Annotated in this window: 97 protein-coding genes and 1 riboswitch (2 of these 98 cut by a window edge); of the genes, 25 read left to right on the forward strand and 72 right to left on the reverse strand. The window is 47.7% G+C overall.

The genetic code is table 11. From position 1 onward, the window contains the following. The 17 genes from ABIE50_RS22690 to ABIE50_RS22770 form a co-directional block, all read right to left on the reverse strand. A protein-coding gene (locus tag ABIE50_RS22690; RefSeq protein WP_209859368.1) for a TonB-dependent siderophore receptor crosses the window boundary here: on the reverse strand, positions 1-970 show its start. The gene continues 1373 nt to the left of window position 1, outside the view; only the first 970 of its 2343 coding nucleotides appear in the window; it begins with the start codon at positions 968-970; the stop codon falls past the left edge of the window. Positions 971-1165: 195 nt separating this feature from the next. Beyond that, positions 1166-3592 (reverse strand): TonB-dependent siderophore receptor, encoded by a 2427-nt coding sequence (locus ABIE50_RS22695; RefSeq protein WP_209859366.1) that lies wholly within the window; start codon positions 3590-3592, stop codon positions 1166-1168. 191 nt (positions 3593-3783) lie between these two features. Beyond that, positions 3784-4905: an efflux RND transporter periplasmic adaptor subunit gene (locus ABIE50_RS22700; protein WP_142688254.1), complete on the reverse strand. Its 1122-nt coding sequence runs from the start codon at positions 4903-4905 to the stop codon at positions 3784-3786. 30 nt (positions 4906-4935) lie between these two features. Then, positions 4936-8208, reverse strand: coding sequence for an efflux RND transporter permease subunit (locus ABIE50_RS22705; RefSeq protein WP_209859364.1), 3273 nt, complete (start codon positions 8206-8208; stop codon positions 4936-4938). Positions 8209-8261: 53 nt separating this feature from the next. Then, entirely contained in the window at positions 8262-9644 is a 1383-nt protein-coding gene (locus tag ABIE50_RS22710; RefSeq protein ID WP_209859362.1) for a TolC family protein, read from the reverse strand. A 121-nt stretch (positions 9645-9765) separates the two neighbouring features. Next, positions 9766-11076, reverse strand: a complete 1311-nt coding sequence (locus tag ABIE50_RS22715; RefSeq protein WP_209859360.1) for a sensor histidine kinase — start codon at positions 11074-11076, stop codon at positions 9766-9768. Further along, positions 11073-11756 (reverse strand): response regulator transcription factor, encoded by a 684-nt coding sequence (locus ABIE50_RS22720; protein WP_209859358.1) that lies wholly within the window; start codon positions 11754-11756, stop codon positions 11073-11075. Before ABIE50_RS22720 ends, ABIE50_RS22715 begins: the two co-directional genes overlap by 4 nt. A gap of 793 nt (positions 11757-12549) precedes the next feature. Continuing rightward, entirely contained in the window at positions 12550-13758 is a 1209-nt protein-coding gene (locus ABIE50_RS22725) for a redoxin domain-containing protein (RefSeq protein ID WP_209859356.1), read from the reverse strand. A gap of 24 nt (positions 13759-13782) precedes the next feature. Next, the gene (locus ABIE50_RS22730) at positions 13783-14907 is read right to left on the reverse strand and encodes a redoxin domain-containing protein (protein WP_209859354.1); all 1125 of its coding nucleotides are present in this window, start codon (positions 14905-14907) and stop codon (positions 13783-13785) included. A gap of 11 nt (positions 14908-14918) precedes the next feature. After that, complete coding sequence (locus ABIE50_RS22735; RefSeq protein WP_354028132.1) at positions 14919-16001, reverse strand: redoxin domain-containing protein; 1083 nt, start codon at positions 15999-16001, stop codon at positions 14919-14921. A gap of 19 nt (positions 16002-16020) precedes the next feature. Further along, positions 16021-17442, reverse strand: coding sequence for a RagB/SusD family nutrient uptake outer membrane protein (locus ABIE50_RS22740; protein WP_209859353.1), 1422 nt, complete (start codon positions 17440-17442; stop codon positions 16021-16023). A gap of 18 nt (positions 17443-17460) precedes the next feature. Then, a complete protein-coding gene (locus tag ABIE50_RS22745; RefSeq protein WP_354028133.1) occupies positions 17461-21009 on the reverse strand; it encodes a TonB-dependent receptor in 3549 nt (1182 codons plus the stop codon). Between the two features lie 278 nt (positions 21010-21287). Next, a complete protein-coding gene (locus ABIE50_RS22750) occupies positions 21288-22427 on the reverse strand; it encodes a FecR family protein (RefSeq protein WP_209859352.1) in 1140 nt (379 codons plus the stop codon). Between the two features lie 75 nt (positions 22428-22502). After that, entirely contained in the window at positions 22503-23057 is a 555-nt protein-coding gene (locus ABIE50_RS22755; protein WP_354028134.1) for a sigma-70 family RNA polymerase sigma factor, read from the reverse strand. A gap of 165 nt (positions 23058-23222) precedes the next feature. Continuing rightward, on the reverse strand, positions 23223-26453 hold the full coding sequence (locus ABIE50_RS22760) for a S41 family peptidase (protein ID WP_209859350.1): 3231 nt from the start codon (positions 26451-26453) through the stop codon (positions 23223-23225). 97 nt (positions 26454-26550) lie between these two features. Further along, entirely contained in the window at positions 26551-27717 is a 1167-nt protein-coding gene (locus tag ABIE50_RS22765) for a DUF5005 domain-containing protein (protein WP_209859349.1), read from the reverse strand. A 58-nt stretch (positions 27718-27775) separates the two neighbouring features. Continuing rightward, positions 27776-28381 carry a sterol desaturase family protein gene (locus tag ABIE50_RS22770; protein WP_209859348.1) on the reverse strand — a complete coding sequence of 202 codons (606 nt, stop codon included), beginning with the start codon at positions 28379-28381 and terminating at the stop codon, positions 27776-27778. A gap of 163 nt (positions 28382-28544) precedes the next feature. Here ABIE50_RS22770 and ABIE50_RS22775 point away from each other — a divergent pair, with 163 nt between their 5' ends. After that, positions 28545-29447: an AraC family transcriptional regulator gene (locus ABIE50_RS22775; RefSeq protein WP_209859347.1), complete on the forward strand. Its 903-nt coding sequence runs from the start codon at positions 28545-28547 to the stop codon at positions 29445-29447. A 68-nt stretch (positions 29448-29515) separates the two neighbouring features. Continuing rightward, a complete protein-coding gene (locus tag ABIE50_RS22780; protein WP_209859345.1) occupies positions 29516-30301 on the forward strand; it encodes an SDR family NAD(P)-dependent oxidoreductase in 786 nt (261 codons plus the stop codon). Between the two features lie 49 nt (positions 30302-30350). Here ABIE50_RS22780 and ABIE50_RS22785 read toward each other — a convergent pair whose 3' ends face one another. The 3 genes from ABIE50_RS22785 to ABIE50_RS22795 all read right to left on the reverse strand — a co-directional run bounded on the left by ABIE50_RS22785 (position 30351) and on the right by ABIE50_RS22795 (position 33135). Next, positions 30351-31136 (reverse strand): helix-turn-helix domain-containing protein, encoded by a 786-nt coding sequence (locus tag ABIE50_RS22785; RefSeq protein WP_354028135.1) that lies wholly within the window; start codon positions 31134-31136, stop codon positions 30351-30353. 79 nt (positions 31137-31215) lie between these two features. Next, positions 31216-32091: an oxidoreductase gene (locus ABIE50_RS22790; RefSeq protein WP_209859341.1), complete on the reverse strand. Its 876-nt coding sequence runs from the start codon at positions 32089-32091 to the stop codon at positions 31216-31218. A gap of 480 nt (positions 32092-32571) precedes the next feature. Beyond that, entirely contained in the window at positions 32572-33135 is a 564-nt protein-coding gene (locus tag ABIE50_RS22795) for a Crp/Fnr family transcriptional regulator (protein WP_209859339.1), read from the reverse strand. A gap of 139 nt (positions 33136-33274) precedes the next feature. Between ABIE50_RS22795 and ABIE50_RS22800 the strand changes: the two genes are divergently transcribed. Together ABIE50_RS22800 and ABIE50_RS22805 are read left to right on the forward strand one after the other, a co-directional pair. After that, a complete protein-coding gene (locus ABIE50_RS22800; protein WP_209859336.1) occupies positions 33275-34210 on the forward strand; it encodes a hypothetical protein in 936 nt (311 codons plus the stop codon). A gap of 396 nt (positions 34211-34606) precedes the next feature. Then, positions 34607-35017: a hypothetical protein gene (locus tag ABIE50_RS22805; RefSeq protein ID WP_209859334.1), complete on the forward strand. Its 411-nt coding sequence runs from the start codon at positions 34607-34609 to the stop codon at positions 35015-35017. A gap of 154 nt (positions 35018-35171) precedes the next feature. Here ABIE50_RS22805 and ABIE50_RS22810 read toward each other — a convergent pair whose 3' ends face one another. After that, on the reverse strand, positions 35172-37580 hold the full coding sequence (locus tag ABIE50_RS22810; RefSeq protein ID WP_209859332.1) for an ABC transporter permease: 2409 nt from the start codon (positions 37578-37580) through the stop codon (positions 35172-35174). Positions 37581-37829: 249 nt separating this feature from the next. On the opposite strand from ABIE50_RS22810, the gene ABIE50_RS22815 reads away from it, so the two are divergent. Then, positions 37830-38672, forward strand: coding sequence for a universal stress protein (locus ABIE50_RS22815; RefSeq protein ID WP_209859330.1), 843 nt, complete (start codon positions 37830-37832; stop codon positions 38670-38672). Positions 38673-38697: 25 nt separating this feature from the next. Continuing rightward, positions 38698-38794: riboswitch (TPP riboswitch) on the reverse strand. A 137-nt stretch (positions 38795-38931) separates the two neighbouring features. Here ABIE50_RS22815 and ABIE50_RS22820 read toward each other — a convergent pair. The 5 genes from ABIE50_RS22820 to ABIE50_RS22840 all read right to left on the reverse strand — a co-directional run bounded on the left by ABIE50_RS22820 (position 38932) and on the right by ABIE50_RS22840 (position 41539). Beyond that, entirely contained in the window at positions 38932-39543 is a 612-nt protein-coding gene (locus ABIE50_RS22820; RefSeq protein ID WP_209859328.1) for a response regulator, read from the reverse strand. Between the two features lie 110 nt (positions 39544-39653). Next, positions 39654-40868, reverse strand: coding sequence for a lanthionine synthetase C family protein (locus tag ABIE50_RS22825; protein WP_209859326.1), 1215 nt, complete (start codon positions 40866-40868; stop codon positions 39654-39656). Positions 40869-40965: 97 nt separating this feature from the next. Beyond that, on the reverse strand, positions 40966-41154 hold the full coding sequence (locus ABIE50_RS22830) for a hypothetical protein (protein ID WP_142688229.1): 189 nt from the start codon (positions 41152-41154) through the stop codon (positions 40966-40968). Positions 41155-41186: 32 nt separating this feature from the next. Next, entirely contained in the window at positions 41187-41369 is a 183-nt protein-coding gene (locus tag ABIE50_RS22835; protein WP_209859325.1) for a hypothetical protein, read from the reverse strand. Between the two features lie 11 nt (positions 41370-41380). Beyond that, complete coding sequence (locus ABIE50_RS22840; protein ID WP_185937440.1) at positions 41381-41539, reverse strand: hypothetical protein; 159 nt, start codon at positions 41537-41539, stop codon at positions 41381-41383. A 249-nt stretch (positions 41540-41788) separates the two neighbouring features. Between ABIE50_RS22840 and ABIE50_RS22845 the strand changes: the two genes are divergently transcribed. Both ABIE50_RS22845 and ABIE50_RS22850 read left to right on the forward strand, forming a co-directional pair. Beyond that, positions 41789-44914, forward strand: coding sequence for a lantibiotic dehydratase (locus ABIE50_RS22845; protein WP_209859324.1), 3126 nt, complete (start codon positions 41789-41791; stop codon positions 44912-44914). Positions 44915-44926: 12 nt separating this feature from the next. After that, positions 44927-45067, forward strand: a complete 141-nt coding sequence (locus ABIE50_RS22850) for a hypothetical protein (protein ID WP_185937439.1) — start codon at positions 44927-44929, stop codon at positions 45065-45067. Between the two features lie 73 nt (positions 45068-45140). Here ABIE50_RS22850 and ABIE50_RS22855 read toward each other — a convergent pair whose 3' ends face one another. From ABIE50_RS22855 to ABIE50_RS22870, 4 genes are all read right to left on the reverse strand, one after another. Further along, positions 45141-45593 carry a hypothetical protein gene (locus ABIE50_RS22855; RefSeq protein ID WP_209859323.1) on the reverse strand — a complete coding sequence of 151 codons (453 nt, stop codon included), beginning with the start codon at positions 45591-45593 and terminating at the stop codon, positions 45141-45143. 207 nt (positions 45594-45800) lie between these two features. Further along, positions 45801-46355 (reverse strand): lipocalin family protein, encoded by a 555-nt coding sequence (locus tag ABIE50_RS22860; protein ID WP_142688225.1) that lies wholly within the window; start codon positions 46353-46355, stop codon positions 45801-45803. Between the two features lie 304 nt (positions 46356-46659). Further along, entirely contained in the window at positions 46660-47292 is a 633-nt protein-coding gene (locus tag ABIE50_RS22865; RefSeq protein ID WP_209859322.1) for a CatA-like O-acetyltransferase, read from the reverse strand. After that, positions 47289-47984, reverse strand: coding sequence for an HAD family hydrolase (locus ABIE50_RS22870; RefSeq protein WP_209859321.1), 696 nt, complete (start codon positions 47982-47984; stop codon positions 47289-47291). Before ABIE50_RS22870 ends, ABIE50_RS22865 begins: the two co-directional genes overlap by 4 nt. A gap of 82 nt (positions 47985-48066) precedes the next feature. Here ABIE50_RS22870 and ABIE50_RS22875 point away from each other — a divergent pair, with 82 nt between their 5' ends. After that, complete coding sequence (locus tag ABIE50_RS22875; RefSeq protein ID WP_209859314.1) at positions 48067-48720, forward strand: Crp/Fnr family transcriptional regulator; 654 nt, start codon at positions 48067-48069, stop codon at positions 48718-48720. Between the two features lie 65 nt (positions 48721-48785). Here ABIE50_RS22875 and ABIE50_RS22880 read toward each other — a convergent pair whose 3' ends face one another. Next, the gene (locus ABIE50_RS22880; protein ID WP_209859313.1) at positions 48786-50186 is read right to left on the reverse strand and encodes a hypothetical protein; all 1401 of its coding nucleotides are present in this window, start codon (positions 50184-50186) and stop codon (positions 48786-48788) included. Between the two features lie 311 nt (positions 50187-50497). Continuing rightward, positions 50498-51331, reverse strand: coding sequence for an ester cyclase (locus ABIE50_RS22885; RefSeq protein WP_209859312.1), 834 nt, complete (start codon positions 51329-51331; stop codon positions 50498-50500). 605 nt (positions 51332-51936) lie between these two features. Between ABIE50_RS22885 and ABIE50_RS22890 the strand changes: the two genes are divergently transcribed. The 6 genes from ABIE50_RS22890 to ABIE50_RS22915 are packed head-to-tail and all read left to right on the forward strand — an operon-like array spanning position 51937 to position 56802. Next, positions 51937-52635, forward strand: a complete 699-nt coding sequence (locus tag ABIE50_RS22890; RefSeq protein ID WP_209859311.1) for an HAD family hydrolase — start codon at positions 51937-51939, stop codon at positions 52633-52635. Then, positions 52635-53477, forward strand: coding sequence for a phosphoribosyltransferase family protein (locus ABIE50_RS22895; protein ID WP_209859310.1), 843 nt, complete (start codon positions 52635-52637; stop codon positions 53475-53477). Before ABIE50_RS22890 ends, ABIE50_RS22895 begins: the two co-directional genes overlap by 1 nt. After that, on the forward strand, positions 53467-54021 hold the full coding sequence (locus tag ABIE50_RS22900; RefSeq protein WP_142688218.1) for a TerD family protein: 555 nt from the start codon (positions 53467-53469) through the stop codon (positions 54019-54021). Before ABIE50_RS22895 ends, ABIE50_RS22900 begins: the two co-directional genes overlap by 11 nt. Before the next feature lie 34 nt (positions 54022-54055). After that, a complete protein-coding gene (locus ABIE50_RS22905) occupies positions 54056-54670 on the forward strand; it encodes a TerD family protein (RefSeq protein WP_209859309.1) in 615 nt (204 codons plus the stop codon). A gap of 55 nt (positions 54671-54725) precedes the next feature. After that, the gene (locus tag ABIE50_RS22910) at positions 54726-55826 is read left to right on the forward strand and encodes a toxic anion resistance protein (protein ID WP_209859307.1); all 1101 of its coding nucleotides are present in this window, start codon (positions 54726-54728) and stop codon (positions 55824-55826) included. Positions 55827-55839: 13 nt separating this feature from the next. Beyond that, positions 55840-56802 carry a hypothetical protein gene (locus ABIE50_RS22915; RefSeq protein WP_142688215.1) on the forward strand — a complete coding sequence of 321 codons (963 nt, stop codon included), beginning with the start codon at positions 55840-55842 and terminating at the stop codon, positions 56800-56802. 79 nt (positions 56803-56881) lie between these two features. Here ABIE50_RS22915 and ABIE50_RS22920 read toward each other — a convergent pair whose 3' ends face one another. From ABIE50_RS22920 to ABIE50_RS22965, 10 genes are all read right to left on the reverse strand, one after another. Then, a complete protein-coding gene (locus ABIE50_RS22920) occupies positions 56882-57667 on the reverse strand; it encodes a TerC family protein (protein ID WP_142688214.1) in 786 nt (261 codons plus the stop codon). A gap of 25 nt (positions 57668-57692) precedes the next feature. Further along, positions 57693-59201 (reverse strand): helix-hairpin-helix domain-containing protein, encoded by a 1509-nt coding sequence (locus ABIE50_RS22925; protein WP_209859305.1) that lies wholly within the window; start codon positions 59199-59201, stop codon positions 57693-57695. Between the two features lie 13 nt (positions 59202-59214). Continuing rightward, positions 59215-60618, reverse strand: coding sequence for a PP2C family serine/threonine-protein phosphatase (locus ABIE50_RS22930; protein ID WP_209859303.1), 1404 nt, complete (start codon positions 60616-60618; stop codon positions 59215-59217). Between the two features lie 16 nt (positions 60619-60634). Beyond that, on the reverse strand, positions 60635-61690 hold the full coding sequence (locus tag ABIE50_RS22935) for a TerY-C metal binding domain-containing protein (protein WP_209859301.1): 1056 nt from the start codon (positions 61688-61690) through the stop codon (positions 60635-60637). After that, positions 61690-62319: an AIM24 family protein gene (locus ABIE50_RS22940; RefSeq protein ID WP_209859299.1), complete on the reverse strand. Its 630-nt coding sequence runs from the start codon at positions 62317-62319 to the stop codon at positions 61690-61692. The genes ABIE50_RS22935 and ABIE50_RS22940 overlap by 1 nt, the downstream gene beginning before the upstream one ends. A gap of 11 nt (positions 62320-62330) precedes the next feature. Further along, a complete protein-coding gene (locus tag ABIE50_RS22945; RefSeq protein WP_142688209.1) occupies positions 62331-62966 on the reverse strand; it encodes a vWA domain-containing protein in 636 nt (211 codons plus the stop codon). A gap of 17 nt (positions 62967-62983) precedes the next feature. Continuing rightward, on the reverse strand, positions 62984-63622 hold the full coding sequence (locus ABIE50_RS22950) for a vWA domain-containing protein (protein ID WP_209859297.1): 639 nt from the start codon (positions 63620-63622) through the stop codon (positions 62984-62986). 111 nt (positions 63623-63733) lie between these two features. Beyond that, on the reverse strand, positions 63734-64420 hold the full coding sequence (locus ABIE50_RS22955) for a TerD family protein (RefSeq protein ID WP_209859295.1): 687 nt from the start codon (positions 64418-64420) through the stop codon (positions 63734-63736). Between the two features lie 21 nt (positions 64421-64441). Then, entirely contained in the window at positions 64442-65017 is a 576-nt protein-coding gene (locus ABIE50_RS22960) for a TerD family protein (protein WP_142688206.1), read from the reverse strand. 137 nt (positions 65018-65154) lie between these two features. Continuing rightward, the gene (locus ABIE50_RS22965; protein WP_209859293.1) at positions 65155-65991 is read right to left on the reverse strand and encodes an SGNH/GDSL hydrolase family protein; all 837 of its coding nucleotides are present in this window, start codon (positions 65989-65991) and stop codon (positions 65155-65157) included. A 145-nt stretch (positions 65992-66136) separates the two neighbouring features. Between ABIE50_RS22965 and ABIE50_RS22970 the strand changes: the two genes are divergently transcribed. After that, on the forward strand, positions 66137-66577 hold the full coding sequence (locus tag ABIE50_RS22970) for a DoxX family protein (RefSeq protein ID WP_209859291.1): 441 nt from the start codon (positions 66137-66139) through the stop codon (positions 66575-66577). Here ABIE50_RS22970 and ABIE50_RS22975 read toward each other — a convergent pair. The 7 genes from ABIE50_RS22975 to ABIE50_RS23005 all read right to left on the reverse strand — a co-directional run bounded on the left by ABIE50_RS22975 (position 66574) and on the right by ABIE50_RS23005 (position 75789). Continuing rightward, complete coding sequence (locus ABIE50_RS22975) at positions 66574-66786, reverse strand: DUF4287 domain-containing protein (protein WP_209859289.1); 213 nt, start codon at positions 66784-66786, stop codon at positions 66574-66576. The two genes, ABIE50_RS22970 and ABIE50_RS22975, sit on opposite strands and share 4 nt — an antisense overlap. 49 nt (positions 66787-66835) lie before the next feature. Beyond that, entirely contained in the window at positions 66836-67357 is a 522-nt protein-coding gene (locus ABIE50_RS22980) for a YybH family protein (RefSeq protein WP_209859287.1), read from the reverse strand. A gap of 173 nt (positions 67358-67530) precedes the next feature. Then, the gene (locus ABIE50_RS22985; protein WP_209859285.1) at positions 67531-69045 is read right to left on the reverse strand and encodes a SusD/RagB family nutrient-binding outer membrane lipoprotein; all 1515 of its coding nucleotides are present in this window, start codon (positions 69043-69045) and stop codon (positions 67531-67533) included. An 18-nt stretch (positions 69046-69063) separates the two neighbouring features. Next, on the reverse strand, positions 69064-72642 hold the full coding sequence (locus tag ABIE50_RS22990; protein ID WP_209859283.1) for a SusC/RagA family TonB-linked outer membrane protein: 3579 nt from the start codon (positions 72640-72642) through the stop codon (positions 69064-69066). A gap of 108 nt (positions 72643-72750) precedes the next feature. Continuing rightward, positions 72751-73938 carry a FecR domain-containing protein gene (locus ABIE50_RS22995; protein WP_209859281.1) on the reverse strand — a complete coding sequence of 396 codons (1188 nt, stop codon included), beginning with the start codon at positions 73936-73938 and terminating at the stop codon, positions 72751-72753. Positions 73939-74016: 78 nt separating this feature from the next. Next, positions 74017-74547 (reverse strand): RNA polymerase sigma-70 factor, encoded by a 531-nt coding sequence (locus tag ABIE50_RS23000; protein ID WP_209859278.1) that lies wholly within the window; start codon positions 74545-74547, stop codon positions 74017-74019. Between the two features lie 174 nt (positions 74548-74721). Further along, entirely contained in the window at positions 74722-75789 is a 1068-nt protein-coding gene (locus ABIE50_RS23005) for a DUF2167 domain-containing protein (RefSeq protein ID WP_209859276.1), read from the reverse strand. A gap of 409 nt (positions 75790-76198) precedes the next feature. Here ABIE50_RS23005 and ABIE50_RS23010 point away from each other — a divergent pair, with 409 nt between their 5' ends. Both ABIE50_RS23010 and ABIE50_RS23015 read left to right on the forward strand, forming a co-directional pair. Next, positions 76199-77314 carry a hypothetical protein gene (locus ABIE50_RS23010; protein ID WP_354028136.1) on the forward strand — a complete coding sequence of 372 codons (1116 nt, stop codon included), beginning with the start codon at positions 76199-76201 and terminating at the stop codon, positions 77312-77314. Positions 77315-77317: 3 nt separating this feature from the next. Next, on the forward strand, positions 77318-77707 hold the full coding sequence (locus tag ABIE50_RS23015) for a discoidin domain-containing protein (RefSeq protein ID WP_209859990.1): 390 nt from the start codon (positions 77318-77320) through the stop codon (positions 77705-77707). A 59-nt stretch (positions 77708-77766) separates the two neighbouring features. On the opposite strand, the gene ABIE50_RS23020 is transcribed toward ABIE50_RS23015, so the two are convergent. The 10 genes from ABIE50_RS23020 to ABIE50_RS23065 all read right to left on the reverse strand — a co-directional run bounded on the left by ABIE50_RS23020 (position 77767) and on the right by ABIE50_RS23065 (position 92563). Then, positions 77767-78525, reverse strand: a complete 759-nt coding sequence (locus tag ABIE50_RS23020; protein ID WP_354028290.1) for a MerR family transcriptional regulator — start codon at positions 78523-78525, stop codon at positions 77767-77769. 137 nt (positions 78526-78662) lie between these two features. Further along, complete coding sequence (locus ABIE50_RS23025) at positions 78663-81833, reverse strand: TonB-dependent receptor (RefSeq protein ID WP_209859259.1); 3171 nt, start codon at positions 81831-81833, stop codon at positions 78663-78665. A gap of 214 nt (positions 81834-82047) precedes the next feature. Further along, on the reverse strand, positions 82048-82653 hold the full coding sequence (locus tag ABIE50_RS23030; RefSeq protein WP_209859257.1) for a class I SAM-dependent methyltransferase: 606 nt from the start codon (positions 82651-82653) through the stop codon (positions 82048-82050). A gap of 106 nt (positions 82654-82759) precedes the next feature. Further along, complete coding sequence (locus ABIE50_RS23035; RefSeq protein ID WP_354028137.1) at positions 82760-83548, reverse strand: sulfatase-like hydrolase/transferase; 789 nt, start codon at positions 83546-83548, stop codon at positions 82760-82762. A gap of 31 nt (positions 83549-83579) precedes the next feature. Beyond that, positions 83580-84182 (reverse strand): sulfatase-like hydrolase/transferase, encoded by a 603-nt coding sequence (locus tag ABIE50_RS23040; RefSeq protein WP_354028138.1) that lies wholly within the window; start codon positions 84180-84182, stop codon positions 83580-83582. A 20-nt stretch (positions 84183-84202) separates the two neighbouring features. Next, positions 84203-85981, reverse strand: a complete 1779-nt coding sequence (locus tag ABIE50_RS23045; protein WP_209859253.1) for a RagB/SusD family nutrient uptake outer membrane protein — start codon at positions 85979-85981, stop codon at positions 84203-84205. Between the two features lie 17 nt (positions 85982-85998). After that, entirely contained in the window at positions 85999-89430 is a 3432-nt protein-coding gene (locus tag ABIE50_RS23050) for a TonB-dependent receptor (RefSeq protein WP_209859251.1), read from the reverse strand. A gap of 237 nt (positions 89431-89667) precedes the next feature. After that, positions 89668-90819 (reverse strand): FecR family protein, encoded by a 1152-nt coding sequence (locus ABIE50_RS23055; protein ID WP_209859250.1) that lies wholly within the window; start codon positions 90817-90819, stop codon positions 89668-89670. Positions 90820-90882: 63 nt separating this feature from the next. Beyond that, positions 90883-91395: an RNA polymerase sigma-70 factor gene (locus ABIE50_RS23060; protein ID WP_354028291.1), complete on the reverse strand. Its 513-nt coding sequence runs from the start codon at positions 91393-91395 to the stop codon at positions 90883-90885. Between the two features lie 187 nt (positions 91396-91582). Further along, positions 91583-92563: a Gfo/Idh/MocA family protein gene (locus ABIE50_RS23065; RefSeq protein ID WP_209859248.1), complete on the reverse strand. Its 981-nt coding sequence runs from the start codon at positions 92561-92563 to the stop codon at positions 91583-91585. Positions 92564-92627: 64 nt separating this feature from the next. Here ABIE50_RS23065 and ABIE50_RS23070 point away from each other — a divergent pair, with 64 nt between their 5' ends. Next, positions 92628-93230: a DNA-3-methyladenine glycosylase gene (locus ABIE50_RS23070; RefSeq protein WP_209859247.1), complete on the forward strand. Its 603-nt coding sequence runs from the start codon at positions 92628-92630 to the stop codon at positions 93228-93230. A 3-nt stretch (positions 93231-93233) separates the two neighbouring features. Here the strand turns inward: ABIE50_RS23070 and ABIE50_RS23075 are convergent, their stop codons facing one another. Further along, positions 93234-93827: a hypothetical protein gene (locus ABIE50_RS23075; protein ID WP_209859246.1), complete on the reverse strand. Its 594-nt coding sequence runs from the start codon at positions 93825-93827 to the stop codon at positions 93234-93236. 252 nt (positions 93828-94079) lie between these two features. On the opposite strand from ABIE50_RS23075, the gene ABIE50_RS23080 reads away from it, so the two are divergent. The 3 genes from ABIE50_RS23080 (at position 94080) to ABIE50_RS23090 (ending at position 100086) form a co-directional block, all read left to right on the forward strand. Continuing rightward, positions 94080-95384, forward strand: a complete 1305-nt coding sequence (locus ABIE50_RS23080; protein ID WP_209859245.1) for a glycoside hydrolase family 2 TIM barrel-domain containing protein — start codon at positions 94080-94082, stop codon at positions 95382-95384. Beyond that, positions 95381-99160 carry a glycosyltransferase gene (locus ABIE50_RS23085; RefSeq protein ID WP_354028139.1) on the forward strand — a complete coding sequence of 1260 codons (3780 nt, stop codon included), beginning with the start codon at positions 95381-95383 and terminating at the stop codon, positions 99158-99160. The genes ABIE50_RS23080 and ABIE50_RS23085 overlap by 4 nt, the downstream gene beginning before the upstream one ends. 125 nt (positions 99161-99285) lie before the next feature. Next, a complete protein-coding gene (locus ABIE50_RS23090; protein ID WP_209859244.1) occupies positions 99286-100086 on the forward strand; it encodes a nuclear transport factor 2 family protein in 801 nt (266 codons plus the stop codon). Between the two features lie 42 nt (positions 100087-100128). Here ABIE50_RS23090 and ABIE50_RS23095 read toward each other — a convergent pair whose 3' ends face one another. The 8 genes from ABIE50_RS23095 to ABIE50_RS23130 all read right to left on the reverse strand — a co-directional run bounded on the left by ABIE50_RS23095 (position 100129) and on the right by ABIE50_RS23130 (position 109706). Next, positions 100129-102927 (reverse strand): M16 family metallopeptidase, encoded by a 2799-nt coding sequence (locus ABIE50_RS23095; RefSeq protein WP_209859242.1) that lies wholly within the window; start codon positions 102925-102927, stop codon positions 100129-100131. Between the two features lie 116 nt (positions 102928-103043). Then, positions 103044-103184, reverse strand: a complete 141-nt coding sequence (locus tag ABIE50_RS23100) for a hypothetical protein (protein WP_209859240.1) — start codon at positions 103182-103184, stop codon at positions 103044-103046. A gap of 135 nt (positions 103185-103319) precedes the next feature. After that, complete coding sequence (locus ABIE50_RS23105) at positions 103320-104405, reverse strand: NADH:flavin oxidoreductase (protein ID WP_209859238.1); 1086 nt, start codon at positions 104403-104405, stop codon at positions 103320-103322. Positions 104406-104479: 74 nt separating this feature from the next. Then, positions 104480-105190 carry an SGNH/GDSL hydrolase family protein gene (locus ABIE50_RS23110; RefSeq protein WP_209859236.1) on the reverse strand — a complete coding sequence of 237 codons (711 nt, stop codon included), beginning with the start codon at positions 105188-105190 and terminating at the stop codon, positions 104480-104482. Positions 105191-105204: 14 nt separating this feature from the next. Continuing rightward, positions 105205-106053: an isocitrate lyase/PEP mutase family protein gene (locus ABIE50_RS23115; RefSeq protein WP_209859235.1), complete on the reverse strand. Its 849-nt coding sequence runs from the start codon at positions 106051-106053 to the stop codon at positions 105205-105207. A gap of 124 nt (positions 106054-106177) precedes the next feature. Then, a complete protein-coding gene (locus ABIE50_RS23120; RefSeq protein ID WP_209859233.1) occupies positions 106178-108526 on the reverse strand; it encodes a TonB-dependent siderophore receptor in 2349 nt (782 codons plus the stop codon). 187 nt (positions 108527-108713) lie between these two features. Continuing rightward, entirely contained in the window at positions 108714-109343 is a 630-nt protein-coding gene (locus ABIE50_RS23125; RefSeq protein ID WP_209859232.1) for a hypothetical protein, read from the reverse strand. 18 nt (positions 109344-109361) lie between these two features. Continuing rightward, the gene (locus ABIE50_RS23130; protein ID WP_209859230.1) at positions 109362-109706 is read right to left on the reverse strand and encodes a winged helix-turn-helix transcriptional regulator; all 345 of its coding nucleotides are present in this window, start codon (positions 109704-109706) and stop codon (positions 109362-109364) included. Between the two features lie 113 nt (positions 109707-109819). On the opposite strand from ABIE50_RS23130, the gene ABIE50_RS23135 reads away from it, so the two are divergent. Next, positions 109820-110821: an aldo/keto reductase gene (locus ABIE50_RS23135; protein WP_209859228.1), complete on the forward strand. Its 1002-nt coding sequence runs from the start codon at positions 109820-109822 to the stop codon at positions 110819-110821. A 73-nt stretch (positions 110822-110894) separates the two neighbouring features. On the opposite strand, the gene ABIE50_RS23140 is transcribed toward ABIE50_RS23135, so the two are convergent. Both ABIE50_RS23140 and ABIE50_RS23145 read right to left on the reverse strand, forming a co-directional pair. Beyond that, on the reverse strand, positions 110895-111443 hold the full coding sequence (locus ABIE50_RS23140) for a hypothetical protein (RefSeq protein WP_209859225.1): 549 nt from the start codon (positions 111441-111443) through the stop codon (positions 110895-110897). A gap of 77 nt (positions 111444-111520) precedes the next feature. After that, complete coding sequence (locus ABIE50_RS23145) at positions 111521-111763, reverse strand: hypothetical protein (protein ID WP_209859223.1); 243 nt, start codon at positions 111761-111763, stop codon at positions 111521-111523. Between the two features lie 45 nt (positions 111764-111808). On the opposite strand from ABIE50_RS23145, the gene ABIE50_RS23150 reads away from it, so the two are divergent. Then, positions 111809-112618: a class I SAM-dependent methyltransferase gene (locus ABIE50_RS23150; protein WP_209859221.1), complete on the forward strand. Its 810-nt coding sequence runs from the start codon at positions 111809-111811 to the stop codon at positions 112616-112618. 8 nt (positions 112619-112626) lie between these two features. Here the strand turns inward: ABIE50_RS23150 and ABIE50_RS23155 are convergent, their stop codons facing one another. After that, on the reverse strand, positions 112627-113340 hold the full coding sequence (locus ABIE50_RS23155) for an EcsC family protein (RefSeq protein WP_209859219.1): 714 nt from the start codon (positions 113338-113340) through the stop codon (positions 112627-112629). Between the two features lie 33 nt (positions 113341-113373). Then, positions 113374-113631, reverse strand: coding sequence for an SMI1/KNR4 family protein (locus tag ABIE50_RS23160; RefSeq protein WP_209859217.1), 258 nt, complete (start codon positions 113629-113631; stop codon positions 113374-113376). Between the two features lie 251 nt (positions 113632-113882). Between ABIE50_RS23160 and ABIE50_RS23165 the strand changes: the two genes are divergently transcribed. Both ABIE50_RS23165 and ABIE50_RS23170 read left to right on the forward strand, forming a co-directional pair. Then, positions 113883-114437, forward strand: coding sequence for an RNA polymerase sigma factor (locus tag ABIE50_RS23165; RefSeq protein ID WP_209859215.1), 555 nt, complete (start codon positions 113883-113885; stop codon positions 114435-114437). Between the two features lie 69 nt (positions 114438-114506). Beyond that, on the forward strand, positions 114507-115343 hold the 5' portion of the coding sequence (locus tag ABIE50_RS23170) for a FecR family protein (protein ID WP_209859213.1). It continues 228 nt past the right edge of the window; only the first 837 of its 1065 coding nucleotides appear in the window; the start codon lies at positions 114507-114509; its stop codon lies beyond the right edge, outside the window.

Below are 115343 nucleotides of genomic sequence, written 5' to 3' on the forward strand. Positions count from 1 at the left end.
TGCCCCTGGTGATTTCCACGTCTACCAGGAAATTCAGCCGGTCGTTCACCTGGTAAGAGAAGCTGGGAGCAATGGTATAATTCTTCGCATATCCCTGGTCCTGGAAAGAGCCTTCCGTTTGCCCGGCGGCATTGAGGCGGAACAGCAGGGTATGATCATCATTCAGCGGGGCATTGACATCTGCGGTAAAGCGTGCAAATTCAAAGCTGCCGCCGGTAAAGCTTATATTTCCGCCGAAATGATCGTACGGCTTCTTGGTCACATAGTTATAAAGCCCACCGAAAGTGATGTTCCGGTTGCTGCCAAACAAAGTGCCCGAAGGCCCTTTTATTACTTCTATACGCTCAAGGATAACCGGATTCAATGGCACAATTGCGCTGGTAACCATACCATTTCGCATACCCGTGGCATTGGCAAAACCGCGTATGCTCATACCCTGGGAGCCGCCTACTGCGAAATTGGGCACCGCACCGGGAATATTCCTGTAAATATCAGTACGTTCGGTGATCAGTTGCTCCTGCATCAGGGCTTTGCCTACAGTCTGGTATACCTGTGGGTTTTCAAGGTTCTTCAGGGGAAGCCTTGCTACCTGGTCTGTATTTTTATCCGTAAATTTATTACGGTTGCTGTTAACTACAATTTCCCGCAGTTGTGTATCAGATAATTCCAGCCGGAGCGATACATTGGTTGTCTGCCCCTTTTCCACGCGCACATTTTGCGTGAGCGTCTGGTATCCGATCAGTGAAATCTCTAACTGGTAGTCGCCGGCTGGCACCCGGTGAATAGTAAAGGCGCCATCGTCTCCCGTAATGGCAGTCCTTGAAGTCCCTTTTATCGTCACTGTTACAGCCGCAGCGGTTTGATTATCACTGGTAGTTATTATTCCTTTGATAGTACCAAAATCAGTTTCCGTATCGGAGAAAGCATACAGTGGCAGTAATAAGATCAGGCAGTACAGTAATTTCTTCATGGTTAGGCGTAAAAAATTTTCTGCAAGATATCACAGGAGAAACTGCCTTGTTTTAATATTCCGGAAAACTATTTATTGAAAAGGGAAATATTGTTAACTATGCGGATGTAAGACGCTTCTGAATATCTGCCGGCAGACCGGAAAAAAAACGCCCCGGTTATTTCCCGGGACGCTCTTCTTTTTATTTGTATGGCTTTAGAACTTAAACGTTACGTTTCCTGAAAAGCGCCGTGGCATTTGCGGCTCAATGGTGCTCCAGCCTTTGTAGTATTCTTTGTTACCGATGTTATCGAGTTTGAACGCTACATTAAACTTGTTGGTGTTGTAAAACAGGGAGCCGTTTAATACCGTGTAAGATGGTAAAGTGAACACGCCGGTAGTGAGCCTGTTGAGGATCATGTTTTCGCTGGCATAGTTGCCGCCGAAGCCGATACCAAAACCTTTCACCGGGCCGTTCTGGAATTTGTAGGTGATCCAGAGGTTAGCGAGGTTTTTTGGGCCTGCTTCTTCAGGGCGTCTGCCCAGGTATTCCTTATCGTTTGTTTCAGTGAATTTACTGTCGTTGTAGCTGTAACCGCCACTGATGTTCAAACCAGCCACCGGGTTAGCTACGATCTCCGCTTCTACGCCGCGACTGGTTCTTTCGCCACCCTGGGTATAGTCGGTTGTTGGGCCCCCACCTGTTTGCAGGATGATGTTCTTCACTTTAATATCGTAGTAGCTTACGGAACCGGTGATCATACCACCCAGGAGGTTTACTTTCACACCGCCTTCCATCTGGTTGGCCTGCTCAGGATCGAAGCTTACCCACACATTGTCGCCACGCTGCCGTGGTGCGCTGTTGGTGAAACCATTCATGTAGTTCGCAAAAACAGACAGCGTATTCAGGATAGGCTGGTACACGATACCAAATTTAGGCGACAACGCGGTTTGAGAGTATTTATTGTTTTCGCTTGCAGTAAGACCGCCATTCTTAAAATGGTCCACACGTAAACTGGCCATTACGGATAAGCTGGGCAGGATATTGAATACATCAGACACATAAGCGCTGTATGTTTCCTGTGTGAGGTTGGAATTATCGACCGGTAAAGCATTCAGCAATGAATCGGTATGTTGCCTTGACAGGATACCGTTGTCGTTACCAGCCATATCCACCAGGCCATTCATGGCATAGCCGGTGCTGTTGCCCTGTGTGTGGCGGTTGAAATAATCCAGGCCGGCCACTACCCTGTTGCGGAACTGCCCGATCTTAAAATCGCCGGTAAAGTTCTGCTGGATATCAGTAGTATTGGTGCTGCCGTTCTGGTAGCTGATATATCTTGCAAAAGTGGGTGAAATATTGGGAAAACCAGGCATGGCGGAAGAAGCCTCGTAGAGATAGGAATAATATCCTTCTGATTTAGCGGTTCCTCTTGATACAATGGTTTGCGAGGTCCAGGTATCGGATAATTTATAGATGGCCTGGGCCTGTACGCTGGAAGTAGGCGTTTTGATGCTGAGGTTGTTGCTGGTGTACGAACGTTTGTTATCGTATCCCAGCTCCAGCAGGTTCTTTGCGAACAGCGCGGTACCACGGTCCAGGAACAACATGGTGGGATTGGTGCTTTCAGAAGAAAGGAATTCCGTGTTCAGCATGAGAGTGAGGCGGTCGCTGGCATGATAGGTAAGCGAAGGCGCAATGAAGCGTTTCTTTACAAAGCCGGCATCCTGGAAGCTGTTCTCATCGTGGTAAGCGCCGGTTACGCGCAGCAGCACTTTATTGTCTTTATCCAGGGGAGTATTGATATCAGCGGTAACGCGGTTGAGCCCATAGCTGCCACCGGTATAACTGATTTCACCACCGAAGTGGTCATAAGGTTTCTTTGTAACGGTATTGATCAAACCGCCGTAGGAAACAACGGAGCTGCCAAAGAGCGTACCGGAGGGGCCTTTCACTACTTCAATCCTGTCTATGTTCGCTACATCCAGGCCTCCGTTGGTTAAACCGGGCAAGCCGTTTACCAGTGTAGGCTGTACCGCGAAACCACGGAGGGAGTAATAACCGGCGCCGTCGCCATCACGGCCGGTAGAAGACCATAATTTGCTGATACCGGGAGCATTGTTGAGGGCATTGTCGTAGCTGGTTACCACCTGGTCTTTTATGAGCTCGCTGGAAATAACGCTGTATACCTGCGGGTTCTCAATATTTTTCAATGGCAGTTTGGCTACATACTCGCTGCTTCTTTTGGTGTACTTATTCCGGGAGGCAGTTATCTCTACTTCATTCAGGTTCTTTTCTGAGATATTAAGCTGAAGATCTATGGTGACGGTTTTATCCTTTTCCACGGTCACCTCCCTGCTGGTGGTTTCATATCCTGTAAGCGATACCTGGATCGTATAATTTCCCGGGTTGATGTTACGGAGTAAGTAAATACCGTTATCGTCTGTGAGGGTTGTTTTTTTGGTGCCTTTCAATACCACTGCCACGCCCGGCGCCGGCTTGTTGTCTGAAGTAGTTACCAGCCCTTTAATGCTGCCGCCATTGTCTGTTTCTTCGGCAGATACGGTGTTGAATAACACTACATTGAGTAACAATAAACACCAGCCTGTTCTCTTTAAAAATTTCCTTATTGATTTCTCCATTATCTGATTCCTTAAAATTTGCAGGCGCAAAGTTCGGGGCATATGCTATATCTCTGCAGACGGATACGGAATTTGATTTACGCAAAGCGGAAAAAGTTGTTGTGTAAGGGCAAACCGGAAATTCCCGGAGGGAATAAAAAAAGGGCCGCACCATTTCTGGTGCGACCACTTCTTCTTCATCCACTATCTATCTACTTAACTTTTACATTGGGAACGGGAGCATTATCCCTTATTTCCTCGCTGGCGGTGGTTACCAGGGTATCGCCGGCAGTGAGCTCTCCGAACACTTCGGTTTTACCGTTTTCACTGCGACCAGTAGTTACCGGTACCCATTTCGAATGTTTGTCCCGGATCTTCAGCACAAATACGCCTTTGGTAGAATTAAGGACTGCAGACGAGGGTACCAGGAAATTGCTGGCGTTGCCGGTGAGGGGAATGGCTACTTCCGCCACCATACCGGGCAACAATGATTTATCGTTATTGGCTACATCAATTTCAATATGCTGCGCCCTGAGCTTGCGGTCCAGTGCGCCGGCCAGGCGGATCACTTTTCCTTTGAATTCTTTATTGTTCAGAGATCTTACCTTGAAAGCTACCTCGCTCTGGTTAGTCAGGTAACTGGTGTAGGCTTCCGGTACGCTCACCACCAGCCTCAGTTTCTTCTGCTCCTGCAGGGTGAAAATAGGCATTTCAGAGCCCTTTCCTGAAGGGCCCACATAGGCGCCGGCACTTACATTACGCGCGGTGATCACACCACTGAACGGCGCGCGTATTTCGAGGTAATTACGGTTGTCGCCTACTTCGCGGTGCGCAGCTTTGGCTGCATCCAGCTGGGCCAGGTCGGATTTCTGCCGGGCAAAGGCCAGGTCCAGGTCGTTCTGTGAAACAGTGCCCGGCGTTTTGCTGGTTTCCAGCAGGCGGTCGTAAGTGGCCTTACTGGACAAATAAATGGCCTCCTGCGATTTCAGGCGGGATTCGGCGCCCGACAGCTGTGAGTTGATCTCCGGCGCTTCCATGGTAGCCAGCAGCTGACCGGTAGATACTTCGCTTCCTACATCTACATTCATCTTTTTAATAAAGCTGCTCACCTTGGCATAAAGATCCACCTGCTGGAAAGCGATCAGCTCACCGGGGATCTGGATGGAAGAAGACAGGCTGCCCTTTTCCAGGGAGAAAACTTCAAGAGGGGCTGCTGCTTCAATGGCGGATGTGTCTTTTCCTTCTTTGGCGCCGGAAGTACTGCAACTGTACAGTCCTGCGGTGATCACCATCGCTGACAATAAAGGAAATGTAATACGGGTACCGCTGTTCATAAAGTATATTTTAAAAGAATTAGATAATGGTTATGCTTTTTCGTCCGATGGGATATAGTGAATACTTTCTTCATCCCTGGGGTGCAGCGATACGCTTTGCGTGCCCGCTTTTCCCTGTCCCCATGCAAACGCCAGAGGCAATATAAACAAGGCCGCAAAAGTGGATGCCACCAGGCCGCCGATCACGGCCCTTCCCAGCGGCGACGACTGGTCGCCTGCCTCACCAAGACCGCTGGCCATAGGGATCATTCCCACCACCATAGCCAGGGCTGTCATCAGGATAGGACGGATACGCAGGGCAGCCGCTTCTGATGCGGATAACAGCGCATCGCCGTTATGCTTGCGGAGCTGTTCCGCATTGGTGATGAGCAGCACTGCGTTGGAGATAGACACCCCTACCGACATGATCATCCCCATGTACGATTGCAGGTTCAGTGTAGAGCCGCACAGCATCAGCAATGCAAGGGAGCCTAGCAATACTGCCGGCACTGTAGCCAGCACCACCGCCGATACTTTGAACGACTGGAAATTGGCCGCCAGCATCAGGAAGATCACCACGATGGCTACAATCAATCCGCCCTGCAGGCTATCCAGCGTATCGGTGAGCGTACTGCTTAACCCGATCAGTTCCACGTTCAATCCCCGGGGCAGCTCTCCTAATGCAGCAATGGCTTTCTTTACATCTGCCGAAGCCGAGCCAAGATCTGTATTATTCAGGTTAGCCGTTACCGTTAGTGTAGGCATGGCGCCCAGGTTATCCACTTCTCCATAAGTAGTATCTACCGACATGGTAGCCACATCACTCAGCACCGGGCGGGAAGCATTTCTTAATAAAGGGATTTCCCCGATCTGCGCCTGGCTGTTCATCTTACTTTCCGGCACCTGTACCTGCACGTTGTAACTCAAACCCGCTTTTTCATCTACCCAGATATTCTTTTCCGTAAGCCTCGACGAAGAAGTAGAAGCCACCAGGGAACGGGATATATCATTCATATCCACTCCCAGCTGCGCGGCCCTGATACGGTCTATATTTACATTGATGGCAGGATATTTTATGGATTGCCCCAGCTGCACATCACGGAGATAAGGCAGTTTCTTTAACTGGGTGATCAGCTTCTGCGCATACTGCTCGCTCAGCTTCCGGTCCCGGCCCGCAAACCTTACTTCCACCGGTGTAGGTGAGCCCTGGCTGAGGATCTTATCCGTTAGTTCTATAGGCTCAAAAGAAAGACTGATCTTCGGATCAATCACTTTTGCCTTTTCCCTGATCTTATCTTTTAATTCATCGAGGTTGGTTTTGTAATGTTCGCTGAGCGATACCTGTATTACAGATTCATGCGGGCCCGCCATCCACAGGAAGATGGGCGCCGTGGAAAACAGCTGCGGATGCATTCCAATATAAGCGGAGGTGATAGAAACATTCTCCTTTCCTACTATCTGGTTAATGCCATCCAGCAGCTTGATGGTTTGTTCTTCCGTACGCTCAATACGTGTACCATCAGGCACCCGCATTCTCACCTGGAACTGGCTGCCATTTACTTTCGGTAATACATCACGGCCAATGCTGTTCAGCAGCAATACCACGATACCGCAAACGGCTACCAGGTAAACGATCACAATCGGTTTACGGTAAGGCATCATCCGCTGGATAAAGCGCAGGTAGCGGTTTCTCAGGCGTTCAAAGCCACCAACTTTGCCGTTGTTGTTAAAGTCGTGGCGCTCCACCAGCAATTTCTTTTGCTCCCAGGTATCTTTCTCCCCTGCAAGACCGGCAGCCGCAAACTCTTCCGCATCGGTCATCTCCTTACCATCTGCTTTTTTATGATGCTTTACTTTCATGACCCAGTTGGCCATGATAGGCACAAATGTTTGTGCCAGGAAATAAGAGATGATCATGCTGAAACCTATGGCCAGGGCCAGCGGCAGGAACAGTGACCCGGGGATACCTCCCATGGTGAATGCCGGTGCAAACACCGCAAGGATACAGAACAGGATCAGCAGTTTGGGGAAAGCTATTTCCTGGCAGGCATCCCAGATGGCCAGCGCTTTGGGTTTGCCCATATCCAGGTGCTGGTGTATATTTTCTATCGTTACCGTACTCTCATCTACCAGGATACCGATGGCCAGCGCCAGTCCGCTCAGCGTCATGATATTGATGGTTTGCCCGAACAGGCTGAGGAAAAGTACAGCGGAAATAACCGAGGTGGGAATAGTAAGGATCACGATCATCGCACCGCGCGGATCACCAAGGAATAACAGCACCATTAAACCGGTAAGGATGGCGCCGATGATACCTTCTGTGAGCAGGCTTTTTACGGAATTGATCACGTAGGTGGACTGGTCAAACTCATAGCTCAGCTTCACATCTTCCGGCAGCTGCGCCTGCATTTTGGGCAACGACTTTTTCAGGTTCTGCACCACTTCCCAGGTAGAGGCGTCTGCACCTTTTGCAATACTGAGATATACAGAGCGGCGTCCGTTTACCAGGGCATAGCCCGCGGTAACATCCGCCCCGTCTTCTACGGTAGCTACATCTCTCAGGTAAAGGTTTTGTACATCTCCCTTAAACAAAGGTATATTTTCAAAATCCTTTACTGTACGGATAGTAGTATTGGCAGGTGTGATATAGTTGTTATCCCCGATACGCACGTTACCGGAAGGCGCCGTTTGGTTATTCAAACGCATGGCTTCCACCAGCTGATCCGGCGTCATGTTATGCTGGCGGAGCAGCTCAGGATCTGCCTTGATCACCACGGTGCGCATGTTCCCTCCGAATGGAGTGGAGCCTATCAGCCCCGGGATAGATGTAAAGGAAGAGCGCACGTATACGTTGGCCATATCCAGCAGTTCGTTGTTGCTGCGTTTATCGCTGCTCAGTACCAGCTGGCCTACCGGCAAAGTGGAGGCATCAAAACGTATAATAAACGGCGGGTTGGAACCAGGTGGAAAGATGGCCTGTATCCTGTTGGAGAAGGCGCTCACTTCCGCTGCCGCCTGCGCCATGTTGGTACCAGGATAAAAGTTGATCTTCATCAGCGTAAGCCCCTGGATATTTTTTGTTTCTATGCTTTTAACACCATTTACAAAAAGGAATATGTTGATATATTGTTTGGCAAAGAAGGATTCCATCTGCTTCGGCGTGTACCCACCAAAAGGATGCGACACGTAAATTACCGGCATATCCAGCTTCGGGAAGATATCAATCTTGATAGTATTGACTGCTTTTATCCCGAAGAAGAACAGGCCGGCAACCAGCACCAGGATGGTGATGGGTTTCTTTAAAGCAAAACTGATTAGGTTCATGGTACTGAAATGTTGATAAATAAAGCCGTCAATGGCGTCCGTTTAACGAAAAGCTAATTTTCAAAGATGCTGAAGTCGCCCACTGCGGCTGCTTTCAGCAATAGTGCCTGCCATACATTACTATAGGCAATATCCTTGTCTGTTTCCGCCCTGATGAGCGCATACAGTGCCTGTGTTACATCCACCAGGTTGGTCAGTCCGTTCTTATACAATACTGATTTCTGGAGATAGGCATCTGAAGCGGCTTTCACCTGTACGGGCGATTCCAGGTAGTTATCCAGTGCGTTTTTAATTTTTATATCGGAGAGATCCAGCTGTGCACGGATCTGCTGATCGGCAAGATTATATTCTTCCTGCAGGCCCTGGCTGGTGAGCTGTTGCGCCTTCACCTGCCTTGAAATACGGAAGGGCTGTGTGATATTCCAGGTAACGCCTATGCCAAACAGGTAGTTGGTGCGGGTAGGTTTTACGCCATCCCAGTAGTTGTGCGTAAAGTCCGTTTGGTCAGCTGCATAGCCATTGCCAAACCCGGAGCCTCTTGTCTGCAATACGCCCACCAGTGTAAACGCGGGGTAGTAAAAGGTTTTGGCATACTTTGCCTGTTCATCGCTCAGTGCGATCCTGCTTTTATACCATTGCAGCAGCGGGTGGTTTTCCGGGGAAAGGGCTTGCTGTGGCAGTGCCGGGATACGGGCTACATAAGAGGTATCCAGAATAAACTGCCGCGGTGCAATACCCAGCAGCTGCGCCAGTTCATTGCTTTGCGTTTGTTCAAAATCCCTTGCTTTAGTAAGGGCAATTTTTGCATTGGAGTATTCCGCGTTGGCCTGGGAGGAGTCCACGCCTGCTATCAGCCCATTCTTCACGCGGGTAACCACTACTGTTCTGATAGTGTCTGCACGTTCCAGGTTTTCCCTGTAGGATCGGGTGAGCTGTTGTGCTGCAACGAGGTTTAAATAAGTGGCCGCCACTTTTATTTTGTGCTTAAAAATCTCCTGTTGCCAGTCTTTGTCGTTCTGAGCGGCGGCCGCTAATGCTGTTTTAACTTTTTCCTTGGCCCTGCCAAAAGCGAAGAAATCCCAGTTGATATTAGTAAGGTATAAAGCGCCGAAGGAGGCGTTCCAGTTCTGATGATCGAGGGGCAGGCCGGAGGAAGCCACGCTTAAGCCTCCGAAGCCATACAGCGGGCCATTCTGGCCGTTTACGGTACCATAATCCTGTTGTGCTGCCACATTCAGATTAGGCAGGTAATCGCGGCGGGCCTGGGATACCTGTTCCCGGGAAGCCGCGGTGTAGCTGGCTTTGGCGCGGATGGTCCCATAGTTGGCAATAGCCGTATCAATAGCCTGCTTAAGTGTAAATACCTGTTGTGCATACAAGCTGTAGCCCGGAAACAGGGATACAACCGCCAACAGCCAATATTTCTTACTCCACATGAATAGATAGATTTTACGGTTGAAATGTCCTGAAGGATATTCAACCGCAAAATTTCTGTATCATTTTGAAGTAAACTTGAAGGAAACGGAAAACCGGGATTTTTTTTTGTGAGATGGACAATTAAACAGCTACTGCGGCGGCTGCAGACTGGGTTTCGCTGTTTACTGTCTGTTTTTTGTAAAATGCTACCCGGATCTTGTGCCAGCCATCGGCGTAATCGTATTCCACTTCATAGCCGTTCACTTCGCAGATCTGTTTAACGATGGCAAGCCCAAGCCCGATACTGTCGTTACTCTGGTTGCTTTTCTTAAACCGCTGGAACAGTTCACAGGTAGGGATCTGTGGAGGTATACCGGTGTTGCTGATGCACAGATCGCGGTGGGTGAGCACCATTTTTATTTGTCCGCCGTCGCGGTTATGCCGGATCGCATTGCTCAGCAGGTTGCTGATAAGCATTTCCGCCAGTGCGGGATGAATACTGAGCGGGATATTTTTATCGAGGTTGGTGGTGAGTGCAATTTCGCGCATAGTGATCCAGTCTTCATAAGTGGCGATCACATCTTTCACCACGCGGCAAAACTTAATGCTTTCAGACACTTTGAATTCCTGGTTCTCCAGTTTGGTAAGCAGGATAAGGGAGCGGTTGATATGCGACAATTTTTCGATCGCGTTCTGCATATCCCCTATCAGTGCGGCTTGTACGCCATCGATATTGGTTTCAGACAGCAGTTCTATTTTGCTGCGGATCACGGCCAGTGGTGTTTGCAGTTCATGCGAGGCATTTTCGCTGAACTCTTTTACGGCGGCGTAATCTTCCATGGCCTTATCGGTCATTTTGCTGAGAAAAACATTCAGCTCTTTGAACTCCGTAGTAGTGGTTTCCGGCAGCTGCAATTTATTTTTCTGTTTCAGGTCGAAGCTGTGAATGGCTTTCATGGTGCGGCGCAGCGGTGAAAAGATCTTCCTGGAAAGCAATCGCGCCGTTACAGACACCGCGAAGATCATGAGCAGCATTTTCCATACTACGGTGCTGAGCATGCCGCGGAATATTTCTTCCGACTTGATCACATAGTTAAATGAAGATATTTTATATGGCTGGTTGCCGATCATATACCAGGAATCTACCGTGATGCGGCATTCTTTCTGGCCAAGGTCTTCCGCGATGAAATTATCTTTTGTTACCACCACTTTCTTTTCCGGGAGCGGGCCTGTGACGGTGCTGATCTGTATGGGCCTTCCATGGGTATAGCGGTCCGGTTTTTCACCGGCCATCATTTGCTGGGCCACCCGGTCGTTCACGGCGGTCATACGCGCTATTTCCGCATCATCCAGGTGTTTTTTGATGTTGTTGCGGGAGATGTACATCGTGATGGGTGTGATCAGGAATACGATCCCGATAAACCATAACGTTATTTTATTAAGCAGCTTCATGTTTTGGAGGTATTAAACTTGTACCCTAATCCATACACCGTTTCTATATAATCCACTCCTTCTGCGGCGCTGATCTTCTTTCTCAGGTTCTTTACGTGCTGGTATACAAAGTCGAAATTAGCCAGGTTGTCAGTGTAATCGCCCCAAAGGTGGGCTGCGATCGCCTGCCGCGACAATACCCGGTTCTTATTGACCACAAAATACAACAACAGGTCGAATTCCTTCCGGGTTACATCCAGGAGGGTATTATTGATCATGGCCTCCATGGTGTCTGTATTAAGCTCTATCTCGTTAAAAACAATGAGGCTATTCCCATCCAGCTTCTTACGGCGGTAAATGGCCCTTAGCCGGGCATGCAGCTCCGGCAGGTGAAAAGGCTTTGTTACGTAATCGTCTGCTCCCCGCTCGAGGCCGTTCACCTTATCATCCAGCGCATCTTTGGCGGAGATGATCAGTATGCCGCTGCTGATGTTTTCCCGCCGGATGAAATTAAGCAGCTCCAGCCCGTTGCCGTCCGGTAGCATAATATCCAGCAGGATACAGTCGTACGTGAAAAGGGAAAGCTTTTCCCTGGCTGTTTCCATATCATAAGCCAGTTCACTGATATACTTTTCCCCGTTGAGGTAATCGGAAATACCGCTGGCCAGTTCCTTGTTATCTTCTACAATCAATACTTTCATAAAAACATACCTGGGTGCAAGGTGCAGGGTAAATTTATAGCAAATTTGAAGTTTTTAGCGCGGATTTTGTCTGACTCAGGATTAAACTGATTACGCTGATTACGCTGATTTGATAATTTTGGATAGATAAAGGATTTGGGGAGATAGAAGCGGAGTTTTTCTACTGGTTTTTTAAGTGTTGGGGAGATTATGGACACTCCCTGGCTTCGGTTATGGATACTCCCTGTTTCCGCCGGATATACACCATATTTACCCCATATTTACACCATATTTAAGCCATATATACCCCGTATCTATAAGATACGGCGTACCGGCGTTTTACTTTCCCGTGAAGTGTAAATATAACAGGAGGCATCCTACAATATGCCTTACAGATGTACAGTCCTAACCCAAAAATCTCAAAAATAAAATCAGTATTCAAGGACAAAAAGCCCTTTAGAACCGCCTAATTTCCTGGCCAGGATCCCGGATAAGCGGGCATAAAAAACCGTTTGACCAGGTGCAGTGCATACCTCGTCAAACGGCTACATTTTAATGGCTATACTAATTATCTGCCGGAATTAAAAAATCTTTCAAAATCCAAAAAACCCAGGAAAATCATCATAATCATTGTTCCAGGACAAAACCCGCATCGCCGAAGGCGATCCCCTCCATCCGCTTATATCTTTCCCAATCCTTCAAAAAACCAAGAGAAAAACTCCGCTTAAATCTCCCCAAATCAGTTTAAATCCAAAGTAATCAAATCAGCGTAATCAGCGTAATCAGTTTAATCCTGAGTCAGACAACCTCCGCGTTATGCGCCGAAAATCTCCGCCAGCTTCCGGTTCATAGCTTCATCGTCTTCACCGCCGCCGCCGTAACGGCCAATGATTACGCCGTTGGGATCAATGAGGATCTTGGTGGGAAGGGAATGGATGCCGTAATAATCGCTTACATCCTCAGGGTTGGGCAGGTTCTTCTCCCGTTTGGTCCAATCCAGTCCGCGGAGCACATGGCGCCAGATGCCGATACCGTCCTGGTCAACGGCTTTTTTCCAGGCCTCAGGTTTGGAATCGTCGTCGGAAATGCCGATGATCTCAAAGCCTTTGGCGCTGTATTTACCGTACAATTCCTTCAGGTGAGGATTACCTTTGCGGCAGGGACCACACCAGCTGGCCCAGAAGTCGAGCATGACGTATTTGCCCTTAAAATCAGCCAGGCTGATAGTTTTACCGTTGATATCCGTTTTGGTGAACTCATGGGCAGGACTACCGGGAGAACCGCCACGAAGGCCATCCAGTTCTTTTTTTATTTCAAGGCCGTCGGCGCTTTGCTGCATGGCCGGCGACATTTTTGCATAAAAGGCTTCGCCTTCCTGCAGCGGCATATTGCTTACCCGGAAGCGGAGCAGCTGTGCGGATACATAAGAATTGGGATGCGCTGCAATGAAGGCTTTATCCGTTTTCTCCATTTGCTCATAGTAAGGCTCCATCTGGTCTTTCAGCTTCTCCAGTTTGGTTTTAAAGGATTCCAGTTCCGCATCGCCTTTTTTCGCTTTCATGGCGGCAATGTATTCCAGGTTCATTTTGTTAAAAGCATCCGATAAGGGTTTTAGCTTTTTTTGTACAGGTGCGCGCTGAGCGGTAAGCAGGTCCTGGTCCAGCTGGGATTTGGAGCCGGTGAGCTTTGCGTCTTTCAGATGACCGGTGGCGGAACTGAGCTTCATGGTAGCAGCTTCCATAAAAAAGGAGGCCATATCGCCCTCACCATACATAGCGGCTTTTTTGTCTGTATAAAGGCGTGCTTCCACTGGTTGCACAAGATTGCCTTTAAAGGTAAAGCGGCCGTTTTGAGACAGGACGCTGTCGGTCTGGTATTCCGCAGCGCTTTCCCGGTAACTGAGGTACACGTAGCGGTTGGGCAGCCCTTTAATATCTCCCGAAAGGGTAAATGGTAATTTTTCCTGCGCCCTGGCCCCGAATTGCAACGCAATAAAGGGAAGCGCGATGAGCGTGTATTTCATACAAATGTTTTTTTGATGAGATGATTAAAATACTTCTGCCAGTTTCTTCTCCAGTTCATCGCCGTGCAGGTCTTTGGCGATGATCTTACCGGAAGGATCTATCAGCAGGTTGCTGGGGATGCTATGGATATCATACTGTTTGGCCACAGCATTGTCCCAGAATTTCAGGTCTGATACATGCGTCCAGGTGAGATGATCCTGGTGGATAGCGTTCAGCCATTTCTCTTTTCCGTTAGGTTGATCCAGCGATACGCTGAGCACTGTGAAGTTCTTACTGCTGTATTTATTGAAGGCTGCCACTACATTGGGATTTTCGGCCCTGCAGGGAACGCACCAGCTGGCCCAGAAATCGACGAGCACATATTTGCCGCGGAAATCCTTCAGGGAAACGGGTTTCCCGAGAGTGTCGTTCTGCGTGAAATCAAGCGCCGTATTGCCGATGCCGGTGAGCTTATTTACGCGGATGCTATGCGCCAGGCGTTTTCCGGGGCCGTTGTTCTTTGCGGAGGCCGACAGCTTATTGAAGACGCTTTCTTTTTCCTCCAGCGGCATAACAAACAGGTGCGACAGCAACACTGCGCTGATCCCGGATTTGGGATGTTGCAGGACCCATTGTTTGGTGAGGCTGTCGCTTACTTTCTGCATACGTTCAAGCTCCGGTTGCAATGCAGCGAGGCCGGCAGAATCTCTCTCTGCGTATAGTTTATTGGCTTTTTTGTAAAGGTCTGCCCGCCCCTGCAAGCCTGGCGCCTGTTTCAGCATAGCGGCATATTCGTTGTTATCTTTTACAAATTGCGGACCTCCGAATACAGCGTCTTTAAATTCCGGGCCATCCCCTTTAATAGTGATATTACCTTTATCCAGGTAATAGAAGATCGAGTTATGCTCACCATATGGTTTCCCTATCTTGATGGTGTAAAAATCTCCCTCCCCCGGGGGAATATTGGTTTTAATGGTGAAACCGCCGGCGGTAGTTTGTACCGAGTCATAGCGATCCTGGCCACCCTGGGAGCGCCAGTACACCCACTCGCCTGCCGGGAGGCCTTTGATAGTGGCGGTGATGGTGGTATTCTGCTGTGCCTGTGCCTTAGCAGTAGTAAGTGCTGCCGGCAGCAATAAAGCAACAACGGCATATTTATAATGCTTCATGATATTTTGTTTTATTTCAGTATTTCAGCCAGTTTCGCATGCAGGGCCGCGCCTCTTAATTCTTTAGCGATAATGATGCCCTGCGGATCTATCAGGAATGAAAAAGGAATCGCCTGGATACCGTATTCCTGCGCCACTTCATTACGCCAGCCTTTCAGGTCCGACACCTGCATCCAGGGCATACCGTCCTGTTTAATGGCTTCTTTCCATTTGTCGGCTTTATCATCGAGGGATACGCCGAGGACGGTGAAGTTTTTGTCTTTGAATTTGTTGTAAGCCTTCAGCACGTTAGGGTTTTCAGCGCGACAGGGACCGCACCAGCTGGCCCAGAAATCGAGCAGTACATATTTACCTTTGAAGTCGGACAGGCGAACGGGTTTACCATCTACATCGTCCTGGGTAAAATCGATCAGGGGCTGACCGAGGGCGCTTTTCTTCAGCACGGCAAGGCGCTTTGCCAGTCGTACACCCGTTGCCGTTTGCTGCGCTTCCGGTGTGAGTACGCGGTACAGGCTATCTACCGATGCATATTCTCCCATTACCGCCATATCGGCCACCATGTTCACACTCACAGCACTTTCAGGGTGTGCTTTGATATATGCTTTGGCACGATCATGCCTCTGTTCACGCAGGGCCTCCAGGCTGGCTTCCAGTGCGGCTTTCGCCGAGTCGTTGTCTTTCACCTCCTCAAACTTTGGATAGAGGGCGTCTTCCTGGCTGGTGATATCGGCGATCGATTTCCTGTAGGCTTCATATGCGTCCTGTGTGGCCGACCCCGTGATCTTTACCTGGTCGGTGGAATCGATGTTGCCGTTTATTTGTACAGCCGCATTTTCCATGAACAGTTCCAGGTAACGGGAGGAAGTACCGATGAATATTTTCTGTGGTTCCGTGATGTTGCCTGTCCAGGTAAAGCGGCCGTCCTTTACCGGCACCGTGTCTGTTTTAGCCGAATCGGCGATGGGTATGGAGATGAAAACGACAGAATCTTTTAGTCCCCGCAGTTCCGCCGTAATGCTGGCGGATGGGACTTTGGGCTGACTGCAGGCTGCCGCCAGCAGTGTGGCAAACATGATGGGTGTGTGGAGTTTCATATTAGTTATTTAATGGTGATTATTGCTGATAACCGGGATTCTGCTCACCAAAGGCCGGGTTGTTCAGGAATTCGGCATGTGGGATGGGCAGAATATATTTTACTTTATCGTTTGCGGTTGGCCGTAGTTCCTGGATGAGGGAAGAAGGGAGCCTTAACAGCGACATCCATTCCTGTCCGTCCTCACCCACCAGGTTGCGGGAAGTTTCAAGATATAATTGCTTCAGCATTTCATTCACCGTAGTGGCATTATCTGCTGCAGAAAAATCTGTAACGCCGGCATGACCCATAATATTTTTAAGAATAGCACGGGCATCAGCAATGCTGCCACCGGCGCGCACAATGGCTTCCGCTTTCAGCAGGTATACTTCTGTTAAACGGAAAGCATAGCCTGTTTCTGATAAAGCAGTGGGGGTATTTCCCTGTTTGATATATTTCAGGAAGTAAAAGGTATTGTCTGTATAAGGGTTGGCCTCTCCTACCATCCAGGCGCCCCGGGGATCATTTGCCAGGAGATCTTTCAGCGCTTTTTTGGCGGTGTAGAGCGACGAGGCGCCCGGCCAGTATTGGCGGCTGAGCACATAGTAATAGCTCTCCTGGTTCTGCTGTGACCTGACACCAAGAATTACTTCTGAGCTGGAAAGACCTTTCGTGTAAAAGAGATCTTTCATTTGCGGTTCCAGCGCATATTTGCTGCGGAGGATGATGCTGTCGGCCAATGCGGTGACCACCGGGTAATCGGCCGTTTGGCCATGGCTCATCAGTACTCTCATTTTGAGGGCCATGGCTGCCCAGCGGGTAGCATAGAAGGCTTTATTTTCCGACGGTGCATTCGCGATGGCGTCGTCTATATCTGCAAGGATGGCATCGTAGCTGTCTTTCACCGAGCTGCGTGCTTTTGCGGTAGCAGCTACCGTTACAAATTCATCACGCAGCAGGGCGCCGTAAGGGCTGCTGAGATCGAACCACTGGCCGAAATAACTGAGTATTTTAAAATGACCATAAGCGCGGAGAAACCGTGCTTCCGCCAGTATCTCTTTTTTCCGGTTACCGGTAAAAGCCTTATCCTCCAGCAGGGATACGCCTTTTATTACGCCATTGGCAGCGTTTACCAGTTGAAAAGAGGAAGTCCAGTATATGCCGCCGGAAGAGTAACTGGCGTAGTTATTATTCTCTTCATCTAGCTCTCCGTAGCCGTATCCCATGTACCCTGCAAACATGGCAGGAGGCACTTCATGCTCAAACCAATCTGTTACGTTGTTAGCGGCATCCACATTGGCGAAGCGGTAATACACGCCGTTGAGGGCAATTTCAGAGGTGCGCTGGTCGATGATGGTATTGCCATCCACCTTTGCATTTTCCGGTAATTTACCCAGCTCCTTTTTGCAGGCGGTTCCGGCCATTAATGCCAGGCCCAGTAAAGTATATATGATCCTTTTCATAAAATCTTTTTTGTTGTTTTAAAATCCAAAACGGAGACCGATGTTAAACTGCTTTGTGGTGGGGAAAGTGCTTACATCCGAGGCGCCATTGATCAGGCTATAGGGATTGTTGCTCACTTCCGGATCAGGCCCCGGGTACTTTGAGATAGTAAACAAATTGGTAGCAGATGCGTACATGGAAGCTTCCCTGATGTGCATGGAGGAAGCTGCTCTTGCCGGCAGCTGGTAGGTAAGCGTAATGGATTTCAGCTTAATATAGGAGCCGTCGTATACATCGTTGCTGGAAGTTGGGGTGGCGTTTTCCCCCAGCATCAGGCGCGGGCGGGTATTGCTGGGATGCTCCGGCGTCCAGCGGCCTTTGATGCTTACGCCCCTGTTGGCATAGCTGTCGAAATATTTATTCTGGATATCTGTGAGATAAAGCAGATCTCCACCATAAGAGAATGTAAGCAGGGTGATAAGACTGAAATTTTTAAACGTAAAGGTATTGGTAAAGCCTCCGAAGAAATCCGGTTGTGATTTCCCTATCACGTCACTTTTAAAGAACCCGTTGTCCCCTATTTCATACATTGGGTCGCCGATACCGAGATAGGGCGCAAAATACCGGGCCAGTGTAAATTCTTTTTTATAGTCTTCCAGTTGTTTCTGATCCTGGATAATGCCTTTCATTACATAGCCGTAGAAGAGGCCCAGGGGCTCTCCTTTTCTTACAATGGTATTGCCCTGGATGTAGGAGTCAACGCTGCCGGCGTTTGTAAAGTCGCCGGCGATATCTGTTACCTTGCTCCTGTTGCGCGAAACATTGATGGCGCCTGTCCACTGGAATTGTTTACGTTTAATGAAATCCATGCGCAGGTCCAGTTCCAGCCCTTTATTATCGATAGTGGCAAAATTGGAGATCACGCTGTTGTAAGAGCTGCTTGGCGCCAGTTGTGTAGCCATTAACAAGCCGGTGGTATTTTTTTCGTAGTAGCCGAGCACACCGCGGAGGCGGGAGCCAAACATTTCGAAATCGAGGCCCAGGTCTTTCTGCAGGGTTGATTCCCATTTAATTTTTTCGTTACCCAGTTGTGTTGGTACCAGTGCATTTGTACCGCCGTAGGAGCCGGGCGTGTATAAAGTATAGTAGAGATTATCCCCAAAATTCTGCGTACCGGTGTAACCGCCGCTGGCCCTCAGTTTCAGCTCATTGATCCAGGTGGCTTTTTTCATGAATGGTTCTTCGGAAATACGCCATGCCACACCACCGGAGGGGAAGTAACCCACGCGGTTGTCTTTCGGAAATTTAGAAGAAGCATCTGAACGGCCGGTGAATGTGAACAGGTATTTTTCCTTCAGCGCATAGTTAGCGCGCATATAAAAGCTGAGCAGTGAGTTCTGCCCTGAAGTACCGGTAGATGGTAAGGTGACTGCTGCTGAAGACAGATTGTTCAGGTATTTATCGTCCGGAAAACCTTGTCCGCTGGCGGAAAAGGAATTATAGCGGTATTTCTGCCAGGAGGTGCCGCCCAGCAGGTTTAAGCGGTTATTTTTATTAAACTGTTTATCCCAGGTAAGGGTGTTTTCAAAGAAGAGGTTTACATCTTCTGTTTGGCCCTGTGAGCCTGTGCCGCCGTTGGAATCATCCACACCGTTGGGAGAAGATATCACAGCGGAACTGGGTACATAGTTCAGCTGGTGATAGTTGTTATAGTTAACAGAGAGGGTAGATCTGAACTTCAGGTCTTTCAGCACATCATAATCCCCGGAAAGGGATCCCAGCAGGGAAGATGTTTTGGCTTCGTTGATACCATCCAGCAGGATCATAGGGTTTTGATTACCCTGGTAGTCGTACCCGCCTATCTGCGAGCCGAGGAAGCGGTAATAGCTGCCATCGGGATTGCGTTCAGGCAAGGTAGGCGGTGCAAAGAATGCCGCTGGATAAATACCGTTGGTAATATTATTTTTTGTGAACCCGTAATCCAGGTTGGTGATGATGCGCAACCGGTTGGTGATTTCGTTATCCAGGCTGATCTTACCGGAGATACGGGAGAAATCTGTTCCCAGTACCACGCCTTGTTGTTTGTTATAGCCCAGGGAGGTGTAGTAACGGGAGCCGGAGCCACCGCCCCGAACGGAGATATCAGCATTCTGCAAAACCGCGTTGCGCAGCACGAGGCCCAGCCAGTCGGTGTTGGCAGTACCAAGACTGGAAGGGTTATTAATGATATTATCTGCTTTTGTACTGGACGCCTGGCCTGCCTCTGCGCGGGCGGTGTTGAGGTTTACAGCTGCTTCAGTGAGCAGGGAAAGATAATCTTTTGCGTTGAGCAGTTTTTCTTTGATGGGCGAACTTATGCCGGCATAGTAGTTGGCTTCCAGTACCGGTTTCTGGTTCAGCTTACCTTTTTTGGTGGTGATGATGATAACGCCGTTGGCTGCTTTGGAACCATAAATAGCAGTGGCAGAAGCATCTTTCAAAATATCGATGCTTTCAATATCGCTGATATTAAGACCTGCCAGGCTATTGAGCCCACGGGTGAAAGAACCTCCTACCCCGTTATTGGGATCATCGCTGCCGGCTCTTTCTATCGGGTTTACCACTTCCGCCTGGTTCTGGAGATACCTGTTCTGTATGGTTACCTGTACACCATCGATAATATAGAGGGGATCGTTGCCACCGAGCAGGGAGGTACCGCCGCGGATACGGATCTTGGCAACGCCTCCGGGGGAGCCGTCGGCCTGTGTTACCTGTACGCCGGCAGCTTTACCGGCAAGGGCCTGATCGATGCTTACGAAAGAAACATTTTTTACTTCTTCTACATTTACAGAAGCTACTGAGCCGGTGAGGTCTTTTCTTTTGGTGCTGCCATAACCCACTACCACGTATTGATTCAGGTCGTCCACTTTGGCATTGAGCTCCACTTCAATGGTAGCTTTGCCGCCTACGCTGAATGTTTTGGATTCAAAGCCTACACAGGAAATCACCAGTACCGCGCGGTAGCTGGCATTACGGAGTATAAAAAAACCTCCCTGATCGGTAACGGTGGCGATGTTACTGCCTTTCATACGGATAGTTGCGCCGGGGATGGGATTGCCTTTGCTATCCGTTACCCTTCCGCGCACATCTTCCGGTGGAAGCATTTCACCGCCGGCATTACGTTCCGGCTGGGAGATGGTTTTCCTGGAAATTACGATGGTGTTGCCTTCAATGTCGAAGCTGAGCGGCTTATCCTGCAGCAGTTTTGTGAGGGCCACCTTTAGCGGCATTTCACGGATCTCTGCTGAAACAGGGCTTACATCAGACAAATCTCTACTCCGGTAAAAGAACACGTAGCCGGTTTGTTGTTTAATTACGCTGAACACCTGCTGTAGCGGCATTTCCTTGCAGGAAACAGTGACCGTTTGTGAAACTCCACTGGCACAAACGTGTAAAGCCAGTACCGTTAATAGAACCGCGGTCATTCTCATTACTCGCCAGATTTTGGTTACATAATTGGTTCCTGGTCCGGGGAACCTGCTGTTATCAAGTGAACGAACCAGTGGCAGGAAATGTCCCTGCCTGTTGCGAACAACATTAATTTTCATACCTTAGATTGGTTTTTGGTTGACAAATGTTTTTCACCCGCCTTTGCAGGCAGTGAAAAGCTTTCCTGAATCGGGTTAACCATTGATCAAAAACCTGGTGCGGACGCCAATCTTGACACCAGGTTTTTTTATGGATGAACATAGGTCCCCCGCGTCCGTTGGACCTCATCAATTCATAACATGATATTACTGGATAGCTATCTGCGCGGGCTCAGATCCCGCAGCACTGGTTATTTGCCGACATTGGTGGTATCAGCTATGGTTGGTTATTGGTTTACTTATGGATAAATAATGATCCGTCTCCCCTCTTCTACTTTAAAGTTGATCTTTGCCTGTGACAGCACTTTCAACAGCTGCTCCTGTGTAAGACTTCTTCCTATTTCCCCGGTAAATGTTTCCTCCGGTATTTTATCACTGTATTTTACTTCTATATTATACCACCTGGATAATTGCCTCATTACGGTGGGAATATCAGCATCTTCAAAAGAAAAATAGCCGTTTTTCCAGGCGATGGCGCTGTTCACATCTACCCTCCCCACCTTAACGATCCCATCACCGGCTGGTGTAGCCTTTGCCTGTTGCCCCGGATTCAGGTGGCGCATAGCGCCGGTAGTTCTTACCAGCACGGCTCCTTCCAGCAGGGTGGTGTTGATGGTATTTTCATCCGGGTACGCATTGATATTGAAATGCGTGCCCAGCACCATTACATCCATGTTATTATTGACCTTTACCCTGAAAGGCCGCTCCACATCTGTTGCTACCTCAAAATAAACTTCACCGGTGATACCCACTTCCCTTTCTTTACCGTTGAACGCGGTAGGATAGCTTACGGATGAATTGGCATTGAGCCATACATCCGTACCATCCGGCAGCGTGATCTTATATTGTCCGCCGCGGGGCGTGCGCAATACGTTGTAACTGACAACTGATGCATCAGCGTTGCTGCTTTTATATACGATTTGCCCGTGCGTGGTTTTTTCCACTTTACTGTTGCCCTGTACGGTGAGCACTCCCGTGCCTGCACTGTCCAGGTTTACCACTGTTCCATCCGCCAGTGTGAGCGTGGCTTTATCGCCTCCCGGCGTGATGGTCACCGCTTTTTCCGCGAGCACCTGTTTTTTGCCTGATTGCCACATGTAGAAACCTGCACCGGCCGTTACCAGCACTAACACCGCAGCTGCTGCCTTCCATCCTTTACGGCGTATGGGCACTACCCGCACCTCCGGAGCTGTGGCTGCCATCAGGCGGTGGCGCATCCGTTGTTCCAGGTCTGCTTCCGTTTCCGGACCAGCCAGGTATGCTGTTAAGGCTTCCTCATCATAAGCGTTGTACCATTGCAGCAAACAATCTTTCTCCTCATCACTGGCCGCTCCGGCAAGGTACTTCTTTGATAGTATGGCCAGTTCATTCCTTTCCATCCGTGTGTAATTTACAGGGTCCTTTATAGTATGTCTGGAAATAAGGGCACTTCCCTACCTCCGTTAAAAAAAAATTTAAAAGAAGGCGTGAAAGTAATTCCGGAACTGGAGGCGCAGACGTTGCAGGGCTTTGGTAATGTGCTTTTCCACGGCTTTTTCGGAGATCTTCAGTTCCGTGGCTATTTCTTTATTGGAGAGACCCATATTCCGGCTGTAGTCGAATACGATCCTGCATTTTTCGGGCAGTTGTTTTAGCTGTTCCTGCATGGATTGCTGCAGGAAATGCACCTGGGCGGTATCGTCTGTTACCGCCTGCACTGCTTCGGGGAGAGCATCTACGGCGGTTACGGGGATCATTTTTGACAGTTGGGTAAATACCGCATACCTGCCGGCAGTGGCCAGGTAAGCGGGCAGGGACCGGATAATGGTTTGCGTTCTGCGCTGCCATAAACCGGTAAGCACGTCCTGCACCACATCTTCCGCCATCTCCCGGGAACGCAGACGGTCATAAGCCAGCACGTACAAACGTTTCCAGTAACGGTTGTAAATTTCTGTAAAGGCGTTGTGATCATCTTTACCCATCAGCTGAACCAGCTCTTCATCAGCATAGTACGCGTAATCGGTCATCATCTCTTTTTAAATCTAAAAACTGGCTGCAATAATTAATGATTGGTTGATATACAGAGATTATTGTTCACTCAAAGCTAAGGTTTATGGGTAAGAGAAACAAGGGGTGGGAAAAAAGAAAGCCCCTGCAGCAAAACGCTACAGGGGCCCGTTTATTCATAACCCATTTTATTTAATTTCCAGCAACATCTCTTTTACGGCAGCTTCCAGCTGGGCATCCTTGCCGGCCAGGAATTCTTCATAAGGAAGCGGCACCCGGATATCCGGCTCCAGCTGCAGGTTTTCAGTGGGGCGGTTTTCCTTGCCAATAGTGCCTACCATTGGTATACCGAACACCATAGTTGGATCTATCTGTGTTTCCCACCAAACTGCGGTGCCTGTACCCGGTACGGGCATGCCAATGAGCTTACCGATATTCCCTTGTTTGTAAATGTAAGGGAAGATGAATGCATCACTGTAATTGCCTTCACTCATGATCACGCAACTCGGCGCCTGCCACTGACCGGTGGGCTCGCCGCCTTTAAGCCGTTCGCCCTGTGGTGCAAAATCCAGATACTTTTTACCACTGAGGAAATTGTAGAGATCATCATGCAGCCATCCGCCGCCATTGAAGCGGGTATCCACGATGAGGGCTTTTTTATCGCGGTTGCGGCCCATTACTTCATCGTATACGGAACGATAGCTGGCATCGTTCATGCTTTGTACATGTACATAACCCACTTTCCCGTTACTGAGCTTATCTACCATTTCACGCGTATGTTCCACCCAGCGTTTATACATGAGCGTATTTTCTTCTGCAGAGGAAATGGGTTTCACGGTTTCTTCCCAGCGGGCTTTGGTATCAGGATTGTAGATGGTTACCAGCACATTGTTACCGGCTTTACGGTTCAGTAAAGATGCCCAGTCGGATTTAGCAGTGATGCTTTCTCCATCTATTTTTTCAATGATATTACCTTTTTTCAGTTTGCTGGCAGCCTTATCGAATGGGCCACCGGCAATGATATCATCTACTTTCAAACCATCGGCAGCAGAGGTTTCATCATACAGTAAACCTAACGATGCCGTAGCATCGCCATTCATTTGCTGAGGGGAATAACGGCCGCCGGTATGGGAACCGTTCAGTTCTCCCAGCAGTTCGCTGAGCAATTCTTCGAAGTCGTAGTTGTTGCTGATATGCGGGAGGAAGCGGGCGTAGTTATCGCCATACATTTTCCAGTCGATGTTACGGATAGTAGGATCATAAAATTTCTCTTTCACCTGTTTCCATGCGTGCCAGAAAATGTATTTGCGTTCTTCGTCCTGGTTAAGCGACAGTTCGGTGCTGATGGATACCGGCGTAATTTTGCCGCTGCCCGCATCTACTTTTACCACGCTGCCACGGTTGCTCACAAAAAGCGTATTACCATCCTTGCTAAGCTCTATGCCACCGGGTGTGCCGCCCAATTTAGCGAGGATCTTTGTTTCACCGGTTCTTGGTTCTGTTACCCAGAGGTCGTATCCTTTTTCAAAAGAGGCCATGTAATACAGTTTACCGGCATCTTTGCTGAGCACATAATCGCTGATAGAGGCACTGTTGATAGTGAGCTTTACTTTCCTGTTTTCGAGGTTATTGAAATCGGGATGGAATCCTTTTTTCGCATCGGCAGAATCTTTGGCTTTCAGTGCAGAGTCTTTCGCCGCTTTGCCACCGGTGGCTTCCTTTTCTTTCAGGAGATTGAATTCATCTTTGGAGAGTTTGTAGTTGTCGTATGCTTCCTGGTCAAAGAAAACCGCGTAGATATCTACTTCCCGGCTGCCTTGTTTGGCGAGTGATTTACGACCTTCCCGGCTGCTGGCCCAGGTGAGCATTTTTCCGCCGGCGGCCCATTTGGTATTACCTTCACCGAAGCCGCTGTTCACGGGATAGATAGAGGCGCCTTTACCATCGGCGGGGATGAGCGTAGCGTTTTTTATGCTGAAGTAACCCTGTTGATCATCTGTAACGATCCATTTACCGTCGGGGCTCCATTCGAAGCTCCAATCGCCATCCGAGTAGGAATGGTTGCGGCCCGCGGGCAGCAGTGTGCGGCTCTTACCGGAAGCGATGTTAAATACTTTGAGTATGTTACGGTTTTCCACGTAAGCAATTTCTTTTCCATCCGGGGAAAAAACCGGCTGGAACTCTTCCGCAGTAGTAGCAATCACCGGTTCTTCCTTCAGCAACGTAGCAGCAAAGAAATAGGGCTCCTCGCTGCGTACTTTCGTAGTTTGATAGATGTCCCAGTTGCCGTTGCGCTCTGCGGCATAGATGAGGTGTTTCCCATCGGGCGACCACTGCACCATTCTTTCCTGCTGGGGCGTGTTGGTGATACGTTTGGTAAGGTTGCCTTCCACACTGGTAACAAACACTTCTCCCCTTGCTACGAATGCCATTTGTTTTCCGTCGGGGCTCATGGCAAATTCAGTGGTGTTGCCGTTTACCGGAACATTTTTCACGATACCGGCCCTGCCATCGTTGAAGATGCGTACTTCCAGTTTGCGTGGCTGCTCCCCTTCTTTCAGCGTATATATTTCACCGTTATAGGTAAAGCAAAGGGTGTTGTTATCTGCTTTTGAAAGATGGCGTACGGGATGTTTGGTAAAGTTGGTAAGCTGCTGCATACTGGCTTTGTCAGTAACAGATCCTTTGAAGAGGTTCTGGGAGATACCGCCTTTTTCGCTGAGATAATAAATATCGTTGCCATTACCAAAAACCGGTTCCCTGTCTTCCCCGTTATATTCCGATACTTTTTCGTAGCTGCCTTTAGCGATGTCCATTATCCATATATCGCGGGTTACGGAAGACACATGGTGTTTACGCATCGGGTCTTCATATCCTTTTCTGTCCTGGAAGATCAGTTTATTACCTGCCTTGTTGTAATGCGCCACATCTGCGCCGGCTGCACTAAGCAGTGTAGCGCGGCCGCCGGTTACAGGAACGGTGTACATATTCCTGAAAAGGCGGTAAGGAAACCTTACACTGGCTGCAGGTGCATTGCGTGCGCTTCCGAAGAGCACCTGTTTGTTATCTGCAGTGAAATCGTACGGGAAATCGCCGGCACTGTTGCTGGTAAGACGCAGTGGTGCGCCGCCTTCAGCGGGCATTACAAACACGTCGAAGTTACCGTAACGGTCACTTGCAAAAGCGATGTATCTGCCATCGTGACTCCATACCGGGAGCATGTCGTGGGCTTCATGGATGGTGAGCGGAACGGCCACTCCTCCTTTCGCATCTACCCGGTAAATATCTCCTTTATAACCGAAGGCGATCGTATTGCCATCCGGGGAAATAGACGGATTCCTCAGCCATAGGGCATTTTCCTGGGCATAGGTGGTGGCGGCCATAAGAATGGCAGCGCACCCAAATAGTAATCTCTTCATAAGCGCTGTTCTGATTTGTTGTTAGGCAGCTGTAGCGAGCTGGTGCGCCAATGTATAAAAATAACCGCTTTTAATCAAGCAGGATAGTGACCAGTGGTTATTGGAAGATAAGCCTTATAAAACGCGGACGGTACAGTTGTGGCTGTATGGCGAGCTCATTGAAAAAATCAAATGCGTTCACATTATAGCTGATGAGCAATTCTCCTGGCCCTGATAAATTCGGATGAGCCTTGGCGTTATATACAAAGAAATGTTTGTTTTCTTTTACCTCGGGGCACTCCCATATGTTGATGACCGGTCCGAAGGGGCCTGCAGGGCTGAGCCCCAGCCGCAGGCCTACTACAGGGCTCATACCGTCTACCTGGCAAATGAGGGCATAACGGCCATCTTTCAGCGGGGTTACGCTCAGCTCATTGGAGGCATGCGCTGTAATGGCAGCCGCCTGTCGAATATCCGTGCCCCATTGCTGTCCGTTCCAGTAGCGCCATCTTTCAAAATGTTCTATATCCGCCGGTAACACACGGGCTACCAGCACTTCCTTCTGTTGCCCTTTGATGCCATATACATACACGTAGCCGTCCGGCGCAGGTGCGCCGGCCTCCCGGGTATTCACAAAAATACCGGCGCCAAAAGAGCTGTTTTCATTGTTGGCGCCCGGCAGGAACAAGGGCGTATCAAGCTGGCGATACCTGGTAAAAGGCGGCTTGCTGCCGGCGGGTAATACAATAAAGGCATTGCCTGTTTCTGCGAAGCCAAAATCTTTATTGCTGATGTTGCGGATACGGTAGGCGGTGATATAAATATCGTTCCCTTTGGCGTGGTTCACAAAGCCATCGCCCAGCCAGTAATAGTCGTCTTTTATAGCGGCGGGGGTATGCGGTTCAAACACGGCAGCTGGACCGGCATTCCACCAGAAACTGATATTTTCTTTCAGCGGCTCATTTCCTTTCAGCACCGCGGCGGAGTTATGGATCATCGCTACATCCGGCTGCAGTTTGCCATCGCGGATGGTACCCGTCATGCTGTCGCTGAACAGTAACAGGGTACTATCGGCCGCACCGGCGGTGTCTACTCCGTTCAGGGGAATGCTGAAGATGCCGTCGCCGCCAAACCAGCCGGATTCACGGATGAAAAGCGCGTTCCAGTCGTTCGCCGGCGCTACGGTGTACGAGAGATGGATGGTGTCTGTGCTGCGGGGCGACAGGCTATCCGGGCGGATCTCCGCGCAGCAGTTGCTGATCAGTATGGTTAACAGCGTTATCATCTCCCGTAAAATAATATTTATTCCGGGAGATAAGAAACGGAGGCGGTTATCCCGGTGATCAGAACATGGTGCCAAACACGCGGTCCCACAGCGTGGAGCTCACACCAAAACCCAGTTCCTCATTTTTATAGTGATGCAGGTGATGATTGCGCCATAAGGGTTTCAGCCATTTAAACGGCGGCGCCCATGCGTGGATAGCGTAGTGCATACTTCCATAGGCCAGGTAACCGGAAATGAAGCCCGGGAAAAACACCCAGGCCGCATGTTGCATCAGTAAATAAAAGACAGCAAAAAGAAAAGAAGAGATGATCAGGCTGGGCACCGGCGGCATAAACAACCGCTGGCGGTCGCGCGGGTATTCGTGGTGATTACCATGCATAGTATAAGTGATCTTCTTTGCCAGCGGATGCCCGCTTACCCAGTGGAAAATAAACCGGTGAGCGAGGTATTCAAAAAGCGTCCACCCGAATACTGCTGCTATGTAGATCAGGCCAATCTTTAACCAGGAATAGTGTAAGGCCGTGCGGCTGTGGTAGAGCATATAGCCTATCACCGGCAGGTATATCCCGAAAATGACGAGGGGATTCGTTTTGGTGAGCAGCTCCAGGTACCTGTTGCTGAAAATTTGCGCCTGTCCTTTGTTATGCACTTTTTCGAATTTCATATGCGGCTGTTTTTGTGCGAAGCATCCGTCGTAAAAATGCAACAGCCATGAACAATGGCCATCCAATTTTTCATGAACTGTGGGATTGGCCCGTTGAGCTGTTGAAAAAAGGAGCTTACCCGGAGCTGTGATCGTTCCGTTTGAATTTCATAACTTTACCCGCATGAAAGCAAAAGAAAGCGCAGCGTCCTTTTTCGCGTTGCATGGACAGGAGTATCCAAGCGGGCAGTTCAGTGTGAACCGGCTGGAGGAATTTGGCTGCAATACCACTAACCTGCCGTCTAACAGGAGGGATTTTTACAAGATCTCGCTCATTACACAGGGTGGCGGTATTTTATCTTATTCAGATAAGAGCATCCGGATAGAAGGCGCCTGCTTATCTTTCATGAACCCGATGATCCCTTATTCCTGGGAACCGCTTACTGCTCAGCAAGCGGGGTATTTTTGCCTGTTCCGGGAAGACTTTATAGACGCACATTTAAAGAACGGTAGCCTGGCACAATCGCCACTGTTTAAGACCGGTGGCAATCATATCTTCTTTCCTGGTAAAGGGCAGCTGGACTTCCTCCGGCAGATATTTGAAAACATGCTGCGGGAAATGAACTCCGGCTATATTAATAAGCAGGAGCTGCTGAAAAGCTATGTGCAGATCATTATGCATGAAGCGCTCAAAATGCAGCCGCCCGACACTTATTACCAGGCCGGCAATGCTTCGCAACGGATCAGTAAATTATTTGCAGAGCTGCTGGAGCGGCAGTTCCCGCTCGATCCGCCTCACCAGGTGATCCGGCTGAAGAACGCCAATGAATTTGCAGAGCATTTGGCTGTTCATACCAATCACCTGAACCGCGCATTAAAAGAAACCACCGGGAAAACCACCACCGAATGGATTTCGGAGAAAATAACCGCGGAGGCAAAGGCGTTGCTCCTGCACAGCAACTGTGATATCGCGGAAATTGGCTATTGCCTGGGCTTTGAGCATGCTTCCAATTTCAACATCTTCTTTAAAAAACAAACCGGACAAACACCCAATCAATTCCGGAAGGCGGTTGTTTCCATTTCATAACTACCTGTTTGATCCTCATAATTCCGTGGATACCCTGCCCGCTATCTTTGTGTCATAAATAAAAACATATGGCACAGGAAACATTAAAAAATAAAGTAGCCCTGATCACAGGAGGCACTACCGGTATAGGTTTGGCAACAGCGGAATTATTTCTGCGCAATGGCGCAAAAGTAGTAATTGCCGGCCGCCGGGAAACAGAGGGGCAAAAGGCATTACAACATTTACAACAGATCAGTTCAGATGTACATTTTATAGCTGCCGACGTATCGGAAAGCGCTGCAGTAAAAGGCCTGGTAGCCACTACCGTGGATCGTTTCGGGCAGCTGGACATTGCCTTTAACAACGCCGGCATTGAAGGGCATTTTGCATTGATAGAAGAAACACCGGAGGAAGAATTTGACAAAGTGATCGGCATCAACCTCAAGGGCGTGTGGTTATCGTGTAAATACGAAATTGAGCAGTTTAAGAAACAGGGCACCGGCGGGGCTATTGTAAACACTTCCTCCTGGCTGGCCCGCGGCGCTGCTGCCGGTTCCGGCGTATATTCCGCCAGTAAGGCGGGCACCGATGGTTTGATCAGGGCACTTGCGCTTGAAACGGCGGCAGCGGGGATCAGGGTAAACAATATCCAGCCCGGGTATATTCATACGCCTATGTTCGACCGTTTCTTCCCGGCGGAGAATGCAGAAGCCTTACAGGAACCATTTAAGAAACATGCGCCTGTTGGCCGTTTTGCGAAACCGGAGGAAGTAGCTGAACTGGTGTTGTGGCTGAGCAGCCCGGCGGCATCATTTGTTACAGGGGAAAGTATCCTGGTAGACGGGGGCCTGGCCATTGGAGGCCAGCGATTATAAAAATGATGTTTAGCAGGGATGTATCAGTTACATCTCTGCTAAACATTATTTATACCAGCATTGACGGCGCTATGCCAAATGCTTTTTTAAAGGCAAAAGAAAAATGCGAGAGGTCTTCGAAGCCTACTTCCAGGTATACATCGGAGGTTTTTCTTCCTTTTTCCTTGATAAGATAATAGGCTTCCTGCAGCCTCTTCTGTTGCAGCCAGCGGCTGGGAGAAGTATGAAAGATCTTTTCGAAATCGCGTTTGAAAGTAGCCAGGCTTCTGCCGGTTAAATAAGCGAAGCGTTTCATCTCCACATTGAAGTGATAGTTTTGCTGCATGAATGCTTCCAGGTCAATTTTACCGGGAGCAGTAAAATCGAACAGCACATCTTTTAGCGCGGGATTTACTTTCAGGAGAAGGAAGATGGCTTCCTTCCTTTTCAATGCGATCAGGTTTTCGTTGCCAGGCCCGTTCAGCCTTTCGTAGGGCTGCAGCGAGGTGATATAACTTTGCAGCAGCGGGTCGGGTTTCAATGCTATTACCGCCGGTGTATCCACCGGCTTATCTACCGTGTAGCCAAACTCCATTGCAAAGTTGCGCAATGTTGTTTCATCAAGATAAACAGCAACGGTTTTAAACTCCCCGTTGTCCGGTGGCTGCTTAAAAAACTTGAGCAGCTTGTTGCGCCGGCAAAAGCGGAATTCCCCTTCGTTAAAGATCTGTGTTTGCTGTCCGTCGTAAAAAGTGACAGAACCCGAGATCTGGTAACTAAAAACATGTTCTTCTACAAACTGTTCTCCTTCCCTGCTCCTGGCAGCATAACAGGAATAAACGATATCCTTTGACATATGCTCTGGCATAATTGTTTTGCATCAGATGGTATCATCAGTGAAAGATGCCGCAGGGGTTCCTTTCACTGATTTTTTTTTAATCCTTCACCGCGAACTTTTCTCCTGCGCCTGCGAAGAAATCTCCTGCATCATCGTGATCGGTGGACCTGCTAACGGGCAACCACTTTTCAAATTCTTCCTGTCGCGCTGCATCCGCCTGTTGCAGGATCTTTACCGCTTCACTACCCAGGACCAGGTGTACAGGAGGCGCCGGGTGATTCGCCAAATCTACCATAACTTTCGCTGCTTTTTCAGGATCGCCTACCGGTATAAAGCCGTTTTGAAGAAATTCCACTCTCCAGCCAACCGTAGATTCGTAACCTTCAATTGCAGGTGCGTAGCTCATGGATGCACCGGCCCAGTCGGTCCGGAAGCCGCCTGGCTCTATTGAAGTAACAAAGATACCAAGTGGCGCCACTTCTTTCGCCAGTACTTCTGTAAATCCACTGACACCAAATTTGGCCGCCTGGTACATAGAAAGGCCGGGGTTGCCTACTCGGCCTCCTACAGAGCTGATCTGGAGGATACGGCCGGCGCGTTGTTTACGCATATACGGCAGTACCGCCCTGGTAACCGCGATGGGCGCATAGAGGTTTGTTTCCAGCTGGCTGCGTACCTGCTCTTCGGTGAAAGCTTCCGCTGCGCCGGTGATGCCGAAGCCGGCGTTGTTCACCAGTACATCAATTCTTCCAAAGTGCGCAATGGCTGTATCCACTGCCTGTTGGATCTGCGGGGTGTTTGTTACGTCAAGTTGTATGGGGAGGATCTGGCCCGGGTATTGTGCAACGAGGCCGTTTAAATGCTCAGGGGTACGTGCGGTGGCAGCTACTTTATCGCCGCTTGCCAATACTGCCTGTGTGAGATTGAGGCCAAGGCCCCTGGAGCTTCCTGTGATAAACCAAACTTTTGTCATGATTATTGTTTTTGTTGAGACAAAGGTCGGCCGGATATGGTTGATGTATTTTGTTGCACAGCTCAAAGTTGGTTTGTCCGGTGGCTCATGACTTAATTCTTTCCAGGTGGGCTATGGAGATGACCTGATAGCTTCCTTACTTTCCCCACCCTGAGCGAATGGGGAAAGGGGAAGCGCACACCACCTTTTAAAATCGGGTTGTTTTTAATGGATGAATGATGAATCTTACGCCATGCGAATGCCTCTTTCAATAGGTGATATTGAATCAATGACCTGTCTTTTTTAAACTGAAATGATTACAGCGACTACGGGATTTTCGCTTTTGCTCTCGATGTTAAAATAACAATTGATTTAGTGTTCTGATAATACCTGATTATTATTTGGTGTTACGAAATCAAAGTTAGGAGAATTGATTATTCGTTTTATTGATAAATATCAAGAAATAAAATTGAGAAATATCAATTTTCTGTATCGATAAATTTAGTATAGTGCTTTTATCCTTGAGAAGGTTTCCTGTGTAATTCCCAGGTAAGAAGCTATGTACTTTGAGGGCACTCTTTCAAGCAGACCTGGATTGTTTCGCATGAGGAATTCCATTTTTTCAACAGCCGTTTGTTTTCTGATGGCCAACAAACGTTCTTCGCTTTTACAGTAATAATGTTCTGTTAGTTTTCTTCCGATGATATTAAATTCGAGAGAGGTTGCATAAAGGTCCATAAGATCATCATAGCTAATGTATACCAATTCACATTCCTCCAAAGCCTCAATGGCTTCGTAGCTTTTAATCCTTTTGAAAAAAGATAAAACTGATACAAAAAAATCATTTTCCATCATAAACCAACTGGTGATTTCTTCCGTATCCTTCTCGTAATATGCTCTTAGTAATCCTTTAGATACAAAGAAGAGATGATCGCAAACTCTTCCGCGCATTAATACAGTTTGTTTTCTTTTAATATTAGCAAACTGGAGCCGGGCGGAGATTTGCGATTTGAGGTCCTCAGAAATAGGCCCTAACTGAGATAGTAAGGTGAATAAGGCTTCCATAATGGGTGGTTATTTTTGAGAAGTGGAAAATAAGTCCTTTAAATATAGTGAAAATTAGGGAAATACATATATGTGACATATATCAATTTTATGAATAGGAGAAATCATTTAAATTGATGAAACCAAAATCGTAATCCTAATGAAACCTTTTTATTATTGTTTAGCTCTTCTTCTGGTTATTCATGGCTGTAATAAAAGTGACTCTTATCCATCAACTAAAGTTACTATTTCTGAAGCAAAACAAATCTATAATAATGTAAATACAACGTTTAACCTTGAAAATTCCCTTGGTTTGAATGATAGTTTACCCCAGAATATAGAATGGGAAACTAGCTATGAAAGAAAGATCAGTGGAGAACCTTGTTTGATTGTAAATATCAATCCATCATTTAAAAAACAGATCAATAAGGGGAATAATAAATATTCCTCTAATATTGAAAGGTATCTTTTGTTCCGGAAAGATAAGACTGGACGTATAAACTTTGAGCTTGTAACTTTTTTCGCTAACAATGATGAAAATAATGGACTCTCCATTTTGATTTTCGACAACTCAGGCAAAATGGTACGCAGCTTTGTTTCTGATGGGATCAAGTTACATAATACCAATTTAGAAATTGTCCATTCAAACAACCAGCTGGCAAGAATAGTGGGAGGTGCTTTGTGTATTGAAACCGATTGGTACACGTGCCTCTCATTTAGGGGGATCAGTTATGGCTGTACGTATAATTACAGTACGCGTCAATGTGTGGATATGCCGGACAATGGTGGAAATTCTCCAATAGGCAATCCCTCGGATCCTTCAGGTGGCAGCAATTTTGATTATAATTCTGTACCTGCTATCAGATTTACGCGATGGACGGTGGCTCCTCCTCCAGATAAGCTGATTGCCGATCTTCAGAAGTACTTCGGGTGTTTCAATATAAATAATACGTCTACTTATAACATTACACTGTATGTAAAACAACCCATTCCCAATTCCCGTATTGTTGTTTCTGATGGTTATGGGAATAAACTACCAAGCTCGCTAGATCTCTTTAGGATTCTCCCAATCTGGTGGATCCTCAACACCGGTTAACAGGTATGTTGGCTTTTATCCATCAACAATGGTTTCACCTTTTCTACCTGAAACTTCAGGCGCAATAGCTGACAATTCCAACACCTCCTATGACGTCTCTGTTACGTTCACGGTGTCGGGAGCACAATTTAAAACTGCCATGGATCAATTTTCAGCAGCCACAAAAGGTAATTATAATCTAAACTGGAATAATTGTACAGACGTCTGTATTTCTGCTTTGAACATTGTAGGACTAAATGTGCCCAAGACAATTGGAAGCTGGCCATTGGGGCAAGGGGCTAATCCGGCTGATCTAGGAGAAGATCTAAGGCGTTTCAATTCTCCTTCTATTAAGCAAAAAAATCTTACTGGTGGCACATCGCCCTCTAACACTATTCAATGTAAATAATTATTACCATGAATACCATGATCTTATTTCTTCTATTTTCATTTTATTTTAATACACATGAAGAACAATGTGTCAACTGGAACGACGCCCATAACTTTTACTTTTACAATCTTCCTCGGGGTAGTACTACAGAAAGAATTAAATGGGAGGATATTGCAAAATTAAAACCTATTAAAATTAACAAAGCTATGGGTATTCTGAGCAATTCAGAATGCAAAGAGCAAAGGGCCACAATCTGGAAAGATGAATATCTATTAGTTGTTGAATTCAACGATGGGAAAAAAAGAAAGTTTAAAGTTAGTGGCTACGGGGGGTTTTTATATGATCCGGGACGAAAATTTTATTTTGTCCTGGAAAAAGATAAAAATAATTGGCAGTCTATTATTCAATCGATAAAAGCCCAAAACAATGAAGACTGATACAACTCCGCCAGCAAACTCTTCACCGCGTTCGCCTGTGCCAAAACATTCGTCAGACTCTGAGTATTACACAACAACAAAGCCTCTCTTGTAATTTGTTAGAAACGGCGGAGTCACCTCCGCCGCTTCTAACTAAACTAATCAATCAACAATTTTACTCGGCTTTCAGCGATTTCACCGGGTTCATCCTCGCAGCCTTCAAGGCCAGAAAACCCACTGTGAGCAGTGCAATCAGCACTGCGGCCAGACCAGCCAGACCGAAAGTCCACCAGTGTATATCTACCCGGTAAGCAAAGCCGTTCAGCCAGCGATGCATGCCCCACCAGCCAAGCGGCGTAGCTATCAGGATAGCTATCAACACCAGCTTGATGAAGTCGCCGGATAATAAGCCAACAATGCTCGTAACGGAAGCGCCAAGCACTTTCCGGATACCGATCTCTTTTAAACGTTTTTCTGTGGAGAAGGTAGCCAGGCCGAATAAGCCAAGGCAGGCAATAAATATTGTAAGCGTACCGAATGCGGCAAAAATTTCTCCGAAGCGTACGTCTTTCTGGTATTGTTCGTTAAACGCCTGGTCAAGGAAGCTGTATTTAAAAGGCCGTTGCGGTTCTAAGGCGTTCCAGGTATGCTCCAGTTCCGAAATTGTTTTGCTTAGCTGTGTTGTTTTGATCCGCAGTGATAGTCTGCTCAGCATCTCAGATGGCGCCATCCGCAGCGCCAGCGGCTCTACTTTCTTATGGAGCGACTGGTAATTAAAATCTTTTACCACGCCAATTACAGTGCCCTTGCGGCCCCATTGCTCAAAATTTTTCCCGATGATCTCCTTCGGATCAGCATAGCCCCATTGTTTTGCAGCTGCTTCATTAATCACCAGCGACTGCTCCAGGTCTGCGGGGAAATCGCGGGAATACGCCCTGCCGGCAGCCATCTTCATTTCATATGCGGGTAAAAAATCAACATCTATTTCATACAATCCCGGAGAAAAAACCTGCATCTCCCCGCTACGCAATGCGATAGAGGTACCTGCATTTGGGAAGAACTCGCCGGGAACTGCGCGGGAAGCCGCAATAGCCAATACCGCAGGATTGCTGGCCAGCGTAGCTTTTACCGCTTCTATATTCTTGTTTACCTGGCCATCACCCCCATAATCAATTACCAGCATCTGGTCCTGCCGGAAGCCAAGATTACAGGTCCTCAGATGATCCAATTGGGAGAACACGATAGCCGTACACGCAATCAACGCAATGGATAAGCTGAACTGGAATACTACCAGGCCCTTTCTTAACCGTATACCTTTATCCGATGAATGAAACTTACCTTTTAGTACCAGTGCAGGTTTGAAGCGGGATAACACCAGCGCAGGATAAATACCGGCAGGAATGCCTACTAAAAACGGGGTCGCTATTAACACCATTATCATCTTCCACGACAGAAGATCAACATATGGTAATGGCTTCCCGGACATATTGCGCACCATCGGCAGTAAAACAAATACCAATGCAAATGCCAGTATGGTGGCCAGTATGGAAATAACAACAGCTTCCACGAGATATTGAAATATCAGGCTTCGCTGATAGGCGCCCACTGCCTTGCGAACACCTATCTCCTTTGCTCTCTCCATGGAACGGGCGGTAGCAAGATTTATAAAATTGATACCTGCAATGAACAGGATAAAGGCAGCTACCAGTGAAAAAACATACACGTTGGCCAGGCTTCCGGTAGCACCGGGTTGCCGCTTCGCCTCTGAGTGCAGGTATGCATTTTTTAACGGCTCAAATGCAATGGTATAATTGGGCTCATCTGGTTTATGCCTTTCCAGGAACTCCGGTATCTTCGCCTGCAGCGTGTTGATATCAGCATTTTTATTTAACAGGAAATAAGTATAAAAGTCAACATATCCCCATACATTAAAGATCTCCGGTCGCACACGGTAAAAGGTACTCATCGATATCAATCCTGTAAAAGTAAAATGTGAGTTAGATGGTACATCTTCCATTACACCGGTAACGGTAAGCGTATTATTATCATCTGTTTTAAACGCCTGCCCTACCGGGTTGCTGTTCCCGAAATATTTCCTGGCCAGGCTTTCCGTAAGCACAATACTGTAAGGCGCTGTCAATGCTGTTTTTGGGTTACCATACAGCATCTTCCAGCTGAAAAGGTCAAACATGGTGGAGTCGGCAAAAACGAGGCTGTTTTCCTGGAAACGTTTATCCTTATATTGCAGCAACAGGATAACAGGACTGGTAAACCTGGTAGTTTCCCTGATTTCCGGGAAATCTGCCTTCAATGCCGGCGCTACAGGAGCATTCCCCCATACCTGGTATTCGCCCGGAGCCGGAGCAGGCAACGGCTTGTCAGACGCTTCCCGGTAGGCATGCAATACCCGGTAAATTTCGTTGTAGTTTTGATGGTATTTGTCGTACGACAACTCATCTTTTACATATAGCACAATCAGGATACAACAGGCAATGCCAACGGTTAAGCCTACAATATTGATCAAAGAGTACATTTTGCTCCTTGAAAGACTGCGCCAGGCAATTTTAAAGTAGTTGCCGATCATAGTTTAAGATAATATATCATTAGAGATATATGACCGCCGGCCAAAACCAATGCCATATAACAGGACCAATACCATAGGGGGTTCCATATGAAGGAGCTGCTCTTTCCTGTTCAAATATGAACACTTTTCTGTACAAAAACGGACATTGCCGGGGGTGTTAATTTTCCACGAACATAACGTCATTTAAGTTGTTCATTCAGTTATTGGCAGTAATTTCGTACTAACTTGTTTGCACCAAAATTTACGCATATGAAAACAATGCTTATCCTGACGGATTTTTCAGAAAATGCCTTCCGGGCAACAGAATATGCAGCTCAACTGGTGAATCCTTTGCAAATCAGCCGGATCGTATTGTATCATGCTTACCAAAGCTCTGTTATAGGCACCGATTTACCCGTAGCCAATACGGCTAACGACCAGCAGGTATATCTTGAAAGTATGGAAAGCCTGGGCCTGCAACAGGACCGCTTATCCGCACTCACAAAAAATGTAAGGATAGACCTGATGGCGGAAGACGTTTCCCTTCCCGTGCACATCGCGGGCTTATGTAAAAGTGAAGAAATAGATATAATAGTAATGGGCGTTTCGGGGCGCTCAGGACTGGAGAAATTATTACTTGGCAGCACCACTTCCATGATGATCCAGGAAAGTACGGTGCCGGTGCTTATTGTTCCTAACAACACGGTAATAGGCAAGCCTGTCAGCTCCATGGTTTTTACTACCGACCTGAAAGATCATGCTTCCATACCGGCGCATCAGCTGTATGAATTCCTGGATGCTTTCCCGGATGCAAAAGTACAAGTGGTGAATGTGGATAAAACTGCCGGTGAAAGTTATACGGTGGAAACAAAAGAATCCATTGCCAGCCTGCATAAAATTTTTGATAAGTATACTGCTGTTTTTGATTATATCAATGAAGATAATACAGTAGAGGGTATCCTGTCGTATGCCAATCATCATCACGCTTCCATCATTATTGTGGTTCCCAAAAAGCTGGGATTCCTGGCGTCTTTCTTCCATAACAGCATTTCAAAAAAACTGGCATATGATTCCAATATCCCGTTGCTGTCGTTGCCTGCAGTTAAGGCATAAAAACAGCTCCGGTTGTAGCCGGAGCTGGTAGTTGTTTCTATTTTCCTACGCTGGCATTACCCAGATCAGGTACTTGGGTATGATCTCAGATCTGTTTTACCAGACCACCCCATTCTGAAACACCTGATAATAATTGTCGAAAAATCATGCCAGCGAAAAAAGGCGGTTTTCCAGCATTTTCCCGGTAAAAATCTCCACAGGATGTAAAAAATGATCTTCACTGCTGTGCAAAAAATCCCTGGTTATATGCACGGGCTGGCTAAATCAGTACTTTATTATCCACCGCACATTTTATAAGCATGGCGGTGTTCCGCGCATTGAATTTGCCAAGCAGGTTCCGGCGGTGACTATCTACCGTATCTGAACTGATAAATAATTTCTCTGCAATTTCAAGATTGGTATGCCCATTGGCAATGAGGCACAGCACTTCCTTTTCTCTTTTGGTAATATGCAGCGGCAGCAGGTCTTTATTGAGCTCCTGTTTTAATTCTGCCGAGAGATAGGTGCGCCCGGAATATACATCATGTATGGCCTGCAGCAGCTCTTCCTTATCGGCATTTTTCATCAGGCAGCCGCTGGCGCCGCTATCGAGCATACCGGCAATACCGCTGTCGTTTTTATGATAACTTAGTCCCAGTACGGCAATACCAGGATAGCGTTTTTTAATGCAGGCACAAAGTTCTGCGCCACTGATATCGGGCAGCAGGGTATCCAGTAAAACAACATCAGCCGTGTGCTGATCCAAAAAATGAAGACAGGAAACACCGTTCCTGGTTTCACCTGCCAGCTGGATATCTTTTTCCATTCTTAGTAAAGATCGCAATCCTTCAAGTATCAATGGATGATCATCAACAAAATATAAACGGATCATGGTTTTTCGGTTTGCTGTAACGTCTATGCGATGGCATAAAATAAAATCGGGCGAACAACTGAAATGCTCATTTACTATGCATGTAATATAGTGAAAAAATCAAGACAAGTTTAATCTATCAGCATACATTCTCCCCATGCAGGTTTAATTGTGTTATCCACGAAGCTGATCAGCGACAGGCCGATACCGGCAATCCCTTCCAATACATTATGGCTGCTGATATACTCCGGGTGATGATAAAATTTATAACCTGCAGGGCCGTCGTCCCAGGTGTTCATTTGCAGGGTATGCTGCCACCAGTAACCGGAAGCATTTATCAATGCAGGATCCGCTGCTGCCAGCCCGGCCTGCTGAAGGATATGGGCAATACCTGCGCTGCCATGACATAAGCAACCATCGTGTACTGCGCCGTTTTTCAGATTCCTGTGACTGATAATATGTTTAAAAAGATGCTGGGCTTCATCCCCGTAAGTACTGTTATCCAGACGTTTTCCCGCGCCTTGCAGCATAACGGCAATACCAAGATCGCCATAACACCATCCCAACCGGCTGTGGGCATCGCCCATCGCTTCATTGGAGGCATTTACAATAGTAGGAAAACGGGAATGTGTGTCTGCTGCCGTAGTATTCCTTGTGCGTAGCAACCATTGGATGCTGCTGTCGATAAGCCTGCGGGTACGTTCTTTTGCAATACCCTTTTCATAACAGCGCGCCAGTACGGAAATAATAGCGGGCACGCCATGCGCGAGGCCAAGATTAAACAGGTTTTCATCAGGGTGCTGCTGGCTTTTACTGGAGAAATGATCTTTCCAGGCAATACCGCCGGGTAAGGCGATGGCGCTTTCCTCCAGGCGGGCCACCAGGTTTTCCAGCTGTGCAACGGCAATGGGTGCAGGCAAACGCTCCAAAAAATAAAGGGCCGTACCCAGTCCATGATGCAGGAAATCATTCCGATCCTCCGCCAGTTCGGATGTCATAAAATCCGCCACCAGCGGATCAATATCTGCAAAAATATCTTCCGTATCGTCCGCTTCAATGAAACCCGTTGCCACCAGGTGCCGGATGCACCATGCCACGCCGGCAATACCGCTGCAATGCGAGCCATTCATGGGCTCTTCAGATAATGCCCGCAGGCACTTTTCAATGATGTAATGAACATTGTCCAGGTGTTCTTCTTTGCCTGTGAGCTGATAATAATAGGCATAAAACAAAGCTATGCCGGTGTATCCTCCCAGCAGGCTGCTGTTGGTATCTTCCAGGATAAATGGGTCCAGTGCAGCGCAAATCCTTTGCAATACTGCGGTAGCCTCTTGCTGTTGATCCATAAGTTAAATTCCGTGATAAAATATATAATGGCAAAACACGCAGGCATATGCCATACGTGTTTTGCCATACAGTCAGGTTGCTGTGAATATTGACGGATCAGTAGCGACAGGAGTCGAGGCTGCATATAGGTGCACCCTGGCTGATATTGTCTGTACAGATCCGGAGAGAGCAAAGAACAGAACAGGTGCCCACGGTGGCGGCCATCTGTTGCGGTCCTGCTGCGTTGGAAAGACTGGCTACTTTTATTTTACCCAGACTGAGTTTTTTGCCTGTTGATTTTTTCATAGCACAAGATTTTTTAGCAATAAAGTGATGAGTTAAAATATACAGGAATCTTCGCTGCATACGGGTGCGCCCTGGCTTAAGCAGGTGATCTTAATACTGGGCACACAGGCGAGCGACTGGATCAGCTGGGCTACTTCCCTGTTCTCAATATTTACTTTGCTGAGGTCAGCTACTTTAATTTTGCCGAGGCTCAATTTTTTACCGGTTTTTTTCATGGTTTCTCAATTTAAAAGCAAGGATCTTTGGAAATAGGAGGTGTACATTTCATCATCAGGCTGCAGCCGGTGTACGTGGGCGCTTTTGCATCGGCTTGTTCCTGGCTGATACTGAGCTTAGCCACTTTTAATTTACCCAGGGCCAGTTTTTTTACAGGTGTTTTTCTCATTTCGCAAATGTTTATGGTTGAAAAATAATAGACATAAGAATTGGCAGGTTCAGTATAATAGGGCCATTTGAAATACAGGTTTTACAAGATTACAGGATGATAAATGTAGGGAGAAAGTAAGAAACCGGAGATCACGGAAAAACGTGATTTTTTCGTTAACGATGTTTAAACACGCTTTTTACCGGTTTTACGTGATACCCTTTTATGAGAGAAAAAATTACCTTCAGTTTTTAACGTTGACCTAGCGCCATGATCAGAGCTGAAAACTTCTATGTGGTAAGAACACCGCTGTTACCAGTGAATATTGTCACTCAGTTACACCATATCAGCAATGCCTCCCTTGAACCAGTTATCAAAGCTATTTTCCAGGACGGGTTCCTGCAGGAAGCCATTTATATTGCTTCCCCGGAATTGTACCAGGAATTGCAGAAATGGCTGGCCACCGGCAATGAGAACCCCAAACTGGCGTCAGCGCTGTACCGCTACCTGCTGAGAATGAGCAGCCGGTGCACGCCCTACGGTCTTTTTGCTGGCTGTGCCACCGGCAGCCTGTCTGATCATACTGCCATCCGGCTGAACGATAAACAGCTGCATAAAAAACATTGCCGCCTGGATATGAACTATGTGGCAGAACTTACCGCCGCCATTACCGCTATACCGGCCATCAGGGAGCAATTGCTTTATTTCCCCAACAACTCTTTATACCCTGCAGGCGCCCAATACCGCTATGCCGCCTACAGCGTTAAAAATAAGATCCGCAACTATTACCTCACCGCTGTCAACTATAGCAGCTACCTGGAGAAAATGCTGGAAACGGCAGCCCGCGGTGCAACGCTAACGGATATACGCAACAGCATTGTAAGTGAGGCAGATGATATCTCGGCAGAGGAAGCTGCTGCATTTACAGAGGAGCTTTTACAGCACCAGCTGCTGGTGAGCGAACTGGAACCCACGGTTACCGGGGAGGAATTTTTTGTGCACCTGGTAAACAGGTTAAAGAAATTACAACACACAACAGAAACGGTGGCCGCACTGGAAGCTATACAAAGTTTGCTGCAGCTGCAGCAAACAGGCGTTCAAAAGTATACTGCCACGCATGAACTGGTGCAATCGCTGTTAACGGAAACCAGTAACAAAGACCTGGTACAAACAGACCTGTTCCTTTCCACGCAGAAGAATAGCCTGAGCCATACCGTTATCAATGAGCTTTCCGCACAGGTAGCGCAACTATGGAAACTGGCCAGCAATGATAACAATAGTGACCTGCGGCAGTTTTGCGACGCCTTCAGGCAACGTTATGAAGAACAGGAGATCCCCCTCAGCCTGGCGTTGGACACGGAAGCCGGTATTGGCTACGGAACACACAGTCAGCGTAATACAGACCACACGCCGCTGGTAGACAATATCCATATTCCACCCAACAATACCGCAGCTACCGGTACCCGCAGTAAAATGCAGGACTTCCAGCTGCAACAGTTACAGCAATGCCTGCAGGAGAACAGGTCAGTGATCACGCTTACGCGGGAGCAGCTGGATGGCTTCCGGGAGAAGGAAACACCGGCACTCCCCCACAGCATGTACCTGATGGGAAGCATATTAAGCAGCAGTGCCGCCGCTGTCGACAACGGCGACTACCTCTTTGATATGAATGGCTGCAGCGGCCCATCGGCCGCCAACTTGCTGGGAAGGTTCTGTCATGGCGATGAACAGCTGGCTACCCATGTAAAAGCCTGTTTACAGGCCGAGGAAGCCAGCGATCCGGGGAAGATCTATGCAGAGGTGATTCACCTCCCCGAATCCCGGACCGGCAATATCCTGATGCGACCACGGTTACGGGAATACGAAATTGTGTACCTGGCTAACAGTCTTGCCCCGGAAGAGTACCAGCTGCACCTCTCCGACCTCATGGTAAGCGTACAGCGTAACAAAGTAGTGCTGCGTTCCCGGCGGCTGAATAAGATCATTGTACCAAGGCTCAGTACCGCGCACAACTACCGCCAGGGCCTACCGGTATATAAGTTCCTGTGCGACCTCCAGTTCCAGGACTATCATACCGGCATTGGCTGGCATTGGCAGATACCCGGCGATATTACCTTTTATCCCCGTGTGCAGTATGGTAATATCATCCTCAGCAAAAGCACCTGGATGCTCCATAAAAAAACATACCCGGCACTGGCCAAGGCTTCGCCGGACAACTATATGGAGATCTTTGGAGAGATAAGGACCCGGCTTAAGCTCCCCCGCTATGTAGTGGTAAAGGAAGGCGACAATGAACTGCCGGCCGATCTTGATAATGAAGTGGCTGTACATCTGCTGGTAACTACCCTGTTAAAAAAAGAACAGGTCACTTTGCAGGAATACCTCCATACGCCCGGCAACTGCTGGATAAACGGACCTGATGGCCCGCACACCAATGAGTTTATTATTCCCCTCAGGAATATATCTTCCGGAAAAGAAAAAAAGCAAACAACAGCAACTGTTGCATCACTTACGGCTACGCCCACACGAAAATTTATTACCGGCAGCGAATGGCTGTATGTAAAACTATACGCCGGCACAAGGAGCGCGGAAACGATCCTGAAAGAAAAGATACTGCCGCTAACACAGGAACTGATGCAGGAAGGTATCATCGATCAATGGTTCTTTATCCGTTATACAGATCCGGAACATCACCTGCGGATCAGGTTCCATCATCATGAAAACAGGCAGTTCTGGAGCACAGTGCTGGAACGGCTGCATGCCGCACTGGACGGAAATAACAGCCAGGAACAGGTATACCGCGTGCAAACAGATACCTACGAAAGGGAAATAGAGCGCTATGGTGCGGATACCATGCTGCTTAGCGAAGCCATATTTCATTACGACAGTAAATGCGTGGTGAGCATCCTGGACCTGCTGGAAGAGGAAGAAGGGGAAAACTACCGCTGGATGCTGGCATTAAGAGGTGTAAATATGCTGCTGGATGATTTCGGGTATACCCTGCCGGCAAAATCGGCATTATTAAAAATGTTGCAGAAAAGTTTCTTTGAAGAATTTGGAGGAGAGAAATCCTTACTTGTTCAGCTGAATGATAAATACCGGGAAGAAATGCAGAAAGTAAGCGGTATCCTCGATCCGGCGCAGGATGGCGATCATGGCATTGAAGCCGCTGTGACGTGTTTTCAAACCCGCTCCGCTGGTATAAGGGAACAACTCAAAGGCGTTCATCTTTCCAACCCCGACGACCTGCTTTGCAGCTACATCCATATGTTCCTCAACAGGATCCTTTTATCCAACCAGCGTAAACATGAGCTGGTGATCTATCATTTTCTCAGCAGGTATTATGAGTCCATGCTGGCCATCTCCAAAAAACAAATCAATTCAATTGTTCACTAAATACATATTCGTATGAAAAAGAAGAATGCGCAAAAAATGAAGCTGGGCGCTATTAAAGTGGCCAGGTTAAATGCCGGCATCTCACAGATGGATCAACAGCAGAAAAAGATCACTCATCCTACCACTACGGTCATCAGGACTTTTGACTGCTAACTGTTCCGACCGCGCTGCCGGGTTGTTTCGCGTCATAGAAAGCAGCCCGGCAACCGGTATTATCCCCTCCCGGTTAAAGTCTTTCTATTTCGCTTAAAGGAAAACTGATTTCCCCGAAAGGATTTACTACTTTCAACATCAGTTCCCCGTAATGCAAGTAAAGATCGGCCACCATTTCCCCATCTTTTCCTTTCCATTTTGTATTGGCCTGTAAATAGCGTTTAAGTTTCGGCTCCAGCTGCGCACCACCCTTCCATTTCCTGTCTTTCAGCAGGGCCACATACACTTTGTATCCTTTAGGTTGTGAAGCGGCGATCAGCAGCTTCTCCATTTCTTCCGGGATACCCATATAATACAAATGCTTCCTGTGATCTGCTGCAATATGCTGCATGTGATCGTTTGCAGATGCCAGGTCTTTGTAAGGCGTGATCAAAAAGGTTTCTATTGTGTCCGTATCCAGGTGATCCTTACCGCGCGGGTAACTTTGCCTGACGAAAGCAATAAAATCATGCTTTGTTAACGACATGATCAACTCAATTGATAGAAGCGCCAAAGGATTGTGCATGTGCTTTAATTATACGGACCAAAGATACTAACATTATTAGCACACATAAAAATAAAAAAGCCCTGATGGCCACTACAGCATGGTTCTCAAGGCTTTTTTACATTATTCATGTTGCTTTCTGAAACAAAAATACTAATATTTTTAGTAAATCCTAATTTATTTTTCGGCTCAGGCAATATGGCTATCATGTTTAGTCCAGATAAGAGCGCCGGTATCATACCCCAGCCCGGCAGCCAGTGCCAGGAACCGGTTTTTAATATCTTCGGGAATGCTGCGGGTGCGGGACAGGATCCAGATATAATTAAGATTATTACCGGCCACCAGCGCGTATTGGTATTTTTCGTCGATGTCAATTACGTTATAGCCCGCATAGAACGGGCCTGCGAAGGATATTTTCAAACGGCCTTCATCCCCGCCGTTTACGAGTGCGGCTTTACCCACGCTCTCTTTCCACCTGTATTTCCTGGTATCGTATCCCCTGTTATCCACCTTTATTTTTCCATCTTCACTGAATGAATAAGTAGCCGATACATTACTGAGATAATGTTCAAACCGGTAATCGAGGCGCGCAATTTCATACCAGGTCCCCATAAATTTTTGTACGTCAAATGGCGAAACAGCCTTGGCTCCTTTGGGGATGGACACTTTGGTATTATTATATAGCAGATAGGCGGCGGCAGCAGAAGCAGCTGCTCCCAGGACCAGCAGTTTTTTGTTATTCATAAAGTATGATTATTAAAAAGGTTTCTCAATCAGCCGGGATACTACAAAAAGGCTGCCTGACCGGAAGTGCCTGCCAGCAAGGAGTTACTGGAATGGGGATGTTGCGGAATTGCTACAAATAGCGGATTTTGTCTGACTCAGGATTAAACTGATTACGCTGATTACACTGATTTGATCTTTTTTGATTTTAAAGGATTTGGAGAGATATAAGCGATATCCGTTTATATCTATCAAAATCTTTTTAATCATTATAAAATCCAAAAAATAAAATCAGTGTAATCAGCGTAATCAGTTTAATCCTGAGTCAGACAACCTCCGCATCCATTCTCTGCTGGAACCCTTCCAGGAACTGTCCTACATGAAACCCATCCATCAGGGCATGGTGCACATGTACTGATACAGGCATTACTTTCCGGTCACCTGTCTCCCGCACTTTTCCGAAACTGATCTTGGGGCAACTGTCTTTAAACGAGAAGCTCCGTGCATGTGATATGGCCGTGAAGTTAATCCATGGCAACGAAGAATAATGGATCACATTTTCCCCAGACACGGCAGGCACCAGTCCTGTACTTTGCCGCACTCTTTCGATCTCTGTTTTGCTGTTAGCTTCAAAGGTGGCAGCATCTTCATAAAAATCCATATAGGCAAAACCAAAAGTACCATCAGGCCGGTTAATGGTGGGCGATGCGTGTACCCTGTCATATTCCCATACTTCCCCATCGTTAATACGGTAGCGGAAAGGCGTTACTTCATTAGCGGCGGCGAGCGATTTATGCAGGTAGCTCAGAAAAAAGGAGCCGCCGTTTGCTTTAACCCTGTTAAAATCAACAGTACAGTCGATTTCAGCGGTAATGCCAAAAAATGGTTCTTCAAACTGGCGGAAGAAATTAAAATGTTCTTTTCTAGCCCATGTATCCAGGTTTAATAATTGTTTCATAATACCAGGTGCGGCAGGATATCTGCCATTGTGTTAAACTCATAAAATCGGGGATCTTCAATGGTATGTTCTATGCGCTCGTGCTGCCAGGTGGTATGATAAGGAATGTGGATGGCATGCCCACCCAGCGCCAGCACTGGCAAAACGTCTGATTTCAGGGAGTTGCCTATCATCAGGAATTCTTCCGGGCGGCAGTCGAGATGCTTTATTAATTTGCGGTAGTCACTTTCCTTTTTATCGCTCATAATTTCAATATGATGGAAATAGTGCTCCAGCCCTGATTTTCTCAGCTTGCGTTCCTGGTCCAGCAGATCGCCTTTGGTGGCCACTACCAGCCTGTATTTACCTGAAAGCGCCTGCAGCACTTCTTCCACCCCATCCAGCAGCTCAATGGGCTTGTTCAGCATTTCCTGGCCATATCGGATCACTTTATGTAATATCTCAGGACTGGCGGTATTTTCAGTTACACGCAGTACCGTTTCTATCATGCAAAGCATAAAGGACTTTATACCGTAGCCATACAGCTCCAGGTTGGCCATTTCTGTTTTAAACAGTTCCTGCGACACAGTATGATGCGGCAGGTAATCTTCCAGCAGGTTACAAAAGAGGGTTTCTGTTTCCTGGAAGTAGGGTTCGTTCACCCAAAGGGTGTCATCAGCATCGAATGCGATAACGCTAATATCAGAGATCATTGTTATTTTTATATTTTTCCGGGTACAAAAATAAAGCCCGGTAGGTTATAAAACGGGACATTTGTCTCACCCTTTTTTTAGTATGTTACGGACCAATCCTGCTTTTCTTCATTTCATGGAACAATTCACTGCCGGCGGCCCGGAAGGGGAAGCGGTAGCGATAAAAACCTTTACGCCCGGCACAAGGCTTATCCTGCAGGGGGATACTATCAGCTATGTGTATATTATCCGGGAGGGCATTACCAAATGTTATATCGAGGAAGAAAACGGGAAGGAATATATTTTCGAATTCCTGGGCAAGGGAGAAATTACCGGGGACCTGGAAGGGATCAGGAAAGAAAAATGCCTGTGTAATATTGAAGCCATTACTTCAGTTACCGCCTATGCCATTCCACATACCTTGTTTGCCTGGCTGCTGGTAAACAATACAACATTCAACCGGCTGCTGCTGGAAGAACTGGCCGTCCGTATCCGGCAAACCTGTATCCGCACCTCTTACCAGCAATTATATCCCGTGGAATATGCGTTGCTCCGTTTACTGGCGCTGGAAGCGGCGCAGGATATTGTTATCTCTAAAAAAGATATGGCATCTTACCTGGGTATTACCATCCGGACCTTTAACAGGACATTGAAGGAACTAAGGGCTAAAAATATCCTGGACCCAAAGGGGTTAAATATTGACCTGAGCAGGAAACAGCTTGAAAAAATATTACGCAGGTTTGAGGAGATGCGATAATGATATAACGCTTACCTGTATACGAAAATAAGGGCCGTTGCTTTTTTACGCAACGGCCCTTTCAATTATTTAAACAGCCTCCATTCGCTCAGCTGGAAATCCACGCTGCCATTGGTGCCTGTTACATACACGGCGTAATATTTATATGCAGTGGTATTGGCAATAGCGAATTGCCGGGTTTGATTCCTGGCGCTGAATACCTGGTTGGTTTGCGTATCCAGTACAGTCCAGGTAGTACCATTATCAGAGCCTTTCAGCTGCCAGTTCTTAGGATCGCGGTCAATGGCATCATCACCGGAAGTGAGGGTATATGATTTTACGGTTTGCCCTGTGGTGAATTGCAGCTGCATTTTAAAATCGGTGGGCACTGAATTTACGAACAGTTTGGTGCTGTAAACGTTGTCGGTCAGTTTCAGCGAGCCCTCTGCAGCGGAAGCCCCGCCCCCGTTCTCCTTGCTCACCGTGATAGTACCTGCGCCCGTAATATCATCCGATGGATAGGTAATGCCGGAGAAGGTTGATTTGGCCTGTTTCAACTGGGCGGTCCAGTCGTTGCCCTGTTCATCTTTATTACCGAAGGCAGTAAGTGCCAGCTGCTTCAGATCTTTATTGGCAGCGCCGCTCCAGTAATGCACAAATTCTCCGAAGTTAAGCCCGCGGCTGTATTCAGGATAGGTAGTGATGCCGTTGTTAAATGTTTGTTTTGGGAAGTGCTGTGCCAGCAATGAAAAGAATTTATTCAGCGTAGCAGCGCCGCCATAATTGGTGTAAACAGGATAAAACCAGTCCCTGAACCAGTAGGTACCTGCGCGGGGAAAAGCATCTGTTTGCGTGATCTTCATGTTATACCAGCGGGTTACATCGCTGCTGCGGCCCAGGGCCAGGTACACGTCATACTGGTAGATCTCCATCCATTTACTGTCGTGCCATATACCAAAGGCCGGGGAACCGTGCACCCCCTTGGAAGCGCCCTCCACAATATGGCCTACCTCGTGCGTGGTAAGATCGATGTCGTTGCCGGCACCTGAAATCCATGCATTGGGATCGGAAGATCCCACATCTATTACGTTGCGGTAATCATGACCTCCATCCATGTACGTGGATGGATGCCCGCCGGAATACTTGCCGGAGTGAAAGATCGCAAAAAGGCGGGAGTCGTCGCCAAAGGCGCCGTACCTGCTTTTAGTATAGTTCCATACCTGCGCAAGATAGGTGTTGGGCCAGGTGATGCCACTGTTTACATCATTATCAAAATATACCGCTACACTGGTATCATAAAAAACGCGGTTCAGCAGCTGCTGGTGCTCAAACCAGTGCTCCTGCCAGGTGGCAGGCGGCGTGGCCAGCACCTGCAGCTCTTTTTTTTGGGTAACGGGTTGAAGGTCATTGCCGGGAGCGCTTTTCTTTCCGCATCCGGTCAGTATGCCCAGCGTGATGCATGTTGCAGCAAACAATAAAGTTTTCATACTGTGTTTTTTTAGATGAATAATAAAAGGGGGTTTCGGGTTTTCAATTTCTACGTAACAGTACCAGGTGGTGATGTTACCGTTCAGTTTTGGTTGTTCAGGTATATAAGTTAACACATCTTTTCACCGTAACCTGTCAACAGAATTTAAACAATTGTAAACAGATCTTAAACAGCCAAAGGAGGGCAGCGGGCTGCACTCCTTTGGCGCGGTATAGGCGACCGTTATTTCGCTGTGTGGATATCGCGGATATGGGTGACCGTTATCCCGCTGTGTGGATATACATTTCCTTGCGCGGGTACAGGCGACCGTTATTCCGTTGCACGGGTATATAATCCCCTGTCCATGCTAATGCCCAGGCGTTTCATCATAGCAGGCATATCAAACCCCGACCGCTTATACTCCGCCTGCACCTGTTCCCTGGCGCTGGCTACAGCTGCCTTGTTTTCCCATTGTGCAATGGTTATAAAAACAAGGTTCCCCTGTTCATCGAAGTGCTCATAGGCAGCGTCGGAAATAAACCCCGGTAATGTTTTTATAAACTGACGGTTCACCGCCACCCTTTGTTTGAACGCTGCAATACCGGCAGATGGCACCAGGAATTTATCGATAAACTGTACCTGCTCGTTTACCGGTGCAGTGGCGATGTCCGCCGGCAATACGCCCAATGCAGTTAAAAATCCCAGGCGGTCTGTTTGTACTTCTCCCGCGATGATCTTCCCGTTCTTTAATTCATAAATGGCTATACCGTTGATATGAATGGCTTTCCCGGTAGCGGGAATATTTCTGTAGGTACCGGTTTGAGTGCCGTACCAGGTCCATTTTGCCACTACCTTATCGCCGTCGCACACCAGTGAGGATATTTTCCATTGTATGTCGGGGAAGGCAGCAATGAGCGGTGCTATGGGTGCGGTAAAACCCGCTACTCCTTTACTTCCTTCCGGCCCGGTATATTCTTCTGATACGATCACCGGCAGTAAGCTCATATCTTTCTTATTCATTACATTTTCATACAGATCCTGTATAATGGCTTTGTTCTTTTCCATAATTTCTTTTTGCTGATGAATACTTTTTTCCTGTGAAAATGATAGTACCGGCAGCAGCAGTGCTATGGCCAGGTATATCGCTCTATGAACTGATCTCATTGTTTTTCTTTTCACAAAAGTATTGCTCCTGCCTGCCGGGGCATTGTAAAAAATCATTGATCTGCCCGCCGGTTCAAGGGTGAGCCGCCGCCCGGATCACAGAACATGCCAAAAACAACCGCTGCTACCTGGGAATTTCCGCAGGTGAAGAATAGCTGCTTTTTGGTAGTTTAGCCGTTGAAAAGCCGCGTATACAGGCGCGTGACAGGAACAGGGTATACCGGGAGAAATCCGGGGGAAAGAACAGGACGCCCGGGCTTTATTATGAATACAGGGGAAAATGATGCACTGAAAAGACCAGGAATACATGATAACAATGGCAAAATTAAACGGGACAATCCATTACCGACTAGATAAGTTAAAATCTAAATTAACTTATTACCAACACATTAAAATTGAAATTTCCGGCTTCGTGAAAGATAAAATCCTATATTAGAAGCTTGAAAAAGGCCATGTGCAGGCTTTTTATATTAGCCCTTAATAAATAACAAAAAGATTAAACGGGAGCACCTGAATATTACTTATATTAATGTTATTAGCCCGGACAGTATGCTGCTAAAGGGAAACGGCAAAATGCCGCTGTGACGTAAAAGCTAAAAAAGTACATGAACATATACCAACATTATTCTTTTGATCTATGGTTAACTTTAATAAAATCGAATCCTTTATTTAAACAGGAAAGGACCCGGTTTTTTTACGACCATTTCAATCAACACCAAAAAACGCAGGAAGAGGTAGGCCGCATATTCCGCAGGGTAGACTTGTTATGCAATGCCATCAATGAAAAAACGGGCGGTAATATTGATGCAGAAGAAATGTACCTCATGGTGATCAGTGAAATGAATGATTACAGTAACGCCTTCGGGAACATTGACCTGGCGGCCCTTTACCAGGAAATGGACGCATTGGTGCTTAAATACCTCCCGGTTATTTATTGTTCAGAAACCGTAAGAACATTACGCAGGATAAAGGAATCACCCGACCGCACCGTTAGTTTGCTCAGTAATACCGCCTTTATAAAGGGCAGTACTTTGAGAAGGGTGCTGCAGGAGCTGGAACTGGAACAGTATTTCGATTTCCAGCTGTATTCAGATGAAACCGGTATGTCGAAGCCCAATAAAAAAATGTTCCGGCTTATGCTCGACAATGTGGCTGCGGTAAGAAAGGACCCGGCCCTCCCGCTAAGTAACATCATACATATTGGCGATAATATAAAGGCAGATATCGATGGCGCACAGGTGGCAGGCATTCATACTTTACTGGTCAACTCCAATAATCAATGTATCTCAAGCTTAGTTAACTGATGACGACAACCTATTCACTTCATAAGATCACCAACTCGGAATTTTTCGGGTTTTCGCCCGATGACTACAGCCGTTTTAAATTCGGGGACGATGCGGTTGCTGAAAAATTTGGTACCGGCCTGGCAGATGGTTTTATTGAGCATCACCTGAAAGGAAAGGAAGTGCCGCAGTTTGTGGTGGTATCCAGCCCCTACTCTTTTATACCAACGGCCACCTTTGCCATGAAAAACTATTTCGTTTTCCAGCTGAACAGGTGGCTGGCAGCGCATGGGCACCCAGTTTTACAGGAAACCAAAGTACACCGCACCATCACCTACAAGGAGGATTACGGTGAACTGGATGCGGAACAACGGTTAAAGCTGATCGGCAACGACAGCTTTCATATAGACCGGCATTTCCTGATGGGGAAAAAAGTGATCTTCCTGGATGATATCCGGATCACCGGGGGCCATGAAAGAATGATCCTGAAAATGGTGGATGCGTACGACCTCTCCAATGACATATACCTGCTGTATTATGCAGAGCTGCAGAATAAAAGCATTCATCCCAATATTGAAAATTACCTGAACTATCATTATGTGAAGTCTATTTTCCACCTGGAAAAGATCATCCAGGGCGAACATTTCTTCATTAATACAAGGATTGTAAAGTATATCCTGAATTATGATTTCGATTCATTTTGTATTTTCCTGCAAAATCAAACGGATAAATTCGTAAATCTTTTGTATAATATGGCCCTGGGAAATGGTTATCATACGATAGAAGTTTACCAGAAAAATCTGAATTTTATCAAAAACTACTTATTTAACAGAAAACATAAAAGCTTACAACATGGCAATTAATTTGCAAAAAGGTCAGCGGCAAACGATCAATGCGCCCAAATTCGTAATTGGCCTGGGATGGGACGCAAATGCTTCTTCTACCGGCACCAGCTTTGATCTGGATGCCTCCCTGTTTGTAATGGGAGAAAATAAAAAGATATTATCTGATCAGCACTTTATTTTTTACAATAACCTGGTAACACCAGATGGCAGCGTAGAGCATACCGGCGATAACCTTACCGGCGAAGGCACCGGCGATGATGAACAGATCAAAATTGACCTGGCTAAAGCAGATCCGAAGATCACTGAAATATGCATAGTGGTTACCATCCACGAAGCGGAAACACGCAGGCAGAACTTCGGACAGGTAAGGAATTCCTTTATACGTATATTCGACCCCGTTACCAACGAAGTGCTGCTGAAATATGAACTGGAAGAAGACTTCTCCATTGAAACAGCAGTAGAATTCGGCAGGATCTACAAACGCAACGATGAATGGAAATTCGAGGCAGTAGGCGTTGGCATGAAAGGCGGCCTGCAGGATTACCTGAACAAATACAACTAATCCTTACTACTATATCTAAAAATATAAGATCAATATGGCAATCAATCTTCAAAAAGGTCAGCGTATAAATCTCGAAAAAAGCAATGGCGCCAAACTCCAGAATATCTGTGTAGGTATCAACTGGGGCGCTATTGAGAAGAAAGGTCTCTTCGGCTTGTCTAAAACCAAGGAAGCGGTAGACCTGGACGGCAGCTGCGCTATGTTCACAGAACAAAAACAACTGCAGGAAGTGGTGTACTTCGGTAACCTGAAATCCAAAGACAACGCCGTAAAACACAGCGGCGATGACCTTACCGGCGACCTGAACGGTAACGACGGCCTGGATAATGAAGTGATCACACTCGATTTCTCCCGCCTGGATCCGAATACCAACTACGTGGCGTTTGTGCTGAACAGCTTCCGCGGGCACGATTTCGGTACCATTCCCTTTGCTTCTATCCGCATTTACGAGGGTACACCTTCCCGCGTGAATGAAATATTTGCCACCTACGATATTGCCAGCGGCCCCGGCTTTGCAGGACATGTATCCATGGTGATGGGCGTGTTTTACAAGAAGAACGGGGAATGGAAATTCAACGCGATCGGCGAGCCTACAAAAGATAAAAAATTGCAGGAAACCGTGAATACCGTTGCGCAGAATTACCTGTAACCCTTACTTTTGATACCTGGTATAAAGAAAATATCAATTTATAATCAGATACCTTATGGAAGCAAATCCAAATACTACCGACCAAACACTTCCCCCGGTGCGTCTCGACAAAGATGGCAACGTGGATCTGTCTGTCATTACGCCAGACGATGCGAAGAAATACGGGGAAATAAGTAAATCACTGGTTATCACCGACGTCAACTCCATCCTGAATTATGGTACGGAAGTACAGAATTCAATGGAAAAATACAGTAACGAGTTCCTGAGCTCCGTGCGTACCTATAATTCCGGTGAAGTAGGCGGATTGATCAACGATCTGCTTACGGAGCTGAATTATATTGATGTGGATGAGCTGAACCAGGGCGCTTTACAGAGCTTTATCTCGAAGATCCCTTTTCTGAAGAAGCTGGTATTTGATGCCAAAAAGCTTTTCCAGAAATACGATACGGTGATCAGCAATGTTGATAAAATCACCAACAAGATCAAGGCCGGCCGGATCAACTCGCTGAAAGACAACAGTTCCCTGCAAACCATGTTTGATAGTAACGTATCTTACATCAAACAAATGGAAGATCTCATTATTTCAGGTCAGCTGAAATACAATGAGCTCAGCCAGCAACTGGCAGAGATGGAAGTGAACGCCGCCAATTACAATGATTATGAGATTGCGGACCTGCGGGATTTTACTACCCGCCTGGACAAGCGGCTGGCCGATATGAAGATTGTACGCTTTATTATGCTGCAATCACTTGCACAGATCAGGCTGGTGCAGAACAACAATACTTCCATTGCGGAAAAAGCGCAGTCCATCGTTTCCACTACCATCCCTGTCTGGAAAAACCAGCTTACTATTGCAGTAGCGCTGCAAAGACAGAAAGCCAACGTGGAAATGCAGCGGAAGGTGTCTGAAACCACCAACACCATTCTCCAGAAGAATGCCGACCTACTGAAACAAAACAGCATAGAAGTAGCGAAGGAGAATGAGAAAACAGTAGTATCTATTGAAACGCTGAAAAGAACCACCCAATCGCTGATTGAAACGCTGCATGAAGTGAAGAAGATCCACGAACAGGGCACCGAAAGCAGGAAAGTGCTGAACGGTGAATTGAAGACGCTGGAAACAGAGCTGAAGAAAAATGTAACAAACGTTAGCTAACGGAGGATAAATAATGGAGGATAACCTGGCAATAATATTAAATGACTCAAATAAAACCATCAGCAAATTACAGTTGCTGTCCACTTTTTTTGAAGAGGAGATAATATACAAGATCTATCTCCGAAGCCAGGTTGTCCATAAATTATTTGAAACCAATCCTGAACTGGATATTAATAAGCTGGAGCTTTTTCACCTGCAATATACCGCCACGGTAATTGACCTGTTGAGAAAAATAAAGGCCAGCAATGAAAGGAACGTGAGTATTTTATATGATGAGATACAGATCAACAAGGACCTGATTGCCAGTATGAGCGACAGCGTTTTTTCAGAAAAGAATTACCATCTGGATAAACAGAAGCAATCCCTGAAAATCAATTTATCTTTGCGCAAGCTGTTCCAGGTATTGTCAGACAACTCCGACGACTACCCTTTCTCCAAAAATATCAATGCCTTCAGTGCGCGTTTCTCGCAGGATTTCTATTTTGATATTTCCCCCGACGCGCTCAATGAGCTGATTAAATTCAACCCTTCTGAAGTATACCGTAACAACTCTGCCATTATACAGCGAAAGCTGATGGGATTGTTGTGCAAAATGGATTTCAAAACCGAATTCTATTGCGGGCTTGCTGCCGGCAATTTAGTACTTGAAGTATACCGGTTCCTGAATATGGACCGCTATTTTCTCTTCTTCCCCGCAAAAAATCTCTTCCTGTTCTGCGACCTGTCTACTATTCCAGGCGTTGACTGGACCAATACCCTTTCCAAAAAAGCAAGGCTTATACAGGAATTAACGGATAAGAACGATAACCTGATGAGCCGGGCCAATGTCCTGAAAACAGTGATCCCCGATAATGTACAGGCTCTGCTGAAGGAATACTATGAGAAGATCTCCGATGTTGATTTCCTCCAACAGATCGGCCGGTTTGATGTACAGACCAATATCCTGAAAACCATGCTGAACACCAATGTAATTTAAGCAGGTAAAAAAAAGCACCAGTCCGCAGACTGGCGCTTCAGAAACCCTTATTAAACTGACCCGGTGCTTACCGGTGATCTTATTTTTCCAACTTTGCAGAAGGGGTCTTTTTAGGGAAGTTTAACAGTGCCGAAGTAATGATCGGAACAATAAAAATCCCCACGGTTAGGATAGACGTGATAACGTCTGCCTGTGAGCTTTCCAGGAAATGGGTTAAGCCTGATTCCGGGAAGAAGTGCTCATAGATAGAGAGGCTCAGTTTAAGACCGAGGATACCGATAACGATATACGCCGCTCCTTCGAGGAAGGTAAATTTCGTCATCAGCTTTACGAAAGCCTGTGCCACAAAACGCATGGCCAGGATACCGATAAATACCCCGAGGCATACCAGTAATATATTATCGGTAAATGCTACCGCTGCGAAAATATTATCTATAGAGAAGGCCATGTCCATCAGCTCCACAAGCGCCACCGTGGCCCAGAAAGGACCGATCGCACCTACTGTTGCCTTATATAGCCAGTTTTGTCCTTTGTCGATGTTCTCTTCTTCTTTCTCGCCTTCTGCCTTTTTATCTTTCCACCAGCTGAATACCAGGTAAAGGAGATATAAACCACCCAATGGTTTCAACCACCAGATCTTGATCAAGAAGGACGCAAACAGCATAGCCAGGCCGCGGAACACATAAGCGCCCAGGATACCGTATTTAAGTGCACGGTCGCGCTGCTTTTCGGGCAGGTCCATTACCATTGTAGCCAGTACAGCGGCATTGTCTACCGACAGTAAGCTTTCAATAATAACGAGGTTCCCGACAACAATAGCTGAAGGTATTGGGTTGTCAATAATTTGTTGGATTAATTCATTCATTTCACTTTATTTTTTATATAGGTTTCTACTTGTTGGCAATAGTTATTATCACAACTCTTCCTCCTTCTTCTCTCGACAGCAGGAGTCTTTTTCCATCTGTCAGCTCCACCATTGAACCAATGGGGATTTCTTTGTCTTCCGTCAGGTCTTTTAAAGAAGTAAGCTGCTGGTTTACCAACACCCATTTCCCCTGGTGAAAAACAAAATACCCTACCGGTACTTTCTGCGCAGCGGTAAGCCGTTCATTACGGATGATGTTCCTGTTTACATGCCATTGGAAAAGGTATTGGTTATTATATACCATGAGCCGGTGATTTTCCGGTTTCCAAACGGTTGGTTTAAACTCGTAATACAGGTCCAGCACCGGCAGCGTGCCTTTATGCGGTGTGCCGCAGAAAGGGCATTTGGGTGAATGGGTGTTATCAAAAACGTACCATTTCTGTTCACAGGCAGCATTGCTGCAGGGTTGCATCAGGTCTGTTGTTTTCAACAGCGCCTGTTCCCACATTTCTGCCGGCGGGCGCTCTGTGGGGGTATGCAAACCGGTTACAAACGCCTGGTAGAACAGTTCCTTCAGGTAAGGGCCTGTAATGGTGTATGGCAGCTTTGTTACGTCTGCCCAGGGCAATTCCTTCGGGTTTACCTGGTTCAGTTTAGGCCGGTTGGAAGCATCCTGCGGATGTTCTATGAACAGGGCCTTCTCTCCCATCGACAGCAGGTCGTCTTTCTCTGTGTCAAGATCATGGATCTTCCCTCCTTTCAAGGGATGACGGTACAGCAGGTACATGTAGATCATCACCGCCAATGCATGCAGGTCTGTAAGACGGCTGGGCAGTTTCCTGCCCGGATCTTTCAGGTCCAGGTGCTTGGTGGCCAGCACTTCCGGCGCAATAAAATCGGCGGTGCCGATTACATCAGGCGGAAACAGGCCAGGCACCACCAGGCCATCGATATCAATGATGGCGGCCGATTTGCTCACCGGGTCTACCAGTACGTTTTTATAAGATAGGTCCGAATGAGCCAGGCCCGCGGCATGCAGGCGTTTCACACCCCTGGAAATATTCACGCAGATCTGGAAATAACTAAGCCAGTTGCCCAGTTCAGCCTCATCCAGCCGCAGCGTAAATTGTTTATTCCTGAACTTGGGGGAAGCGAACCATTTTCCTTCTTTTTCCTTTCCTTTAATCAGGTCGTTTGATGCATAGCCTTTCTTGAAGAAAAAGTTAGCATGATAGCAAGGTACTACAAGGCCTACTTTTTTATCTGCTTCCACCATATCTGTTGGCCAGCAATAAAGCTCCCGGTAGTAGTCGCCCCCTTCCCTGTTAAAGAAGCTGTTATAATAATCTGTCACAATTTTCCGCAGCCGTTCCCTGGAGGCGAAATCCTGTGCATCACGGTAAAATGCCACCACGTAAGATCTATCCGGGCTGAAGTAAACGTCTTTCATGCCACCCCGCATAGGTTCCCCGTTATCCACGTACTGGTAACTTTTCCCTGCGTTGATGACTGAATTTACCGTTTTTGTACTCATATAATCCGCATACTTAGCTGATGATCATTAAGGTTCTGTCGTCGTGATTGCCCGGGCTCCAGAAGTCCATCCAGGCAGAAAGCTGGCCGGCGGTTTCCGGTGTATGGGGCGCCAGGTCTACTTTTACATGGTCATCATTCCGGCCGCCGAGGTCTTCCAGCAGTGCTTTCCAGGCAGCCGGTTTCTCCAGGTTGGCTTCTACTTCAAACTTGGGATCATAAATACCGTCAGTCATTAACATCAGGTAAGAGAAATCGGGCACCAGCCTGAATCCGAAGCGGGTAGCAAATGTATCACTTTTAAAGATCTCCTGCATGGTAATAAACCGGGTTCCCCCGCTGAACTCCCCTACATCGAGCTTATTCAGCAATGTCACCTCTGAAAACTCTGTGTTTATCAGTGCTATGGGGCAGTCGCCCACACCAAAGCTCATGATCACATAACCGGATGCGTATTTTTTTAAAAGTACAAATATAAGCGTGGAATGCAGATCTTTCAACGGCGCTGCGCAGTTTCCGGCAAATTCTTCCAGCTTTTTATGCACGGTGAACGCCGCTTTGCCGAGATTATCGTATACAAAACGGGTGAGCTCTTTCTGTGTTTTATCGTCTGTAGCGGAAGCATGATCTGCAATCAGCGCATCAAATGTGGCGTTTAGCTCAGGAGTGAGAAGATGCTCAAAATATTCCACCACGGAGTTACAGGCAACACGCGATCCTGCGCGGGACAGCCTGGCGCTGCCGGCTCCGTCGGACACGGCCAGTACGCTCCAGCCTGTATCTGTAAAATGTCTGAAAGCGAAGTCGTCTTCACGGAATGCCCCGGTATTGGCATGCGAGCGGCCTCTTTTAGAGGCTACTACCAGCTGTTTATCGCCCAATGAGGCTGTGGCGGTCACGTTGTCTTCTTTCCAGTAAGGATCGGCGCTATCGCTTTCTATATTTTTCCAGAGCGACCTGGGGTTGGGATTGATCACCAGCGGCACTGTTTTTTCATTGAGCGCCGTGGTATCGGTTTCCCCTTCTATGCGGTATTTCAGCACCAGTTTAAAATCGCCGCTTTTCACAGGAGTGCCGCTGATCTGTTTCTTATCTGCATCATATTGCAGGCCGGAACCTTCCAGGCCATCGATATGGAAATAGGTAAAGTCGTTCCATTTCAGTTGCCCGAAGTCCAGTTGCGCCAGGTAGGGCTTTCCTGCCGTAGCATTGGGAATGCTTACGGGCTGTTGCTGAATATCGGCCAACCTGTTTTTAAACTGCCAGGTATCCATTAATAGTTTTTTGTTTTCCATGATCAGTTTCACTGCCAGCAGGTTCTTTTCATCATTTACAAATGCGTCGAAAAGGTGCTGCCGGCGACTGTCTACCGTAATATTATTTTCCTTAAACAATTCCCGGATAAAGGACCGTCCCATGTTTATATATTATAGATTAGCCCTGAGCACGGTTTACGTCAAATCCGCCTTCACTGATACCATAAGAGGCAGTAGTGCCGCAGGTGGGACAGGTACTCATTTTTTCATCCCCTATGCAGTGGATCTGGCCACAGGAGCAAAGGGCAAATCCCCATTGGTTGCCGCAGCAGGGGCAGGTGGGATTACCGATCAGTTCCTCGCTGTTGATGCGGGCAGGCTTTACATTATCATCAGACAGTTCCCGGTAATTTTTATCTACCTGGAAAGCGCCTACCAGTTTATAATACAGCCGGCTGAGATTCAGCCCGTATAATTCCGCGTCCTGTTCCGCACGGCGGTACTTGATGAGATAATCCCGCTGCATATGCTGGCATTTCCCTACCATTACCACGAAGTTGCTGTCTGTAGAACCACGTGGGGGCATAGGTTTTGAGAGATCTATTTTCGACAGTGTATCTGTGTCATGTATTTTCGACAACTCAAATCCCGATGCATTTTTCTCCACGCTTTCGCTGCTGGTTTTAATGGAATCGGTGATCCATTTGAAGAATTGTTTGTAAGCGGCGGGGGAACTGTTTTTAAAATGCACCACATTTTCCGTAAGCTCTTTCAGCACATTGGTATCTGCCTCATCACCAAAAGAAACGGCCACCATATTGGCGCTGCGCTGCCAGTTCTGTTTCCATTCCGCGATAGCGGCGCTGGTATCATCCGTAGGCACTCCATCGGTGAACAGGAAAATGATCGGCTTCCAGTCGCCTTTCACTTCGTAAGTGGTTTTCACCTGGTTCTTCCTCAATTCATACATCAGGTGTCCCAGGCCCTTACTTAAAGAGGTGCCGCCGCCAATGGGGAAACGCGGCGGGTAAAAGTTGATGATTTCCTGCAGAGGCACCAGTGTTTTCGCCTGGCCGGCAAAAACGATGATAGATACCCAGGCTGTTTCTATGGCGTAGGGATCTGTTTTCAGTGCCTGGATGATTTGTCCCAGGCCATCTTCCACCTGCTGGATGGGCTCTCCTACCATTGATTCGGAGACGTCTATCAGGAAATAAACCGGAAGTCTTCTCATTATCCAAAATTTACAGAAGTGATATAAACTGTACCCGGGCCGGTAATTTTGAGCATACTTAACCCTTCTCCGCCCAGGAGGTTATTTCCCGAGAAATGGGACGACATCCGGTTTACCATATCGGCATTCATGCAGATGAAACTTTTTTCATCTACAAAAACGGTTTGTCCCGGTGCAAGATCCAATGTAATAGGCGTGCCTACCACATCTAAAAAAACAGTACAGAAGCCTGTTACTTTCTGCATAATCAGGCCTGTTCCGCCGATCAGGGAAGTAAGGTTCATTTTTACATCAATATCAATTTTATCGGAGGAGGCCACGTAAGCGCCTGCTTTACAAACAATGCCGGTAGTGATCTGTTTCAGGTTAACCGGCAGCAGCCCTACTTTACCTGCCACCACCAGTTTCCGCGGGTTCAGGTTGGTATTGCACAACTCCACCTGGAAGATGCTTTCACCGGTTAATTTTCTTTTAATCAACCCGGCTACACCTTTATCGAATACATTGACCTTTGAAGTAATTCCTTCTTCATAATAGATCAGTGCGCCTTTTTCACAAAAAAATTTTTCCTGCTGGGATAACTCCACTTCGAGACATTTAAAATCATGCCCGATCAATTTTACATTCATTCTTTTTATTATCAGATGACTAAATTCACTTCGCCCGGGGGCGGCGGCAGTGTTACCTGTTCCGAGGTGCCCATGCTTTTATTTCCCTGCTCTATGGTATCTGATACCCACTTAAAGAATTGTTTAAGTGTGGCGCTGTCGGCCGTGTCGAGATGAACAACGGTATCGGTCAGTTCTTTCAGCATACCATCGTCTGCGGCCTTTCCTGCGGCGCAACCCACAATGGTGGCGAAGTTCAGGCTTTTCACCAGCGGCACCATTTTGCGGTACAGCTGCAGATCCGAGGGTTTACCATCGGTAAAGAGGAACAGTAAAGGGCGCCAGTCGCCTTTCTGCGTTGGAGTGCCTTTGCGCACTTCGCTGTTTACTTTTGCATAGAGAAATTCCAGGGCATATCCTGTGTGCGTTGGACCGCTTTGCGGGCAGGTGATTTCCGGTAGCTGGAAACTGGCCAGTTCTGTGAGCGGCATCAGTTCTTTTACCTCGCGGTCGAAAGTGATGATGCTGAGCCACAGGGAATCCATTGCCTGGGGATCCATCCGCAGGGTATTTACCATGCCGCTCAATGCGTTGTTAAGTGCCTGTATGGGCTCGCCGTACATTGATCCGGAGGTATCTAATAAAAAAAATACCGGTAGTCGTCGCATGTCAAAATATTAATTTCTTAAACCACGATATTCAGTTCCGCTGGTGGTGGCGGGAGCTCGTTAAGCCCTATTACTTCCTTGCCGGTGTCTTCCACTCTTGTAGAAGTAACGCCGATGGAGGCAGTTACCCATGTAAAGAACCGGGCAATGCTCTGGCTGTCTGTAGTATCGAGGCTCAGTACATTTTCCGTTATCTGTTTCAGCACGGTGGTATCTGCACCGGAGCCGGCTGCGCAGGCAACGGTGTAGGCAACTTTGCGTTGTTTGAATGCAGCCAGGCCGCTTTGCCAGTTATCAGTAGGAATGCCGTCGGTCATAATGAATACGAGGGGTTTCCAGTCGCCTTTCTGCTCGGTGGTGGTTTTAGCCACTTCCCGGTCGATGCAGCTACTTACCAGTTGCAATGCTTCTCCCAGGGCGGTAGTGCCGCCTGCCTTTATATCTGCCACCTGGAAAGAGGCGAGATCGGTGAGTGGCACTATCTGTCTTGCAGAGCTATCAAAAGTGATGATACTGATAAATGCGGTTTCAATGGCCTGTGGGTTCTGGCGTAATGAATTGATCATTATCTGTACCCCGTTTTTCACTGCCTCAATAGGTTCTCCATTCATAGAACCGGAAGTATCTAACAAAAGATACACGGGTAATCTTCTCATACTGCATTTAATTTAATACCAGTGATGGCGTGTTGAAAAGGGTAACATTCCATCCTGCGGAACAATATGCGCCGCAGGATGAATTTATGCTGAATATAGGTGTTTTTGTTATCAGGAGTAGGTTAACTTCTTTAATTCATCCACGAAGCTGTCGGACGGATGCGGATTACCGATGGCCCTGAATTTCCAGGCGCCGTCTTTACGATAGATCTCAGCAAATGTCATAGAGCACATACCGTTATAGGTGCTGTCGCCCGACAGGCTGAACTTCGCTATTTCCTTTCCTTTTTTATCTACTGCGCGGATAAATGCGTTCTCGATCATTCCAAAGTGCTGGTTATTGGCGCGCCCGTTATAGATGGTTACCATAAACAGGATCTTGTCGTATTTGCTTTCCATCTGATCCAGTTTAATGATGATCTGTTCATCATCGCCGTCGCCTGCGCCGGTGCGGTTATCGCCGGTTAACCAGATATTACCGGAGGGGTGGCGCATAGAATTGAAGAAGATCACATCTCCCTCATACAAACCCACGGATCTGCCATCCCTTGTTTGCACGGTTCTGCCGAGGTTGGCTACTTTCCCATTGCTGTCGAGCAGCATAGCCACTGCATCCAGGTCGTATTCTTCTTCCTTTTTTTCGGTGCCGAAAAGTTTTCCGAGGAAGCCGCCTTCTTTGGCTTTGGTTTGTCTTACATCCCAGCCTAATCCGATGGTGACTGTCGACAAATCAAATTCTTCTCCTTTATCGTTTTTACGCAGGTCAATCGTCTGACCTTTTACCAGGTTAATAGCCATAGGTAATGGTTTATCAGGGGGTTATTTAATAATCTGACCTTTAAAATATTTGGATAAGAAGTAAGCCAGATCTTCCCTGTAGCCGATACCGGATGCTTCAAATTTCCACTTGCCATCTTTCAGGTACAACCGTCCGAACTCAACACCTGTTTCAATAGAGAAATCTTCTCCCAGTTCATATTTTGCAATTTCATTGCCGTTGGAATCATCTACTATACGGATATATGAATCCCTTACCTGTCCGAAGTTCTGTCGCCTGCTGATGGCTTCATGGATGGTTACCACGAATAAGATTTCCCTTACACGGGGATCTATTTTGGTAAGATCTACCTGGATGGTTTCATCATCGCCGTCTGCACTGTTTCCACCGGTAGGATCATCGCCGGTATGATGTAAAGCACCATCCGGGGAATCGGTATTTCCATAGAAAATAAAAAATTCTTCCTGGATAATGTGCCGGGTTTCATCGATCATAAATGCGGAAGCGTCCAGGTCAAAATCTGAACCTGTGCCTTCATTAGGATGCCAGCCCAAACCAATACTGATTTTGGAAAGGCCGATATCGATCCTTTGTCCTTTTTGTAAGTTAATCGCCATTATTTAAGATTTAAACCTGGGGTAATATAGTATATTTATTGCATAGTATGTATAGCAACAGCTTTCCCCGGGATTAACCAACTTTTCAAGTTAACAATGTTGTTTGATTTTCAGTAATAGAACAGGCTATGGCCCGTTTAATAACGTTTCATTATTTTCACGAGCATATCTGCAATAACAGCAAATCCTTTATCTGAAGGATGCAACCCGTCGTAGGTCATATCGATGGCAGATACCGGGTACGGATATTCATCTGTACCGGGATGAAAAGGAATGTCCTTATAATCCGGCCAGTGATAATCCCTGTATTCCCCCGTGACTGGATCTTTCAGGCGTTTATACTTTACCATGTTTTCCAGGGTGATGCCGCTGTTATGATACAGGTCCAGCAGGTCAACATGTTCGTAGCGGGCAATGGAGTCGATCGCTGCTGCTACCTGTGAAAGCTGTTGTCCTTTCTTTTCCCTGTAAGAGCCCCAGGCATTGTTATTCAAATCATTGATATAAACAAAATCGCCCCGCTGCAACGGGGTGATCAGGATGATGTGCGCTTTCTCATTCAGGGATCTCAGTTTATCAATAATAGTCCGGAATGCGCCGTATACGGTACCATTGCCGGTTTGCTGCAAATAGTCGGAGAAATTACCAACAGGGCGGCCTCCCCACCAGTCGTTGGTACCGAGAAATACGGAGTATACATCAGCCCTTACCAGGTCCAGTTTTTCTATGGCATCAGCTATACCGCCGGAGGTCCAGCCGTTGTAGCCTTTATTGATATACTGTATATGCGGCAGCTTTTCGGTTACCCTTGTCATGTATCCTTTGGTGATGCGGTTCCCCGTTTCATCGCGGTGCTCATTGAGATAGGTAATGGAATCTCCGATAGCCACCCAGGTTATTTTCCGGGGTGCAAAAGCGGTAACTGTTATTGCTATTGTTATTGCGATAAGAAAGCCTGTCAGCCATTTCTTCATGCGGGTATATTTTTTCAGGGACTGAAATTAATCATATTCGTTAAAAGTGGGGGAAATTTATAGCTGGACTACTACCCGATTATAAACTGGACTATCCTGTTCAACGGGGTCTGCGTTATTTTTGTGTATCAAAAATTATTACGTGATGACTATCAAGCAGGATATATCGCAACTCTTTTTACGGGTAGGGTTAGGCGCCGGTTATCTGTGTGCGGGGCTCGACAGGTTTGGTGCATGGGGGCCTCCGGGCGCATCACATGTGAGTTGGGGCGACTGGCAGCACTTTATGCAATATGCTGTTCAGCTGATGTTCTTTCTCCCCTATTCAGTGGCGGAAATTTTTGCGGGGATAGCTTCCGGGGCAGAAATAATTTTTGCTATTCTTCTGATCACCGGTTTCCGGACGCGATGGGCCGCTATTGGCAGCGGTGTATTACTGCTTGGTTTTGCACTGGCGATGACCATAGCCCTGGGAATAGCTGCGCCGTTGAATTATTCTGTGTTTACCGCCAGCGCCGGTAGTTTTTTATTGTCCACCTTACCGGCATACCGCTGGAGTATAGACGGGATAAGGAAAAGCGCTTAGTCCCGTTTCCCTTTTAAGTAGGCAAATATTGCCATGGCATGGCCATGTCCCAGTTCGTATTCTTCTTTCAGCCAGGTTACAATTTCGCCTGCTTTTACCGCCAGTTCGCCGTTCCGGAGAAATTTTTTCTTTTCTGCCAGCTTTTCAAAATCGGCTGCGGTTTTGCCCGTCTTTGTTTTGATATTGTCTAAATAAGCCTGGAATGACATAATGTTTGTTTTTTAATGATCCTGCAAGAAGTATCTTATTAAAACAAAATTACTCATTCAGGTAAACATACAAGGGGTGCGGATCCGACAATACCGGGGTGATTTGCGGCTTCTTTTCCAGGGTTGTTTTTTTTGTTGCCCCCATGATCCACCTGGCCAGCCAGTTCATTTTCTTAATACGGCAATTGTGAAAAGCAGACATCTGCCACTGGCCTTCCGGGTTTTTCAGCCATACTGTAGTGTTCACCGACTGGCGGCTTTCAGGTACCTTCTTCTGCCAGCGGAAACGGATAGCGCCGGTAGCTATTACTAACGCTACATTTTCATCGAGGAAACGCACCTGTCGGATATGGCCATGGAGCCTGGCTCCCTTGAACATAAAATTGTTCATCAGCTGTTCGTGCGTTGTAATATATTCCTCCCGTCCCTTTAAGTGCATGCCATTAAATGTAATGTAGTCGCAATCTTCTGTGAGATGTACGGAAGCGCCCCGGAAATCCAGCGTCCGGAAAGCGTGATAGAGGGCATTGTTGGCTGCTTTGATCGCGTTCAATTCATATGCTTCATTCATACGATAATGGTTTTGAATATGGATACGAAAATAGGTGGTTGCCTTACTGCCGCCTAGTACAAATGGGTTAATGGCAGCATCATGCCGGTAAAAGCAAGTTTTTTACCGGTAAATGCGGAGGGAAATAAAAAGGGTCGCCTGTGCACAGGCGACCCTTTTTCCGGCGATACTATTTACTTCTTCTGATCCCACCAAACCTTCGACAGGTAAGAGTCTCCCCTGGCAAGACCAGACACGGCGCTTCTGTAATTATCTGTATTCAGCAGGGCTTCCAATGAAGAGTACACTGCCCTGCGGGGAATAGTTCCGTTGGTAGATCCCTGGTTAGGTCCCGGTGTTAAAACGGGATAACCGGTACGGCGCCATTCTGCATAGGCTTCATAGTCGCGCCCAAAGAGCATGATCCATTTCTGCGTCATGATCTTCTCCAGCTGTTTTTCTGCGGAAAGCCCTGCAAGTGAAAATTCAGCATCAATATATGCCTGTGGAATGGTTGTAATATTATAGGGCTGTACAGCCATTGCCGCCCTGATACCATCCTGGTAAAACTTCTCAGCTTCCGATGGCGCAGCGCCCCAGCCCATTAGTGCAGCTTCGGCCTTGAAGAAGCAAACATCCGCATATGTAAATACGTAAGCAGGAATGGGAGTAGCCAGTGTTCTGTTAAAATAGGTGGTCATGGAAGCGGTAGAGTAATCATCTTTGATGATGCCCGATAACAATGCATCCGTTAATGCCACGCCAATGCCCTTGTACACAGGCGTTCCACTGTTCTTTGAATTCACTGTAGGCGCTGCAATAAAAGTAAGACGGGGATCATGTTTATCGTTCAGCGTAGCTACAAAGGCAGCAGCCAGGTATCTCAGATCGGGGCTGCCGCTGATAAACTGCGCCAGGATGGGGTTGGCGTTGGTAGTTTGCGCATCATTAAAAGTAGGTACGGTGGCGTTATCTTTATTATCAGAAAAAAGCGGTTGGCTCATTGCTTCCCTCACTGTTTTTTCTGCCAGCTGCGGCGCTGCATATTTAATGCGCATACCTAAACGAAGTTTGAGTGAGTTACCAAATTTCTTCCAGTTGTCGGTAGCGCCTTTGTAATAGAAGTCCGCGTTACCGTATGATACATCGCCGGAATTGATACTGGCAATAGCTGCATCCAGGTCTGCAATAAGACGCTCATAGATAGCCTGCTGACTGTCGTATGCCGGCTTATTATTTACATCGGCGGCATCTTCTGTGGTTTGTGAAAAAGGCACGGCGCCAAACAGATCTGTGAGGCGTTGCCAGATAAATATTTCGAGGATACGCGCAATGGCAAGCCTGGTCCTGCCGGCAGGATCATTTTCTTTTCCCTTTAATGCCTGGTTGCGGATCTGGCCCAGGTTTCTCAGCAGGGTGTAATGCGCTGCCCACATATTATTGTCTGGCTGCTGAATATAGCGTGAAGTAGGCGCTACCAGTCCGCCGGCCCAATACTGTACCCAGGAGCCCACCTGTATATTAGCGGTTTCAGTGCCTTCGGAAAAAGCGGCATCCTTCTGTACTTTAGACAGCAGTAAGGCAGGGTCGATGTTTGTTACCGTGGTAGGCGGGGTATTAAGATCACTGAAATTTTTTGTGCAGCCGCCCAGCAACAGCCCAGCGGTTAACACCAATGCTTTCCTGTATATCGATGATTTGTTTTTCATATGCTTCGTTTTTTCAGGTTAAAGGTCCAGGCTTACGTTCACTCCAAAACTTCTCATCATTGGCAGAGCCGTTGACTCCAGGCCAAGAGAAGAGTTATTTACGTTAAAAGAAGAGGCTTCAGGCGAGAAGCCATCTGTTTTCCGCTGGAAATAAAAAAGATTCCTACCGTATATTCCTACATTCATTCTCCGGATAATTTTCCCGGAGAATAATTTTGATGGCAGTGCGTAGCTCAAACTGATTTCACGCATCGCCACGTAGCTGGCATCATTGATCATTTCTTCCGACACTACGTTTTCCTTATCGCTGGCTACTACGTTCCAGTAATCCTGGGCCTGTACTTTCATGGTATTGGCTTTGCCGGTACCTACCCAGTTGCCGTTATTATCTTTCTCTGCCATTACGCCTGAAGCTACGTAACTGCCATCCCTTCCTGCCAGAGTTTTCTTCGTGGTGCCATAGATCAACTCTTCACGGTTGCTTTGGGAATATACGAGCCCACCCTGGCGGATATCTACCAGCGCCGCGAGGGCCAAACCTTTGTAACGGAAAGTATTGGAGAACCCGCCGGTCCAGTCGGGCATAGCATTACCCAGCTCCGTCAGCTGCCGTCCCTGTGTGCGCAATGGCAGGCCGGTGGCCGGATCTATCAGCCTGTTGCCTGCCTCATCTTTCAGCCAGGCAAAACCGGTGCCTATCATAGTTCCGAAAGGCTTGCCGGGTGCGGCGATCACATTGATGCCACGGTCGCTGCCGAGTACAAATGTTTCCACTCCTTCTGTGAGCGATACCACTTCGTTTTTATTACGGGAAAAAGTAAAGATGCTTTCCCAGGTAAATCCATTCGACAGTTTAACGGGTGTTCCGTTTAAAGACAATTCTATTCCCTTATTGCGGATCTCACCGGCATTGATCCTGCGGGCTTCAAATTTGCTGGATGGGGGCAGCGGCACATCGAGGATCTGGTTTTTCGTAGCGGCGTTATAGTAGGTAAAGCTGATGCCCAGTCTATTATTCAGCAAACGTACATCTGTACCAAATTCCACCGAGGTGGTAAGTTCATTTTTCAGGTTAGGATCCGGAATAATGGAGGTAAAAGAGGCCAGCGGCTGTCCGCCGTGCGTGAACTGATCCAGGCTGTAGGCCCCGGTAAGCTGGTAAGGGTTACCGGAACTGCCGGCCTGCGCCAGTGATCCGCGTAGCTTCCAGAAGCTCACAATGTTGTTGTTCATCTTCAACAGATCAGTCATAATTAAACTGGTACTTACCGACGGATAGAAAAAAGAATTGTTACTGGCTGATAAGGTGGATGACCAGTCGTTCCGGGCAGAAAAATCAATAAACCAGTAATTCCGGAACGCCAGTTGGCCGAAGCCGTATACAGAGTTTATTTCAGACTCCTGCAAGTCGAAAAGATAGGAGTTGGTAAGGGTATTATTGATCACGTGCAGATCCGGCACAATAAATTCTTTGCCGGTGTTGCCGGTCATGCGCATAAATTTCCTCTGGTGACTGGCGCCTGCGTTCAACCCGAGGGTGAAGTCCCTGCTCAGTTCCAGGTTACCGTTCAGCAACACATCATAGTTATCTTCCCGAACCCTGATTACCCGGTTCTCAATATCTCCATTCCTGTTCTGGCTCTGGTAAGTGCCTTTGGCTCTCCAGCGCAGGCGTTCTTCTGTATAAAAATCTGTTCCTCCCCTTGCCGTTATTTTCAGCCATTTATTGAAGTCGTACGATAACCGCAACATCCCCAGGAGCCTGTCGCGCTGATCAGTGTTTTCCGTTTTATGGATGGTCCAGTAAGGATTAGCGGTAGAACTGTTGGTGGCATAGGTTTTCTCCAGTCCCGGTGTTACGCCGCTGTAACCAAATTGTTTGGCTACATCATCGGCAGTCCATGCATAGTCTGCAAGGATGCTTAACGGCATGCTCCTTGGCTGGCTGATGAACAGGTATGCGGGGTTATCAGAGGCGTCGGAAAGTGTGGGCCTGTTTTTACCTTTCTGGGAGATGTAATTAAGCTTGGCATCCAGTTGTAACCGGGGCGTAATATACGCCTGCGTACGAAGGGTAAAGGTGTTCCTGTCGAGCGTATTCGTAGGCACATAACCGTTAACATGCGTATTGGAATAGGAGAAGCGGTAGTTCACTTTATCGTTTCCTCCATCTGCCGCGACGTTATTAACGAATTGTTTTTCCCGGTTAAAAAAGTTTTTATAGGTGTTGGGTTGTGGTGTAAGCTTCAATATGTTTCCCCACTGGTCTTCATACTCCTGGCCTTCCATTTTCGGGCCCCAGCTGCTGCGGGCGATCCTGTCGCGGCCGGCGCTCATTTTTGGTATGCCTTGTAAACCCTGTTCCCTGGCCTGGGCCATGGTATATACTTTCCCATCGGTAGCGCGGAAGTGTGTGAAATCGCCGTTGAGGCCCTGGCCATATTCATCCTGGAAATCGGGTGTAACCAATGCATTGCCGATGGAGTAATCGCTGCTGAATTTCAACCCTATTCCTTTTCGGGAGCTGCCGGACTTTGTAGTGATGAGCACTACGCCGTTACTGCCCCGCTGGCCATACAAGGCAGCGGCATTAGGACCTTTCAGTATAGAGATGCTTTCAATATCTTCCTGGTTAATATTGGAGATGCCATCGCCATAGTCCACACCGCCGGTGCTGCCTGCGGCGCCGATGTTCTGGTTATCGAGGGGCACTCCGTCTACTACATACAGGGGTTGGCTATTGCCTTGCAGGGAGTTGTTTCCGCGGATTAGGATCTTGGAAGACCCCCCGGCGCCGGAGGCGGGCTGACTTACCTGTACGCCGGCTACTTTACCTGATAAAGCATTGGCCACATTCACTTCTTTCCCTTCAGACAGGTCGGCGCCTTTTAGCTCTGCTACGGTATACCCGAGCGATTTACTCTCCCTTTTGATACCAAGCGCCGTTACCACTACTTCCGACAGGCCTTTGGAGCTTTCTGTGAGCTTTACATCCAGCGTAGTGTTACCGGCCGTTTCCACGCGTTGCCTGTTAAATCCTATAAACGAAAACAGCAGCGCATGCGTGCCGGAAGGCACCTGGATGCTGTACTTTCCCATGGCGTCCGTTACTGCGCCCCGTGCAGACCCTTCTACGGTAACCGTTACGCCGGGCAATGGTGCGCCTTTTTCATCGGTAACCCTTCCGGTGATCAATGTATCCGCCACCAGTTCTGTTGCTGTTTTCTTCAGCGGTATTTCCTTCAGGGTAATAGTGCGGTCAATGATCTTGTATTCCAGCGGCTGGCCGGCCAGGCATTGGTTAAGCACAGTAGTTAACGGGGCATCCTTTACATTTAAAGAAACAGGCGTAGTGTTTTTCAGGATGTCGTTGTTGTATAAAAAGTAATAGCCCGTTTGTTGCTTAATGGCATCAAACACCTGTTGCAACGGCACTTTCTTTACCGACAGCGTAACTTTCTGGGCATACGCGGTGGCTCCCGCGCTGAGGACGCAAAGAAAAAGCAGCAGGGTGGTCAGCTTTGCAGCCACCTTCATTTTTACAGGCAATGGGAGGAGTATGTCCCGCCTGAAAGCGGAAGTAAATCTTTTCATCATCGGTTTAATTTTAAATTAATAGCGATTGATCCTTTTAAATTCTGGTCTTTGTTAATTACAGGTTCTTGTTTTATCTACTTGCGTGTATCCGTTCCTGTTATACCGGTATTATTCTGTCATTGACACTGTCACTTCCCTCCCGTTCACCCTGAAGTGAGCGCCGCTCACGAAGTTGAGCATTTCCAGCACCTGCGACAGCCTTGCCTGGCGGCTGATATTACCGCTGATACGTTTTACCGGCAGCGGGCCTGTATAGCGGATATCGAGGTCGTACCAGCGTGCCACCTGTTCCATGATCTCACGGAAGTCATCATCCTTAAAAAAGAAAATGCCTTCTTTCCAGGCGATGGCCTTTTCCGTGTCGGCATTGGAAATGCGTACCTGGTTATCCTGTACATCCGCCTGCTGACCGGGCAACAGCTGCCAGGCGCGTTTATCCTTTACCTGGATCTTTACGGCGCCGGTGATCAGCGTGGTTTTTACTGCTTTGCTGTAAGCGCCGATGTTGAAATGGGTGCCCAGTACCAGCACTTCCATGTTCTGCACCATAACTTTGAATGGCTTATCCTGACTTGCGGCTACTTCAAAGTATCCTTCCCCGGTAAGTTCCACGCGGCGCTCGCCCTTACTGAAATGTACCGGGAACTTCAGCGAAGATGCCGCGTTCAGCCATACCCGCGTACCATCTTCCAGGGTAAGCTGGTATTGCCCGGCCTTTGCGGTAGATAAGGTATTAAACAAGGCAGTGGCAGGTGATTCATTTGTTTTGCTGTATACAAGGCCGCCCGGCTGTTGTGCAATCGTGGTGCCATCGGCTTCTTTGATGGTTTCTTGCTGTTGGTTGCCCAGGTGCACGGTTTGCCCGTTGCCCAGCCTGAGAGTGGCATTGCTGCTTCCGGGAAGTATATCGTTTTTTACTGGCGGAGAAGTAACGGCCATTTTTTTTGCCGGCCGGGGCAACGGTGTATACCATTTATGACCGACGATAACGCCGGTAAGCACTGCAGCTGCGGCTATCCATTTTGTAATACGCCGCCATGCCACTTTTTTACCGGGAACTACAGGAGTAGCACGGGCCATCACGGCCTGCCAGTCGGCATCCACATCAATAGTATCATGAAACGCTATGGCATCGCGCAGGGCTTCCCGGTGCTGCAGGGATTCCAGTAACTGCCGGTGGCGTACATCTTTATCCAGCCAGGCTTCCAGCTCCTGTTGTTCAGCTGCAGATGCCTGTTCCCGGAGATACTTTAAAATTAGGTCGGCGTATTTATACAGATCCTGGTTTTGTTCCATAAAGTTTGCGTACCAGGTAAAGAAACGCGGGATGAAAAAAAGGGTGAAAGGGAAATAATATTTTTTTGGGGAGATAGATTACAGGAACAGTACTGCATAAATTTCGGGGTTAAGGCGTTGCCTCAGCAGGTGCAGTCCCCTTTTCTTCTGGGTTTTAACGGTATTAATGCTGATATTCAGCTGATCGGCAATCTCCTGGTTCTTAAGCCCGCTGATATAGCCCATCCTGATAATTGCCTGGCAGGCTTCCGGCAGTGTTTCCAGCGCCCGGTTGATTTCCCCGATCACTTCCGACCGGATCATGGTTAATATTACAGAAGGATCGTTTTCCGATAATTCTTCCTGCGCGGCTGCGAATTTCTCCACTACTTTCTCATGACGGATAGCATTCAGGCAGGCATTACGCACTGTAGTGTACAGGAAGTTTTTAATAGCCACCGGGTGAGCGCTTACCTGGCCCTGTTGCCCCAGGTAGCTTACAAAGGCTTCCTGGGCAATATCCCTGGCCTTGTCTTTATTGCCTGTAAACTGGAAGGCAAAGTAACAAAGCCGCGTATAGTACATTTTGAAAAGTACGGCTGGCTCCAGTGCTTCGCTTGGCGTTGACATAAAATATACCTTTCGTGATCAATTCTGACAATCCGGAGACCACAGATCATGGCATCTTCTTTGAAAAATAACACATTTATTTCAAAAAAAAGAAAACATATACCGGCTTACCCGTATAAACAAAGCCCGCGTGGTAAACACGCAGGCTTTGTTGTATATATTGTCCTGTTTTAATCAGGGCTTTTCTCCGGGATTATTTTCCGACGGAGGCAAGGCAGGAGCATCTGTTATTTCATTGGAACTACCCGGTTCGCCATTACCATTGGCTTCATCCGGTTCGCCTGCCCCTGTTGTAAAAGCAACGCTTTCCTTTTCCGCTTTCTTCCTGCTGAAAAGACGTTTAAAAAATCCGAACAGCGCTATAAATCCGAGTGCTATAAATTTCCACCCGGCAGCGAGATACTTCAGCAAAATAGCAAAGAAACCTACTTTCGCCAGTACCTTACCTGCCACTAATCCGCCGATAGACCAAGCCGCCACGTTATCCATTTTAGGATCAAAATCAAAATAAGTATTTCCCTGCGTGAAGGTAGCCATGTGCAATACCTTATTGATATCTGCTTTCACCAGCGGGAGCTCGCTCATTTTACAAACCGCGTTGAGCGATAATACGCCATGGCGGCCCAGGATACGGATTTCATAGTTCAATGTGTGCCCGCCTTCCTGGTCGTCGAAACGGATCTCCTTTGCCCAGTGCAATACTTTATTTTGCTTATCGTAGAAAGGCTGCTGCGCCCATCCAATCAGGTGGATTCCCGGGTAACCTTCTTTAGCGCGTGCTTCATTGGTTTCCTTCTCTCCTTCCTGCATGTTCTTCATCATTTCACTATAATCAATCTTTTCCGCGTCATCGTCTTTTACATAGCCAATATCCTCGAATTCGATAATAAAGGCATAGCTGCTATCTGCAAAGGGATCTGAATGTTCCGGGAAAATCATTCCCAGCGTTTTACTGGCATTTTCCGGCGGGTTGCCCCAGAGAGTAGTAAGCACATACTGGCTCTTTTCCTTATTCAGAAATTTAAACCCCGCAGGAACATTGATCTCCGCTTTACCTCCCGGCAATATAATAGTGCCGGTTTCATACTTAAAGGATTTGTTTACAGAATCAACATAGTTATCAAGCGCTTGCTGGTAAAGTACTGTTGAATCTTCTTCGGGGTCTGCTTTGGGAACAACAGGGGTTGCATACAAACCCAGGGTTGCCAGCAGCAACCCTGTCAGGTACAGGTACTTGAACATAAGTTATCAGTGTTTAAGAGGGAGCAATTTGCGATAAATATCTGAAATCCGGAAGAGGTGGGGAATATTTTGCGGATGATCATCCGGCAATGGTGCTGTTGGTGTACTCCTTTAGTTGCGCCAGTGCCTTCTTATGGCCATTCTTCAACGCTTTTTCAAAATAATGCTTTGCCCAGCGGGGAGATTGAGGTACGCTATGACCTTTCTACCCCTTATTATTTTCCCCTTTCTGAAATAATTCCTTAATTTAGTTTACCTGAATATGTGAAACGCATCACCGCGTAACCCGGGAACCCTTAAACCAAAATCTGTCGATTCTTACTGTTTTGTTAATCAATAAATCTGACCAATGAAAAGCAAAAACCTCCATTTCCTATTAGCAGTCATGCTATTATTGCCTGCTCTTTTTATGGCCTGTAAACGAGCCTCCGGCGGGGAATTCCAGCTTGTACACGACCAAAACAAATCAGGTTTGCAAAACTTTACGCCCAGCGCGTATGATCTGAATGTGGTTTACTTTGTACCTTCCGATGGCGATACTATCGCGCACTACCGGGAACGGCTAAACGGTATCCTGCTGCAAGGGCAACGTTTCTACCGCAAGTGGATGAACTATTACGGCTATGGCGACCGCTCCTTCGGGCTGCGGCTGGATTCCGCCGGTAAGGTAAAGATCACCGTAGTAAAAGGCGCACTACCCAAAACAGGCTACCTTTATCATGGAGGCGGCGGTATTGCCATCGGTGAACTGAACACCTGGTTTGCCGCACACCCGGCAGATAAGCACAGTGAGCACACACTGGTGATCATGCCTGCCAGTACCTATGCCGCCGACGGCGATCCCGGCGGCGTACCCTTCTACGGTATAGGCCGCTGGTGCTTTGTACTGGACTATGCAGAAATGGACACCAGCTATCTCGGGCAAAATACCACGCTGGGCAAGCGCGCTACCAAATGGATAGGCGGCCTTATGCATGAATTGGGCCATGGCCTTAACCTGCCGCATAACAAGGAAAAAGTATCTGAAGCCGCAGACCCGGCGAAAGGCACGGCTCTCATGGGAAGCGGTAATTATACCTACGGAAAAAGCCCCACCTTCCTTACTGCTGCCAGCGCCGCAATTCTCAACAACTCACAGGTATTCCGTACCAGTACCGCCACAGGTATTTATGGAGATGGAAACACCACCATCAATATTATCAAAGCCAGTTATACCGGTGGTAATATTGTGCTGAATGTGAAATTCTCCTCCACGCAAACGGTGAATAATGTAAACGTATATAACGATCCCGAAGGAGGAGGCGACTACGACGCTGTTCCGTGGGTTGCCGCGCCTTCGGGCGACAGTATACAGCTGAGCATGCCCATCAGCGAGTTCCATAAAAAGACAGGCAACTACGCCCTGCGTATCCGCTTCCTGTATACCAACGGTTCTTTTACGGAGATCTCTTACCCGTATACTTTTGTAAACAATGAACCTGTACTGGATATCAGCATCAAAGATGAACTGAATAAATCTTCCTGAAGCATTGCCTATGTAAGCAGCCAGGAAGACGAGAGCCCTGCCATCAACCTGCTGGACAATGACCAGGCAACGATATGGCATACACAATGGAAATCCGTACAACCGGCGCATCCGCATACAGTGATTGTAAACATGGGCGCTATAAAGTCTATACAGGGACTGGCATTCCAACAACGCGTCGACCTGAACGGATCCTTAAAAGACATCTCTGCATTCACCAGCACCGATAATATCACTTACACACCGAGGGGTAACTATACGCTGGCGAATGTAAACAGTAAACAGTATATCTCATTCGGGGCGACTGTTTCCGCCAGGTATATCAAAATCGTGACCGCTTCCAATTACGCGGACTCGCATTATGCGGTCCTTTCAGAGTTAGGGGCCTGGTAATCACATCTCTCAAAAATAAAAAAACAGGGTACGGTATTATCACCGTACCCTGACTTTATCTACCGCAATCTGCGCTCCACATAAATGTGAATAGCCTGCTGCATAAATTTACCAAAAGCCGGGTTGGCCACGCCATTTACCTGCGTATACCTTTCATCATTAGCCAGCAGGTCGCCCAGGCCCTTGTAGGCTTCCGCCTGGTTGCCGGCCTTTCCCCAGAACTTCAGGATATAATGATAGTGAACATCAATTTCCTGTTGCACCTGCTCCGCCGCGGGGTCCTGGCCCGACAGTAAAGCCAGTTTTTCCCAATTGGCTTTAAAACCTTCCTGCAGTTGCCGGTAGCTGTCCATATCCATAGTTAGCAATTGCTTTTCCGCATGCGCTACCTGGTCCGGCCACTTTTCCTTTGCCTCACGGCGCCAGGCTTCAGCCTGTTCCTTTGGCAGCCCTGCATATAAATCTTCTACGTTCATGTTTACCTTGTTTTTTAAGTGAAAAATGGTTTTCTCCACAGTAGCTACTAAAGTTTCTATACGGCTTTTCTTCGATAACAGCATTTGCCGGTGCGACTCCAACGCATGCACCAGGTCAAATTCCGGATCATCCAGTATATTACCGATGTCTTTCAGTTCTACATCCAGCTCCCTGTAAAAAAGGATCTGCTGTAACCGGAGCAATTCCGCTTCGCCATATAGCCTGTACCCCGCGGCGGTACGCACAGAGGGCGTAAGCAAACCGATCTGGTCGTAATAGTGGAGCGTGCGCACACTCACACCTGCCAGTTTTGCCAGTTTATTTACCGCATAGTGCTTCATCACTTTAGTAACTGTTTGGTTGAAAACAAAGGTAGGCTATGACGTAACGTTAGAGTCAAGTCTTTCTTCCAATTTTTTTAAATAAAAACAGCCGGCACAATGGCCGGCTGCTTTTTATCTTCTTTATATATCTTTAATTAAAACCCGTAACGAAGCCCCAGCTGGATCTGCCAGGGGTTACCTCCAGGCACTACCACACCGGAATTCACGTTCACATTATACCTGTAGGTAGACGTAGCGCGATCAAAGCCACCCAAAGAATAGATATTCTGTTTGCCCAGAAGCTTACTGGTACCCCATTCCTTGTTAAACATATTGGCGACGTTGAAAATATCGCAGGATGGCTCAAGATACTGTTTCCTGCTGCTGCCAAACCGGATCTTGGTAGCAATCCTCAGATCCCATACGCCATAGAAGCCATTGATACCGCCATTTCTTTCCGCTACCTTCCCGCTGCTTCTGCGGATATAATCCTTCACACTTTTATCGGCCAGGGGATTATCCAAAATAGCCTGGATATCGGTACGCATTTTTTCAGGCACACTGGGGTTATTTACATCAAACACATAGGCCAGGTCATTTGAATTCACAAAGTCGCCATTCACATTACCGCCTACAGCCAGCGAATAACGCGTACCGCCTATACCGGAATAACGCACCCCTACATTGATGCCCCAGAAAGTAGGCAGCGTACCATATACTACTACCTTATGACGGAACTGGTTATCAGAATAGCTCATGGTGCTCAGGTTACGCGGATCATCCTTCACCATCAGCGATAAGGTAGCGGTATTAGCTACATCGCCATTGTAAGAGGTATTATCTTTCGCATCATTCCAGGTATAGCTAACAGAGATTTCCCCGTCTTTATAATAACGGAAAGTACCATCCACAACAAACGCAAACTGGTTCACTTTACCTTCACTGTTCAGCTCCAGCACACGGCCTACGTTCATACTTTTACGGCCTTTCGTCCAGTCGGTGGCGCCGTTGGTAGTATCGATGCTTATTGCAGGCACATACACGCCGCGGTTTCCTTCGTTAGCCAAACGGAATAAAGGCTGATCCACCATGTTCCTGTCTACATACATATAGTTATGACGTGCAATGGTAGCAAAGAAAGTCAGCCCCATTTTAAAGCGGTCGGAGAAAATGTGGTTATAAGAGATGTTTGCCTTATACACCACGGGGATCCTTGCATCTTTACCGTTCATATTAATGGTACCCTGCCGGGGCAATCCGAGCTTATCAAACATTTCCTTACCCGGCGCGGTAGACGGATCTTTACGATAGGCAGGGAAATCAGGAGTGGGCACGCCCGCGCCCTGGATATCTACGGTGAGCACTTTGGTGCCATCAAACAACATATTGTTGATCATGGCGTAGTTGTTTATATCCGACCCGAAGATCGCAGCACCAAAGCGCAGGTAATCGGTATGCTTTTCATTGATATCCCAGTTGAACTGGATACGTGGCTGCAGCTGGAAAGTTTTCAACGAGTTATCAGTGCGCAGCCCCAGTTCATCATATACAGTTTGATTGAAATTAGGCTTGTTCAGATAAGTGGTATAATCTGCACGGAGCCCTGCAATCATTTCAAAGCCGGGGAACAGGTAGGTCTGCATCTGTGCATACAATGCCCCGCTGAGAATATTCTGGTTCACGCTGGGATCATCTGCCAGCGCCACTTCCCGGGCATACCGGTAAGGCTTCAGGTTATTGAAATTGTCCATCCCGGTGAAATAGAAGCGGCCATTCATTTCACTGCCGTACAGTGAATTCATATGACTGTACATGATATCTGCTCCAAAGGTATAGTTGGCTTTATTGGTGTTATAATAAAGATTGTCTACCAGCTGGAATACGTTATTATAGAAGTGTTCCGGCGAATAGCGTTGCCCGCCCAGCTGGATAGTGGTAAACACCGGTTTATTATTAATGGTGGACTGTACCCTTTCCACGATGGCGCGGGGAATATTTTGGGCCGGCAGCTGATCGCCGGGAGAGCTTTCTTCAAAAGTGTACAGGTGCTGCAGTTTCAGCTCGTTGGTAATTTTAGGGCTTACTACTGTGCGCAGGGTGGCCAGTAAACTGTTATTGATAGCATGCGCATCGGCATATACTTCATACAGGTTGATGGATGAATTATCATCGCGGCCAAGCGGGGCGCGGTCGTTTACATAGTTATCACGGATGGTGAGGAGGTTGCGTTCATTCAGCTGCCAGTCGATACGCGCAAAAGCCGCATCCGTACCGCGTTTCTTATTGAAAGACCCGAACTGCGGCAGGGAGGATACACCATATTTACCACGTGCAATACCAAGGTAGGTATCCAGTGTTGACTGTGTAACGTTGAACCGCTTTTCATCTTCCGGCGTTTTAATGTCCGCCAGCTGCAGGGGGCGTGCATCTGACTGGTGATCCCAGGCTACGAAGAAGTGCAGTTTATTTTTGATAATAGGGCCGCCCAGGGAGAAGCCGTATTGATAAGTGGAGAAGTCGTTCTGGCGCCGGTTTCCACGGGCGTCATACTTGCTGGATAATGCATCCGCCCTTACAAAGGTGAATGCGCTACCGGAAAAAGTATTGGTACCCGACTTGGTTACGGTGCTGATAGTACCACCGCCACTGCGCCCAAAAGTAACATCATATTGGTTGGTGACTACCTTAAACTCGCGGATGGCTTCCATGGAAATAGCATACGGACCACCGATACGGGTGTTGGTACCACTGCTGGAGGTAGGATTTTTTGCAGAAGTACCATCAATGGTGATGTTGGTGGAAGAGCCGAGCTGTCCTGCCAGGTTGCTTCCGCTGCTAAGCGGTGAAAGATCGATAAGGCTGCTGAAGTTACGGCCATTCACCGGCAGGCGGGCAATATCCCTTGCAGTTACCGTGGTGGCTGCGCCGAAGTTCTCCGCTTTGTTGCGGAGCGCGTTGCCGGATACCGTTACCTCCTTGATGTCTACCGAAGATGTTTTCATCTGGAAGTTGGCGCGGATCAGATCTCCCTGGTTGAGTGAATAGCCGGTGCGTTTTTGTTCGGCATATCCCATCGCTGTAACCTGGATGGTATATGGCCCGCCAAGCGGCAGTTCCTTGATGAGGTACTCTCCTTTTGCATTTGAAACGGTACGACTGCTGAAACCGGTTGATTCATTGCGTACCAGCACGGATGCACCGGGAATCAGTTGTTTGGCGTCGTCGGAGATAGTTCCTGAAATAGAGGCCTGCGTTGTTTGTGCAAGCAATGGCTGCCTGATAATGCAGCAGAATAACAGAAGTGACAGAATGAAGATAGGTTTCATGAACGCGAAAATATTACATGGTAATTTGAATACTAAGTGTTCACTGCATTCGTAACATAAAGTTCACATCGGGAGGATATGCATGCATCACACTACTCGGGTGAGTAGTTCTTCAATAATGTGGATATGGCTGAACTGTTCTTCTGAATACGATATGGCTGTGCTACTGATTTGTGATCATTAAGATACGGAAAAATAGTTGGTTATTTATACATCAGCGTGATTTAAAGCTACAGAATAAAAAATGCTGCCGGGTATTAAAAGGGGTAATATGATCTTCTGTGGCGCAATGCAGCTTTTCGAACAACGGGGTCAGCTGTTCGGTCAATTCTTTCTCTGAATATTGTTTTATGGTGAGGCCACTGCATTTTTCAGGGCCTTTATCAGAAAAGGTCCCAATGGCCATATAACCATTTACTGCTTTAGCGGCCGCCTGCAGGTAAGCGGCTATTTGTTCGGGAGCGGTAAGAAAATGAAAGGTGGCCCTGTCGTGCCACACCGTATAAGTACGTGTAGGCGTAAACGTAGTGATATCCTGTACCAGCCAGTTCACCTTTGGGGCCAGCTCTCCCAACCGTGCCTTTGCCCGTTCCAGGGCATGCGCTGAAATATCCAGTACGGTGATGTCTGTATAACCGGCGGCCAGCAGGTGATCTACCAGTTTACTTTCCCCTCCTCCAATATCAATAACGGGAGCATCTTTTGGTACATTAAAGCTGTTTATCAATGCCAGAGAAGTAGCAGGAACTTCCTGTGTCCAGCTCATTTCTTCCGGTTGTTTATTGCTGTAAATGTTTTCCCAATGATCCTTTCTTTCCATTACTTCATTTTTTCTTCATCAAAAGTAGTATTTAATGAATGATATAAAAAAACAAGGCAGCCGCTTCATTCAATGATGGAGCAGCTGCCTTGTTTTCCCTGCGTTTTTATTTTCCTGTTAGCGGGAACACCTCGCTTTCTATATGTTCCGATTTAATGTAACGGCTCATCTGTTGCACAATATCCTTATGCGCTGCGGCTACGTTATGTTGTTCCGCAGGGTCTTTGCTAAGATCATATAATTCCAGCGGAGCGTTTTTATCCTTTATCACATTCAGCTTCACACCCTTCCACTTGCCCATGCGCAGGGCCTGCCGGCCGCCGTTTTCATGAAACTCCCAGTACAGGTACTTATGCTGTGGCTGGTTTCCTTTACCCAGTAAAGTTGGCAGGAAAGAGATGCCATCGGTATAAGCAGGTCTGGGCGCGCCGGCAATATCGGTCAGTGTAGGCATCAGGTCCCAGAAGGCGCCGATAAAATCGCTTTTACTGTTGGGCTTTACCTTACCCGGCCACTTCACAATAAAGGATGTTTTAATACCGCCTTCATATAAATCGCGTTTGTAGCCACGCAGTCCGCCGGAGCTGTTAAAAAATCCCGGGTCAGCGCCGCCTTCACGGTGTGCGCCATTATCGCTGCTGAAAATTACGATGGTATTGTCTGTAAGCCCCAGTGCATCCAGCTTATCCAATATCTGCCCCACATAGGCATCCATGCGGCTTACCATGGCAGCATAGGTAGCGCGTGGCTTTGCCACGGAGGCATAACCGCCCGGCTGTGCCACGGGGCCATAATCAGCGCCTTTATAAGGATGCTCCTCAAAGCTGTTTTCATATTGTTTGTAGTACTCATCATCAGGCCCCTGTAATTCCGCATGGGGCAAGATGGTAGGCACAAAAAGGAAGAAGGGCTTATTTTTGCTGGCTTCAATAAAGGCCAGTGGTTTTTTCCTGGATCAGTGCAGGCGCATATATTTTCTTTGCGGTAAGATCATTACCTGTAAGCTTTACCTTTTCATTGTTACTCCATAGGTGGGTAGGATAATAGCGGTGCGATTGGCGCTGGCAATTGTACCCGAAAAACACATCGAATCCTTTCTTATCCGGGGCGCCGGTGGTGCCTACCATGCCCAGTCCCCATTTACCAAAAGCGCCGGTGGTATAACCTGCCTTTTGCAGCAGCTGCGCATAGCTTTGCGCGGTATCCGGCAGGGGCTCCTGTCCTTCCGGTGCTATTTCCTTATTGCCCCGGATGTAGGTGTGGCCGCTGTGCTGGCCGGTAAGCAAGGCAGAGCGGGATGGCGCGCAAACAGAGGTGCCTGCATAAAACCGGGTGAATAGCATGCCCTGTTTTGCCAGCCTGTCGATATTAGGCGTTTTGATCTTTGTTTGCCCGTATGCGCCCAGGTCGCCATAGCCAAGATCATCGGCAAGGATGAAAACGATGTTGGGCCGCACCTGCGCCTTACCGGCATAGAACGCGAGCATCATGCCGGTAAGCGCCAGTGTTGTTATTTTCTTCAGGATCATTATTAATTATTTTTTGTTACTTATTTCCATTGCGGGTTTTGTGTCAGTTTCGGATTCAATACGATCTGGTTAGAAGGAACCGGGTAATAATAGTAATAATCCGGAAATGGTGAGGGCGGAATTTTTTCGTAGGCGATATACCCTTCGGTTGCGCCGTCGAGAATGGGAATGATGCTGTTGGCCGGCACATCAGTTCCTTTTTTGAGCCACCGGCCCAGCTTGCGCGCTGTTACATACTCCATCTTTTTCCAGCGGCGCAGATCATCAAACCTGAACGATTCGCCCATCAGCTCAACAGCCCGTTCCCGGCGGATTTCCCATAGCAGCGGCGTTACGCCCGGGTCGCGGGTAGGATCATTGGGAATGGCGGCTACCTGCAGGGGCGCCACCCCGCCCCGTGCACGGAGCTTATTGATGGTCTGGTCTGCAATGGCCTGGCTGAACTCTCCCAGTTCATATTTGGCTTCTGCATAGTTCACCATTACTTCTCCCATACGGAAAACAGGCGCATCATTCACATCCTGATTCTGGATGCGCTGTATTTTATTACTGAACTTATAAAAACGGTAACCGGTATATGTAACGTTAAAGGGCTGCCCGTTGTTATAATCCACATAATGCGGTTCCTGGCGCACTATTAATCCCTGCCAGTTCATAGTGGGCAATGTTTTATTCTTTGGCCCGGAGATCGCGTCCATTACAGGGAAGTACTCCATATCTGCCGGGTCATCGCTGGGCTGCCAGTCCTGGCTGGGATGATTCACTTTTACTTTAAACGGCGGCGGCACGGTATAGTATAAACGCTTATCGCGGTTCCTGAATTCGGTAAAGGGCGATTTGTCGCCAGCAAACAGGGGGCTTGTCCACCGGGTTTGCCCATCGGTCATCAGGTACATATCGGCTGCTTTTTTTGTGAGGTCCCACCTGCCGGAGGAGTTCCTTCCCAGTGAAGCGAGGGTATGCACTACCTGTGTCTGGTCGTACTGCTTATACAGCAATATGCCGGGAATATTTGCCAGCGATTCGCTGTTGAATTCCTCATCGTAATTAGGATGCAGCACGGGGAAAGCGGCAATCAGCCTGGCCCCTGCATCTGCGCTGGCACGTAGGTATGGCGCAGGGTCGCCCAGCTGATGGTACTTACGCCAGGTGCCTTCAATAAGCCCGAACCGCGCTATGAGGGCCCGCACTACGTTTACATTCACAGTGTTGGGCCCGTCGCCTGCAGGTTTGATATGTGCTTCCGCCCATTGCAGCTGCTCCAGTATTTTCTGTGTCACCTCTGCCCGGGGCGTCCTGGGACCGTAAAGGATATCTGCATCGGCATCGGTAAGCGCGGTTTCCACCCAGGTTACATCACCATACTTATTCACCAGGTTGGCATAACTGTAGGCGCGGAAGAAATAACCCACACTGCGCCAGTGGTCTTTATCGGCGTCGGAGATAGAAGACGTGCCGAGGTTGTCGAGCATAATGTTCACCGCCCTGATCCTGTTGTAAGGATCGGTATAATCATTGGAGCTGGAAGGGATCACTATCCTTTGCCAGATCCAGTTGGATTCACCGTTTGGATTAGCGTTCAGGAACAGGTCTGCATCATACTCCTTGTTTACATATTCTGGTGAATAGCCCGGGAACACTTCATAGAACTGCCAGGCGTATGCTTTGATGTTATCGTATTTTGTAAAGGTTGTTTTTTCTGTGAGCTGATCCTTTGGCTGCAGATCCAGTTTGCTGCTGCAACCCTGCGCCAGCAGTGCTGCTGCGGTTACAAGGAAGATATATGTAAAACGTTTCATAATCATTTTTTTCCCGGTTAGAAGTTTACGTTAACACCAAAACTGTATTTCTTCATGAACGGATAAATACCGCCATCGCTTATGATATCCGCTTCTGCATCCATGCCATCGGGCAGATGATCGAAGGTGAAAAGATTTTCACCGGAAACGAATAAGCGGATATTGTTGATGAAGATGCGCTTCAGCCATTGCTTTGGTACGGCATATCCCAGGGTGATGTTCTTTACACGGAGGTAAGCGCCGTCCGACATATATTTGGTTTGCACATTCCTGCTGGTACCGGTGCTGCCGGCGGCGTCGGGATAGCTTCTCGGGTAAAAGCCATTGGGATTGAAAGGCGTCCAGTAATCGAGGTTATGCTTATACAGCGTGCCAAACTGGTTCAGGTAAGGCCAGTAGAGCTGGTTGCTGATCCACATATCTCTTTTACCTACTCCCTGCAGGAAAAAAGAAAGGTCAAAGTTCTTATAGGAAGCATTGCCAAATACGCCAAACTGGAACCTGCGTCTTGCATTACCGATCACTTTACGGTCGCCGGGATCAGATAAGGTATTATTTCCTGTGAAGATGACATTATCGCCGTTCAGATCTTCATAACGGATATCGCCGGGGTTCTGCTGTACGCCCTTAAACCCTGCTACGCCTGGAAGTAAGGTGCCTTTTTGCAGATTGGCATCAAGAGAGCCTTTTTCAAAATCATCTGCCGTAAAATATCCTTTGGTAACATAACCCCATATCTCCCCTATTTCCTGACCTACGTAGTAATTGTCCAGCTGCCCGGAACCGTTGATGTTAAGCAATCCTGCAGGATTGTTATACCGGGTGATATAAGCGCGGCTGTCAGACAGGTTGAAGCCAATGGAATAGCTCACATCTTTTATCCTGTCTTTCCACGACATTTCCAGTTCCCATCCTTTTGACTGGAGATCTGCCACATTCTGCAGCGGCGCTGCTGCGCCAAGAATAGCGGGCAATTCCGCGCCGGGAGCCAGCATATTAAGCGTGCTTCGCCGGAACCAGTCGAACGTGGTATTGAGCCGGCCTTTCAGCAAACTGATATCCGTACCGAAATTAAGCGTGCGTACTGTTTCCCAGGTAAAACCGGCACTCACCAGTGCAGGGGTGGTAAGGGATACGTACCTGATATTGGTGGCGGGGTCTGTCCAGGCAGCGTTGTAAGGTTCCATGCCTGGTACATACGGATAGTAGTTAGGCACGCTTAGGCCGTCTTTATTTTTCATAAACACTACCTGGTTGCCTATCTCCCCGAAAGATCCCCTGAGTTTAAAAAGAGAAACAGTATTGGACAATGATTTCATGAAAGATTCTTCACTTACATTCCATCCGGCGGAAACAGAAGGAAAGAAACCAAAGCGCTGGCCCGGGGCAAAACGGCTGGAGCCATCAAAGCGGCCGTTCACTTCCAGCATATATTTATTTTTATAATCGTAGTTGATCCTGCCAAAGTACCCGGAAATAGCGTACTCTCCAAAGCCGTCATCTCCCGCAATAGTACCGGTGCTGGTAGATAACGACGGTACCTGTGGGCTCAGGATATCGAGGCGGTTAACAGAAAATTTTTCCTGTTTGCTGCTTTCCTGGTTGGTGCCCAGCAGGAAGTTCAGGTGATGTTTATCAAATGCTTTGGTATAGTTGGCATACACGTTCAGCGCCTGGTAAGTGGTTTGTTCATTGGCGCGGGTATAGCGGGTATTGTTGTTGAGAAACTGCCGGTCGTATGTAGCGGCGTTGATGTACTCATTTTTATCCTGGATGTTGCGGTCGTCGCTGTTGCTTTTATTAAAGGTATATTCTGCGGTCACCTTCAAACCATTAAGCGGGTTGTATTCCAGTTTTCCAAACAGGCGAAGATCATCTCCGGTGGTGGTATTCACCGGTTCTACCTTCACTACGTTGTTGGGCGTATTATAGGGCAATATGTCCCCGTTGGGCGCCGTACCGTAACCGGTAGGCATATAGGAACTGTAAGTGATGGCATTATAAAAGAGACCGTCGAAATTAGCGGGCGTGGTACGCTTCCCGTTTTTGTAAAAAATATTTACACTGGCGTTAAGGTTTTTGGTGAGATCGGAGCTAACAAATGTATTAAGGTTATAGCGGGTGTATTTATCCTTGTTGGTAATGAGTATGCCATCTTCCCCGGTATACCCGCCGGAAACGCGGAAGGTTGTTTTCTCGGAGCCGCCCCCGAAGGAAAAATTATGCATCTGTTCAAAGCCGCGTGTAAAAAGATCCCCATAAAGATCTGTTTGTGCGAGGGGATACTTCAACCCGTTAACGGTCGCACTGCCATCAGGATATTTGCCGGGGCTCTGCTGGTAATCGTTCAGCAGATCCAGCCAGGTATTTACGTTCTGGCCTGTCCAGTAGGAATTGGTGCCAAAGTCTTTCAATGCGCTCACCAGTTCCATGGGCGTTGCCTTTTTAGGCAAGGTGGTAGGGGTATTGGAGGTGAAGTTGGCGGAATAGTTGAATTTTATGGGCTGGTTCTTTTTCCCTTTCTTCGTAGTAATGAGGATCACGCCAAAAGCGGCCCTGGCGCCGTAAATAGAAGCCGCAGCCGCATCTTTCAGCACGGTTACATTATCGATGTCTTTTGGATTTACATCATCAATATCCATCGGCACATTGTCGACCAGCACCAGCGGAGATCCACCATTGATGGAAGTGAACCCGCGGATATTAAGGGTTGTAGAGGAGCCTGGCTGACCGGTGCCGAATGTTACCTGCAGGCCAGGAACGGCGCCCTGCAGCGCCTGTGAGGCGGAGCTCACGGGCCTGTCGCCCAGCACTTCATCCATTTTCACGGTACTTACCGCGCCGGTGAGATTGGCTTTCTTCTGTGCGCCGTATCCTACCACCACTACTTCACTCATCGCGGAAAGGTCTTCCTGCAGCACAATTTTCAGGGCGCCGGCTGCTTTTACTTCCTGGTGCACATAACCAATAGACCGTATAATGAGGACCGCATCGCTGCTTTGCACATTCAGTAAAAATTCTCCCTGTTCATTGGTGATGGTACCGTTGGAAGTACCTTTTTCAAGGATACTGGCGCCGGGAACCGGGTGCCCCTTATCGTCGGTCACTGTTCCTTTAACGGGTACCTTTGCCGGCGACTGCTCACCGGGGGCTCGCATCTGTTTATTGCCGATCAGGATCTGCCGGTCTTCAATCCTGTAGGATAAAGGTTGCCCGTAAAGCGCTGCTGCCAGCACTTCTTCAATAGATGCATCTTTTACGTTCATGGTTACCGGCGAAGCTTTTTCCAGCAGCTCGGTACTGAATAACACATGGTATCCCGTTTGCCTCCTGATTTCTGAAAACACCGCTTTCAGCGAGCCATGGTCCAGCTTCAGGGACACCTGCTGCGAGTATGCCGTGGCCGACACCTGTAAGGCGGTGATGAATAAAAAGAAAGTCAGTTTCATGACGATCAGTAATTTGGTTAGACGTGGAATAAAGGGAATACTGCCAGGCACAGGGCAAAACATTCCCTTGTATGAATTTCTGAAATACATACATTTGCTTAATTAGGTGAATGAATAGTTTCTAAATACTCGTTTGGTAACTGATTTTACCTGATTTACCACCGGTTATGTTGGACGCATAACCGGTTTCTTTTTGGTGGTGATAATTACTGATAAATCCTCCTGATTTTGGTTTTATTATTTTACTATGATTGTTCTGTTCACTATTTCAAAATGCCGGTTGCCTGTAAATTCAAGCATAGCCAATACTTCCTGTAAAGTTTTCCGGCGTGGAATGGTGCCGCTGTAGCGGATCCGGGGAACGGTGGACAGGTCTACCTGCACATCGTACCAGCGCGATAGCTGCAATAATACATCTGAAAGCCAGGTATCGTTAAAAATGAAATAGCCATTCTTCCAGGCAATCACATCCTCTTCACTGACATTACTTTTCTGCAGCGCGCCTGTTTGGTTGTTGAGGCGGGCCTGCTCTCCGGGCTTCAGCATTAATTGTGTACCCGGCGCGGTAACTACCTTTACACTTCCTTCAAGAAGTGTGGTACGTACCAATGCATTATCGCTGTAGGCGTCTACATTAAAATGTGTGCCCAATACTTCCACCGTTTGGGTAGCGGTGATTACCTTAAAAGCCCTGTCTGCATTTTTGGCGACTTCAAAATAGGCTTCCCCCTGTAGGGTCACCCTGCGTTCCCCGGCGGAGAAATTAACAGGATAGCTGAGTGTGGAGGCAGCATTCAGCCATACTTTACTGCCGTCCTGGAGCACAACGCTGTATTGCCCTCCCCTGGGAGTAGCAATGCGGTTGATACCTGTATCTGATGCATTCCCTGTAGCGGTGGCCTCATATACGATTTCCCCGGTGGCCGTTTTATAAATACGGAGACCGGCCTGTTTCACAATATCGCCGGCGCCTGCATCGCTGAGCATTATTTCTTTCCCATTGGCCAGCGTGAGCACGGCCTTATTACCACCTGCGGGTATATTTTGTGAAACAGCTGCAACGGCTGCCGGCTGATCTTTATGGGTGGCCGGCCGGTATAAGAACACAGTGGCGGCCAATATCCCGGTGAGGGCTGCTGCAGCCGCATACCGGTATTTTACGGAGAGCCCTGTTTTTTTCCTGTCAATACGGCGCCGGATCTGCCGGTACATTTCCGCACGGGTATCTTCATCATCCGGGATGTTTGTTCCTGATGCCATTGCTGCCTGTTCAGCAGCCACGCAATAGCGGTGATACCATGCAATTTCCTCCTCGGATGCAGTACCATCACTTATTTTCGCTGATATCTGACGTAGTTTTTCCTGGTCCATACCGGTGCTTATACCCATATGGCACTTCAATAAAACACATCCCCTATGTGATGGAAAAAAAATTTTTGGAGGCGTTCCCGGTTACATCAGCAGCGACATACTGCCTAGTCTTACCCGTAGCTTTTTTAGTGCGGTAGTGATCTGGTTTTCTACTGTTTTTTCGGAGATGCCCAACCGGGAGGCTATTTCGCGGTTAGAGAGATGCTCATGCCGGCTCAGGTAAAACACTTCCCTGCACCGGGATGGAAGAGCATCTGTAAAGCCTGCAATAATTGCTTTCAGCTCTTTGAGCTCGAGCACCCATTCTTCGCTGGCGCCATCTGTTCCGGTGGCGCTGCTTTCTGCAGCAAAGGCAGCGCGTACCTTATTGTTCCGTAAATAGTTGGCCGCCTTGTAACGCACGGCCATTACGAGGTAACCCCGCAACGTGGTAAGCACCACATGATCGCGGTGTTCCCACAGCCATACAAATACATCCTGCACTACATCCATACAGGCGGCTTTGTCCTGCAAAAGATACCAGGCAGATTTAAAAAGGATATTCCAATACCGTTGATAGATTTCGTCAAACGCAGCACCATCACCTGATTTCATCAAATCAAGCAGTTCACTGTCTGGATATAGATGGATGGCTGACATAAACTGATCACTGAAAAATGCTCCTGAACAAAATGTATGGAGCTGCCAAACTAAACTAAAAAAATAAAAAGAACAACCTGTTTCCGGGAGATATCTTTTATATCCGCATTCCCTGGCGGGAATTGCGGATATAAGAATATAATTAAATTATCGTCGCCGTGAACCGGTCCATCAGCTCCATTGATAAAATGGCCTGTTCCGCAGAACAAGGATTGGAGCCTTGTCCGAGGAAATAATTGGTTACCTTTTCTATCATGGGTTGCTGTACATGTTGCAGCGGTTCAAAAACAAATTCTTCGGTGCGCCCGTTTTTCCGCAGCGTTATTTTACTGCCAAACACGGGAAAACTGATGCTGCCGGCAGACCCGGTTATTTCGCAACAGTCCTGTTTACCTGCTTCAGACACCGTAAAACACCACATGCCATTAAATACCACCCCATTCTCAAACAGGATATGCCCTGTTACCAGGTCGTCCGCCCCGTGGGCGCCGGCCTGGTTAACGGCTATCCCGGCGGCATGCTTTGCTTTCCCGAAAAAATACACCATCAGGTCCAGTTGATGCGGGGCCAGGTCGTGAAACAATCCGCCACCGGAAACGGCCGGGTCCACCCTCCAGTTAACAGCCGGGCCGGCAATGATATCAGAAGCCGGTGGCTGCAGCATTTGCAGGGATACAAAACGGATATCGTCGACGGCCTTTTCTTCCAGGAGTGATTTAATTTTCAGGAATACCGGTTGTTCACGGCGGTAATGCGCTACGCTTAACTTCACCCGGTACTGATCTGCAGCTGCTTTCATCCGCAGGGCGGATGCCGTATTCAGGGTCATGGGCTTTTCCACGTATACCGGTTTGCCTGCCGCCAACGCCTGTATAGTGTATGCTTCATGCTGCAGCGGTGGTGTGGCAATATAGATGGCATTCACCTCCGGGTCGTTAATGAGTTGCTCCGCACTGTCGTACCATTTGGGCACGCCATGCCGCAATGCGTAATCCTTTGCCTTTGCGCCATCCCTGCGCATCACTGCTACCAGGGAGGAATACGGCACTTTGTTAAAAGCCGGGCCGCTTTTGACTTCTGTCACATCTCCACAACCTATGATTCCCCATTTTATTTCTTTCATAATGGTGATTATAATGCAAATAACATAATTTCATTTATCAAAACGAGGGATATTTATTTTCAGCATGGCGAAACTAAAAGCAGCATTTTACCGACGGCATGATGTAACTGTTATTGCGAAACAATTACTGGGCAAAATACTGGTAACGGATATCAACGGGGTCCGCACGGCCGGGATGATCGTGGAAACGGAGGCCTATGCCGGCATTGGCGACAGGGCTTCACACGCCTGGAACAACCGGCGTACCAAACGCACCGAGGTAATGTACCGGCCCGGTGGATTTGCCTATGTATACCTTTGCTATGGCATTCATTATCTTTTTAATGTAGTTACCAATGTGGAAGATACGCCCCATGCCGTTTTGATCAGGGCATTACAGCCGGTAGATGGTATTGACATGATGCAGCGCCGTTATAACAACAAGCCTTCCGCCAAACTTACCGCAGGCCCGGGGAGTCTTTGCAAGGCAATGGGCATAGACGCCGCATTGAACGGGGAAAGCCTTACCGGGAAAAAAGTATGGATTGAAACAGGACAGGACATTGAAGAGGATGACATCACGGTTTCAACCCGTGTAGGCGTGCAATACGCCGGGGAAGACGCTTATCTTCCCTACCGTTTCAGCATTAAAAATAATGACTGGGTAAGCAAAGGCAAAGGATTGTGAGGATCATTGCCCCATCTTCCTGTTGATCTTACCTTCCAGTGTTGAAATGATATTTACAGATTCTTCCAGCCGTGTGTAAGCCGTGCTGCCATCAAGCGCCAGGTCTTTTTTGGTGACCTGCAGGCCGCCCAGGAAGGCTTCCAGGTAAGACAGGTATTTGGGCTGATCACTGTATAAAGCATTATAGATTTCTTCGTTCAGCTTATCGCCTTCCGCCTGTAATTCGGGGTTCACCAGGTCTGTTACCCCACGCAGCTTCTCCATCACAATGCTCATCTTCTCTTTCAGTGCTTCCAGGTTGCGCTCATCTTTTTTACCGGGAGCTATATTGTTACGGAACAAACTATCCGATAGTGTTTTTCTTGCTTTCTTATAATCATTCAACCCCTGCTTCAGGTATTCCAGCTGCTGGTTCAGCTGCTCTGCTTTTTCTTTTTTGAAATATTTGTCGATACCGCTGTCCAGGTGTTTTACCCAGGTAAGCAGGTGGAAGGTTATATCTGTAACGCCTGGCTTTTCTGATTGCCCGGATACATTGGCAGCGAAGAACAACATGCTGCAGAGCGTCGCCCCGGTAAATATTTTACGCAATATCATCTTTAGTTTCTTTTATTATGGTTTCATGGAAAATAAGCAATTATTATTCAGGTGCAGGGAAAATCTGCAGTTTTCATACGTTTATATTTTTGATTTCTTTTATTGGAAGATGATCAGCCGGGTATGATACCGGGTAATTAAAATTATAGAAAAACAGGCAAACCAGGCACTATGCTTCCCCCAAGTTTCTCTTTATCATAAATGATTTTATCCTATATTGGGCCAGCTGTTGTGATATTATATACCTGGTGAATGTTTAAGAAGATCAGTTTTTATGCCGCGCTGTGTGCCGTTCTTACCGGTTGCATATCATCCCCGGCGCCATTGCGTAAGGGCAAGGTGTATGTTGGCAAAGAAGGGAAACAGTATGTGCTGTACCGGGATGGCCAGCCCTTCCGGATAAAGGGAGCCGCAGGTACGGAAAATTTCGCAGCACTGCACGCCGCCGGCGGCAATACCATACGCACCTGGGATACCTTAGGTCTTGGCCAGCTCCTGGATGATGCCTACGCCAATCATATTGCAGTAATAGCAGGCTTTCCCATGCCGGTTAGCAGCTTTTCTCCTTTTTACAACGATACGGCCAAAGTAGCGGCACAATATACCGCCTTCAGGAATGTGGTAACCCGGTATAAATCGCATCCGGCATTGCTGATGTGGTGCCTGGGCAATGAAATCGACTTTCCCTATAAGCCCCGATACAACAGCTTTTACAAAGCCTATAATCATTTGCTGGAAATGATCCACACAGAAGATCCCGATCATCCCGTGACCACTGCATTGATCAATTTCAACAAACGTTGCCTTTACAATATCCGGTTTAAGGTAACCGGCCTTGACCTGATCTCGATGAATATTTTTGGTGACCTGCAACATTTGCAGCGCAACCTGGAGAAGTTTTCCTGGTTCTGGGACGGGCCCTTCCTTATCTCCGAATGGGGCATCAACGGGCCCTGGGAATGGGAGTTAACCACATGGGGCTCTCCCGTTGAAAATACCAGCACGCGTAAAGCACAGCGGTATCTTCAGATGTATGAACAGTATATGCCGGTAAACGATCCGCGGTTCCTTGGAGCCTGTGTTTTTTACTGGGGCAATAAACAGGAAGTAACACATACCTGGTTCAGTTTGTTTACCAAGGATGGCCAGGCCTCCGAAACGGTGAATGTTATGCAATATCTATGGACGGGTAAATGGCCGGCCAACAGGGCTCCCGCCTTAAATATGCTGCTGCTGAACGGGAAAACCGGTAGTAACAACATCCTGTTAAATCCCAACAGCCTGCAAACTGCCGAGGTATTACTGGCCGGTACTTCCGCCGGTTCCCTGCAAATTACATGGGAATTGCTGGCGGAAGACTGGCACACCAAAAACAGGGATGAGCCCAATACACAAAAACCTGTGGCTTATAACAACCTGCTGCTGAAAGCAACAGGCAACAAAATTACGTTCCGCTCTCCGGGGAAAGAAGGACCTTACAGGATCTTTGCAACTGTTTCAGATAACAAAGGACATTTCGCTACCGCCAATACACCATTTTACGTAGTCAGTCAATGATAGAGAAACCATCACCCATTCTGCCACCCTCACGCCGTGAACGGTTCACGCTAAGGCTCATGATCCTGCTGGGAGCCTGCAGCATGGGCTATATGCTGTATTGCTTGCTGAACAAAGCACAGATAGGGTATGCACCTTTTTACTGGGTGCTGATGGGTGGCTTTATTTTTAACTGTCTCACCATTCTCCACGAATGGTATCATTATTTTTCCATTTCAGTACCGGCAACTCCTCCCAAACAACATCCATTTACCGTTGATATCCTTACCACTTTCTGCCCCGGTGAGCCCTATGCCATGATCGTGGAAACCCTCACCGCTATGCAGGCGATCACGTATCCGCATACCACCTACCTCTGCGATGAAGCGAATGATCCCTACCTGGCAGAGGTATGTAAGCAGCTGGGGGTAAAACATGTAACAAGGAATACAAGGGAAAATGCCAAAGCAGGGAATATCAATAACGCCCTGAAACAGGCTACCGGGGAGCTTTGCGTGGTAATGGACCCGGACCATGTGCCTTCACCGGATTTTCTCGATCCGATTGTATCACACTTCAATGATCCCGAAGTGGGGTTTGTGCAGATTGTTCAGGCATACAGCAACCTGGGCGATAACCTGGTGGCTAAAGGAGCGGCCCAGCAAACGTTCCAGTTCTATGGCCCTATTATGGCCACTATGAATAGTTACGGCACTGTATTGGCCATAGGCGCCAACTGCACCTTCAGAAGAACTGCGCTGGACAGTATAGGCGGGCATGCCGCGGGTCTTGCGGAAGACATGCACACTGCTATGCAGCTGCACGCCAAAGGCTGGAAATCGGTGTATGTGCCCACGGTGCTAACCAGGGGCCTGGTTCCTTCTACCATGTCGGCCTATTACGCGCAACAGCTCAAATGGGCGCGCGGTACCCTGGAACTGCTGGTTACCTCCTACCCTAAACTGTTCCGGTCTTTTACCTGGAGGCAACGGTTGCACTATGGTACTATTCCCCTGCATTATTTATCGGGTATTGTTTTCTTTATCAACTTCCTTATTCCGGTCCTGTCGCTGATCACAGGCCGGATACCTTTCCGGGTCGACTTTATCGATTTTGCCCTGCTGGGGTTACCGGCCGTTACCGCCATTATCCTGATCCGTCATTTTGTGCAGCGCTGGGTAATGGAAGAGAAAGAAAGAGGATTTCATGTAGTAGGCGGGCTACTGCTGATAGGCACCTGGTGGATTTATATCCTCGGACTTGTTTATACCCTGATCCGGAAAAAAGTACCGTATATCCCCACGCCTAAGGATGACAGCGGGCCTGATCACTGGCAGCTGAATATTCCCAACATCTTTGTGCTGCTGGCATCGTTGGCAGCTATTGTTTATGGGTTGTGGTACGACTGGAACCCGTATTCCCTTGTAATGGCAGGGATAGCAGGGGTCAATTGCCTGATCATGGCTTTCAATATTATGGCCAGTCTGCGCCTGCGCCGTTTATCTGAAAAATACCACTGGCTAAAAGCCATTCTCGTATACCCGTTACTGTTAAAAGAGAAACTCTGGCTTTTCCGGCATCTTCATTTATATGCCGCCTTCCGCAAACTAGGGCTACCGCTGCTACTGGCAGTTGTTTTGCTGACCGGTTATATCACCACCAGCAACCGGGAACCTGCAGCGGAGAAGCCTGCGCCCACACATCAGCAAACCACCTTCTATACCGGGATATTCAGCCCGGCTGGTACAAACGGCCTCAGCTCCCTTACACAGGTAAAGGATTACCAGCAACAGTCCAATGCCCGCTTCAACATCATATCATTGTATATCCCCTGGGGAGATGCACCGCAATGTAATGTGCCCGATTCCCTTGTAACTGCCATTTATAACAATGGCTCCCTCCCTATGATCACCTGGGAGCCCTGGACCAACCTGTTTGATAACACGGCCATGAATAAAGAGCTTGGTAATGGGCAGAAAGTTTTTGCGCATATCAGCGCCGGCTTCTTTGATCAGTACCTGCTCAGGTTTGCAGCCAGGATAAGATCGCTGAACCGCCCGGTGTTTATCCGTTTTGCGCATGAGGCAGATAATCCTGCCTATCCGTGGTCGCCCACCGGCAACAATACCCCGGAAGAATTCAGGGCCGCATGGCAGTATATCTGCCAACTGTTCAGCCGCAACGGGGTTAGCAATGTTATATGGGTATGGAATCCCTGGCGCGCCACGGCTGCAATGGATTACTTCCCGGGCATGTCGTATGTTGACTGGATCGGGGTAACAGGCCTGAACTATGGCCCGCAAAATGAGAACGGGCAATCATATACTTTCAGTGAGCTGTATGCGCCCTTCCACCGGCTGCCGTTATTCCGTTCCGGCCTGCCGGTAATGGTGGCAGAAATGGGCTCCCTTCGCGCCGCCGGTAACCAGCAGCAATGGATGGAAGATGCCTTTAAATCCATTAACGGCCAGTTCAGTGAAATACATGCCTTCGTGTTATTCAACAGCCGTGAGGATAAAAATATCCTGCGCCCTGTTGCCGGGAATATGCTCAACTGGCAATTGGAAGAACCGGCAAAGGTATTCGCAGCTGCCAACCAATACGCCCGTATCCGCAGCAGCAATAATGTATCTTCCTATGGGGCAATTGCACCAGATCCTGTACCACAATGGGTTCCCGCCAATGTACCATTGCCAGGCAATATCAGGGGCCTGAATTACCAGAAAGGTGAAAACTGGTTCAGGAATTTACACGCACCCACCCGCCGGGACATTGCAAAGGATTTTGCCAATATGAAAGCGCTCGGCGTAAATACCATCCGGCGATATGGGCCTGGTATATACGACCGGAATATACTCCATGTAGCAAAGGAAATGGATATGAATATTCATTACGGCTTCTGGATTCCCGGGATAACAGATATGCAGGAACAGGCAAACATGCTTTCCTCACTCAGAGCAACCATCCTGAAGCAGGTAAGCACCCTGAAACAAAACCGGAATATAGTAGCATGGAACATTGGTAACACGGTATGGCAGCAACTGGATAAACAATACTACAAACCTGAGTTGCTTTACCGGCAACAAAGCTTTGTTACCTGGCTAAACAGCCTGACAGCAGCTATTAAAGCCATAGACAGCACAAGGCCGCTGACAATAGACGTAGCCCTTAATGGCAACATCAGCAGCACCCTTGCACAGCTTCACCTGCAGCTGCCACAGGCAGATGCCTTTGGCATTGTGATAGGCAACGACACCACCGGTTTGGCGCAATTGCCTGCCCTTACCCTACCCTGGTATATCAGCCAGGTACCGGTAAACGTCTGCGCAGATCTGCCCAACCAGCACCAATCCGCTTTCATCACCACCTGGCAGGACCTCGAAACACGCGACTTCGTTACATTCGATGGTTTAATTGATCACCAGGGAAGATATAAATCATCTTTCTACCAGCTCGGTCATCTCTGGAATAAAAATTTTAAAACACCCGATACCGCACGTATACATATACTACGACCGGCAAGAACCACTTATCCAAACAACCGGCTTACCTATCATGCGCTTGTTTACAACAATAACGAATGGAAAATTGCCGATAATAATAGCCCCCTTCAATTTGAATGGTACCTGGTAAAAACCGATCATTACGGCAACGGTATCTTCTTAAAGAAGCTGGGCACAGGCGCCTCCATCAATATCACCATACCTGAAAATCCAGATCGCTACCGGCTGTACCTGGAAGCTGTAAAAGATGATCATGTGGCTACTGTGCAATCAAAGCTTAATACCCCGCTGTAAAACAAAAAAGCCCCACTAGTAAAGTTTATTATAAATAACATAGTACTATGTATTGGATAGTACCATGTAATAATCTACCTTTGCTACAGACAAGCCGCCATTCTATTACATTCATAATTTATCTCATGAAAAAATACTTTACTGGCATCATACTGGTATTTACAGGTATCCTTTCCTTTCACAGCACATTGGTAGCCCAGGACAACGACCGGCAACTGGCAGCGGTGATACTGCATAACGACAGCCTCTTCTGGCAGGCATATAACAAATGCGATGTGACAAATATGATGGAATACTTTTCGGACGACATCGAATTTTACCACGATAAAGGCGGCATCACCAATGGCAAGCCGGCTTTGGCCCAATCTTTTGAAAAAGGCGTTTGCAACAACAGGGATAGCTTTATATTGAGAAGGGAAGCCATCGACAGCAGCATCAAAGTATTCCCGCTGAGGAAAAACGGCGTGATATACGGCGCAGTTCTTAGTGGCGCGCACCTTTTCTATGTACAGGAAAAAGGAAAGAAAGAACGGGCAGAAGGCCTCGCAAAATTTACCCATCTCTGGCTGCTGAAAAACGGCAGCTGGAAAATGACACGGGTACTGAGCTATGATCACGGTCCTGCACCCTATATCAATAAAAGAAAGCCCCTTACCTTACCGGCTGATGTATTGCAAACCTACGCCGGTGAATATAAGGGCTCTCAAACTGCAACCGCCTATGTAAAAGCAGATGCCGGCTCTCTCCTGCTGCAAATAGGAGATAAAAAATTCCCGCTTTATGCGGAGAAAGAAGATCTTTTCTTTTCCAAGGAACGCGACCTCACTTTTGAGTTTGTAAAAGAAGGCAATAAGGTGGTAAAAATGCTGGTGCGTGAGCGCGATGAAATAGCGGAGGAACTACAACGGGTTAACGATAAGCCATAGTGGATGCGCCACTGATGCCTGGAGGCATCAGTGGCGTACCTGTTATTTTGCTTCGGGCATTAACACCAGCCTGATATAATTATCGTTGCTGATGGTTTTTGCCGCCAGTGCTTTCACACTTTCCACGGTCACCTTATCCATTGCTTTATCAAAATCATACAACTGGTTCAAAGGCTCTTTGTTGGCAAACTGTGCACCCAGGTATCCCAGCCAGAACTGGTTGGTCTTTAAAATTGTTTGCCTGCTTACTTTGGTTTCTGCCTTGAACTTATCGATATTCACCTGCGCAGGGCCCGCAATTTTCAACTGGTTGATTTCATCAACAGCAGAAGCAATAAGCCGTTCCGCGTTGGCTGGTGCGCAACCAAAAGAAACAGACAGGGTGAAACGCTGCTCCGGCAATTTAGTTACATTGATCTCTGCTTCCGGTGTGTAAACACCGCTTTCCTCTTCCCTCAAACGCTCCAGCAGCCTGATCTCCAGCACTTCTTTCAAAGCCGCCATCTTCAGGGTATTCTCATAGTTGTATTCAAAAGGCCCTGAAAATACCAGCAATACGCTGGCCTTTTGCTCGCTGCCTTTGTAAACGGTACGGGAAATTTTACCTGCGGGAATATGGATACCAAGATCCTTTGCCTGTTCATGGCTATTTCTGGATGGCAGGGAAGCAATGTATTTTTCAAGCAGGGGTTTTATCTTTTCTTCATCAATATTTCCTACAAAAACAAAAGTAAAACCGGAAGCATCCGCAAACCTTTCCTTATAAATATCAAAGGCCCTGTCCAGGTTGATCTGGTCCAGCTTTTCCATGGTAACGGCAGTGCGGCGGATGTTATAATTGCCCAGCACTGCTTTCACGGTATCTCCGAATACCTGGTTGGGATCTACGCCCTTATTGGCAAGACCGGCTTTTGCCTTAGCTATCTGTCCTTCAAAAAAAGCGGAATCTTTACGCGGCTCAGTGAGGCAGCCATACAGTAATTCCAGCGCCAGCCCGAGGTCCTGCGGGGCTGCGCCACCGCCAATACCCTGGCTTCTGTCGGTAATGAAAGGATTCAGGCTCACCTGTTTCCCTGTAAGGAATTTGCCCAGCTGCACAGCGCCATAGTTACCTATACCACCGGAAGCAATGAGCCCTGCTGCATTTGCAGCGCTCTGATAATCGGCGTCGCTGTAAAGGGAGGTACCTCCTTCGGAGAAGCCATTAAACAGGATCTGGTTATCCTGGAAAGCGGTTTTCTTCAACACTACTTTAATACCGTTACTCAGTGAAAGCGTAGTGATACCCAGCTGTTCATCTTTTTCTTCTTTAATGATCTTCCCTGCGACGGGCTGTGTTTTCAGCAGCGGCAGGTTCTCCATGTCATCTTTAAACGGGGTGATGGCTTCTTTATCAACGCTGCTCATCCAACCCAGCACAGTGGCCTCGTTTGGCAAACCGGCTTTCTCTTTTTCCGGCGCGGTGATAAGGATATCGCGGTTGGTATTTTTCAGGTAGATGGATATCTGTTTGTTTACCTCCTGTAAGGAAATACCGCCCAGCTGACTTTTTACCAGTTCGTTTTCTTTTACTATACCGGGAGCGGCTGTACCGTCAAGGAAATACTGCAGGTATTCTTTTACATAGGCGTCTGACTGTACTTTGTCTTTTTCTTTAAGAGCAGATTCCATGCTGCGCAGATAGCTTCTCTTTGCCCGGTCCAGTTCTGTTTGGGTAAAGCCGTATTGCTGTACGCGGCGTACTTCACGATAAGCGGCTTTAAATCCTTTTTCCAGTCCGCCGGATTTGGTAGTAGCAGTAATAGTGAACGCATCCAATCCGCCGAGCAGATCGCCGTAACCCGCGCCACCGCTCAGGAAGGGCGGATCGGCCTGGCGGGCCAGTTCTGTATAGCGGCTGCTTAACAGCTGTCCGAATAAGCCTCTTACAATAGTGGCCCGGTAATCAGCCACCGTTTTTAATTCCGGCGAAAGTTGTTTTATGATCACCTCTACAGATGTGTTGGTGATCTCCTTATCGGTTACCTGCAGGAACTGGTTTTTACCGGTAAGCGGCACTGTGTATTTAACACGTGGCTTTTCCGTTACAGGATTTTTCAGGTCGGAAAATTTCGACCGGATAGCCTGTTCTATCTGCACAGGGTCAATATCCCCCACTACTATCAGTGCCTGAAGGTCCGGGCGGTACCAGTCTTTATAAAAAGATCGGATCGTTTCCGGCTTAAAATGAAGCAGCACTTCTTCCGTACCAATAGGCAGGCGGGAAGCATAGCGGGAATGGTTTAACAGCACAGGGAAGGTTTGCTGCTGGATACGTTCAGACACGCCCTTGCGTAAACGTTTTTCTTCGATGATCACACCACGTTCCTTGTCAATTTCAGCGGGATCCAGGGTGGCTTCCTGTGCCCAGTCGCGCATGATCTGCAAACCATTTTTCAGCAGCTCAGGGTTATCGCTGGGTAATGGCAACTGGTAAACGGTTTCGTCGAAATTCGTATAGGCGTTGATGTCGGCGCCAAAACGTACACCCGACCGTTGCAGGTAATCCACCAGTTCATTTTTCGGAAAATGCGTGGTACCGTTAAAGCTCATGTGTTCCATGAAATGTGCGAGCCCCTGCTGTTCGTCTGTTTCCAGGATAGAACCTGCCTTGGTGGCCAGGTACATCACTACCCTTTTCTCAGGTTGTGTGTTGCGGCGAATGTAATAGGTGAACCCGTTGGAGAGTTTTCCTGTCCTTACCGCAGGATCAAGCGGCAGGGTTTGTGCTTTACTGACCACAGGTAACCCTATGCCCAATGAAAGGACAATCATTAATAATGGCTGGTTTTTTATTAACATGTTGATTTTGTTGTAGCACTAAAGATACTATTGCATATAATATCTCCGCAACCGCTCAACATTTTTCCCTGTTAAAAAAAGCCACCGGGTCAGAATAACCCGGTGGCAGGCACTGTTTACCAATGATATCCACCATGCCAGTGATGATGATGATACGGGCGGGGATGATAATACCCTGGCCTGTCCCGCACCACCAGGCAACTGCTTAACCCTGAAATAAGTACAATGGCAACAATCAGATATTTTAAAGTTTTCATGATCGCATAATTTTAATGTTGTGATGAATAGACGGAAGTTTAAGCGACTGCAGGCGGTTTAATCTTCTTGTTCACCTGTATAAATGATAAAACTATGCCAGACCATTGTGAGAACTGTTATCTATTGTTAACGCCTTATACAAGCTGGAATAAGGCTTCCCTGTTAAAGCCCTGCAGCTCATCCAACCTGTTTTCCTTCACCTTCTGTACCCAGTATGGATCTGCTAAAACAGAGCGCCCTACTGCCACGAGGTCAAACTCATTGTTGTCCATCCTGCGCACTAGTTCTTCTAAAGAAGCAGGTGATGAATTTTCGCCCCTGTGCAGGGAGATGATATCTTTGTCCAACCCCACAGAACCTACTGTGATCGTGGCTTTCCCGGTGAGCTTCTTTGTCCATCCTGCAAGGTTCAGATCCGATCCTTCAAACTCCGGTTCCCAGAAACGGCGGGTAGAGCAATGGAAAATATCTATCCCTGCATCTGCCAGCGGCGTTAGCCATGCTGCCAGTTCCTCCGGCGTATGAACGAGCTTGCTATGCAGGTCTTTAAGTTGCCATTGCGATACCCGCATCATCACAGCAAAATCATCTCCTGCCTGTTTGCGTATTTCCCTGGTTATTTCCACAGCAAACCGGCTCCGTTCCGCCAGCGTTTTGCCGCCAAAGAAACCGGTCCGGGTATTGGTATCCTCCCGGAAAAACTGGTCTACCAGATAGCCATGCCCACCCTGCACTTCCACGCTGTTAAACCCCAGCCGTTTTGCATGGGCGGCTGCGCGCCCAAAGGCAGCAATGGTATCGGCGATATCTGCATCGGTCATGGCTACGCCGTTGCCGATGCCGGAAGGCCCTTCAAACGGGGCAGGCGGCAACCAACCGGATGCATGATTTTCCTGGATACCGCAATGCCATAACTGTGGCGCCATCTGGCCACCGGCAGCCTTTACAGCGTTAATCACCCGCTGCCATCCGGCCAGTGATGCTTCTCCGTAAAACCTGGGAACATTGCCGTCATTGGCAGAGGAAGGCCGGTCGATCGCCGTGCCTTCTGATATGATCAGGCCCACTTCTCCTGCTGCGCGCCGCTGATAATAAGCAGCCACCTCGCTGGTGGGAACGCCGCCGGGGGAATAGGACCGGGTCATGGGCGACATTACAAAACGATTTCTTGTAAGCAATGATTTCAGGGCGAATGGCCTGAATAAACTTGTGGTATTCATACTGCTGTTGTTTATGTCCTGATGACGATTGAAATCGCCGCAGGGGGACAAAATATCTTATCTTTTTACAGCAGTTATTTATGCAATGCTTTTGCGATGGCCGCTTCGGTCAGCTGCGCCATCACCTTATAACCTTCGGCATTTGGATGCACACCGTCCAGTGTCAGGTTTTCCTTTTGCCCGTTCCGGCTGTCGGCCAGCGGTGTAAAATAATCCAGTAATACCAGGTGGTTTTCTTTTGCGTAACTGCTGATCATCTTATTCAACGATATGATATCTTCGGCCGGCGTCAGTTCTTTCCGCCAGGGATAACGGAAAACCGGCAGGTAAGCGCAAAGAACCGGCCGTATGCCATGCAGCTTTGCCAGTTCGGCCATCGACTTAATATTATCCATGATGGTTTCACTGGTAACATGACCGGTATTTCCCGCAATATCGTTACTACCCGCAAGAATCACCACTGCTGCCGGGTGCAGGTCAATCACATCCTGCCGGAACCGGATCAGCAATTGCGGTGATATCTGCCCGCTGATTCCCCGGTTGATATAACGCGGGTTTTCAAAAAACGAGGGCGCTACGTCAGACCATCTCTCAAAAATAGAACTACCCAGAAAAACCACCCGCTGCTCTCCTTTTGCCGGTGCGGGCAGCGACTTATTTTTTTCTTTATAATGACGGAGATTGGCCCAGTCGTCTTTAAAATCTTCCTTTGCCGGGGGCATTTGCTGTTGAGCAAAGGTGGTGCTGAATATGAGCAGCAGCGGCAATAACAATGTTATCTTCATAAAATCTTTTTCTGTTAATAGTTCCCAAAAAGTTTATTCATATCCCCGTATGGTTTTGCAGCATCCGCATAAGTGAATGTGCCCTGCTGCAGTATTTCCTCTGCTGCCCTGAAAATAGCGCCGTAGGCGGCTCTCACCAATGAAGAACCGATGCTTACCCTTTTTACGCCAAGGTCCTCCAGCTGCTGCAATGAAAAGTGGCCGCCTGAAAGTCCCATGATCACATTCACCGGGCGGGGCGCCACGGCTTTTACCACCGCCGTTATTTCTTCCGGTGTTTTTAAACCAGGGGCGAACAGCACATCGGCTCCGGCATCAGCAAAAGCTTCCAGCCGTTTGATAGTGTCTTTCAGATCGGGGCGGCCATAGATGAGGTTTTCTGCGCGCGCAGTGACCATAAAAGGATGCGGCAGGCTACGCGCTGCTCCCACAGCAGCTTTCACGCGTTCAAGCGCCAGCCCGAAAGAGTATATCGGGTTGTTGGGATGGCCGGTGGCGTCTTCTATGGAACCTCCGGCCAGCCCGGCTTTTGCAGCAAGCAATATCGTTTCGGCGCAGGCGGAGGGATCATCGCCAAATCCATTTTCCAGGTCGGCCGCCACTGGCAAAGTAGTAGCGTTGATGATCTGCCGGGCATTCTGTAATGTTTCCTCACGGCCTACTGCGGCGTGGCCATCGGGTTTGCCCAGCGCGAAAGCAAGTCCCGCGCTGGTGGTAGCCAGCGCTTTAAAACCCAGCGTTTCAAGTACTCTTGCAGACCCTGCATCCCAGGGGTTGGGCGCTACAAATATACCGCTGCGCTGGTGCAATGCCTGGAATGCTTCGGCCCTGGCCTGAAATGAGTTTTCTGCGGATGGTTTCATGGCGGATCATTTTACGGGTGACCGGTGTTATTAATAAAAAAAGCCTCAGATCTTTTCTGAAGCTTTTCCCTGATCTGTTTTAATACAACTAAGGTACTAAATCAATCGCTTTTCTGCTACCTGTTTAAAACTTGAAGGCGATGCCCAATATCAAACGCCGCGGCATCTGCGGGTTACCGCTTGCATCCCAGTAGCGCTGATCAGACAGATTATCTGCCTTCACAGAAAAACGGTAGCGTTTTGTATTATAGAATACCACGGCATTCAGGATCGTATATCCCGGCACACGTATGGTGTTAAGATCATCCCAGAAAGCGCTGCTGGCATAATTACCGCCAAAGCCCGCGCCCAGCCCGCTTAAGCGGCCTTTCACAAAACTATAGCTCACCCACAGGTTAGCTGCATGCGCCGGTGGCCCTCCTGGTCTTTTTCCTTCAAATCCCTTATCAGTTTTTACAAAATGGATATCGTTATAGGCATATCCTGCCACTACATTTAAGCCGGGCAATACGGTACCTGTTACCTCTGCTTCTACTCCTTCGCTTTTTTGTGTACCATCCTGGATACTCAGCGAAGGGTTGCCCGGATCCTGGCGTACTACATTGTTTACATGGATATTGTAGTAGTTAACGGTGCTGCTGAGTTTACCGGTCAGCAATTCCATTTTCACGCCTCCCTCTGCCTGCCGCGCTGTTTCCGGTTTGAAACTGATACCAAAGGCATTCTGTCCGTATACATTGTTAAATCCGCTCTGGTAGTTGGCAAACAACGATACTTTATTTTTTACGATCTCATAGGTGGCACCGAACTTGGGCGAGAGCGACGTTTGATCATAGTTGCCCGATATCTCACCGGTTTCCAGTATTTCGGTGCCTTTTTTATTATCAAAATAATTAAGACGCAAACTTAGCATTACGTTTAACCGTTCGGTGAGGGAAATAACATCCGTTACATAAGCGGCATAGTTCACCGGTTTGCTGAGGGTAGTTACCGCTGCCGCTTCTCCATCTGCCAGTACTTTAGCCGCGTTGATAGGCGGCACAAAAGATTTCGTGTAGTCAAATCCATCTATCAGCACGGTATTGCCCAACGGCGAATAACGGGTATCGCGGTGCAGGTAATCCAGGCCCACCAGTAAGCGGTTACGCAGTTTGCCGATTTTGAAATCGCCTGTAAGATTGGGTTGTATGGCCAGTGATTTAGTAGCGTTGGAAAATGCGCCGTAGTACCGCCATAGACTGTCTTTCTGAAAGTTAAGGAAGATATTACCGATCTCGTAATTATAATCAGAGTAATTAACATTCACGTCCAGCTTCCATGCATCTGAAAACTGGTGGGTAACCCTTGTATAAAAGCTGCGGATATTAAATACACCATTCAGTTTATTGGCCCCGTATGATTTAAAATAATCCCGTTGCAGTTCATCAAAGCTGCTAACGCCGGGTACTTTGATACCGCTGACACGTACCGGTGAATTGGCTTTCATGCTAAGGAACTCAGTGCTGAAAAGCACATCTGTGCGATCGTCCAGTTTATAGGAAAATGAGGGCGCAATGGTGTACGATTTTTTATACCCGTAGTCCTGGAAACCATTATCCCAGCTGCCCGCGGCATTGATGCGGAACAGCGCTGTTTTATCATCATTCAGCGGGGTATTGGCATCTACCGTTAAACGGCTGTAACCAAAGCTGCCGAGGTTGGCATCTATTTCACCAGCCCTTCTGTCGAACGGCTTTTTTGTAACCCGGTTAATCAATCCCCCATACGAAACTCCGTTGGAGCCAAACAATGTGCCGGAAGGACCTTTAATCACTTCCATCCTTTCCGTGTTCACCGGATCAGCGTTCACACCCTGGTCCACATACATGCCATCCCTGAAATTATCGCTGGCTACAAATCCGCGGAGATACACCCAGCTGTTATATCCAGGCCTTATCAGCGCACCGCTTACGCCGGGAATGGCTTTCAGTGCAGACACATAATCCACAATGGCCTGTTCCTGTAACAATGCTCTGGAAGCCACAGAATATACCTGCGGGTTTTCCAGGTTGCGCAGCTGCATTTTGGATACATATTCGCTTTCCTTATCGGCTACACGGTACTGGTTTCCCACTACAACCACTTCGCCCAGGGAGGAAGCTGTTTCTTCCAGTTTTATGGCGGGAAGATCGGTAAATGCGGCGTCCGTGATCACCACCGCCTGCTCCAGGCTTTTGGCGCCAATAAAAGATATTGTCAGGGTGTAATTACCTGCGGGAGCCTTTATTTCAAAAACACCTTTTTCATTGGTAACGGTGTAATACCTGGTGTGCTTTAACCCTACCGTTACGCCGGGCGCCGGTTTACCGTCGGCCGACAGCACCTTCCCTTTTAAGCCGGTACCTGCATCTTCCGCTAATAAAAACAGCGGCAGCAGGAATAAAAGGGCTATTGAAATGTAAGAAATGATATAAGGTTGGTAACGTTGTTTCATATGCAAAATTTTGTAGTACAAAATGAATACATATGCAGCCAGGATGTTTACGGGATCGGGAATTTTTCCTATAGGGAGGTCCTGGGCTGGGGTTCCAGCCAACTGTTACTGCTCCTGGGTTGTATGTCGGTTACAAGGCGGTCGCCAATACTCAAATCCGAAAAAATAAAAAGGTTTCCTGTAAAGGTTATGATTCAAGCCTTCTCTTTATAATATCAATCAGCTCTTCTTTGGTAAGAAATTTCTGCAGGAAATCTTCGAGGGTGCCTTCATTGGTGATCTCCCTGAAAAAAACTTCGTGATCTGTACCAAACAGGGTTGGGTTCCGGGGATTGGGATCTGATAAACAGATATAGTAGTTGTCGGGGAATCCATAGCTTTCAAAAACATGTACGAAGTCCGGCGAGGAGTCGTTGGTTATGGCTGTTATTTCTTCCAGGTTTACCATTTCGCTATCGGTAAAATCAGGATACCATTCTTTATAATCTGCGGTTCCTTCTTTAAAAGGTGTAAAAAGTTGCCCGGTAAAAAACATCTGGCCAAGTCCTTCCCTGGTCATGCGGAAATAATGATCGGTTACTTTATTGAAGAAGGCTGGTTTATTGGTTTTAAACAGTTCTTCATGCCGGTTTATAAAATCGTCGATGCCATAAACAGGTTCCGCATCCTCAGCTGTTTGCCATGGCGTGTCTTTGGGAGCAGGGTACAAAACGGTATCAAATGTGATTGCCTGCAGATCTTCCGCCAGCGAACGACCGGTCACCTGGTCAGTATTTCCTCCCAATTGCTTTATCCTGTTTAATATTTCCTGTTTCATAATTTTTTCCGGAAGATGTTAACGGGTTACTCTTTTCAGTTCTTTAAAATTTTGATTACCCCATTCAATTATCGTCATTACTACCGGTAAAAGCGATGAGCCGAATGCTGTCAGCCGGTATTCCACCCGGGCCACGGCTTCATCATACACCGTTTTGCTGATAATTTCATGCTTCACAAGTTGATTCAGCTGTACATCCAATACTCTCCTGCCAGCCTGGGGAATTTTCCGTTGCAGCTCACCGGGGCGACTCACACCATTGGCAATATAATAAATCAGGGTAATCTTCCAGCGCCCGTATAATATTTCCCGGACATATTCATGTCCGCATTCCAGTATCGGTATTTTTCGTTGGTATGTCATAAAAATAAATCAAAGATAGATGATCAGGCCAGGATGAAAGGTACGGATAAATTTATCCGTACTTGTTGATGTACCCGTTACTGTTGAATTTTGTGCAGACAAAAAAACGGGATATGAAATATAAGATCTTTGGCGCCAACAGTGGGCTGTATGCCAGTGAGCTCATTCTGGGAGGCGCTATGTTTGGCGCTACCGGTTACGGAGCCGGTAAGGAAGAAGCAAAAAGCATCCTGGCTTGCTATGCGGATGCAGGGGGAAATTTTATTGATACTGCAGATGTGTACAAATACGGGGCATCTGAAGAGGTTATTGGTGAATTTATCGCCGCCAACCGGAACAACTTTATCATCTCCTCAAAATTTACCAGGAGCGCAAGTGCGGCGCCTGCCATTACTGCACTGGGCAATAACCGAAAGGCCATGATCCGGTCGGCGGAAGATAGCCTGAGGCGGCTGAAAACGGACAGGATCGATATTTACATCGCACATTTCGACGACAATATTACACCTGCAGAAGAACTGGTGCGCGGGTTCGACGATCTGCTGCGGGCCGGCAAGATCCTGTATGCCGGACTGTCTAACTTTCCTGCATGGAAAGTGGCTACTGCTGTTACCATTGCCAACACCCACTTAAAAGCGCCGGTAATAGCATTGCAAACGGAGTACAGTCTTGTGCAGCGCGTACCTGAAAAAGAACTGCTGCCTATGGCAAATAACTTTGGCCTTGGTGTGATGGCTTACTCGCCCCTGGCCGGCGGACTGTTAACCGGTAAATACCGGAATAATGAAGCCGGCCGGATCACGCTTGCAAAAAATGATACGCTGATACAAAATCAACGCAACAATGCCATACTGGACACCATCATTACCATTGCCAATGAAACCGGCAGCACTCCTGCCAATGTAGCCGTGGCATGGATTTGCTCAAAAGGTATCTTCCCGGTGATTGGCCCCAGAACAAAAGCGCAGCTCGATGAGTATCTTGCTTCGCAACAGCTTCATCTCACAAAAGAACAAATAGCGTTGCTGGACCAGGCAAGTGAAATTCCTCTGGAGTACCCACATGACCTTACCAAAACGCAGCGTGAATTAATGATGCAGCACTTAATGCAATAAAACGTATTTTCTTAAAATGAGAAAAGGCCGCCTCATACAATGAGACAGCCCTTTCTTTATTTAACCCTGTTTGTTAATAAGCATTTTTAACCGTTAAAGTGTAGGTGTCCGGCGCCCCTGGAATACCACCGCCGACCACCGTTGATTTAACCAACGTTACCGGGTTGTTGATGTTGATATGGTATTGGCCGTTGGCGTCTATTGTCACATCAGCAGTACCACCTGAAGTAGCGGTCGCTGAATAATCTACAGCACCGGTGGCCACCGCGGTGCCCACTGTACAGGAAAGCGTCATATAGCGGGCGGTTGGATGGGCGACCAACACTTCAGTTGAAGTTAACGTATATGTTCCTGCTCCTAAAGCCTTAATAAAAACAGCAGTTAAGGCGCTGCCTGAATAGGCGCCATGATTACCTCCGTTACCTGAAGTGGTAACTGCTATCCCTACAGTGCTGCCAGCAACATTCTGGGCAGAGGCTCCCCGCGTGTAGGTATAGTTGCCCAGCTTCCAGGTGGATTCACCGGCAGGCGGTTCAGGTGTTGGATCATCGTTCTTACCTCCACAGGAAAACAGCATCACGGAAAAAGATAGCAGAGTGATGAACGTAAGTGTTTTTTTCATTCTATTCATTTTTATTCGTTGGTATAAAAATAGTCAAAGAATATACCTTGTTCATGCCTGCTGTTAAAAATACTGGTTTACGGATGACCGGCATACCTGGAAACAGGGAACGCACCTGCTAAATAAGCATCATTATCTTCTCTTCCTTTATTAATAAACGTATTCACCTGCGCCAGTTGTTCCGGTGAATAAGGCATTCCGGGATCAGCGATCACCAGCACAGCAATATCTGAAGGAATACTCCGCCATGCGCCTGATACGTAAATTTCAGTGTTATGGGTTTTATTGTCTGTCAGACACGGGTTAGTATTATTTATCATTAGTTTACCAGGAAATAAAATGTTATTTTACTATAAATAAACATTATGGGTGAAGAAGTATATAAAATAGCCGGTAACGATGCGGCCAACTATGAGGAGCACCTGGGCCCTCTCGTTTTTGAACCTGCGGCCCAGGCGTTACTGTCTCACATCACCGCATTCCCGGTGCATACTATCCTGGAAACAGCCTCCGGAACCGGCAGGCTCACCAAACATCTCCGGAAAAGCTTTCCGGCAGCAGAAAGTCTTGTTGCCACAGATATCAACCCTGATATGCTGGAAATAGCGCAGCAGCAATTGAATGATCCGTCCATTACCTTCCAGCTGGCCGATGCGCAGCAATTGCCTTTCGGTGATCAGTCATTTGACCTGGTGGTAAACCAGTTCGGGTTGATGTTCCTTCCGGATAAAGAAGCCGGTCTGAAAGAAGCGGCACGTGTATTAAAACCCGGCGGGCATTTTGTGTTCACCACCTGGGATAAGATCCCCAGTATGCCGTTGTTTAAACTGCTGATTGAAGACATGATCCTGCCCTTGTTTAAAGATGAAGATACAACACGCTTTCACACTCCATTTGCCTTACACGATCCTCAGCTGTTAAATACTTACCTGGAGCAGGCAGGTTTCAGGAATCACAAGGTAGTGTTCCTGAAGTTTAACGGGCGTGCTGATTCGCCCAAACATATTGTAAACAGTTACTTCCTGCAACATCCGCTAGGCAGGCAGGTAAAAGAAAAGGCGCCGGGGGCATTTGATAAGGTAGCAAAAGAGCTGGAGCAGCGGCTTACTAAGGAATTTGGCGCGGGGGCGTTTGAGTTTGAGCTGAGGGCGCTGGCGGGGATTGGAAGGAAATAGAAATATTTTCACTCCAATATCCTCATCCTATATGCATTCATTGCCGTGTTCCCCAACTTCGTTACCAAACGGTAATTCACTACCACTCCTACTGCCGCTCCTATTACGGGAAGCAACTGTCCCATTTTCGCCAGGTCTATATGATCGCGGTACTCTATCTGGAATTGCTGCCAGTCGAAGCGGTTGATATCTTCCGGCAGCTGGCTGCTTTTTTCTTTCCAGTCAACAATCTGCTCAAATACATTCCGGCGGTGTTCCTGGCTGCTGAAGGCCAGCTGGAAAATATGAAGAATATATAAGCGTTCCCTGTAATCATTTACATCAAAACCATAAAAGGCGGCGATATCAAAAAGCAGCTTCAGTTTCATCGCCAGCAATATCGGGAAATCCGCCAGGCCCAGCAGGATGCCGCCTGCACCGGTGATACCACCTTCGGCAGCCGCGGTTTTCCGGTACACATCCACACGGCGAAGCACCGCTTCCTCCATATCATACAAAGACGCGAAAACAGGCTGCTCCGGTACTGTATAAGCAGCGCCAAACAACACTCCCCTTACCATTTGCCTGATGGTAACCGTAACCACATCATGCACCTTCTGTGGAATAATGCGGTTGATACGTGATTGCACTGATTTCGACACCCGGTCGAATACCGATGGCCGGGCAAGCATTTTATGCTGCCACAGCTCCAGTTCCACCTTCATTCGCTGTTCATATAACATAACGGGAAATTACACAAAATTCAGGGGCTTCTATCAATAGATCAGATCGGAATTGGCATTTATCAGCTTAACAGCGTCCAGGAAAGATACCGCAATAAAAAAATATTCTCCACCACCATATTTTTTAAAAACACCGGGCTGGGTCTTAACAAATCCAATGGTATGGCTATAGATTAAAAAATCAGCAAAACCATTTATCTCCATATATAATTCTCTGAATCCTGCGGGAAATCTAAAGCCTATACTGGCTTCCACGGCTGAAATCAAATCAGGGGAGGCACCGGGGTTCAACCGGATCTTTTCATGCCTCCATTGCCTGCATATTTCAATTATGCTGTTTTCCATACGCTAATATAATGTGAACCTCATTCCCTCAACCCGGATATTTTCACTAATGTTATTTTGACTTTTGCTCACCGGATTTTGCCTGAAGCTTGGTAAATCAGGGGCACCGGCTTAATTTAAATTCAGATAGACCTGTAACTACCGGCTATTAAAAGTGACAATGACAAAATAAACAGTACACATCAGCCAAAATCGTTATGAAAGGAGGAACCGAAGCAAGGCTTCTATTCCAGCAACTACCCAATGCAGACGGAGAAGCTGTACTTGTAAAGCTGCACCATCTTTATTTTAGCCGGATATTCAAACTGATCCACTCACTCGTGAAACAGCGGGAACCTGCCGAAGAATTGGCCAGCGACGTGTTTGTACAGTTATGGCAGCGCCGGGAAAAAATGCAGGAAATCCTGAATCCTGAAGTGTACCTGTATGTCATTGCCAGGAACAAAGCATTCACTTTCCTGAAACAACAGCTGAATCTCACCGAACCACTGGATAATATTGAAGATTTCCGCCTGGAAGTAGCCCGCTCCCCGGAAGAACTGCTTATTTCCTCCGAAATGCTGTACAGGGTCAATAATGCCATCAACCAGCTTCCCCCCAAGTGTAAGCTCATTTTTATGCTGGTAAAAGAGCAATCATTTAAATACCGCGATGTAGCCGAAATCCTTAACATCTCCATTAAAACAGTAGAAACACAAATGGGTATCGCTTTAAAAAAACTCAGTAAAGCCTTCATCTTCTCTACTACATAATTTTTTTTCCAGGCCTTTAAGGGTGACCGGTAGTTTTACCACTCCTTCTAATAAACGACTACCATTTACATGGACAGAATCTGGGAACTGCTCGCTAAAAAGTTTAGTCAGGAAATATCCGTTGAAGAGATGGAAGAACTGGATCAGCTGCTGAAAACGCATCAGCAGGAGTTCCAGCAAAGCGAATTCCTGGGCGCTGCGTTCAACCTGGAAGTTGTTACTGCGGAAGATCCTGCCGCTATTGAGCAGAGCGAACAACGTTTACGTCGTCACCTCGCGGAATTGATACCCGGCGTTGAACCTGCTCCTGAGGTGAAAGGCATCGGCAAACACCTGCGGCGTTATTCAAAGATGTATGTGGCGGCCACATTGAACCTGGCTGCCATTACGCTGCTATACCTGGTAATAACCCACGATTCAGCCAGTGTGCTCGTTAATAAAATCAATACAGAACGGGGCGCAAAAACAACCGTCCACCTGCCGGATGGCTCCGTTGTTATCCTGAATTCAGGCAGCCGGCTTAGTTACGACAAAGATTTCGGTGTAAAGAACAGGCTGATCAACCTGGAAGGGGAAGCCTATTTCGATGTAAAGAAAAACCCCGCCATGCCGATGATCGTTTCCGCCGGCGCCGTGGAAGTAAAAGTGCTGGGCACAACTTTTAACGTGAAAGCATATACTGAAGATTCACTGGTGGAAACATCCCTGTTTACCGGCACTATTCAGCTCACCACGGAAAAAGATCCCGAAAGAGTGATCCTGCTCCGGCCAAGAGAAAAAGTGATCATCAATCAAAAACAAAACCTGTATACAATACCTTCCACGATGAAGGATACGCACAATGAAACCGTATCATTACAGCATATGGCGTTTAACCGGACCGATAGCAGCTTTGACGAAACAGCC

This window comes from Chitinophaga sp. OAE865 (assembly GCF_040546735.1).
In the GTDB taxonomy this organism is placed as follows: domain Bacteria; phylum Bacteroidota; class Bacteroidia; order Chitinophagales; family Chitinophagaceae; genus Chitinophaga; species Chitinophaga polysaccharea_A.

Coding starts and splice junctions, on each gene's coding strand:
- ABIE50_RS23110 (WP_209859236.1), bottom strand. CDS start 105,190: ATGAAGATAACATTGTTATTGCCGCTGCTGCTCATATTCAGCACCACC.
- ABIE50_RS23055 (WP_209859250.1), bottom strand. CDS start 90,819: ATGGGTATAAGCACCGGTATGGACCAGGAAAAACTACGTCAGATATCA.
- ABIE50_RS22945 (WP_142688209.1), bottom strand. CDS start 62,966: ATGCGACGACTACCGGTATTTTTTTTATTAGATACCTCCGGATCAATG.
- ABIE50_RS22890 (WP_209859311.1), top strand. CDS start 51,937: ATGAACATATACCAACATTATTCTTTTGATCTATGGTTAACTTTAATA.
- ABIE50_RS22780 (WP_209859345.1), top strand. CDS start 29,516: ATGGCACAGGAAACATTAAAAAATAAAGTAGCCCTGATCACAGGAGGC.
- ABIE50_RS22785 (WP_354028135.1), bottom strand. CDS start 31,136: ATGTCAAAGGATATCGTTTATTCCTGTTATGCTGCCAGGAGCAGGGAA.
- ABIE50_RS22960 (WP_142688206.1), bottom strand. CDS start 65,017: ATGGCGATTAACTTACAAAAAGGACAAAGGATCGATATCGGCCTTTCC.
- ABIE50_RS22905 (WP_209859309.1), top strand. CDS start 54,056: ATGGCAATCAATCTTCAAAAAGGTCAGCGTATAAATCTCGAAAAAAGC.
- ABIE50_RS22830 (WP_142688229.1), bottom strand. CDS start 41,154: ATGAAAAAATCAACAGGCAAAAAACTCAGTCTGGGTAAAATAAAAGTA.
- ABIE50_RS22730 (WP_209859354.1), bottom strand. CDS start 14,907: ATGAAGCATTATAAATATGCCGTTGTTGCTTTATTGCTGCCGGCAGCA.
- ABIE50_RS22920 (WP_142688214.1), bottom strand. CDS start 57,667: ATGAATGAATTAATCCAACAAATTATTGACAACCCAATACCTTCAGCT.
- ABIE50_RS22745 (WP_354028133.1), bottom strand. CDS start 21,009: ATGAAAATTAATGTTGTTCGCAACAGGCAGGGACATTTCCTGCCACTG.
- ABIE50_RS22820 (WP_209859328.1), bottom strand. CDS start 39,543: ATGATCCGTTTATATTTTGTTGATGATCATCCATTGATACTTGAAGGA.
- ABIE50_RS23115 (WP_209859235.1), bottom strand. CDS start 106,053: ATGAAACCATCCGCAGAAAACTCATTTCAGGCCAGGGCCGAAGCATTC.
- ABIE50_RS23150 (WP_209859221.1), top strand. CDS start 111,809: ATGGGTGAAGAAGTATATAAAATAGCCGGTAACGATGCGGCCAACTAT.
- ABIE50_RS22840 (WP_185937440.1), bottom strand. CDS start 41,539: ATGAGAAAAACACCTGTAAAAAAACTGGCCCTGGGTAAATTAAAAGTG.
- ABIE50_RS23025 (WP_209859259.1), bottom strand. CDS start 81,833: ATGAAACCTATCTTCATTCTGTCACTTCTGTTATTCTGCTGCATTATC.
- ABIE50_RS22710 (WP_209859362.1), bottom strand. CDS start 9,644: ATGTGGAGTAAGAAATATTGGCTGTTGGCGGTTGTATCCCTGTTTCCG.
- ABIE50_RS23080 (WP_209859245.1), top strand. CDS start 94,080: ATGTTTAAGAAGATCAGTTTTTATGCCGCGCTGTGTGCCGTTCTTACC.
- ABIE50_RS23100 (WP_209859240.1), bottom strand. CDS start 103,184: ATGAAAACTTTAAAATATCTGATTGTTGCCATTGTACTTATTTCAGGG.
- ABIE50_RS23065 (WP_209859248.1), bottom strand. CDS start 92,563: ATGAAAGAAATAAAATGGGGAATCATAGGTTGTGGAGATGTGACAGAA.
- ABIE50_RS22990 (WP_209859283.1), bottom strand. CDS start 72,642: ATGATGAAAAGATTTACTTCCGCTTTCAGGCGGGACATACTCCTCCCA.
- ABIE50_RS23010 (WP_354028136.1), top strand. CDS start 76,199: ATGGCCTGTAAACGAGCCTCCGGCGGGGAATTCCAGCTTGTACACGAC.
- ABIE50_RS23075 (WP_209859246.1), bottom strand. CDS start 93,827: ATGATATTGCGTAAAATATTTACCGGGGCGACGCTCTGCAGCATGTTG.
- ABIE50_RS23050 (WP_209859251.1), bottom strand. CDS start 89,430: ATGAAACTGACTTTCTTTTTATTCATCACCGCCTTACAGGTGTCGGCC.
- ABIE50_RS23155 (WP_209859219.1), bottom strand. CDS start 113,340: ATGTTATATGAACAGCGAATGAAGGTGGAACTGGAGCTGTGGCAGCAT.
- ABIE50_RS22815 (WP_209859330.1), top strand. CDS start 37,830: ATGAAAACAATGCTTATCCTGACGGATTTTTCAGAAAATGCCTTCCGG.
- ABIE50_RS22705 (WP_209859364.1), bottom strand. CDS start 8,208: ATGAACCTAATCAGTTTTGCTTTAAAGAAACCCATCACCATCCTGGTG.
- ABIE50_RS22770 (WP_209859348.1), bottom strand. CDS start 28,381: ATGAAATTCGAAAAAGTGCATAACAAAGGACAGGCGCAAATTTTCAGC.
- ABIE50_RS22825 (WP_209859326.1), bottom strand. CDS start 40,868: ATGGATCAACAGCAAGAGGCTACCGCAGTATTGCAAAGGATTTGCGCT.
- ABIE50_RS22930 (WP_209859303.1), bottom strand. CDS start 60,618: ATGGGACGGTCCTTTATCCGGGAATTGTTTAAGGAAAATAATATTACG.
- ABIE50_RS22975 (WP_209859289.1), bottom strand. CDS start 66,786: ATGTCATTCCAGGCTTATTTAGACAATATCAAAACAAAGACGGGCAAA.
- ABIE50_RS23040 (WP_354028138.1), bottom strand. CDS start 84,182: ATGATCCTGAAGAAAATAACAACACTGGCGCTTACCGGCATGATGCTC.
- ABIE50_RS22810 (WP_209859332.1), bottom strand. CDS start 37,580: ATGATCGGCAACTACTTTAAAATTGCCTGGCGCAGTCTTTCAAGGAGC.
- ABIE50_RS22750 (WP_209859352.1), bottom strand. CDS start 22,427: ATGGAAAGGAATGAACTGGCCATACTATCAAAGAAGTACCTTGCCGGA.
- ABIE50_RS23120 (WP_209859233.1), bottom strand. CDS start 108,526: ATGAAACAACGTTACCAACCTTATATCATTTCTTACATTTCAATAGCC.
- ABIE50_RS22725 (WP_209859356.1), bottom strand. CDS start 13,758: ATGAAATACACGCTCATCGCGCTTCCCTTTATTGCGTTGCAATTCGGG.
- ABIE50_RS23090 (WP_209859244.1), top strand. CDS start 99,286: ATGAAAAAATACTTTACTGGCATCATACTGGTATTTACAGGTATCCTT.
- ABIE50_RS23045 (WP_209859253.1), bottom strand. CDS start 85,981: ATGAAACGTTTTACATATATCTTCCTTGTAACCGCAGCAGCACTGCTG.
- ABIE50_RS22755 (WP_354028134.1), bottom strand. CDS start 23,057: ATGATGACCGATTACGCGTACTATGCTGATGAAGAGCTGGTTCAGCTG.
- ABIE50_RS22700 (WP_142688254.1), bottom strand. CDS start 4,905: ATGAACAGCGGTACCCGTATTACATTTCCTTTATTGTCAGCGATGGTG.
- ABIE50_RS23060 (WP_354028291.1), bottom strand. CDS start 91,395: ATGAAATCAGGTGATGGTGCTGCGTTTGACGAAATCTATCAACGGTAT.
- ABIE50_RS22970 (WP_209859291.1), top strand. CDS start 66,137: ATGACTATCAAGCAGGATATATCGCAACTCTTTTTACGGGTAGGGTTA.
- ABIE50_RS22800 (WP_209859336.1), top strand. CDS start 33,275: ATGAAACCTTTTTATTATTGTTTAGCTCTTCTTCTGGTTATTCATGGC.
- ABIE50_RS22740 (WP_209859353.1), bottom strand. CDS start 17,442: ATGAAAAGGATCATATATACTTTACTGGGCCTGGCATTAATGGCCGGA.
- ABIE50_RS22760 (WP_209859350.1), bottom strand. CDS start 26,453: ATGAAGAGATTACTATTTGGGTGCGCTGCCATTCTTATGGCCGCCACC.
- ABIE50_RS23000 (WP_209859278.1), bottom strand. CDS start 74,547: ATGTCAACGCCAAGCGAAGCACTGGAGCCAGCCGTACTTTTCAAAATG.
- ABIE50_RS22980 (WP_209859287.1), bottom strand. CDS start 67,357: ATGAATGAAGCATATGAATTGAACGCGATCAAAGCAGCCAACAATGCC.
- ABIE50_RS22915 (WP_142688215.1), top strand. CDS start 55,840: ATGGAGGATAACCTGGCAATAATATTAAATGACTCAAATAAAACCATC.
- ABIE50_RS22845 (WP_209859324.1), top strand. CDS start 41,789: ATGATCAGAGCTGAAAACTTCTATGTGGTAAGAACACCGCTGTTACCA.
- ABIE50_RS22735 (WP_354028132.1), bottom strand. CDS start 16,001: ATGAAACTCCACACACCCATCATGTTTGCCACACTGCTGGCGGCAGCC.
- ABIE50_RS22935 (WP_209859301.1), bottom strand. CDS start 61,690: ATGAGAAGACTTCCGGTTTATTTCCTGATAGACGTCTCCGAATCAATG.
- ABIE50_RS22790 (WP_209859341.1), bottom strand. CDS start 32,091: ATGACAAAAGTTTGGTTTATCACAGGAAGCTCCAGGGGCCTTGGCCTC.
- ABIE50_RS23105 (WP_209859238.1), bottom strand. CDS start 104,405: ATGAATACCACAAGTTTATTCAGGCCATTCGCCCTGAAATCATTGCTT.
- ABIE50_RS22940 (WP_209859299.1), bottom strand. CDS start 62,319: ATGAATGTAAAATTGATCGGGCATGATTTTAAATGTCTCGAAGTGGAG.
- ABIE50_RS23095 (WP_209859242.1), bottom strand. CDS start 102,927: ATGTTAATAAAAAACCAGCCATTATTAATGATTGTCCTTTCATTGGGC.
- ABIE50_RS22775 (WP_209859347.1), top strand. CDS start 28,545: ATGAAAGCAAAAGAAAGCGCAGCGTCCTTTTTCGCGTTGCATGGACAG.
- ABIE50_RS22900 (WP_142688218.1), top strand. CDS start 53,467: ATGGCAATTAATTTGCAAAAAGGTCAGCGGCAAACGATCAATGCGCCC.
- ABIE50_RS22995 (WP_209859281.1), bottom strand. CDS start 73,938: ATGGAACAAAACCAGGATCTGTATAAATACGCCGACCTAATTTTAAAG.
- ABIE50_RS23020 (WP_354028290.1), bottom strand. CDS start 78,525: ATGAAGCACTATGCGGTAAATAAACTGGCAAAACTGGCAGGTGTGAGT.
- ABIE50_RS23085 (WP_354028139.1), top strand. CDS start 95,381: ATGATAGAGAAACCATCACCCATTCTGCCACCCTCACGCCGTGAACGG.
- ABIE50_RS22870 (WP_209859321.1), bottom strand. CDS start 47,984: ATGATCTCTGATATTAGCGTTATCGCATTCGATGCTGATGACACCCTT.
- ABIE50_RS22695 (WP_209859366.1), bottom strand. CDS start 3,592: ATGGAGAAATCAATAAGGAAATTTTTAAAGAGAACAGGCTGGTGTTTA.
- ABIE50_RS22895 (WP_209859310.1), top strand. CDS start 52,635: ATGACGACAACCTATTCACTTCATAAGATCACCAACTCGGAATTTTTC.
- ABIE50_RS22955 (WP_209859295.1), bottom strand. CDS start 64,420: ATGGCTATTAACCTGGTAAAAGGTCAGACGATTGACCTGCGTAAAAAC.
- ABIE50_RS22720 (WP_209859358.1), bottom strand. CDS start 11,756: ATGAAAGTATTGATTGTAGAAGATAACAAGGAACTGGCCAGCGGTATT.
- ABIE50_RS22865 (WP_209859322.1), bottom strand. CDS start 47,292: ATGAAACAATTATTAAACCTGGATACATGGGCTAGAAAAGAACATTTT.
- ABIE50_RS23125 (WP_209859232.1), bottom strand. CDS start 109,343: ATGAAACAGGAAATATTAAACAGGATAAAGCAATTGGGAGGAAATACT.
- ABIE50_RS22965 (WP_209859293.1), bottom strand. CDS start 65,991: ATGAAGAAATGGCTGACAGGCTTTCTTATCGCAATAACAATAGCAATA.
- ABIE50_RS22765 (WP_209859349.1), bottom strand. CDS start 27,717: ATGATAACGCTGTTAACCATACTGATCAGCAACTGCTGCGCGGAGATC.
- ABIE50_RS22850 (WP_185937439.1), top strand. CDS start 44,927: ATGAAAAAGAAGAATGCGCAAAAAATGAAGCTGGGCGCTATTAAAGTG.
- ABIE50_RS23165 (WP_209859215.1), top strand. CDS start 113,883: ATGAAAGGAGGAACCGAAGCAAGGCTTCTATTCCAGCAACTACCCAAT.
- ABIE50_RS23130 (WP_209859230.1), bottom strand. CDS start 109,706: ATGACATACCAACGAAAAATACCGATACTGGAATGCGGACATGAATAT.
- ABIE50_RS22860 (WP_142688225.1), bottom strand. CDS start 46,355: ATGAATAACAAAAAACTGCTGGTCCTGGGAGCAGCTGCTTCTGCTGCC.
- ABIE50_RS23140 (WP_209859225.1), bottom strand. CDS start 111,443: ATGAAAAAAACACTTACGTTCATCACTCTGCTATCTTTTTCCGTGATG.
- ABIE50_RS22805 (WP_209859334.1), top strand. CDS start 34,607: ATGAATACCATGATCTTATTTCTTCTATTTTCATTTTATTTTAATACA.
- ABIE50_RS22985 (WP_209859285.1), bottom strand. CDS start 69,045: ATGAAAAACAAATCATCGATATACAGGAAAGCATTGGTGTTAACCGCT.
- ABIE50_RS22910 (WP_209859307.1), top strand. CDS start 54,726: ATGGAAGCAAATCCAAATACTACCGACCAAACACTTCCCCCGGTGCGT.
- ABIE50_RS22795 (WP_209859339.1), bottom strand. CDS start 33,135: ATGGAAGCCTTATTCACCTTACTATCTCAGTTAGGGCCTATTTCTGAG.
- ABIE50_RS22835 (WP_209859325.1), bottom strand. CDS start 41,369: ATGAAAAAAACCGGTAAAAAATTGAGCCTCGGCAAAATTAAAGTAGCT.
- ABIE50_RS22925 (WP_209859305.1), bottom strand. CDS start 59,201: ATGAGTACAAAAACGGTAAATTCAGTCATCAACGCAGGGAAAAGTTAC.
- ABIE50_RS23005 (WP_209859276.1), bottom strand. CDS start 75,789: ATGTTCAAGTACCTGTACCTGACAGGGTTGCTGCTGGCAACCCTGGGT.
- ABIE50_RS22885 (WP_209859312.1), bottom strand. CDS start 51,331: ATGAGATCAGTTCATAGAGCGATATACCTGGCCATAGCACTGCTGCTG.
- ABIE50_RS23070 (WP_209859247.1), top strand. CDS start 92,628: ATGGCGAAACTAAAAGCAGCATTTTACCGACGGCATGATGTAACTGTT.
- ABIE50_RS22950 (WP_209859297.1), bottom strand. CDS start 63,622: ATGAGAAGATTACCCGTGTATCTTTTGTTAGATACTTCCGGTTCTATG.
- ABIE50_RS23135 (WP_209859228.1), top strand. CDS start 109,820: ATGAAATATAAGATCTTTGGCGCCAACAGTGGGCTGTATGCCAGTGAG.
- ABIE50_RS22875 (WP_209859314.1), top strand. CDS start 48,067: ATGTTACGGACCAATCCTGCTTTTCTTCATTTCATGGAACAATTCACT.
- ABIE50_RS22880 (WP_209859313.1), bottom strand. CDS start 50,186: ATGAAAACTTTATTGTTTGCTGCAACATGCATCACGCTGGGCATACTG.
- ABIE50_RS22855 (WP_209859323.1), bottom strand. CDS start 45,593: ATGTCGTTAACAAAGCATGATTTTATTGCTTTCGTCAGGCAAAGTTAC.
- ABIE50_RS23145 (WP_209859223.1), bottom strand. CDS start 111,763: ATGATAAATAATACTAACCCGTGTCTGACAGACAATAAAACCCATAAC.
- ABIE50_RS23030 (WP_209859257.1), bottom strand. CDS start 82,653: ATGGAAAGAAAGGATCATTGGGAAAACATTTACAGCAATAAACAACCG.
- ABIE50_RS22715 (WP_209859360.1), bottom strand. CDS start 11,076: ATGAAGCTGCTTAATAAAATAACGTTATGGTTTATCGGGATCGTATTC.